We start from the raw sequence: 114769 nt of genomic DNA on the forward strand, positions 1-114769 counted from the left end.
GATCTGCAAGCCGCCTTCTCCGGGCGGCTTTCTTTTTATGACAACAGCGGGAATCTCGAAACATCCCGTCCCCAGAGCCAGATTGCCATATCAGAGGCCGCCATCATCAACGATGTACATGCCGCCTTCCTCGCACTCATGGCCGGGGTGGACCCGCAGACTTCGTCTGGTGTGATGCAGGATGCCATCGGGCGCATCTACTTCATGGAGCGCCGGGCCGGAACACCAACCATAGTGACCGGCCTATGCCGTGGAGCACAGGGGACGGTTATCCCGTCCGGAACCGTGGTCCAGGATACGGCCGGCCAGACCTACACCGCCATGTCATCTGGGACCATCGGGGCGGACGGGACAGTCAGCATTGAGTTTTCCAATACTCAGAATGGCCCCATTCCGTGCCCAGCCTGGACGCTGACCCGGCTATATCAGATCATATCTGGCTGGGATTCCATAACCAACCCTGTGGCGGGATCGATCGGCCAGAATGTAGAAGACCGCGCGGATTTTGAAGCCCGACGACAGGCCAGCGTGGCGGCCAACAGCATCGGGCAGAATGCGTCCCTCATGGGGGCGCTGCTGGAGCTGCCCGGCGTGACGGATGCTTATGTGACGGACAATCCGGCACAGGCTCCGACAGTGCAGCAGGGCGTGACCATCCCGGCGGGGGCACAGTACATTCTGGTGGAAGGGGGCAACCCGCAGGACATCGGCCAGGCCATCCTGCACAAGAAGCCCCCGGGCATCCCCACCGTTGGCACCCAGATCGTCACGGTGCAGGACACCAACCCTGTTTATGCGGGCAACCAGCCATCATACTCGTTCCGCTATGACAGGCCGACGCCGGTTGCTGTCCATGTGGTCATGGAGATTGCGGCCTCGGATGCCGTGCCATCCAATGCGGCACAGCTCATCCAGCAGGCCATCGTGGCGTATCTGACAACCGGGGCCAACCGCATCCGGCTGGGCAGAACCGTCTATGCCTCCCGCCTTTCTGCCGTGGTGGACGGGCTGGGGGACTGGGCAGAAGTGCTCACCCTGTCCATCGGTACTGATGGCAATGCGGGCCAGAACAGGCTCACACTGCCGATCAACCAGCTTCCCACGGTGACGGCGGACACGATCAGCGTGCAGGTGGTGGCATGATCGACATACGGGAGACCATCCTCGCCCAGTATGCCAACAGCCCTGCCCTCACCGGCATCCTCGAGCGCTTCAATGCGGCGGTGGACCCGCAACGGTCTATCGAGACCTTCCTGCATGATGTCTGGAACCCGGCCACGGCCACGGGATGGGGGCTGGACGTGTGGGGGAGGATTGTTGGGGTCAACAGGGTCCAGAAAGTGGCGCAGCCCCAGTTTCTGGGGTTCGATGAGGCTGCGGACGGCTCTGATGCAGAACGTCCTTTCAATGAGGGGCTCTTCTATCACGGGGCGTCAATCACCGACAATTACGCCCTGACGGACGACGCTTTCCGGCAGCTGATTTACGCCAAGGCAGCAGCAAACATCTCCAGCGGATCCATCGCTGACATCAACCGCATCCTCATGATCCTCTTCGGTGACCGTGGCCTGATCTATCTGTCGGAGGGTGCCGCTTCGGGGGATTATCTGGGGTTCAGCGAGGCCGTGTCAGAAGACAGCCAGCCGCAGACCTTCAACAACGGCATCTTTTTCAACGCCTCATCTCTCGGAACGGCCACCGGCACCATGACAATCCGGCACAGCTGGGAGCTGTCCCCTCTGGACGCCACCCTGATTCAAAAGAGCGGGGCACTTCCCCGCCCGGCAGGCATTCACATCCTTTATCAGAGAGTTCATCTATCGTGAAACAGTCAGACACTACGCACCTGTTTGCTATCCCCTGGGCGTCTCAGGCGGACAGCTCCACCATTTCTACAATCCCTGCAACTACGGCTGAAACCGGCAGGGCGTCGATGGCGCTTGGCTTCCCTAAAGCCACCATGACGCCGCTTGCAGCGGGTGGCCTCCCCCCATACGGGGAGGACATGAACGGGATTCTGGCGATGCTTTCCATCGCTGCCCGGGCCTCCGAGGCTGGCCTCTTGCGGCCGTTTTCTGCCAATTTCGCAAATGCCATCGGGGGGTACCCAAGAGGGGCGACGGTGGCCCATCCATCTGCACAGGGCCGGTTCCTAATCTGCGTGCTGGATGGGAATACCAACGATCCCGGGAATAGCATGGCGGGCTGGGTTGACCCTCTGGCAGGGTTTCTGCCCGTCAGCAATCCCGCCGTGCAGGGCACGCTGACAACCGGATATATCAATGCGCCTAATAACGGCGGCCAGACCATGAACCTGTCGTACGGGCCGGGATTGGGAATGCATGCCGCTTTCCAGGGCGATGGGCGGCTTGTCATCTATAACGGGAGCCAGCCCTTCTTCATCCTGTCCCCTGATACGCTCGTCTTTAACGGGCAGCAGTTCGTTACGGCCTCCGATCTGGCCGCTGAGCGGGGACGTGCACAGGCGGCAGAGGCATCCCTTCTGCCCGCCACAAATCCCGCCGTGCAGGGCACGCTGACAACCGGATACATCAATGCGCCCAATAACGGCGGCCAGACCATGAACCTGTCGTACGGGCCGGGGCTGGCATACAGGGTTGCCCTGCAGAACGATGGCAACCTTGTCCTGTACAACGGCGACCGGCCCTTTCTGACGGTGTCCCCCACAATTCTGGCATTCAATGGCCAGCCAGTCGTTACAGTCTCAGCACTGTCGGCCGAAACAGCCAGAGCGCAGGCGGCAGAGAGTGCGCTTCTGCCCGTCAGCAATCCCGCCGTACAAGGCACGCTGACAACCGGATATATCAATGCGCCAGACAACGGGAATACCGCCCTGAATGTCGCATACGGGCCGGGGCTTGGATCCAGGGCCGCCTTCCAGAGTGATGGCAACCTTGTCCTTTATAACGGCGGGCAGCCGTTTTTAACGGCGTCACCCAAGGCGCTGACATTCAACGGGCAGGACGTTGTCACATCCGGCGGCCAAGGGCCCAAAAAAACGTATAATTTTGACGTCCAGGCTTCCCATGGGCAGCAGATTGATTTTCCGGAGCCGTTTTCTGGAGATGCTGTTTCTGTAGTGCCTGTCGCACAGGATACCGGGAATAACCGGATTCATATTGCAGCCTGGTTCCAAAAAAACAGAAACGGCTTCCAGATCAGTATCAATGTCTGGACCGGCTCCACGTGGGCAAACGAGACCGCTCAGGTGCCAGTTACAATTTCCGTAACAGGCCCGGCATGAAACAGGAGAATAAAATGAGTGAAAACGCTGCTGAAACCACCACAATCCAGGCCCCTGAGTACGTTGACTACGTGCCTCCGCTGATCAATTTCCTCTGCTATCGCACCAAGAAGTTGGGCTGGCAGCCAGAAGGGTGGGTAATCTGCGAGATGCAGGCCACTGACATCAGCCTGTGTCCCGAGATTGATGGTGCGACATGGGTGCGGGCACCGCAGGGGAAGTACAAGTCCGGTGATATTTTCAACCCGAAAAACCCCTGATCCCCCAGCCAGAATACGATGAGTACCAGCCGCCCATGAGGCGGTTTTTTATGTCTAGAGGATGAAAATGCCAGAGATTACCCGGGAGGAGTTCGAACAGCTCCGCACCCGTCATGAGCAGCTTGATGAGCGCCACGCCCAGACCCGTGAACGTGTCGCTGCCAGTGAGGCCGTACAGGACCAGCAGGGCGGGACCATCCAGCGCCTGCACGAGGAAATCGCCGATCTGGCCCGGGAACAGCGGGCCGGTATTGCCGCTTTGAGCGACCAAATACGGGCTACCAATTCATCCCGTTCCCGCACGCTCTATGCTGCAATTTCAGGCGGGGGAGCCGTTGGCGGGGCCGTGGCTTGCGGCCTTTATCAGCTTGTCCACACGCTCTACCCCCACTTCTTCGGAGGCTGATGACCATGCCCCAGACACCCACCAGGCCACCCCGTGGCATCCGCAACAACAATCCGGGCAACCTCAACTTCGCCCATCAGCCCGGCGCCGTTCTGGAACCTGCTGGCCCGGGCATCACGCCCCGCTTCGCCCGCTTCCCCACGCCAGAAGCGGGTCTGGGCGCCCTGCGTGACCAGCTCTGCCGTTACATGGTACGGGATGGCATCGACACGGTAACGGGCATCATCAGCAAGTGGGCACCACCATCCGAAAACAACACGGCGGCTTATATCCGGGGCGTGGCGCACGTTCTGGGGGTCGAGCCTGATGCGACGCTCGGCCTTCCGACACCCGGCCTGATTGCTGGTCTGATGCGGGCGATCATCCGCTTTGAAAATGGCCAGAACCCTTATGGGGCGCTGGTCGAGCAGGTTGCCGCCACATTGCCCCCGGCCCCGTCACAGGGCACAGCGAGGGCATCGTGACGCCCTGCGCCACCCGGTCGCTCTATCCGGCGCAAATGGCCACAATCCAGGGGTGGCCCGCCAAAAGCCGGGGCGATGCGCTAGATTACAGCCTCTATCTGGCCCCCTTCTGCTGCGACCAGGGCGAAACAGTCATCCGTCTGACCGTGGACGTGCCGGAGAGCACCGGCCTGACCCTCCTCTGGTCCGCTCTGTCCCCTGACATGGCAACGGTCGGGCTACAGGGCGGCACGGCGGGGCAGCAGGCCGTCACCCTGACACTGGAGACCAGCATGGGCCGCCGGTACGTCCGCACCGTGCAGGTCACGGTTCTGGATGATGGCGGCTCCGTGGATGGCGTGCGGTCCAGCCTGACCCCGCCCGATGGGGGTGCAGTGCACCCCCCCAATCTTACCCTGCCAGACGGGAGGATACTCACGCTATGAGCAGCCAGACAGTCACGACAGAGGGCGGCCGTGTCAGCGTGACGGATCTCCCGGCCCTCCAGGCACCCAGTCAGGATGACAGGGTGATGGGCCTCCAGAATGGATCTGTAGGCCTGTTTCAGGCCGGGGCGTTCATGGGCAACCATCAGCAGCCAGACCTGTCTGCCTACGCCACGACTGCAGCCGTGACACAGGCGGTATCGTCTGAGAAGAGCGAGCGTCAGGATGCCGATGATGCGCTTTTGCAGCGGATCTCCGGTCTGGCATCGCAGGACGCCCTGAAAGCGGAGGCGCAGACCCGCTCTGATGCGGATGCGGCCCTCAGCAACCGGGTTGGAGCGGTTGAGAAGACGGTGGCGGCCTTTCCCTCTGGCGGGGGAGCAGGAGTACCATCAGGCGGCACCACGGCCAGCAATGTGATCGGATATTACGATGACGGGACGGGTTTCAAAAAGAAAGATCCGACAGTCCTGTTCATGACGGTCCGTTCTGGTGGGGGGGCAGGGAATCAAGGCAGCCTCACCTTCCCTGACGGCATCGAGTTTCTGGACGTTCCATACGTCCGGGTGCAGGGGGCCGACCTGAACGCCTCTGATTTCCAGAGCGGATCAGGGATCACCCCTTATGACGGAAGCGCCGGGGGATCTCCGGGCTGGGTTTCCGTCACGAAAACAGGCCTCACCTACCGCCATCCCGGCGGTTGGCCGGGCTGGACAACCGAGTTCATGACATTTCTCATCATCGGTTTTTTGAAAGGGCAGTAAATGGCAGATCAGATTGTCAATGCCGGAAACGGCGATTTCATCAACCTGGGCGACCCGACCGACACCGATCAGGTCTACACGACCGGGCAGCGCCAGATCAGTACGGATGCGCAGAACGAAATGCGGAAATATCCGGTTCTGGTGCTGGTGGATCTCCAGAACCGAGGCGGCCCGCAGACAAGGGCCTACCTAGAGGCTCTGAAAGAGCTGGCAGCCAGCCAGCGCATCTATGGCCACTGGCCGAAGCTCCCGGCCCGCATCGAAGACTGAGACGAAACCTTTTCAGCCTTTTCCCCCTTTATACGAAACTCGCATCTCCCTGTTTCGTATTCATGGCCGCCTCCGGGCGGTTTTTTCATGTCTGGAGACAGAAATGGACCTTGATGCCTTCCTCGACACCCTCCCCGCTGCATGGTGGCCCTATGCCGCATCGGCCATCGTGGCCTGCAATCTGGTGACCGTGTTTGTCCGGCCGCCAGCGTCCGGCTCCCGGTGGGTGCTGCCCTACCGCATCATCTCTGCTTTGGCCCTCAACATCGGTTGGGCCGCCAACCATGTCCGACCGGGCCAGAACAAGGCCGGTTGACTGGACACCTCACAAACAAAGGAAATCACCATGACTGACACAAACGCTACCCTGTCCACCGTATTCGGCGGCATTGAGACCCTCATCACCAACGCCCTGGGCGACCATGAAAGCGCCGCTACCCGTGCCCGCATCCATGCCGCCACGTCCGCCCTCTCTGCCGTGGGCAGCATCCTTGAGCCGCTTCTGGCTGACCATCTGGACGCACAGGGCCTGATTTCGGGCCTGTCACAGGTCGAACAGGGCGCCCAGCAGATTGAGCAGGGCATTGAGGATGTTCTGGCCGCCGTCCGCAAGAAGGGCGCACCCATCCCCACAGTGGCCCCCTCTTCTTCCAGCACCGGAGGGATCGGCTGAAACAAAAAGGGCCGGGGAGTCCCTGGCCCATCATTGCCGATCACCCCGCAAAATGGAGGAAGCCATGAGCCCCTATTTCGTCGGCGGCCTCACCATGACCGTCATCGCCTTCATTCTCACCCTGATCTGGTATGCGAACCGGGCCGGGCGTAACGCTGCCCGTGTACGGTCCGAGCGGCAGGGCGCCGCCACGGCCAATGAGGAAGCCGCTGCCTCCCAGCGTGCCCTCAATGCCCGCACGAACGGCATCCGCAGCAACAATGAGCTGCTGGGGACGCTCGACAAGGGAGAGTTCTGATGCGGGAGCAGAGCACAGTTCTTTATCTGGCAGGGGCAGCGCTCTTGGCGGCGTTCGTGGCCGCCATGCTGGGAGGCTGCACCCCTACCCCAGTCCGGCTCATCTGTCCGCCTCTGGTACAGTACAGCCCGCAGGAACAGGCGGTTCTGGCCGCAGAGCTACGGGCTCATCCTGATCTGCGGGAGGTTCCCGTGTTCCTGACAGACTACGGGAATGAGCGGGCAGAGTGCAGGGCGCTGCATACAAAGAAGACCGGTGGGTAGCCACCGGTCATTACTTTCATCGACTCATTATTTTTTATAATAAATCCGACTTTTATAATGGCGCATTAGCTCCAACCAGGCTTCTTCATTAGGCTCAATCTCCTCTCGATCCTCCTCCATACGCTCAGCATTTGCTTCTAAATCCTCCCCCAATTTACGCAAAATAGTCCCCAATACGCCAGGGTGTTGACCAATATTTGCATAAACTAATCCAAGAATTGAGCTATAAATATTTACGTTAAAATCTCGCATACCATCATCCTGCCTAAGGTGCCCATCGTCATCAATCCAAAATCTGTCAGCATAATCCGACCCCAACATCTCGAGGGCGTATTCGGCTGCCTCTCGTTCGGTTGCAAAAGTCTTAACAAAAATATCTTCGTTGAACGACGTATCAAGAATGTACATTACTGGCCTCCTATTTCTCTCAATCAACTGTTTTATGGTAGCCCCGGCGACCGGGGCTTCCCTTACTTAACCTTCTTGATCTCAATTTTCCCATCGAGGCAGCCCCAAAATGCTGCCTTCAATTCGCTATTCTCGTTGAGATTGAGGCCGGACATTAGGGATGGCGCATATTTATTCAGAAGGCTGATGCCGTCCCGCCATGAATTGCCGCCCTCGAGTCCGCCCAGCGCCTCACCGTTGTTATACCCGCTGACCAGCGCCGTCAGCGTCTCGGCCAGTGCGAAAGGCAGGCCATCACCAATCTGCTCATCATTTCTGTCATTGAGATAGGCGGCTGCCATTGCGAGGGTTTCGTGGGCTGAAATAACGTTCCTGACGGCCTGTGTAAGAGCCAGGAAGCGGTCACGAACCTCGTCATCCATCGCTTTGAGGAAAGCTTGGGCCCGCTTGTTGGCCTCTGTCTTGGGAGCAGAGCAGAAATCAGAGATAAATCCGCTGATCGTTGTGAGGGACTGCGTAGCTGTTGCGTAGATGGCGTTCATTGTTTTTCTCCTATTCACCTAGGGGCCTATCCCCTGTGGTGTGATTCTGTTGTATACCGATAGTATACAGAGCGCAAGAGGTTTTTTAAAAATAATCCAAAAAAACCATAGAGGCCGCAATTCTGTAGGAACTGACCCCCATAAAACCGTGCTCTCTAGCCTCCGAATCAGTCGCCACATCAGGAACGGGCCAACTCTGTTCAGCCGCCCAGTCTCTCATTCTATCGTAATAATCACGCAGAGAATCGATCACGCCGGAGGGCACTACCCTATCCCCCGAGCACCATAATTTAACGGTGATCTGACTGAAGCCTAGCAATTCCCCGGCCTGCCTAGATGACAGGCCAGTGGCGGCAAGAAGAAATTTTATTTTTACGGACTCCATGGTACTTCCTTTATATTTAATTTTTTGTTCGTCATCCCGATTATTCTCCCAATAATGCATCTGAAAATAGGTATTGACCAGTCTCCGCCGTCACATTTATTGGTTTCCCTTATCTTCTTGCCATTTATAGAAAATTCACACGGGGCATCTATACCGTACGCCACTGAAATTGCGTGTCCGTAATCAGTTTCAGATATTGCAATGTCAATTTCATCTCCTTTCTCTTTTCTTATTTTTTCTGATATCGTATTAACGTAATACTGAATCTCGCTTTCGAGACGTTCGCCTCGCTCAACCAGCGCATCGGGGACAGGCGCCTTCCCATCGAGAAATTTCCGCAAACTGTCCTCCCTGATTTGGAACAGCTGTGACGCTGATTTCAGGGATAACCCGGTTGACTGGAGAAGTGAGGAAAAAATTATCCTGTTATTCTCTGCCCTTTCGTCACGATCCCGATACCTGATCGCCGCATATCGAGTGTTATTTTTGACTGGGATATCGCTGCCCCACTCCCTACGCAATATCGAGATCAGGCGGTCAATTTTTTTCTCAGGGATAAAATCGTTTATCTCCCTGGAGAAATGCGTGCGGATGGGTATTCCGGACTGCGGCGGCGTGTCTTCCCTGATAGGCACGCTCTTGGCCCGGAATCCGGTTACAATCAGATTCCCATCGTCGCTCTTCTCGAAAAACGGCACATCAGCGAACTGGTCTTCTTCCAGCGGCGTGTCTTTATAGCAGATATAAACGTAGATTCCATAAGGAACGCCTTTTATTCCGCCAACCTTTATAACCAGATTATCAAAAAAACGGCGCTTCAGCTCGCCAGTCTCCCATCCGCTATAGGCCGTGGCGATCTCACGGGAACGCAATGGGGGGCGGCTCATCAGATTGTTTTTACTGCTCATCGTATTTCTCTCGTTCGTCTGTTTTGTGTGGACGCCGGGAAGTCCCAGCGTCCATGAATCTCGTTAGTGGAGGTCGGCGGCCCTCTTGGTGAAATAATCAATCACGAAATCCTCATCCTGCGTCCCACGCAATTCAACGTACAGATCGAGAAGAGAATTCAGATCGTCTGGGTTGAGGATTTCTTTCCCCTCGCACGCCACAAAATACTCAGTGAGTTCACCATGCCAGCGGTCGTTATTGCCCTCTGCTGTGGCCCTTGTGCGCTTTTCGACCTCTTCCAGTATCTCGATAAGTCCAGTACCCGTTGCAGGAGCGTTCAGCCATTCTTGAGGACGATTGGTGAAATCGCCCACACTGTTGCTGCGAATATCGTTTGCGACGTTTTCGGGCAGGCGGCGCATCAGGATAAATTGTGTCATGTTTCATCTCCTATTCACCTAGGGATCATTCCCTGTGGTGTGATTCTGTTGTATACCGATAGTATACAGAGCGCAAGAGGTTTTTTGTTTTTACAGAAAAAAATCAACCCACCCTGAGGAACCGCCGTTTCGTGGCACTCGAATCGCCTCACCATCACCTCGCCCTCACCTCTAACAGGTAGCTGGGACGGCCTATTCCCTCACAGATTAGGTCTGCCCACTCCTGTAGGATGGCGCGGCGTTCCTCTACGTGCTGCGCCCTATTATAGGCGGCGGCTATTTTATCGTTTTTCTCGTGGGCAAGAATCAGCTCAATGAAAGCCCCGTCCTGTGGGCGGCGGGTGTTCATTATTGTGGAGAGGGACGACCTGAACCCGTGTGGGCAGTGAACACCCTGATAGCCCGCCCTATTGAGGCAATAGCCCAGGGCGTTCCCTGACAGGGGCCTATTCACGTTGTGTTGCGAAGGGAACAGATACGGGGCGTTCCCTGTCAGCTCTCTCAATACCTCCAGAACCTCCAAGGCCTGCCGTGATAACGGCACCACATGCGCCCGCTTCATCTTCATGCGCTGGGCCGGGATATTCCAGATATCGCCGGTAATCTCGCTCCAGAGGGCACCACACACCTCCCCCGGCCTCACACCTGTAAGAGCCAGAAAGCGCAGGGCTAGCAGAGTTGTCGGCCTGGCGGGCATGCTCTCCACATCTGCGAATAACTGATACAGCCCCGGCAGTTCCGTAATGGCAGGTCGTCTCTGGTGTACGACTGGGGCTAGAACACTCTTGAGATTTGCCGCCGGGTTGCTGTCCGTCAGACCATGAGCAACAGCATGGATGAATACGGCACTGATACGTTGCAGCACTCTTCTACTGGTCTCGATGGCGGCCCGTTTCTCAATATCCCTGACAACAGCCAGAATCATGGGCGGGGTAATCTCTGCTACAGGGACATTCCCCAGCTTCGGCCACACAAACTGCTCCAGAGTGGAGCGCACTTGACCACCATGTTTTGGCGTCCACCGCCCCATATTTGCCTTTAACCAGTCTTCCCCGACGCTATGGAGGCGGTTCTTTACCCCAGCGGCGGCGGCCTTTTCCTGCTTTCTGGTAATGTTCGGGTCACGATTGGCCCTAAGCTCAGCCTTTGCCTTATCACGGGCGGCCCGTGCCTGTGCCAGAGAAACTTCTGGATATGGCCCGATTGATAAGGTATTCTCTTTCCCGCCTACCCTGTATCGGAACTGCCAGAGTTTCGACCCATTGGGTAAGACCCTGATAGCCAAGCCGCCTGAGTCGGCCTTTCTGTAGGGTTTCTCTTGGGGTTTCAGACGTTTTACAGCAATGTCGGTCAGCATTTACCCACTATAGCCGACCGTTACCCACAAAAATACCCGCATTTTTATGTCGTTAAATGTCGCTACATGTCACGATGTGGCGCATTGTGGCGTTCATTTTTGGCTGTTTTCTGCGGCTTTTGTCGTGTGGTGTCGCTATATGGCATGGAACCGTGGCGGAGGGGATGGGATTCGAACCCACGATACGGGAGTTACCCGTATAACGGTTTAGCAAACCGCCGCCTTCAGCCTCTCGGCCACCCCTCCGCTGTAAACGGTTTTCACACGGCGTTTGCAGGAGTGTTTGTAGGGGGAAATGACGTTGACGTAAACCCCCTACAACACTCTTTTTTATATTTTTCAGGAGGCAAGAAGCTTCTTCAACAGCTCGTTCACCATGGCAGGATTTGCCTTCCCTTTCATCGCCTTCATCGTCTGTCCGACGAAGAAGCCGAAGAGCTTGTCCTTACCGCTCCTGTACTCCTCAACCTTGTCCGCATTGGCTGCCAGAATATCACTGATGGCTGCCTCAATGGCTCCCGTGTCGGTCACCTGCCGCAGGCCCTTGCGATCCACGATGACAGAGGGCTTCTCCCCCGTCTCCACCATGTCCTCGAAGACTTCCTTGGCAATCTTCCCGTTGATGGTGGAATCACTGATCAGGGACAGAAGCTCACGCAGGGCCTCGGCAGAAACAGGACTATCCTCGATGCTGCGCCCCGTACGGTTCAATGCGGCGAAGAAGTCACCCAGAATCCAGTTCGTGGCCAGACGGGCATCAGCCCCACGGGCAACCGTCTCGTAAAAATCGGCAACGGACTGCTCCGCCGTCAGCACGCCAGACTCATAGCGGGACACGCCATATTCTTTTTCCAGACGGGCACGCTTGTCCTCTGGAAGTTCCGGCAAGGCAGCCTTCAGCTCATCAACCCAGGACTGCTCGATGACCAGCGGAAGAAGATCCGGCTCCGGGAAGTAGCGGTAATCATGCGCATCTTCCTTCGTCCGCAGAGACCGTGTCTCGCTCTTCACATGGTCGAAAAGACGGGTCTCCTGATCGATCTCTCCACCAGACTCCCAGATGTCCACCTGCCGCTGCGCCTCGACCTCGATCGCCTGCATGACAAAACGCACGGAATTGACGTTCTTGATCTCGCAGCGCGTGCGATACCCTTCTTCCCCCTCACGGCGGACGGAAACGTTCACATCCGCACGCATGGAGCCTTCCTCCATGTTGCCGTCACACGTCCCCAGATAACGGAGAATCTGACGCAGCTTGCGGAGGTAAGCCCCAGCCTCTTCCGGAGAGCGGATATCCGGCTCACTCACGATCTCCATGAGAGCAACACCCGCACGGTTCAGATCGATGAAAGAGCGTGTCGGGTCCTGATCGTGAATGGACTTGCCTGCATCCTGTTCCATATGCATGCGGGTCACGCCAATATGGCGGATCTCACCATCAGAAAGTTCGATCTCGACCGTGCCCTTACCAACGATCGGATGCTCGAACTGACTGATCTGATAGCCCGTCGGAAGATCAGCGTAGAAATAGTTCTTCCGGTCAAAGCGGCTGAAAAGATTGATCTGTGCCCGCAACCCAAGGCCCGTCCGTACGGCCTGTGCCACACACTCACGGTTCAGGACAGGCAACATGCCGGGAAAACCGGCATCAACCAAGCTGACGTGCGTGTTGGGCTCCCCGCCATATTCCGCAGAGGCACCGGAGAACAGCTTGGACTGGCTGACAATCTGGGCATGGACCTCCAGCCCGACAATGACTTCCCATTCGCCAGTTTCACCCGTGATACGATATGCGCTCATGCTGACACCCCTGCATGAATGGTGGGACGATGGGTAAAGGAAGCGGCCCGCTCCAGAACGGAGCCGGCGGCCAGCAGCGTTTCTTCATCAAAGAAACGGCCGATCAGCTGGAGCCCGAGCGGCACGCCACGGCCATCCAGCCCGGCCGGAACGGACAGGGCCGGCACGCCTGCCATGCTGGCCGGCACCGTAAAGACGTCATTCAGATAGACCTGAACCGGATCAGTCGGCTTTTCATCCCAGGCAAAAGCCCCGGAAGGAGCCGTTGGTGCTAGGATGACATCAACCGTTTCATACGCCTTCAGGAAGTCACGCTGGAGCAGCGTACGAACCTTCTGGGCACGAAGATAGTAAGCATCGTAATAGCCAGAAGACAGCACATAGGTGCCCAGCAGGATACGGCGCTTCACCTCATCCCCAAATCCGGCAGCACGGGTGGCTTCATAAAGTGCATCCAGAGACGCACCGCTGACACGCTCCCCAAAGCGGACACCATCATACCGGGCGAGGTTGGAGGATGCCTCTGCCAGAGCAGCAATGTAATAGGCTGGCAGACCATACTTCGTATGCGGCAGGGAAATGTCCACCACTTCGGCGCCAGCCTCTTTCAACCAGTTGATCCCCTGCTGCCAGATGGCTTCAATCTCGGCAGGCAGACCATCGATGCGATATTCCTTTGGAATACCGACCTTCAGCCCCTTCACGCCACGTCCAAGAGCCGCCTCATAATGTGGGACGGGCCTGTTCACGCTGGTGGAATCCTTGGGGTCGAACCCTGCCATGGATTCAAGAAGAATGGCACAGTCCTGAAGGGTACGGGCCATCGGCCCCGCCTGATCCAGAGAGCTGGCAAAGGCGATCGTCCCAAACCGGGAGCAGCGGCCATAGGTCGGCTTGATTCCCGTAATACCGCAGAAAGCCGCAGGCTGACGGATGGAACCGCCCGTATCTGTCCCGGTCGCTCCCAGAACAAGCCCTGCCGCCACAGCAGCAGCGGACCCGCCAGAAGAGCCACCCGGCACAAGCTTTGCATCGGAATCACGACGCTTCCACGGATTTTCCACACCACCAAAAGCAGAGGTCAGGTTCGTGGAGCCCATGGCGAATTCATCAAGATTCAGTTTGCCCAGCGAAATGGCCCCATCACGCTTCAGGTTCGCTGTCACTGTGCTTTCGTAAGGCGGCACAAAATTACCCAGAATCTTGCTGGCAGCCGTCGTACGAACGCCTTCAGTTGCAAAAAGGTCCTTGATCCCGATGGGCAGGCCACAGAGGCTTCCACCTTCTCCCTTCGCCAGAAGGGCATCCGCTTCTTTGGCGGCCAGACGGGCCTGCTCGGGCGTGCGGGTGATGAAGCTGTTCAGCCCACCATCAAGACGTTCAATGGCATCAATATGGGCATCGACCAGCTCGACGGCAGAAATCTTGCGGGACCGGAGAGCCTCACGGGCAGAAGCAAGAGTATGATCAAAAATGCTGCTCATCATTCCACCACCTTCGGCACGGTATAGAAGGGGCCTTCACGGTCCGGTGCGTTGGAGAGCACCTTGTCCCGACAGTTGCCATCTGTCACCTGATCGTCCCGCAGACGTGGCTGGGCCAAACCAGTTCCAATCATCGGTGGAACGTCGGTCACATCAACCTCATTGAGCTGGTCAACCCAGCCAATGATCCCCTGCATCTCTTTCTGATAGGTATGAACCTGCTCTTCCGAGAGGCCAACCCTTGCCAGCCTGGCCATTTTTGCCACTGTTTTCGCATCAAGCGACATGTATAATCCTGCTTTCAGACATCAATCACATCAGCCTATTACGGCCATGGAAGCGATCATACCCCTTTGCCATGACACTATTCAATCCACATGACCTGCGTAATCAGCTCCCTGCAGCACATTCCATCTTGGGGCTGGACCCCGGCAGCAAACAGATTGGCGTGGCGCTCTCCGACACTGCTCTCATGCTGGCCTCCCCCCTGACCGTGCTGGCCCGTGGTAAAATGAAGCAGATGGTTCCCCAGTTTCAGACCCTCTGTCGTAAACATGAAATTGGCGGGATTGTGGTCGGCCTTCCACTTTCACTGGATGGCAGCTTTGGCCCGGCGGCACGTGCCGCCAGTGACTGGGCCAATGACCTTAGTGAGCGGCTGGGCCTGCCTGCCTGCCTGTGGGATGAGCGGCTTTCATCCAGTGCCGTAAACCGCTTCCTCGTTCAGGAAGCCGACATGACCCGCAAGAGGCGTGGCGAGGTCGTGGACAAGATGGCCGCCGCTTACATGCTCCAGGGCTGGCTGGACGCCACTGCGGCCTGATCCTGCCGATACAAAAAAGAGAGGCCGCATAAATGCGGCCTCCCCTCCTGCATGACATCCAATCGAAATGATCAGATGGTCTTGCGCCAATCACCCCAATCGGTGGAAACCGGGCGGCTGCCAGAATGGGCAGACTGATACATGGCCTGAATCAGACGGACATCCTGCATCCCTTCCTCACCCGTGGCTGCCAGCGGCGTATTGTTGGCAACGCTGATGGCCAGATGATCCAGCTGTGCAGAGAACTGGTTCAGGGCCGGGATGGTGAACATCGGGGTGGACCATGTATGCGTGTCACCAGTGGTGCAGTGGCTGACACTGTTGCACCAGTAACTCGTGGCCGGGTCCATCCGCAGGGAGGCGTCCGTCCCCTGAAGGTTGAAGCGGGACATGGCATTCACGTTGAAGGAGGCGCTGCCATGTGCCACGGCACCGGAACGGTACTTCATGATCCAGACGATGGTCTCGTCGATCTCACGGAACATCGGGTCAGACGGCGGCATGATGGTGGCCTGGACCTCGATTGGATCTTCATTCAGCATGTAGCGTGAACCGTTGACGCCATAGATGCCCAGATCCATCAGCGCACCACCACCAGACAGGGAGCGGGTCAGACGCCACTGGTAGGTCGGATCCGTCGGGTCGGTATTGTCACCGTTATCCGTGGTAATGATCTGCGGCTTGCCAATGCTGGTACGGGCCAGCTCGATAGCCTTGTGCGTAACGGGGTCAAAGTGGCAGCGATAGCCAATCATGAGCTTCTTGCCAGCCTTCTTGCCGGCAGCAATCATGCGCTGACACTCTTCGACCGTGACGGCCATCGGCTTCTCACACAGCACATGCTTGCCGGCACGGAAAGAACGCTCCGTGAAGTCGGCATGCAGGGAGTTGGGCAGGATGATGTAAACGGCGTCAACCTCCGGGTCCTGCGCAATCTTGTCAAAATTGTCGTAGGTGTAGAGGTGCGATTCCTCGATCCCGTAATGCTTGCCCAGACGACGGGCCTTGTTGATGTCGCCGCTGACCAGCGCCGTCACCTTGGCATATTCACACTCGGCAAAAGCCGGCAGGATCTGATTGACGGCATATTTGCCAAGACCCACGATGGCATAGCCAAATTTGCGGGGACCATCATTCATCGGGCGAAGCAGATTCGGATACGGGCGTTTGCCCAGCCCGGCAGGCGGTGCGGGGAAACCGAGAGACTGGGCCACAGCCTTGCCAGCGCCGCCAGCCAGAATAGAAGCACCGAGTGCTCCAAGAACATGCCGACGACCTGCATTTACTGGTTTATGTGGTGAGTGAGAGCTCATTATGAATACATCCTTTTCACTCAAGTAAGCAGCCCCGCACGATTACAAAGGCTGGTGACGAACGGAAAATTCCATTGCTTCCCGCTTCGTTTCCCCGAAGTTAAGACTCCAGACGGGGTAATTGCAATTAACCTTGGGAAAGGAATTATTTTTGAAGGCAAGAAAGGCAATAAATAAAATTTATCTTAAAAATAAAATTCTTATTTTACAATAAGTTAAAATCAGATAAGGCGTAGTCCAGTTTCATCATGGCAACTGTATGGATGGGCTGCATTTTTATCATGGCATGAACAAAAATGGCCGCATCCCCCGTTCCAGGAGATGCGGCCATTTCACAAAAACCGAATAATCCGGTCTGAATTACCCGTTACATTTTATGAAACGCACAGAGCTTGTTTCCGTCCGGGTCACGAAGATAGGCCAGATAAAGCTTCATGCCCATCACCACACGCTCACCTGGCGGATTTTCAACAGCTGTTCCCCCTGCCCTGATGCCAGCTTCATGCCACCTGCGTACATCCTCGGGAGACGACAGGCCGAGACCAACCGTACCGCCATTGGCAGCCGTAGCAGCCTCCCCGTTGATCGGACGTGTGATGATGAATATCTGCCCATCCTTCTGGTACACGATCCTGTCCGGATTATCCTGCGGGCAGAAATCAGCTCCCATGACACCGAACAGGGCATCATAGAACGCCTTGGCCTTTTCCAGATCGTTCGATCCCACAACAATATGACTCAGGAACATGGTCTCTTCCTTTCCACACCAATACACATTCTCTGCGCGTACCAGAAAATCTACAGGCTAAGTGAAATTTTCGCTAGAATAGAAAAAAGATGGCTATACAGCCACCTGCACTTCAAGCATATTTTCAGGGAGTTAATCACCAGAGGGGTGGTGGGCGCAACAGGGATTGAACCTGTGACCCCTACCATGTCAAGGTAGTGCTCTACCGCTGAGCTATGCGCCCCCGTCTGGTGTGAAATGGTGTTTACCTCAGCCTATGGATTGTGGCAAGCCTTTATTGTGAAAAAAAATCAGAAACTTCCATGCACCAACACTGCCCGCCCGTCTTCCACTGTCGGGATCCATCTTCCTTCCTGCCGGAAGCGGACACCCTTCCTGCTTTCCTCTCCACATTCAGGGCGCAATTACCCCCAGCATTTCCTGGAAATGGCCGTCCTGCCCATGACAGAGCTGGAACGCATGGAGGACCGATTTACCGATCAGCTCCTTCGATATGCCCCTGAGAATGGCCTGAGCCTCGTGCAGGCCCTGTTTCCTCGCAGTTTCTGCGATGTAAACCGGGACTGGAGAGAACTGGATGCCACCATGTTTTCTCCTCCTCTCATTGAGAAGGACCTCATCCTCAGCACGAAAGTCAGCGCAGGTTATGGTGTCATTCCCCGCTGCACATCGCCAGGCAAGAGCATCTACCGCTATTGCCTGCCTCTCGAAGAGGCGGGACATCGCCTTTCACAATATTGGGAGCCATACCATACAGCGCTCCAGCAGACGCAGAAAACACTGCACGCACAGTTTGGCGCTTCCATCCTGCTGGACATCCATTCCATGCCACCACTGGCACAGTCCCGCCCCTGTGATGTCGTCCTAGGGAACAGGCATGGGAAAACCTGCTCCGACAGACTTATCAGCCTAGTAGAGCACCTTTTTCTCGAGAAAGGATACCATGTCCAGCGAAACACACCCTACTCGGGCGGCTACATAACGGGCAGATACGGCCAGATGGAAGAAAATCGGCAGACCCTGCAGGTGGAAATCAACCGTGCCTGCTACCTGAACTTGCAGACGTTACAACCCAACCGCCATTTTGAAAAAGTACAGAAAGACATCACGGACATTCTATCCGAAATGGCACGGACTCACCCTGCCCCATAAACCGGGCAGGGCAAATCAGAGAACAGGACTTACCTGCCCAGAAGAAACGCTATCCCGGCAAGACGGTTGTTCTGTGCAACCTGAGCCACAGCCACCCCCTTGGCATTCCGTACGATTCCCTTCGAATCGATCGACCCTACCACCGTGCCCGTATTGTCATACACGACACCGGTCCGATCAACTTCTCCGATGATCTTCCCCGTACTGTTGTCCTCCACCGCTCCTGCAGGACTCACAGAACCAGAAAACGGCGCCGTTATCTGCTTCAGCCCTCCCTGCTGAGCCGTGGTATTTCCCGAAGCAGCGAACCCTATGGAAGAAGTACAGGCCCCAATGGCCATTCCTCCCAGCAGAAACATACGGGCCAGCCTGGATGATAAAGACATGGCTATCTCCTCCTGTTTTCCTTCATCAGAACACACTGAAGGAAAAGAAAAAACCTCACATACACAGGAGCCTCGTATGATCCAATCAATCATACCCACGGGACTCGCAGTAATTCCCGCCCCCCCTGCAATTATCCCACGTTCACATATCGTGACGGGCACAAAGCTTATTGCCATCGGGGTCCCGGAGATAGGCCATGAAATATTTCCTGCCTCCGATGGTCCGCACGCCAGGTGCGTCTTCTATTGCGGTTCCACCATGCTCAACACCAGCCCTGTGCCAAGCCTCCACCGCCTCCACGCTCGAAAGGGCAAAACCAAGGGTAAAGCCATTCGCAGCTGTGGCAGGCTGCCCATCAATGGGGCGCCCAACCATGAACATCTGACCATCCTTCTCGTAAAGCAGCTTACCCATTAGTTCCCCAAGGGCCTGCCCTCCAAGAACGTTGAAAAGGGCATCGTAGAAAGCCTTGGCCCGTGGCAGATCATTCGTCCCGATGACAACGTGCGTATACAGCATAACCCCTCCATCCACTTGCAGACATCCAACCATCTTTGAAAGTGGGGACCACAACAGGACAGTTCAATCCCTCAGATACAGGCTACGCATGATCACCCTATCTTCCAAGCGTATACCATCGCATCACGACAAAGAACGTTCCGTGCATTTTTCATCATTCTGCAAACAGGAATGGACAAAAATAAAATGTGATAAATTTTATCTCGTGGAATTGGGCAAGAACAATACCGACAAAACGAAATCCGGTCAGTTCAACCAAAAGCTGTCATTTTAAAAATGACGACACAAAGTCACCGTCAATTAAAAACAATAAGGCAGCAAAACAACTGCAAAAGCGAAAAACGACATTTTTTCAGGAAAGCCATGGTGGATGCGACAGGGATTGAACCTGTGACCCCTGCCGTGTGAAGGCAGTGCTCTACCGCTGAGCTACGCATCCGTCTCTTTGGATGAGCGCCTTATACCGCTCTCCCCCGGCGCTTGCAAGAGCAATAAGGGAGAACGGTACAGATTATTTCAATAACCCTCTCAAAAACCAAACATGTGATCCAGAGAGAAACTCCCAACGCCATTCTCCAGCCCATGATACCCGAACAGACGGCAGGTCAGGTCCCGTATGAGAACATACCCCCCCTCTCCTGCCTTCTGTAACAGCTCCGCATCAAAAAGCTCATGAGGCTTCAGAAGCCAGGAACCGGAAGGCTGAATACTGATGGTCTCCTGCGCCACTTCAGCTCCATTGGCAGCGTGAAGATGCAGACAGGTCCTGGAAGGCTGACGCCCATCCCGCAGGGACGTGGGATAGATCAGATGGCAGAAGCTTTTCAGGGTAACACCATCAAGCTTCTGCCCCAGCTTCAGGAACAGCCGGGTGGTCAGGCCCGGCGGTGGACCTGCATAAGACTGCGGCTCATTCCGCCAGGTCATCATGGTGTTGAAAATATGTCCGCCAAAACTGGTTTCGGCGGCATGATCTGTCCCGATATGGCGATAACGCATCAGCGCATGAGGCCAGCCATCTCCCTCCCCCCCATCACGGAAATCATAGACCAGCTCCGCATGACCGGGCTGATTCATCAGTTCATGCAGGGCCACGGCTCCCTGATGATTCCGGGGCAGATTACCCAGAAAATGGCTCCCACAGCTCTGGCCTGCTTCATCAAACAGATCCAGCCTCATCGGCAGGCTCTCCAGAGCTTCCGACATGGGGGTCGGCTGGACGAAACTCGTATAGATGGCCGGGTCCGGCACCGGAAAAGGCAGAACGAAACCACGCCCAAGCAACGGGGACATCGTGCGGATTGCCGGGTCCGGCAGCAGGTCGGCACGCTCAACATTCATATGGGCAATACGGGTCCGGCCCCTCTGCACAACCTCGTAGCGGGGCCGCACCAGATGCTGCCCGGAACGAAGTTCAAGCTGGGCTGGCCATTCCAGATCAGGAAACAACGCTCCCACATCAACAGCGACCGTCTCATAAGGTCCGATAACCTGCCTTACCGCACGATGCTCTTCCTCGCCCATCGGGTTCAGCGTGATCGCCCCTGACGGAATGGCCGTGCCATGACTGTTCTGTATCCAGAGGCGGACCGTCTCCTCGTCGTCTGGAGCTGGCAATGTGGCAAAGCGCATGGAAGGCCAGGCATTGGCATCATGGGTAACAGACAGGCTGGGATCACCATTCCGGCCAAAGCTGTCCAGCGCATATTTCACGACATCATGGCCTTTCGCCCCGATGACATGAATGAAAAGCTGTCCAACAAAATCTGGCAGGCCAAACTGTTTCTTCACCGTGCGGCTGTCAATCACTACACCCGCATCAGCCTCTTCCACCTCCTCAAACCATTCAGCCAGAACGTGACCAGTAACATCAAAGAGCCGCAACCAATAGCGGATCGTTTCTGCACCATAATTCGACCAATAATTCGCCGTAACCAGCCTGGTGCTGAACTGTTCAGTCTCCCGGAAAAAGGCAAAATTGGTCGCAAAATTGCATTTGTCCAGATAAGGCCGCCGGTAAGGCAGAAATTTATCCGGCAACCGCGCATCCCCCAGAGTATGAAGAGGCTTCCCTCCGAGAAATCCCCCAAGACGGAACCGCATCCTGGCATCATCAAAAGACAGGGCCAGGACCGCATCCGCATCAATCTCGGCAATGTGGACGACAGCCTTTTTCTGCCCGCCAAATCCATCAGGCTGCCCGACCTGCTCGCTATCATGCGTCAGGATGACGGAAGGCTGAAGAGCAGGATACAGCCCGCATACTGTCGGCAGGTACCCCTCCGGGTCATAAACGGCAAGAGAGCAGTGCTGAAGCGTCTGCTCCAGCTCTTTCATTCCCTCTACAACCAGAGGGTGAGACAAAGCCTTATAAAGGACGTTCCCCCCCTGCGGGCCAAATGTCTTGATATCCAGCATTGGGTCATCCTTCCTGATTGAACTGAATACGGCGATGTATTTCTTCTGCTGCCAGAGAAGTATCGTCAAGTCTTTTACAAGGAGAAAACGAAACGTTTCTTAAAGAAGACTGCACACGTCCCTCTTTTTCAAGTATCTCGACGAACCTCTCAAGCCTTGAGGACCGACCCTTCAATGGCAGAATACAGACAGGGCGATCCGTCGCCACTGCTTCGGAGATCATGGATACACTGTCCTGCGTCACAGCCAGAGCATCAGCGCAGGCCAGCAGTCCCATATAAGGATTCTCATTCCCTTTTCCTTCCATCACGACACCCCCCAGAGGCATCAGGCGCTCCCGCAGCACCTCCAAAGCCTGCCGTGATGTCCGTCTGGATGGTGTCAGCACGCAGCGAACACCAGTTACCTGCATGAAACCGGCCAGCTTCTCCGACAGGACCGCAGCTTCGGCCTCTTCCAACCTGTACCGCCCATTGGAGCCACCCAGAAGCACCCCCAACACCTTTTCTGCCCCTGCCCGGATACGATCCTTCCACAGCTTGCCAGCTTCTTCCAGACGGGCCGGTGTAACATCATGCATGGCTGTACGGACTGAAAGCACATTCGGCCCCTCAAGCCGGTCATGCTGACTGGCCACGACAAGAGCAAAGGGAGAGAGTTTCACTCGTGGGTGCTGTATCTGCACTACTGGCAGACCGTACCGTTTTCCGAGAGCCGCCCCGGCCACGCCGCCCTTTCCACCCACGCTGATGATGAGACGGGTTGCAGAAGAAAGGCTGAATGGGGCAAAAAGACCCAGAGAATGCGGCCAGAAACGGACGGACAGACGTGAGACCAGCCTTCCCCTGTTGGTGATGACAGGATGGAACTCCCACGAAAAACCCGTCCGCTCTGCCAGCCCTCGCCCCTGGGATCTCATTCCGGCGAAATCTTCAGCTATGATGGCTGCATGCATTCCTGATCTCCTGCGGGTATGGTCCCGTGCATCACATCGACATCCCTCTTCTGGCAAGAACAGCATTCATGACACAAACAGATTTTACAGACCTCGGCCTTTCAGACGAGCTGGCACAGGCCGCCTGGAAAGCAGGCATGGCCAGACCAACCCCCATACAGCAGCAGGGCATCCCCCCCCTTCTGGCGGGGCGTGACGTTCTCCTGCCCGGCCAGACCGGCACGGGCAAGACGGCAGCTTTCGTCCTGCCCGCCCTCCAGAAACTGGCCAGCCTCAAGCAGGACGGAACTGCCGGGTCCATTCCACGGGTCCTGATCCTAGAGCCAACCCGTGACCTCGCCATGCAGACAGCCGGGGTCTGCCGTCAGCTGGGCCGTCAACTTCCCCTCCGCACGCGGGTCATCTGTGGCGGCGTGCCCCGTGACCAGCAGGCACGCTCACTGGAACAGGGAGCCGACATCATCGTCGCCACACATGGCCGCCTTCTGGACTTCGTGGAGAAAGGCGAACTGTCGCTGGAACACATCATCTATCTGGTGCTGGATGAGGCTGACCGTCTTCTGGATGAAGAATTCTCCGCCAGCATGACGGCTCTCGTGCCCTATATCGCCGACCGGCCCCAGACCATCTTCTGTTCCGCCACGCTGCCGGAACCTGTCATGGCACTGGCAAAACAGGTTACGAAAGACCCCGTGCGGGTGGAACCCGGCGAGGAAGAGGTCACGCCACGGCGCATCCGCCAGCAGGCCCTGTTCATCACCGAGGCGCAGAAAGACTCCCTGCTCCTGACACTTCTGGAACGGTCAGGAGCACAAGCCAAAGACGGAACGGGTCGAAGCATCATCTTCACGAAGACGAAGCAGAAAGCCGATTCCGTCGCAAAACTCCTGAGAAAAACCGGATACAGGGCCATTGCCCTGCATGGCGGGCAGACGCAGGGAGACCGCAAAAAGACTCTGGACCGCTACCAGAATCAGACCGGGTCCATCCTCGTGACAACGGACATTGCCGCCCGCGGACTTGATATTGACGACATCCAACTCGTCGTGAACATGGACCTGCCCCAGACGCCAGAACTCTACATTCACCGCATCGGCCGGACAGCCCGTGCGGGAAAGCAGGGGCGGGCCGTCACGTTCGCCACGCTGGAAGAACGGACCCGCCTGCGGGATATTGAGAAGCACATCCAGTACCGCATCCGCATCATCACGACGGAAACGCTATAGAACGGCCTTTCTGCCGGGGGCTGACTTTCACGCCCTCCCCCGGCTGAACTGAACATGATCAGGCAGACGCACGATCATAGATCGGGAAGCGAGCACACAGCTCCTTCACATCCTTGCGGATACGCTCGAAGGTAGCGTCATCATTCTCATCAGCGCTCAGCACGGCATCAATCATGCGAGCCACCTGACGGAACTCTGCCTCACCGAAACCACGGGCCGTGGCGGCCGGGCTGCCCAGACGCACGCCAGAGGTGACGAACGGCTTTTCCGGATCGAACGGCACGGCATTCTTGTTGGCGGTGATGCCAGCACGTTCCATAAGGGCCTCGGCCTTCTTGCCGGTCACCTTCTTGGGGCGCAGGTCCACCAGCACAAGATGAGTATCCGTACCACCCGTCACGATGTCGAACCCACATTTCAGCAGCTCGTCAGCCAGCGCACGGGCATTTGCCTGCACACGCTGCTGATATTCCTTGAACTCACCCTGCAGGGCCTCACCGAAAGCTACAGCCTTACCGGCGATGACGTGCATCAATGGGCCACCCTGGAGACCAGGGAACACCGCAGAGTTGATCTTCTTGGCGATCTCCGCATCGTTGGTCATGATGATGCCGCCACGGGGGCCACGCAGCGTCTTGTGTGTCGTGGAAGTCGTGATATCAGCGTGAGGAACCGGGCTGGGATAGAGGCCAGCCGCCACAAGCCCGGCGAAATGGGCCATGTCCACCATCAGATAGGCACCGACCTCATCAGCAATCTTGCGGAAACGGGGGAAGTCGATCACGCGGGGATAGGCCGAGCTGCCCGCCACGATGATGCGGGGTTTGTGCTCACGGGCCAGACGCTCCATCTCCTCGTAATCGAGCAGGCCGTCCTCGCCACGCACGCCGTACTGCACAGCCTTGAACCATTTGCCGGAATAGTTCGGAGCGGCACCGTGGGTCAGGTGGCCACCGGCGGCAAGGCTCATGCCGAGGATGGTGTCACCCGGCTTTGCCAGTGCCATGAAGGCCGCCTGATTGGCATTGGCACCGGAATGGGGCTGGACATTGACGAATTCAGCACCGAAAAGTTTCTTCAGACGGTCAATGGCAAGATTCTCGACCTTGTCCACATCAACGCAGCCACCATAATAGCGGCGACCCGGCAGACCTTCGGCATATTTGTTGGTCAGGACGGACCCCTGAGCCTCCATTACGGCGAAAGACGCCATGTTCTCAGAAGCGATCAGCTCGATGCCATCCTGCTGGCGTTCAAGCTCGGCATTCAGGATCGCACTGACTTCATGATCCCTCTCCTTGAGGGGGGCATGAAAGAAAGAATGCAGACCGGCCTGATTGGTGCTTTTGGACATTGTCATCCATCTCCCGCAAAAAAACTCTTTTCTTTCTATAGGCGCGAGAGCTAAGCGCGTCTATCGTCGCAGGTTAATTACGTTTAAAAAATGCGAGAGACCCACCAATGACCTTGCCCTTCTGGCAGACCAAACAAGTCCCCCCTCCAGAAAGTCAGAACAGTGGACTGAAAAGGGTGTTCGGCCCCTGGCGTCTCATCGCCATGGGTGTTGGCGTCACCGTTGGCACGGGTCTCTTTTCCCTTACAGGCGTTGCTGCCGGACAGAATGCCGGCCCGGCAGTCATCATCTCTTTCCTCATCGCCGCCATCGCCGCCAGCTTCGCTGGGCTCTGCTATGCCGAGCTGGCCGGGATGCTGCCCTCCGGCGGGTCCGCCTATGCCTACGCCTACGCCGGACTGGGTGAAATTGTCGCCTGGATCATCGGCTGGGACCTGATTCTGGAATATACGGTCGGGGCGGCGGCCGTCGCCTCCAGTGCTTCGGGCTACATCGCCTCCCTGCTGAAGGGATGGAACATCATCATTGACCCGAGACTGCTTGCACCACCAATGACGGATGTCGTCATGCCGGATGGTCACACCGCCCATGCGTGGTGCAACGCACCGGGAATGTTGCTTCTCTTCATCATCACCCTGATGCTGATGCGGGGCACAAACTTCTCCGTCCGTCTCAACTCGCTGGTCGTGCTGGTAAAGATTCTCGTCATCGTCGGCCTGATCATCGTCTGCACGCCTTTTGTCGATACCAGCAATTTCCACCCCTTCATCCCGGCCAATACGGGGAAATTCGGAGAATTCGGGATCAGCGGCATCATGCGGGCTGCTGGCATGGCCTTTTTTGCCTATGTGGGCATCGACATCGTGTCCACCGCCGCACAGGACACGAAGAACCCCCAGCGCAACATGCCGATCGGCATTCTGGGGAGCCTGCTGACCTGTGCTGTCATCTATGTCGTTTTCTCCACCATCCTTCTTGGTGTGGTGGACTATCGTGCCCTCGCCCATGACCCCAGCCCCGTTGCCACGGCCATGGACAAGATTCATATGCCATGGATGGCCGTGCTGGTGAAAATCGGCATCACCTTCGGTTTCATCTCCGTGCTGTTCGGCCTGCTCATCGGGCAGAGCCGGATTGCCATGAACATGGCCGATGACGGCCTTCTGCCCCCCTTCCTTGCCAGACTGCACAAAGGCACCAGCACGCCCTGGACGGCCCATATCATCACTGCGGCAACGGCCGCCGTGCTGACGGGCTGCGTCCCCATCGCCACGTTGGGGGAGATGACCTCCATCGGCACCCTGCTCGCCTTCGTCATCGTCTGTGCCGGCGTGACGGCCCTGCGCTTCCGGGCACCGGAGGCACCACGCAGCTTCCAGGTGCCGGGCGGGCCGTTCGCCGTGCCTCTGCTGGGGATCATTTCCTGCGGGATCGTCATGGGATCCATGAGCCCGCTCACATGGATGCGTCTGATCCTCTGGCTGGCAGTCGGCTTCTGCGTCTATTTCGCTTATGGCATCAGGAAAAGTAGACTACGCAATAATTCTACAAAACAGGGTGGAAATTTATAATATTCTTCCATAGAAGAGAGATCACCCCGGATGCGGTTCCCCGCAAAGGATACCGCATCCGGGGCAGACCAGAAACGACCGGACATGAGATCTTCTTCCCCATGATGTCATCCCTGTGGCGCAAAAAGGCCATCACCTCTTCCACTCCTCCATCCACCGGACTGAAGCGCATCTTCGGGACGTGGCAGCTCATCGCCATTGGAGTGGGTGTAACCATAGGGGCCGGTCTTTTTTCTCTCACAGGTGTGGCAGCAGGACTTTATGCCGGCCCGGCCATTCCGCTCGCCTTCCTCATCGCTGCAGTTGCCGCCAGCTTTGCCGGTCTCTGCTATGCCGAACTGGCAGGCATGATCCCCTCTGGCGGATCGGCCTACTCCTACGCCTATGCCGCCCTCGGTGAATTCGTTGCCTGGGTCATCGGGTGGGACCTGATCCTTGAATATACCGTCAGCACGGCGGCCGTCGCCTCCAGCTGGTCCGGCTACATGACCTCCTTTCTCCGGGATTGGGGCATTGTCATCGATCCACGGCTCCTGAACCCGCCCATGACGCTGGTTGAACTGCCCGACGGCCACAAGGCCCATGCGTGGTTCAATGCTCCCTGCCTGTTCATCCTCTGGCTGGTCACCATCATGCTGACACGGGGCATGAAAGAATCCTCCTGGATGAATGCGCTCATCGTGGGCATCAAAATCTGCGTGCTGGTCGGCCTGACCGTTGCCTGCATCCCCTATGTCCAACTGGCACATTTTCATCCCTTCATCCCCCCCAACGGAGGACATTATGGGGATTTTGGCTTCAGTGGTGTCATGCGGGCAGCCGGGATGGCCTTTCTCGCCTATATCGGGTTCGACATCGTCTCCACGGCGGCGCAGGACACAAAGAACCCCCAGCGTTCCATGCCCTTCGCCATCCTGGGCAGCCAGATCATCTGTGCAACCGTCTATGTCATCGTATCGGCCGTGCTGGTTGGCGTGGTGGACTACCACCACTTCGCCCATGACCCCAGCCCCGTGGCTACCGTCATGGATGTCGTCAACATCCCGTGGCTCAGCCTGCTCATCAAAGGCGGCATCTGTCTGGGCTATGTGTCTGTCGTCTATGGCCTGCTGATGGGCCAGAGCCGCATCCTGATGAGCATGTCCCAGGATGGCCTGCTGCCCACCTTCTTCCGCCGGATGCACCCGAAAAGCCATACGCCGGTGCCCAGCCACATGCTCAGCTTCCTAGTCAGTGGCGTACTGGCCTGCTGCCTGCCCATCAATGTGCTGGCCAACATGGCATCCATCGGAACCCTGACAGCCTTCGTGATTGTCTGCGCAGGTGTCATCGCCCTGCGTTTCACATCTCCCGATGCGCCCCGCACCTTTCGCCTGCCCGGAGGGCCGCTTCTGATCCCCTGCCTGGGCATCATCTCCTGCGGCAGTGTCATGCTCTCCATGAGCCTGATCACATGGATGCGTCTAATTATCTGGTTGGTCATTGGTGCTGTCATCTATTTCGCTTATAGCATACGGCACAGTCATCTCAGGACGAACGGCTGAACGGCCGCCCTCCTGTTCTGGACGACACCGAAACATCGTGGAGCAAAGTACATGAGACGGCCTTTCTGGCGTACCAAACCAATATCCCAGGCGGCAGCCCCTGAAACAGGGCTACATCGTGTACTGGGGCCGTGGCAGCTGATTGCCCTGGGTGTTGGTGTCACTGTCGGTGCTGGCCTGTTCTCCATGACGGGCGTGGCCGCAGGGCAGTATGCCGGCCCTGCCGTGACGCTTTCCTTCATGATCGCCGCCATTGCCTGCGCTTTTGCCGGTCTCTGCTATGCCGAACTCGCCGGAATGATTCCCGAGGCCGGGTCCGCCTACACCTACGCCTATACCTCCATGGGGGAAGGTATCGCCTGGATCATCGGCTGGGATCTTATCCTGGAATATACGGTAAACGCTTCCACGGTAGCAGCCAGCTGGTCAGGCTATTTTGCCAGCCTGATGCATGAAATCGGCATTTCGCTGGATCCCCGCCTGCTGGCCCCTACCGGTGCCTCCATCATGACGTCGGACGGGCAGTTCGTCCGCGCCTGGTTCAATGCTCCTGCCGTCTTCATCATCTGTGCCGTCACCTGCCTGCTGATGTGTGGCACCAGGGGCTCCAGCAAGATCAACATGGCCATCGTGGCTCTCAAGCTGCTGATTATCGGAAGCGTGACGGTCATCTGCCTGCCACACATCAGCGCTGCCAACCTGCACCCTTTCATTCCGGCCAATACAGGGCAGTTCGGACAGTTCGGCGCAAGTGGCGTGATGCGGGCTGCGGGGCTCATTTTCTTCGCCTATATCGGTTTTGATATTGTCTCCACAGCGGCGCAGGACAGCCACAACCCCCAGCGCAACATCCCCCTGAGCGTATTGGGCAGCCTGGTGCTGGCCGCCGTCATCTACGCCATTTTTTCCTTCGTGATTGTCGGTGTCGTCAATTACCGGGCCATGCTGCATGACCCCAACCCGGTCGCCACGGTCCTGCACAGCCTGCATATCCCCTGGTTCTCTGCCCTGATAACCTTCGGCATAGCCTTGGGGTATATCTCCGTCATCTATGGGCTGCTCATGGGCCAAAGCCGCATCTGTCTCTCCATGGCCAGAGACGGCCTTCTTCCCTCCCTCTTCGAAACCCTGAACAGACGCAGCCGGACACCGTGGTCCTCACATATCATCACAGCCGTGGTGGCGAGCATTCTGGCAGCCTGCCTGCCCATCGACATCCTTGGCAAGATGACCTCCATCGGGACACTGCTCGCCTTCATCATTGTCTGTTTCGGTGTAATGGTCCTGCGCCTCCGTCAACCGAATGCAGTGCGTCGCTTCAAGACACCGGGGGGGCCATTCCTCGTCCCCATCCTCGGTATCCTGTCCTGCGGAACCGTCATGCTTTCCATGGACATCATGACATGGATCAGGCTGGCCCTCTGGCTCTTGGTCGGCCTTGGAATCTACGCCGTTTATGGTCTGCACCGCAGCCGCCTCAAACATACACACCACTGAAAGCCACCATCTCCTCCATGAAGCCACCCTCCTGCGAGGGTGGCTTTTTTTAAGGGGTCTGGTCATACGGGATTTCAACAGGCATCATGCCTGCATGATGATACATTCTTTTCCCCACACCCGCCTGCGTCGCAATCGTCACGATGACGCCACACGCCGCCTTGTCAGCGAAACACACCTGCATGTCGATAATCTGATCTGGCCAATTTTTGTCTGTGAGGGCGAAAAACAGCGTCAGAAAGTACAGGCCATGCCGGGCGTGGAACGTGTGAGTCTCGATCTGCTAGCGGAGCATGTCCGCCCCGCTGTCGAGCTGGGCATACCAGCTGTCGCTCTCTTCCCCGTCACGCCCATGGAAAAACGTGACGAGATGGGAACGGAAGCCCTGAACCCCAGCAACCTGATGTGCCGTGCTGCCCGGATACTGAAAGCCGCCTATCCCGGGCTTGCTCTCGTCGGGGATGTGGCTCTGGACCCCTACACCTCCCACGGGCATGATGGTCTAGTACGGGATGGACAGATTCTGAATGATGAGTCCGTCGAGGTTCTTCGCAAACAGGCCCTCAACCAGGCAGAGGCCGGCATCGACATCATTGCTCCCTCCGACATGATGGATGGGCGCGTCCGGGCCATCCGCTCCACGCTGGATGAAAATGGGTACCAGACAACCCGCATCATGGCCTATGCAGCCAAGTATGCATCTGCATTCTACGGTCCGTTCCGCAACGCTCTGGGCTCCGATGCCCTGCTCGGCGGAGACAAGAAAAGCTACCAGATGGACCCCGCCAATAGTGATGAAGCCCTGCGCGAAGTTGCCATGGACCTTGCAGAAGGGGCCGACATGATCATGGTCAAACCAGGGATGCCTTATCTGGACATCATCCGCCGGGTGCGTGACAGTTTTGCCGCACCGACATTCGCCTACCAGGTCTCCGGTGAATATTCCATGATCATGGCCGCCATTGAGAATGGCTGGCTGGACCGTGAGAAGACCATTCTGGAAAGTCTCATGGCCTTCCGTCGTGCCGGCTGCCACGGCATCCTCACCTATTTTGCTGTCGAAGCAGCCCGTCTGCTGCGTGCCCGCTAAACCATCTTCTCTCACCCCGCCTCCTCACCGCAGGAAGCGGGGTAGCTTGGCCTATCAGGCAGGTAAACAGGCTGAAGATGCTGCTGCAGAATTTCTGGCCAGACAAGGGTATACCCCCTTGGCAAGAAGGCTACGAACTCCCTGCGGAGAAATCGACCTCCTTGTCGCCAATGATGAGTGGCTTCTTGCCATTGAGGTCAAGCAACGCACAACCCTGAGCGAAGCCCGGTACGCTCTTTCGCCCCAACAGAGCCAACGCCTGCTCCGGGCTTTTTCCTTCATTCTCGAGACAAGACCAGACTGGCAGCGCCCCAATACCCGGCTGGATGTGCTGGTCATCGATAAGACGGGACGCATTGAACAGATAGAGGATGCCCTCCGTCTATACTGACCACTTCATCCGAACAAAAAGAAACCCCACAAAGGCCAATTCAGCCTGCGGGGTTTCCCATTTTCATGCTCACAGGGAGACAGGCTCACCCGCGGCGATGATGCGTATTCCGCTGATGCCTGCTGACAACATGGCCATGGAAAGCCACGGTCCGGACAGCAACAGCCCGATGATAATGTGAAGCGGCCAGACGGGTCGGCATAGCACCACGTGCATGGAACGCTGCCCGACGGGCAACCGTCACATGATGAAAGGCCGATGGCGGGGCGATGAGCGCACTGAATGTCAGCTTGCTTGCCTCATGCTCTGTCAGGATACGATCTGCATGGGCAGAAGGAGCAGACGCCAGCCCCACAAACCCCAGAAGCCCAAAAAGAACCCCTCCCTTAAGGGATTTCACCATGTCATCAACCCTCCACCTTTACCCCAAGCCGCTACAACAGGGATGGACCTCATTCTACAAATAATGGGTAACTCTAATCACAACAGGATGAAGAAAGCAACGTTGGAAGCCTACGCTGACCTTTATTTAATGAGGACCATCCTGCTCTGAAATCAGTCCCCGTTTTTCAGCAGGCCTTTCTCTGCCAGAAGGCTCTCCAGCTCACCGCTCTGGTACATGTCCGTCACGATGTCACACCCGCCAATGAACTCACCCTTCACATAAAGCTGTGGAATTGTCGGCCACTGGGAAAAATCCTTGATACCCTGACGCATCTCCGGACTTTCCAGCACATTCTCCGTTTCAAAATCCACACCCACATGGGTAAGAATCTGCACGACACGAGCAGAAAACCCACATTGCGGAAACTGCTTGTCGCCCTTCATGAAGAGCATGACGGGATTCTTGTCCACCAGGGACTGGATGGTCTGAAAAACAGCCTCATTCATTTGATCATGTCCTCTCGATCAACCAGGAATACGTGTCTTGACGGCCAGAGCATGAAGCTCTGTTCCGACACGGTCCCCGAAAGCTTCATAAACCAGCTTGTGCTGCTTTACCCGTGGCACACCACGAAATGCCTTGCTGACGACCTCACAGGCAAAATGGTCGCCATCACCTGCGAGGTCTTCAACCACAATCTCGGCATCAGGAAAAGCAGCCCGGAGGGTCTTCTCTATCTCTTCTGCTGTCATCATGGCCGAAGCCTCCTTACTCTTCGTTTCCTCAGGATATTTCATCCAGATGCACGACCGGAGCATCCTCCTCTTTCTGCCCCATGAAACGGGGGAAGAAAGAGGCATGCTGCTTACGGAGATGTTCAACCGATACCGCCATGACGCCATCAAGCTTCAACACATCACCGCCGATACGGCCCAAGCGGGATACCGGTACACCAGCCGCCTGTGCAGCCTCCAGCACTGCATCAGCCTGCTTCGTGGCCAATACATACCGGGCCTGATCCTCAGCAAACCAGTAGACATGCTCCGCCAGTCCGGCCGGTCCTTTTTCAAGGATGCATCCCCTGTCACCTGCCATGGCCATCTCAGCCAAAGCAACGATCAGGCCGCCGTCTGACACATCATGACAGGCTTCGACAAGACCTTTCTGGATCTGCTCACGCACGAAGTCGCCATTGCGCCGCTCTGCCGTAAAATCAACAGCCGGCGGGGCTCCTTCCTCACGACCCAGGATTTCCTTCAGCCAGATGGACTGACCCAGCTCCCCCCTGGTCTCACCAACCAGAAGAAGCTCACCGTCCTGCGGCATGGCCAGACCAACGGCCTTCCGGACATCATCCAGAACACCGACACCACCAATCACAGGAGCTGGCTGAATGGCCGTCACCGAACCATCATCACCACGGGTCTCATTATACAGGGAGACATTGCCGCTGACGACCGGGAAGTCCAGAGCACGCCCCGCATCGCCAATCCCTCTCACAGCCTCGACGAACTGCGCCATGATACGTGGATTTTCCGGGCTGGCAAAATTGAGATTGTCCGTCATGGCCAATGGTGTGGCACCTGTGGCTGTCAGGTTCCGCCACACTTCCAGCACGGCCTGAGCTCCCCCAACATACGGATCAGCCTGACCGTACCGTGGTGTACAATCGGTCGTCATGGCGAGAGCACGGTCAGTCCCTTCCACCCGGACGATGGCCGCATCAGCCCCACCGGGACGCTGGACAGTCTGCCCGCCCACGCCGCTGTCATACTGGTTCCATATCCATGCACGGGAGGCCCCATTGGCACCCGCCAGAAGGCGGCAGAGTCCTGCCTCTATTCCACATGGATCAGCAGGCGCCACCAGAGCAGGCTGCCGTTCATACACCACCGTAGGCCGGTCATAGATCGGAGCCTCATCGGCCAGCGGACCGAGAGGAATATCCGCTTCAACCTTTCCATTATGCCGCACGATGATGCGTCCACTGTCAGTCAGCTTTCCGACAATGGCAAAATCCAGTTCCCACTTCTCGAAAATCCGGCGAGCTTCTTCCGTTCTGTCAGGACGCAGCACCATGAGCATGCGTTCCTGACTCTCGGAAAGCATCATCTCATAGGCATGCATGTTGGGCTCACGCTGCGGGACATGATCCAGCTCCAGATCAATCCCGACACCACCCTTGCTGGCCATTTCCACGGCAGATGAAGTCAGGCCCGCTGCCCCCATGTCCTGAATGGAAATCACCGCATCGGTGGCCATCAGCTCCAGACACGCCTCCAGCAGAAGTTTCTCGGTGAAGGGATCCCCCACCTGCACGGTCGGACGTTTGGAGCTTGATTCGGAATCAAACTCCGCTGAAGACATGGTGGCACCATGAATCCCGTCACGCCCCGTCTTGGAGCCGACATAAACAACCGGATTACCTACACCTGCCGCAGCTGAGAGGAAGATACGGTCCTGCCGGGCAATCCCGACCGTCATCGCATTGACCAGCGGATTGCAGTTATAGGAAGAATGGAAGTTCACCTCACCGCCAACGGTCGGTACCCCCATGCAGTTGCCATAGCCACCAATACCGCGCACGACACCATCCACCACACGCTTGGTATCCTTGTGGGAGGCATCACCAAAGCGCAGGGCATTCAGGTTGGCTATGGGGCGGGCACCCATGGTGAACACATCACGCAGGATACCACCAACACCCGTTGCGGCTCCCTGATAGGATTCAATGAATGACGGATGATTGTGACTTTCCATCTTGAAGACGGCGGCCAAGCCTTCTCCAATATCAATCACACCGGCATTCTCACCCGGACCGTGGATGACCCATGGAGCCTTGGTGGGCAATGTCTTGAGGTGAAGACGGGATGACTTGTAGGAACAGTGCTCCGACCACATGACGGAGAAAATGCCAAGCTCTGTCAGGCTCGGCGTCCGTCCCATGATGTTCAGCACCGTCTCATATTCGTCATCTTTCAGGCCGAAAGAGCGTGCAAGCTCGATATCAACAGGTGCTGCTGTCATCAGCCCAGTGCCTCCATGATCCCGTTAAAGAGCGGCAAGCCGTCCGTACCGCCAAGGATCTCCTCTGTCAGATTTTCAGGGTGCGGCATGAGACCACAGACACGGCGGTTCTCACTCAGCACACCGGCAATGGACCGGGCACTGCCATTCATGTTTACGTGCTCGTCCCCGTCCTTCACCTGCCCCTCTGCGGTGCAGTAACGGAAAGCGACACGACCTTCTCCCTCCAGACGGTCCAACACGTCTGGCGCAGCCGTGTAGTTGCCGTCCCCATGGGCCATGGGTGCACGGAAAACATCACCATGCTTCCAGCCAGACGTGAAGATGCTGTCACGGCCTTCAACCTTCAGGTGACAGTCCTGCGAGAGGAAGCGCATCCCCGCATTACGCAGGAGCGCCCCCGGCAACATCTGGGCTTCCGTCAGAATCTGGAAACCATTGCAGACACCAAGGACATAACCACCCTTCTCGGCGAACTGGCGCACGGCTTTCATGATCGGTGAATGAGCCCCCATGGCACCGCTGCGGAGATAGTCCCCAAAGCTGAACCCACCGGGGAGGACGATCAGGTCAAACCCTTCGACACTGTCCTGCTGATGCCAGAGCATCTGAGGTGTCCGGCCGGATACCACCCGGAAGGCCTGAGCCATGTCGCGCTCCCGATTGGTGCCCGGAAAAACGACGATACCTGTTTTCATTGACTGTCTACTGTCCTCTACTGAGCCGCTGGTGCCGAGGCGATGGGCCGTATCGTGGAAGAGCACGGATAGTTGTCATGCAGGGCCCGGTAGATGCCACGCCCGGCGGGTTCGTTCATGGCATCTTCATGACCAGCATACCACCCGACAACCAAAGCCCGGAGCTGGGCTCCCCGGATTTCCTTCGGGACACAGAAAGCCACCGGTGTATGGACTCCCTCGACCGTGGAATAATTGCGGGCCCAGACCTCACTGTCCATCGTTCCGGCCAGATAGCCGTCACAGGCGAGCAGGCCACTCTCATGCGTGCACATGGAGACGAGGCCACGTCCCGGCAGAGAAGAAATATTCTGCGCTTCAGCCCTCTGTTCAACATACATGCCGGCCATGCCCGTAGGGCAGGCATAGTTGGCATGAAGGGCCTGATAGACGGCCCGTCCGGCAGGCTGGGCGGCCACGCCATCATGACCAGCCAACCAGCCGACAACAAGCGACCGGACCTGAATACCCTTGATCCCCGCAGGCAGACAGAAAGCCGTCGCAGGGCGTGCCCCGACCAGAGCCCCAAAACTCTGCGACCAGGCAGCACCATCGACCACACCGGCCAGATAGGACCCGCAGGCAGCCCGCTTGGACTCTTTCTGGCAGAACTTTTCCAGCTCAGCGCCTGAAAGAGATGAAATACGCTGAGCGTGAGCCGCAGTCCCCAAGAACACGCATGCCATGCTGAAAAACAGGGCAAGCCCTGTCTGCCGAACAGACTTTTTCATCCAACCACCTCTACCCGAAAATCCTCAATCACCTCATTGGCCAGAAGAGCACGAGCCATTTCAGCTCCCTTCTCCTTGGCCGCCTCTGCACTGTCAGTCTTCACGCACAGATCCACCACACGGCTGATCCGCACATCAGATGCCCCCTCGAACCCGAGAGAATGCAACGCATGCTCTACTGCCTTGCCCTGCGGATCCAGCACACCGTCCTTCAGAGAAACAAACACCCTAACCTTCATCACACACTCTCCGCAGCTACGCTTTCAGCCTGGCCATGTTCCGGAAGGATACCCAGACGACGTGCCACTTCCTGATAGGCCTCACCGACGCCACCCATGTCCCGACGGAACCTGTCCTTGTCCATCTTCTCCTGTGTCCGGCTGTCCCACAGACGGCAATTGTCTGGTGAAATCTCGTCAGCCAGGACTATCCTCATCTCGTCCCCCTGCCAGAGACGACCGAACTCCAGCTTGAAATCAATCAACGTGATCCCGACACCCGTAAACAGGCCGCACAGGAAGTCGTTCACCCGCAGGGCGAGGCTCTGGATTTCCTCAAGCTCCTGCGGATGCGCCCAGCCGAATGTGGCAATATGCTCTTCGGAAACCAGCGGGTCATTCAGCGCATCATTCTTGTAATAATATTCCACAAGGGTCCGGGACAGACGCTCACCTTCAGGCAGGGCAAAACGCTTGGAAAGGGACCCCGCCACAACATTGCGGACCACGACCTCCAGCGGAATGATCTCCACCTCCCGCACCAGCTGTTCACGCATGTTCAGGCTGCGGATGAAGTGGGTGGGAATGCCCAGCTCCCCCAGACGCTGCATCAGATATTCGCTGATCCGGTTGTTGAGAACACCCTTGCCCGTAATGACGCCACTCTTGGCCCCATTGCCTGCCGTTGCATCATCCTTGAAGTACTGGACGACCGTTCCCGGCTCCGGCCCTTCAAAAATGATCTTGGCTTTTCCCTCATAAATCTGACGACGGCGAGCCATGTCATTCAATCCTTAATCGATGCACCTACAGGTCGTCCGGGCAGCCTAGCACAGCTGGACGCCCTTAGACGAGCCTGAGATCAGGCCGGCAGCTCCGGCCCTGCTGTTCAGCCAAAAACGCGGGCAAATATCTGGTCCACTGCACGGAGATGCCGTGCGGGATCCAGAGCATCATCAAGCACGGCCTTCTCGACCCGTCCGGCCACCTCGGGATCAGCCTCCAGATTTTCACGGAATGTCCGGCCTTCTGGCGTACCGAGCTTCGTCCATGTTGCCATGGCGGCACGCTGGACGATCCGGTAGGCATCCTCCCGGGAAATGCCAGCACGGGCCAGAACCAGCAGCACCTCGCCAGAATGGACCACGCCACCAAGGCTTTCCACATTGGCAAGCATCTGGTCTGGATAGACCACCAGTTTCTCCATCATCCCGGACAGGCGGGCCAGGGCGAAGTCCAGCGTGACCGTCCCATCCGGGCAGATGTTCCGCTCCACAGAGGAATGGCTGATGTCACGCTCGTGCCACAGGGCCACATTCTCCAGCGCCGGAGTGACATAAGAGCGGATGAGACGGGCCAGGCCCGTCAGGTTTTCGGACAGGACCGGGTTCCGCTTGTGGGGCATGGCCGAGCTGCCCTTTTGCCCGGCATGGAAGAATTCTTCTGCCTCACGCACCTCAGAGCGCTGGAGATGCCGTACTTCCGTTGCCAGACGCTCGATCCCGCTGGCGATCACGCCCAGAGCGCAGAAAAAGGCCGCATGACGGTCACGGGGGATCACCTGCGTGGAGACAGCCTCCGCCTTCAGCCCCAGGTGATTGGCCACATATTCTTCCACCTCGGGAGAGATATGGGCATAGGTACCCACCGCACCGGAAATGGCACAGACGGCGATTTCCTCACGGGCCACCTCAAGACGGCGACGGTTGCGGGCAAACTCGGCATAATGCCCGGCCAGCTTCTGACCGAAGCTCATCGGTTCAGCATGGATGCCGTGACTGCGCCCGATGGTGACGGTATGTTTGTGCTCATGGGCACGCTTCTTCAGTGCAGCCAGAAGGATGTCCATGTCCTCCAGGAGAATATCGGCCGCCTGCGTCAGCTGTACGGCCAAACAGGTATCCAGGACATCAGAGGATGTCATGCCCATGTGGACAAAACGGCTCTCCGGTCCGACCTTTTCTGCCAGCCATGTCAGGAAGGCAATGACGTCATGGCGGGTTTCGGCTTCAATCTCATCAATCCGGGCCACATCAGCATCGGAGAATGCCGCCATGGCCTCATCACCCTTCGTGCGGATGATCCTGGCAGCTTCTTCCGGAATCTCCCCTCTCTTGGCAAGCGCCTCACAGGCCAGAGCCTCAATCTCGAACCAGATGCGGTAACGGTTGACCGGTGACCAGATGGCCGTCATCCGAGGACGCGAATAGCGGGGAACCATGACGTAACTCCTGCAGAAAAAGCAATCCAGCCCTGCTTACCCCAAACAGTACCCTCTTGCCAGAGCCGACAGCGAAAAGAGACCGGCTTTTACAGGAAGGGAAGCAGAACCGTCTTTATCAATCTTCTCCGGAGAAATCATTTTACTGCATCAGAAAACATTTCTGGCTATAATGGAGGGCCGACAAAGGCAGGCCGGACACTGCAAATACGATCGTGTGATCATGTCTCTTTTCCATTTCATCGTGATGGTCTGTCTGACCATCCTCCTGAATCTGGCCCTCAGCGGCTATAACGTGATCATCCTCAAGAAGATCATAGACAGCATCAGACCAACCGGAACCGATGAAAATTTCCAGTCCTCCGAGACACAGGCAGAAATACGGCGCTACAGGCGGCAGGCTTTGATCTTCGGCACGGCTCTGGCTGCATTTCTTAGGATCGGGCTGACCCTGATCCTCAGTGATCTCCTCATTTTTTCCTACACGAAACTTGTAGCCAGCGTTCTGCTGTTCTGGACAAGCTGGACACTGTACCGTGCCCTCACGTCCCCCGTCCCGGAAGAGACAAGCAGCCACTCAACCAGCCTGGCCGAGGCCATTCCCAAGATCATCATTGCGGACCTCGCCCTCGGATTGGACAATATTCTCGCCATCGCCTGTGTGTCCATCCATCACCACATCATCCTCATTGTCGGGCTCGTCATTTCCCTCGTGATCATCACGGTCGGCGTCATCCATACGCCCACCCTCCTGTTGCGGATGCGCTGGCTGGGCTGGGTTGGCGTCCTGATCATGCTCGGCCTCAGCCTGCACCTTCTTTACCAAGGCTATCATGATATCCGCTTTCCGAACGTCCATTAAACCGCCAGGCAGACCGGGGCGGACAATCCTCCGATGCGTTCTGGCCCTCGCCTGTTCTGCTCCGGCCGTGACAGCATGGGGCGACACTTCCAGATCACTGGAAGCAGAGCTCGGCCTTTCCCCTTCTGTTCCATCCGCATCGTCTCCATCCCGGCTGGATGAATGGAAAGCGCTGACGGCCCCGGGAGGCACGGCCTACCCAGCCCAGCGTTATGCGGCTTTTCTCCGCCAGCAACCCGCCTGGCCGTTGCAGAAACGCATCGAAAGCCGGTATGAACGGGCCATGCTGATGGAAACGTCGGCGCAGGCACGTCAGGCCCTGTGTCCTGCCTTCCCCATCATGCGCAGTGATCTTCTCGCCGCCTGTGCCTCCTTTCTGCCGGACCTCCCAACCCAGGCACGTCGGCTCTGGCGGGAAACAGACATGGGTCCGGCAGAACAGGGGCTTTTCCTTACCCGTTTTTCAGCCCATCTGACAGCCGATGATGAACTGAAACGCTACGAGCGGCTGGAACGCAACGGCCCGGTCACCCTTGCCAGGGAGCAGCTTCAACGAACACCTCCTGCTCTGCGTCCTGTCCTCACAGCACGGCTGGCCAACCGTTTTGCCACGGCTGACGCCGATGCTGCCTTCCAGAATACGGATGCCTCCAGCGATGCCATGCTGGTTTATTATCGACTGAAATATCTGCGCCTTCACGACCGGCTGGATGAAGCCATCCAGCTCTGGCAGCAACCGCTTCCCACAACGTCCGTCGGTGCCCTCTCCCCGCCGACGGTCACACAATGGCAGGACGAGCGTACAAATTTTGTCCGGGCCCTGTTACGCTCCGGCAGACATGATGCCGCACTGACGGGTTTTGCCCTGCTGGACACCATACCTGCCTCCAGCCAGACCGAAGACAGCCACATGATGGCCGGATATATCGCCCTCATGCTGCTGCATGACCCCAACCGGGCTGCACCACATTTCAAGGCTCTGGCAGCAGAAACAGACCTGAACCACCGGGCCGCAGGGCTCTACTGGCAGGCCCGAAGTCTGGAAAGCCAGCACCCGGACCAGGCCGGACCACTCTTCAGGAAAGCAGCAACCCTGCCGACCACCTTTTACGGCCAAATGGCTCTGGCACGATTGACGCACACAGCATTTCTCTCGGCCACCACCCGGGACATGCGTTTCCTCGCACTTCTGAAACAGCAACTGGCTGCTCTGCCCCCCATGCCACCAGCAGGAAAGTCGCCACGACCTGATCTGATGGCAGCCGCAACACGGCTGCAACAGGCTGGTGACAACCAGAATGCTACCCTGTTCCTGACCTATCTTCAGGGCAGGACACAGGATGACCGGGCGGGACAGCCAGCCATAGCACGCCTTTCAACCAGACTTGGCCTGCCCAAGCCCGCCATCCTCGTGGCCCGACAGCTGGCCCGGCAGGGTATCGCCTTCTATCCGGGAGGCTATCCGTCACCCCGTGTCATGGTTCCCACTTCCCTGCCCCAGAGCCTCATGCCAGCCCTGATCCGCCAGGAAAGCAGCATGGATGAATACGCTGTCAGCCCCCGCCATGCACTTGGCCTCACGCAGCTTCTCCTGCCAACAGCCATCCGGACAGCAAAACGCCATGCTCTGCCGTATCAGCTGACATCCCCTGCCGACCTGCTGGACCCCAACATCAACACGACGATCGGCAGCCTTTTCATGGAGGACCTTCAGGCCCAGTTCGGTCAGGTTTTGCCCTACGCACTGGCTGCCTACAATGCCGGGCCTGGCCGCTCCAGGCAGTGGCAGGACGAAATAGGCAGCCCCACGTCTCCAACACGTGAAGATGAAGACAGTCTGCTGCGCTGGATTCTCCTCATCCCCTATAAGGAAACACGGGTTTATATCGAGCACATCATCACGGACATGTCCCTTTACGCACTTCTCCTGCCCCATTGATCTTTTAGGGACGAATCATAAAAAAAGCGGTCCCAGACGGGACCGCTTTTCCACTGCCAGAAACAGGCCTGGATCAGTTGGCCGGAGCTGCTTCCGGAGCCGGAGCTGCAGGCTGGGCCGGAGCTGCCGGAGCTGCTTCCGGAGCCGGAGCTGCAGGCTGGGACTTCTGCAGGGAAGATGCGTTCAGATCTTCAGTAGCCTGCGGAGCCTTGCCGTCTTCCTTCTTCTGGCCATGCTTCATGTTGCACTTCTTGCCATGATGATGGTGATGGCGAGCATGATGGGCATCAGCAGCAAAAGCCGGAGCAGCAGCAGCTGTCAGGCCGATCAGAGCGACAGCAGAGAGAGACAGTTTCTTCATAAAATCCTCCTCAATCGTCCTTCCATGTGACGACGGGGGCAGTGTAGGACGAATACTTCTGCAAAACAATCCACACAGCACTAAAAGAAATATTACATAAAAAACAGGTCTGTAAGTCCACCCCATCCAGACCGGGCAACAGATCTTTCGTCTGCTGGTCCTGTCAGCCTGCATTCCCTCCGGGAGGCCCATAGATTGCCCCGGCCCGGGTAATAAAAGCCTTGACCATCAAGCGGACCCCCTCATTGAAGACCATGCCGATGGCATTCCTCAGAAGGCGGGACCGGAACTCAAAATCCACAAAGAAATCGACACGGCAGCCCTGCCCCTCCGGTGTGAAGGTCCAGACATTCTTGAGATGTTTGAAAGGACCACGCTCATACCCCACGACGATACGATGGGGACGCTCCAGCCGCACACGGCTCGTATAGCTTTCCCTGAACGGCCCGAAGCCGATTGTCAGGTCGGCCAGCAGCTCGTCTTCCGTACGTGACCGAACGACCGATCGCACGCACCAGGGCAGAAACTCGGGATACTTGCCAACATCAGCTACCAGATCAAAAAGCTGCTCAGCAGAATAGGGAATCACTCTCTGTTCAGCGTGTGTCGGCATCAGCCCTGACCCTTTTTCAAACGACGTTCCCGGGCCTCACGCAGCTCGGCAAAGTCCCGGTCCGCATGATAGGAGGACCGGGTCAGCGGAGACGAGCTGACCTGAAGGAACCCCTTCGCCCGGGCCATGGCACCGTAATCAGCAAATTCATCAGGCGTGACGAAGGCTTTCACTGCCGCATGTTTGACAGTGGGTTGGAGATACTGACCCAGTGTCAGAAAATCGACATCGGCAATCCGGAAATCATCCATCACCTGCGCCACCTCCATCTTCTCTTCACCCAACCCCAGCATCATGCCGGACTTCGTGAAGATGGACGGATCAAGCTTCTTGGCCTCATCCAGAAGACGGACTGACTGATAATAACGGGCCCCCGGGCGTATCCCCGGATAGAGCCGGGGCACCGTCTCGATATTGTGGTTGAACACATCCGGCCGGGCCTCCACGACCACCTCCAGCGCACCCGGCTTCCGCAGGAAATCGGGTGTCAGGATTTCTATGGTCGTACCGGGCGACGCAGCCCTGATGGCGGCGATCACATCGGCAAAATGCTGCGCCCCGCCATCAGGCAGGTCATCACGGTCCACCGATGTGATGACCACATGCTTCAGCCCCAGCTTGGCCACAGCCTCCGCCACATGGGCAGGTTCATCAGGGTCCAGCCGGTTGGGAAGGCCCGTCGTGACATTGCAGAAGGCACAGGCCCTCGTACATATCTCACCCATGATCATCATGGTCGCATGGCGCTGGGACCAGCACTCCCCGATATTCGGGCAGGCTGCTTCCTCGCAGACGGTCGCCAGGCCATGCGTGCGCATCAGCTCTCTTGTCTCATCATAGACGGGATTGCTCCCTGGAGCCTTCACCCTGATCCATGAAGGTTTCTTCTGGATGGGGTTGTCCGGCCGGTGAGCCTTCTCAGGATGCCGTATGGCCGCCATACGCTCCCGCTGATGATTGATGACGATACGCTGGACCATGAATCAGATGTGCAGAGCACCCTCATAAGCGGCAAGAACGGCTTCGTGCATCGTCTCCGAGATGGTCGGATGCGGGAAGACCGTTTCCATAAGCTCGGCATCGGTCAGCTCGCCCGTACGGGCAATGACATACCCCTGGATCATCTCCGTAACTTCGGAGCCGATCATATGGGCACCGAGCAGCTCGCCCGTCTCGGCGTCAAAGACCGTCTTGGTCATGCCTTCAGGCTCACCCATGGCCACGGCCTTGCCGTTGGCCAGGAAGGGGAACCGCCCGACACGGACCTTGTAGCCCTCTGCCTTGGCCTTCTCCTCGCTCAGCCCCACGGAAGCCACCTGCGGACGGGCATAGATGCAGCCCGGAATGTTGCGGGCATGGAGAGGCTCCGGAGAGCGTCCGCTGATCTTCTCGACGCAGATCACACCTTCATGGCTTGCTTTGTGGGCCAGCCACGGCGGAGCCGCCACGTCACCGATGGCATAGATGCCCGGCTCACCCGTGCGGCAGAACTCGTCCGTCTGGATGTGCGAACGGTCCACCTTGACCTTCGTCCCCTCGAGGCCGAGGTCTTCCACGTTACCGACGATACCCACGGCGCAGATCACACGATCCACCGTCAGGTCAACCTTGCCTTTTGCCGTCTCGATCGTGGTGGAGACCTCATTGGCCCCCTTCTTCAGCGGACCAACCTTCGCACCCGTATGGATGGTCATGCCACGCTTCTCGAACGCCTTGTGCGCCTGTGCGCTGATCTCGGCATCCTCGGTCATGAGGATACGGTCAGCCACTTCAGCAATCGTGACCTCACAGCCAAGATCACGATAGAAAGAGGCAAACTCGATGCCAATGGCACCAGAACCGATGACCAGAAGCCGCTTGGGCAGCGTATCTGGCGTCATGGCCTCACGGGCACCCCAGACAAGCTTGCCGTCCGTCTCAAGCCCGGGAAGCTGACGCCCCCGTGCCCCGGTGGCCAGAATGACATGAGGCGCACGGATCTGGGCCGTTTCCTTGCCATCCTTCGTGATGGAGACCTTATGCGCCTCACCAGCACGACCGGCCAGCCTGCCACGGCCATCAAAGGTCGTGACCTTGGCTTTCTTCAGAAGATGGGCCACGCCCTTCCCCATCCGCTCCGCCACGCCACGGGACCGTTTCACGATGGCTGCGAGGTCAAAGGACGGCTGGTTGGCAGAAAGACCGTACTCCTGGAGATGGCCGAGCGTATGATACACCTCGGCGGAGCGCAGCAGGGCCTTGGTGGGGATGCAGCCCCAGTTGAGGCACACGCCACCCATGTGGGTACTCTCCACCAGAGCCACATTCATGCCAAGCTGGCTGGCCCGCAGTGCGGCCACATAGCCCCCCGGGCCACCACCGATCACAACAAGATCAAAAAGGTCGGACATGATCAAAGCACCAGAGAATAAGGGTTCTGAATGAGGTCACGCAGCGTATTGAGCCACTGCGCACCAAGAGCACCATCCACGGCACGATGATCCACCGAGAGCGTGGCCGTCATGACGGTTGCCACGGCCAGCTCACCATCCCGCACCACGGGGCGTTTCTCACCCGAAGCAACCGCAAGGATGGCAGCCTGCGGCGGATTGATGATGGCGGCGAAGTCCTTCACGCCAAACATGCCCATGTTGGAGATGGAGAACGTTCCACCCTGATAGTCCTCAGGCGAGAGCTTGCCGTCACGGGCACGGGTCGCAAGACTGCGGGCCTCCTGACTGATCTCCCTGAGGCTCTTGCGGTCAGCCTGCCGGATGACCGGCGTCACCAGCCCATCCGGCACGGAGACGGCCATGGAAATGTCCACATCCTCGAAATGCAGCATCTCGGTCTCGGTGAACTGGACGTTCAGGCCCGGCAGCTTCTTCAGGGCAAGAGCCACAGCCTTGATCATCATGTCATTGACAGAGATCTTGCAGCCCTCGGCCTCCAGAGCCTTGTTCAGGCGGCTGCGCAGGGACAGCAGGGCATCCAGCTCGATATCGACAGAGACATAGAAATGCGGCACCTGTGTCTTGGATTCCGTCAGGCGGCGGGCAATCACCTTCCGCATCCCGGAATGCTTCACATGCTCCACATGACCAGCTGCCGGAGCGGCCGCAGACAACGCAGCCGGAGCAGGCTTCTGCCCCTTCGCCTTCTCCACGTCACGCCGCAGGATGCGGCCATTGGGGCCTGTCCCTGCCAGGCTGGCAATATCAACCCCATGCTCCTTGGCAATGCGACGGGCCAGAGGAGAAATGAAGATACGCTCCCCTTTGCCTTTTTCAGGTGCAGCCGGCTTCTTGTCCGGGTCGAAAGAGGAAATCTCAATCGGGGCGGGAGCCTCGTCCTTTACCCCGGCCTTCTTTTCCGGTTCCGGCTTTGCCCCGGCAGCCGGAGCCTCCGGAACATCCTCCCCCTCATCCACCAGAATGGCGATCGGGGTTTTCACGGCCACATGCTCGGTCCCTTCCGGAATGAGGATCTTCCCAAGAATCCCCTCATCCGCCGCTTCCACTTCCATGGTCGCCTTGTCGGTCTCGATCTCAGCGATCACATCGCCGGACTGGACCATGTCACCCTCTTTTTTAAGCCAGCGGGCGACAGTACCTTCCGTCATGGTCGGAGACAGGGCCGGCATTAAAATATTGATTGCCATCGGTTTCAGTCTCCAAACTGCTTGCGCACAGCCTCAACAATCCATTCCGGCTTGGGCAGGGCCAGCTTCTCCAGATTTGCTGCATAAGGGAGAGGAATATCCAGCCCGCAGACACGGGCCGGAGGGGCATCCAGCCAGTCGAAGGCCTGCTCGACGGCAACCGTGCAGATTTCGGACCCGATGCCCGCAACCGGCCAGCCTTCTTCCACCGACACGATGCGGCTCGTCTTCTTCACGCTCTTGATGATCGTTTCCGTATCGAGCGGACGCAGGGTCCGCAGGTTGATCACCTCGGCCTCGATGCCCTGCTCGGCCAGAAGCTCGGCAGCTTCCAGAGCCACGCCAACCATGATGGAGAAAGCGACCAGCGTCACATCCTTGCCTTCACGCTCGATCTTGGCCTTGCCGATCGGCAGGATGAAATCCTCATCCACCGGGCATGGGAACTTCTTGCCGTACATGATCTCATTTTCCAGAACCACGACCGGGTTCGGATCACGGATGGCGGCACGGAGCAGGCCCTTGGCATCTGCCGCAGACCACGGGGCCACGACCTTCAGGCCCGGAATGTGGGCATACCAGCTGCCAAAGCACTGGGAATGCTGCGCCCCGACACGGGCCGCTGCTCCGTTGGGACCACGGAACACGATCGGACAGGACATCTGACCACCGGACATGTAACGTGTCTTGGCGGCAGAGTTGATGATGTGGTCCACAGCCTGAAGGGAGAAGTTCATCGTCATGAATTCGACGATCGGCTTCACACCGGACAGGGCGGCACCAACGGCCATGCCGGTGAAGCCATGCTCCGTGATGGGCATGTCCATGACACGCTTCGCACCGAATTCATCCAGAAGGCCCTGACTGACCTTGTAGGCGCCCTGATACTGGGCCACTTCCTCACCGAGCAGGAACACGTCCTCATCACGACGCATCTCGGCAGCCATGGCATCACGCAGAGCCTCACGCACGGTGATCTCGGCCGTCTCCCCCCATTCAGGCTCGACCAGATCGGTCGTGGAGGTGCTGGCCGGAGCCTGTGGTGCGGGCGTCTGGGCAGGAACGTTCTTTTCCACCTTGGAAGCAGAGCCAGCCTTGGGACCGAGGTCCAGCCCGTCCGCTGCAGAAGCGTCCTCACCTTCCTCCAGCAGGACGGCGATGGGCGTGTTCACCGCCACGTGGTCCGTTCCCTCGGTGACGAGGATACGCCCCAGAACGCCTTCCTCGACGGCTTCCATTTCCATGGTGGCCTTGTCGGTCTCAATCTCGGCGATCACTTCGCCGGGCTTGACCACATCACCTTCTTTCTTGACCCAGCGGGCCAGTGTTCCCTCCTCCATCGTCGGGGAGAGAGCAGGCATGAGAATAGGAGAGGCCATGAGTTATTCCCCCACCAGAACGTCGGTCCAGAGCTCGGATGCATCCGGCTCAGGGCTGGTTTCTGCAAATTCGGCAGCATCCTTCACAGTGGCCTTCACATCCTGTTCCACTGCCTTGAAGAAGGCTTCATCAATCCCGTGCTTGATCATTTCTGCTTTCAGCGTTTCGATCGGGTCACGTGTCCGGCGCATCTCGTCCACCTCGGACCGCTGGCGGTACTTCGCCGGGTCTGACATGGAATGGCCACGATAGCGGTAAGTTTCCATCTCCAGCAGGAACGGCCCCTTGCCGGAGCGGCAATGCTCCATGGCTTCTCTGGCGGCCTGATAAACGGCGGCCACATCCATGCCATCCACCTTACGGGATGGAATTCCCCACGGAGCGGCATTCTTCGAGAGGTCCTTGGAGGCGGAGGAGCGCTCAATGGAAGTCCCCATGCCGTAACGGTTGTTCTCGATCACATAAAGGCAGGGAAGCTTGTGCAGGGCGGCGAGATTGAAGCTCTCATAAACCTGCCCCTGATTGGACGCACCCTCACCGAAATACACGATGGAAACGGCACCATCCTTCTTGTAGGCACTCGTCAGGGCAAGGCCGGTCCCGATGGCCACCTGCGCTCCGACAATACCATGCCCTCCGTAGAACTCCTGTTCCTTTGAAAACATGTGCATGGAGCCACCCTTGCCGTGGGAATACCCCCCTGAACGGCCTGTGAGCTCCGCCATGACGCCACGGGCCGTCATGCCAGCCACCAGCATCTGCCCGTGATCACGATAGGAGGTGATGGAACGGTCGCCCTTCTTCATGGCGAGACCGATACCAGCCACGACAGCTTCCTGACCGATATAAAGATGGCAGAAGCCACCGATCAGCCCCATGCCGTACAGCTGGCCGGCCTTTTCCTCGAAGCGACGCACAAGGAGCATTTCCCTGTAGGCACGCTCCATTTCCTCCCGTGATAGCGCCGGGCCATTCTGCCGGTTCGGCGCGTCCGTCATAGAACCCATGACACTCTCCCGCGGTTGACGATTTCAGATAGGGCGGACTTGTAACAACAGTCCCTTCCAAAAGCTAGCTATCCGAGACCCCCTCCAACCATTTTTTATACCGGACCGGTACTCTTTTCAGAAACCGAGCAGCCTGCGGGCTGCAAGCCCCGGATCTTCCTCACGCAACAGTGATTCTCCGACCAGAACGGCACTGCACCCTGCCTCGCCAACCTTGGCCAGATCATCCGGCGTGGCAATGCCACTCTCGGACACGACAAGACGATCCGGCGGAACCTGCGGAGCAAGGTCCAGCGTCGTCTGAATGTCCGTCTTCAATGTCTTGAGGTTCCTGTTGTTGATGCCGATCAGGAAACTGTCATAAGCAAGCGCCCGATTCAGCTCTTCTTCGTTGTGCACCTCAAGCAGCACATCCATGTCCAGACCACGGGCCAGAGCGATCAGCTCAACAGCCTCATCTTCCTTCAGGGCGGCCATGATAAGCAGGATGCAGTCCGCCCCGATGAGGCGGCTCTCATGAACCTGCCATGGCTCAAGGATGAAATCCTTCCGCAGGATCGGAAGGCTGCATGCAGCACGGACGGCCTGAAGGTCTTCCGCACTCCCGTGGAAACAGGACCCTTCCGTCAAAACGGAAATACAGCTTGCCCCAGCATTCTGATAGGACCGGGCGATCTGCGCCGGATCATACTCAGGCCGCAGGATTCCTGCCGATGGAGATGCTTTTTTCACCTCTGCGATGAGTCCCACACGCCTGTCAGCCGTAATATGCTGAAGGGCCTGACCAAACCCACGGGTCGGCATGGAGACTTCCTTTGCCTTGGCAGCAATCTCCTTCAGCGGCATCACCTGCATCCGCTGCTCGACATCAAGGCGGGTCCGGGCACAGATGCGCTCCAGCACATCACCGCCGCTCTCCCCGCTACCTGATGTGGCAGGCTGGGGGACTTCCGACGCTACCGCCTCCTGTGCATCACCATTTGAAGGGACATCAGAAGCCGGAACCTGTCCACCATCCTCTGCAGGGGCAAAAGCAGCCATCGACCGCTGTGGCAAAAAAATCATGATCGTCCTGAATCTTTACCTTGGAACATTACCGAACGGTTCTAGCGTTCAGTCCTGAGCACTTACACCCGTTTGAGCCCGGATTAAAGCCTTCCGGGCCAGCCCTTCATCAAGGGAGCGGGCTGCCTCGGCCACGTTGCGCCTCAGAGCGGGAACAGAGAGACGGCCACTCTCAAGCAGATTCCCCCGCCCGGCAACATGCAGGCCAACAGCTGCATTCAACAGCACCGTATCCCGATAACAGCCTGTTTCTCCTGCAAAAAGAGCCCTCATGCGCTGGGCATTGCAGATGGGGTCTCCCCCCTTCAGGGCGGCAATGCCGTAATGCGGCAGACCGGCCATTTCCGGTGTCAGGTCAAAAGAAATGATCTCCCCATTCTCCCACACATCATTGTGTGTTGGGCCGGCGAGAGTCAGTTCATCAATTCCGCCTTCATCCGTATGACCATGCACAACCCAAGCGGAAACAGCCCCCAACTCACCCAGCACCCGGGCCACTGGCCGGCACCAGACTTCATCAAACACGCCCACCAGCTGCCGCCGGACCCGCGCTGGATTGCAGAGCGGCCCCAGAAGGTTGAAGAGTGTCCTGAAACCAAGCTGTTTGCGAACAGGTGCAGCCACACGCATGGCCGGGTGATGGAACGGCGCTGCCAGAAAAGCGAGATTTTCCTGCCTCAGACGTTTTTCCTGCCGGGCATGGTCCGCATCGGCAGGAATCCCCAGAGCTTCCAGAACATCCGTTGCCCCGGCCCGGGAAGACAGGGCCCGCCCCCCGTGCTTGGCCACGGGCACGCCCAGCCCAGCCAGAACAAAGGCCGTGGCTGTGGAGACATTCAATGTTCCCAGGCCATCGCCCCCTGTGCCGCAGACATCCACCGTGTCATCCGGCACGTTCTGCAAGGCCTGCATACTCTGCCGCACGGCCTGCACAGCACCTGAAAGCTCCTCAACGGTCTCTCCCCGCATCTGAAGGGCCATCAGGAAAGCGGCAAGTTCAATATCCGAAACGGCTCCCTGCATGATGAGCCTGAAAGCCTGCTCCGCCTCAGAAACATCCAGCTCCTTTCTGGCGGCGACTTTCCTGAGAAAAGACGCAAATGGCTTCTCCTGCCCGCCCATCAGCCAGTTGCACCCTCTTTCTGCGGAAGAACATTGGCCAGTCGCAAAAAGTTGGCCAGAAGGTCACGCCCGGAATTGGAGGCAATGCTTTCAGGGTGGAACTGCACACCATGGATCGGATGCTCCCGGTGACGGACCCCCATGATGACACCATCCTCCGTCCTTGCATTGACGATGAGCGAATCCGGTATGCTGTCCGGGTCCAGCGTCAGGCTGTGATAGCGCACCATATCCACCGGGTCGGGCAGCCCGGCAAAGACCCCGCTGCCATCGTGATGGATGGCATTGATCTTGCCATGCATCGGCACGGCAGACCGGACGACCTTCGCCCCGAAGACCTGCCCAATGGACTGGTGGCCCAGACAGACACCCAGCACGGGGACCTTCCCCGCTGCTTTTTCAATCAGCTCACAGCAGATACCCGCTTCATCGGGAGAACAGGGGCCGGGAGACAGCACAATGGCAGAAGGATTCATCTCCAGCGCCCGGTCTGCGGTCAGCGCATCATTCCGTTTCACCGCACATTCCACACCCAGTGCTCCGAAATGATGCACCAGATTGAAAGTGAAACTGTCATAGTTATCAATCAGCAGGATCATCTGACTCTCTCCTCACATCCAGAGGTCATATCTGCTTTCTCAGATGATGTGCGGGATGAGGAATTACACCCCCCTTCCCCAGAAAACGCCTGCTGCCCATTATGAACAGCCTGACCAATGGCCGCCTCCGCAGCAGTGAAGAGCGCCCGGGCCTTGGCTCTCGTCTCCTGATATTCCGCCTCAGGGTCAGATTCCGCCACGACACCGCAACCGGCCTGCACATGCATCTGGCCATCCTTCAGCAGGGCCATGCGCAGACCGATGCAGGTATCCATGTCACCATCCGCTCCGAAATAGCCGACACACCCGGCATAAGGGCCACGCCGGGTGGGCTCCAGCTCGTCAATGATTTCCATGGTGCGTATCTTCGGCGCCCCGGTCAGCGTTCCCGCCGGGAAAGCAGCCGAGAGAGCATCCAGCGCCCCGCATCCCGGCTTCACCCGGCCCGTCACGGTCGATGAAATATGCATGACATGGCTGTAGCGCTCCACCACGAAACGGTCGGGCACCTCCACGGTCCCGAGCTGGGACACACGCCCCACGTCGTTCCTGCCCAGGTCGATCAACATGAGATGCTCGGCAAGCTCCTTGCCATCAGCGAGCAGCTCTTTCTCCAGTGCCAGATCATGGGCCCGATCCCGCCCGCGGGGCCGGGTTCCGGCCAGAGGACGGACCGTTACGATACCATCCCGCATCCGCACCAGAATCTCCGGGGACGACCCTACGAGGGTGAATTCACCCAGCTCCATCAAAAACAGGAACGGTGCCGGATTGATGCGCCGCAAACTGCGATACAGGGCCAGTGACGACAGGGGAAACGCTGTCGTGAAACGCTGGCTCGGAACAATCTGGAAGGCATCACCCGCTGCAATATAATCCTGCGCCGTCCTCACCTTCTGGAGAAAAGCCTCATGCATGATGTTGGAAACAGGCTCCGCCAGCCGGGTTCCCTCTGGCAGGGTCTCTGCCGGGTCAGCAACGGGCTGCCGCAGAGCGGCCACAGCCTTCTCCAGCAGCGCCTCCCCTTCTGCCCTGGCCATGCCATCACGCAACGGGGTGGCCAGAATCAGCTCGTCCCGCACCGTATCGAACACAGCAAACAGCCGGGGACGGATCATCACCCCTTCTGGCAGGTCCAGGTCATTCGGCGGCGGGTTGGGAAGGTCTTCCATCTGCCGGACCATGTCATAGCCCAGCACGCCAAAGACACCGCCAATCATCGGGGGCAACCCCTCCGGCAGGTCCATACGGCTCTCATCAAGCAGAGCCTTCAGCGACACCAATGGAGCCGCCTCTTCCGGCCTTCCATCACGGAATGCCTGACCATCCTTGCAGCGCCAGATCGTATCCGGCAGCAGGGCTATGATGGAATACCGCCCTCTGGCAGCGCCTCCCTCCACACTCTCGAAAAAGAGGCGGTACGGATCATCCACCAGACGGGAAAGACGGAGAAAAACCGAGAGCGGTGTCAGCAGATCGGCTGCTTCTACCCTATGTAATATCCTGCTCACTGCTGGCCCAACCTTCCTGAAATCATGCTCAGCACCCTCTCATTCACATCACTGAACAGAGCTGCATTGAAATGACGGGGAGGAGCCTCCCGGGTATAGGACATGCCCAGCGTCTCCTGAAGATCATTGCGGTAAGCCCCGGCTATCAGGCTTGCCTGACGCTGCCGGATGGCCTGCATCATGGTCGGTGATTCCGCATACTGCCCTGTCACATTGACAAGCCAGTAGCCATCTCCCTCCTGGAGCATGGCTGTCTGTCCCTGTTTCTGCTCAAGCGCCGCCCTGAGAATGAGGGCGGGTACATCGTTCCGCAGCTGGAGGCGAGAAAAATGCTCATCCTTCTGGAGCATGGCTTCCTCTTTCTGTCCTGCCAGAGCCTGACGCAGCCCCTCTTTTTTCGCCTGCTGATACAGGGCGGTGACCCTCTGCTCAGTGGCGTGTTTCCGGGCATCCGCCAGCCAGGCATCCTTGACGGCCTGCTGCACGACCTCGTACGGCTCCTGCCTGCCCGGCGTGACACCATCCACCAGCACGGCAAAAGCACTGCCATCCGGTCCGGTCACGACATGCGGCGGCTCATCTTTCTTCTGACTGAAGACCTGCTCTATCAGAGCCTGACGCAGGGCGGCATCACCCGGCAAAGGAGCAGGCTCCCCGCCCGGCAGATTGCCATGGGAATCCAGACTGCCTTCCAGAGGGAAAGCACCAATGTCGGCCGGAACCTTGTCCAGCGTGACAGACCCGGCCACGGCCTCCTCAAAGGCTCTCTGACGGTCCTTCAGCATGGCCGTCGCCCGTTCATTGGCCAGATCCTCACGGAGACTGTCCTTCAGGCTTTCAAAACTGGCATGTCTCGCAGGCTTGACGGACAGCACATGTACCACGCTCCAGCCAGCGGCCGTACGAACAGGTGCGGAAACATGACCCTCCGGCGTGGCAAACGCTGCCTTGCCCAAGGCCTCATCAGGCAGATCGGTCAGACGGGCGTCATTCAACGTGGCAGGAATGGCTTTAGGGTACTGCTTCTGCAAAGCCGCCCAAGACTGCCCTCCCCGCCATGCTGCCGCCAGACTCTTTGCCGTAGCCTCATCCGTCACGGCCAGCACCTCAATGGAGCGCAGTTCCGGACTGTTATGCCGGGCCGCCTCGGCGGGGTCCTGCATCTTCATCCTGTATGCCGCCTGGAGGTCCTCATCAGAAATCTGGATCGTCTTTGCGACACTGCCTGCCGTCATGATCACGATCCGGGCATGACGGTACTCCGGCTGCCGGAACTGCCAGAGATGGTTCTGATAATAACGCTTCAGCTGCCCATCAGTCGGTTGGGCAGACACCTCTCCCAGAGAGAACGGCAGACGCACCATATCCACCACGGCGCCATGACCGATATAGTTCATCAGCCAATCCAGCTCCTGCGCCGGGGGCTGCACGGTTTTACCGAATGCAAGCAGAGTGGCACTACCATAAAGCATGCGCCGTACTTCCTGCGTCAGATCCTGATGACTCATATTGTTACGCCCGAGCACCGCCTCCATCTTCTGCGGGTCAAAGCGGCCACTGGGATCCTGGAAATCCGGCATGGCAAAAACAACCCCACGAATCGTTTCATCCCCAGGATTGAGGCCATTCCGCCTGCCAGCCAGTTCTCCCTCATGCACCAGAATGAGACTGCGCAGGGCCGTATGGCCGATCTCCTGCCGTCCCTGCGGGGTCTTCAGGAATTCAGCCGAACCACCCGTCTGCTGAAGGACAGAGGCAACCTGATTCTGGATGGCTTTCTGAAACTCGGCAGGGGTGATCTTGTGTGCTCCGACCTGCACCACGGTATCACCGCCCAGACCGGCCATGCCGCCGCCCAGCCCAAAAAAGGTGCCTCCCAGTACAACAAAAGACACGAAAACCATTAAGGCGATCACCCGGCCGAGCCAGGAGTCAACCAGGAAATGACGCAGGGCAGTAATCATCGAAGACGCATATCACTTTACTGATGGCAGAATAGCATTAGCCGGGAAAACCCGCTAAGCTGCCCCAGCATAGAGATGCCGACACAGATTGACCAGCACGGCGTGTCCCTTCTCTGCTCATGCGCAGTGGATGCATCGTGCCGACCGGGGAGAGCAGAATGACCACCGTACCCAAATTCGTCATTGGGAACTGGAAAATGCAGGCTCGCCACGAGCACGGCCTACAGCTCGCACGGGACATTGCCCATGGCATGAAAGAAGCCCCGCCGCCAGCCCACCTTCACACCATCATCTGTCCGCCTTTCACGCAGCTCGATGGTGTCCATCAGGCCCTGAAGGAAGTCTGCCTGCCCCACGAGCAGCTGGCCCTGGGGGCACAGGACTGTTACCCGGCCTCCTCCGGGCCCTTCACGGGGGATATTTCCGCCCCGATGATCCGGGACATGGGAGCACGCTATGTCATCCTGGGACATTCCGAACGGCGCCAGAACCATGGGGAGACGGACGCAGTCATCCGTCAGAAGGTCAAGGCCGCCACGGCAGCCGGACTGACGCCAATCGTCTGCATTGGCGAACATCTGGCTGAACGGAACGAAGGTCGGGCCGCCAGCGTACTTTCCACACAGATTGAGGGCTCCCTGACACGGGGCTTCCGTGGAATCGTGGCCTATGAGCCTGTCTGGGCCATCGGCAGTGGTATCACACCCTCCCGGGAAGAGCTCCAGAGAAAGCTCCAGCTGATCCGTGCCCTGCTGCCAATGAGACTCATGACGGATGACATTCGTGTTCCGGTCCTGTATGGCGGGTCTGTAACTTCCGTGCAGGCTCCCTCCATCATGTCCATAGAGGCAGTGGATGGGGTGCTTGTCGGCAGTGCCAGCCTCGAGGCACGAAGCTTCCTGGACATCATTGGCGCTGCGGCTGAAGCAACAACGCCTCAGCCTTCCCCATAACCTGTTGGACCTGACTGCATGACCACATTACTGCTTATCCTCACTGTTCTGGTTGCCCTGGCCCTTATCGGCATTATCCTGATCCAGCGTAGCGAAGGCGGTGGTCTCGGCGTTGGCAGCAGTCAGGGACTTGGCTCCTTCATGTCCGGCCGGGGGACAGCCACCCTGCTGACCCGCGGTACGGCCGTTCTGGCTGCCATTTTCATGATTCTCTGCCTGTGTCTGGCCGTGCTGAACCGTGGGGCCTCCAGCGGTGGCAACACGCGGGACATTCTGGCCCATCCTCCTGCCAGCCAACCAGCAGCTCCAGCGGCTCCGACAGCACCGTCCCAGCCACAGCATCCCTGAGGCCATTTTTGGGGGAAGCGGAGCACATAATCTGCTTCCCCTTCCCCCCCTCTTCACTATATAAGGGCCTCCCATGACGCGCTTTGTTTTTGTGACGGGTGGGGTTGTATCCTCCCTCGGTAAAGGTATCGCTTCGGCGGCTCTGGCTGCCCTCCTCCAGGCTCGTGGGCACAAGGTCCGCATCAGGAAGCTGGACCCTTATCTGAATGTTGATCCGGGCACGATGAGCCCGTATCAGCATGGTGAGGTGTTCATCACTGATGACGGTGCCGAGACCGACCTCGATCTCGGTCATTACGAGCGTTTTACGGGTGTTCATGCCCGTCGCTCCGACAACACCACGACGGGCCGCATTTACTCCGATGTCATCGCCCAGGAACGCCGGGGCGATTACCTCGGGGCTACGGTCCAGGTCATTCCGCACATCACGGATGCCATCAAGGAAGCCGTGGTTACCGATACGGATGGCTACGATTTTGTCCTGGTTGAAATCGGCGGCACGGTTGGCGACATTGAGAGTCTTCCTTTCCTGGAAGCCATCCGCCAGCTCCGCAATGATCTGGGGCATGAGAACACCATGTGTGTTCACCTGACCCTCCTGCCTTACATTCCCTCCGCTGGTGAGCTGAAAACCAAGCCGACCCAGCATTCCGTCAAGGAACTCCAGAATGTCGGCCTCCAGCCGCAGATTCTTCTCTGCCGCTCCGACCGTCCCATTCCGCAGACAGAGCGGCAGAAAATTGCCAGCTTCTGCAATGTCCGTCCCGAAGCCGTAATTGCAGCGCTGGATGTCGATACAATCTACGCCTGCCCTATCGCCTATCACGAGCAGGGCATGGATCGTGAAGTTCTGCGTTATTTCGGCCTGCCGTTCGAAACAGCGCCAGACCTCTCCCGCTGGGAGAAAATCGTCCGTGGCGTTCGGGAGCCGAAAGGCGAAGTCCGCATCGGCATCGTCGGCAAATATACGGCCCTGCTGGACAGCTACAAGTCCCTTGCCGAGGCCCTTCTGCATGGTGGCATCTCGCAGGATGTCCGTGTCCATATGAACTGGATTGATGCAGAAGAGCTGGAAGACCCCTCCAGTCTTGAAGAGCAGCTGCGTGGCATGGATGGCATCCTCGTGCCGGGCGGCTTTGGCGAACGTGGGTCTGAAGGCAAGATCAACGCTGTCCGTTATGCCCGTGAAAACCGGATTCCGTTCCTTGGAATCTGCTTCGGGATGCAGATGGCCGTTATTGAATGTGCCCGCTCCCTCGCAGGCCTGAAGAAGGCCTCCTCCACGGAGTTCGGCCCGACAGATGAGCCACTGGTCGGCCTGATGACCGAATGGGCCCGTGGCACGGAACTGCTGCGCCGCCGTGAAGGAGGCGACCTTGGCGGAACCATGCGTGTCGGTGCCTATCCGGCCAAACTGGTTGAAGGCTCCCGTGTTGCAGAGGTCTACGGCCGGACGGACATCCGTGAGCGCCACCGCCATCGCTGGGAAGTCAACGTCCATTACCGTGACGTGCTGGAAAAAACGTCCCTGCGCTTCTCTGGCATGTCTCCCGATGGCGTTCTGCCCGAGGTGGTGGAATATCCAGACCATCCCTGGTTTATCGGTGTGCAGTACCATCCAGAGCTGCTTTCCAAGCCGTTCGACCCGCACCCGCTTTTCGTAGGGTTTGTCGGCGCGGCAAAAAAAGAACATTTGTCACGGGAACAGGATGTATGAGCGTCCCTCTGGGCAAATTTATCATTGGTCAGGATCAGCCCTTCCGGCTGATCGCTGGCCCGTGCCAGATCGAATCCCGTGATCACGCCTTCTTCATGGCCGAAGCCCTGCATGGGCTCTGTCAGGAGCTGGATATCAAGCTGATTTACAAAAGCAGTTTCGACAAGGCCAACCGCAGTTCCGTCCATGCTGCCCGTGGTGTCGGTATGGAGGAAGGGTTGAAAATCCTCTCCGACATCCGGTCCCGCTTCAATATTCCTGTGCTGACGGATGTTCACGCACCGGAACAGTGTGCTCCTGCAGCTGAAGCTGTGGATGTTCTCCAGATTCCGGCTTTTCTCTGCCGTCAGACAGACCTTCTTCTGGCCGCTGGACGGACAGGACGGGCCATCAATGTCAAAAAAGGGCAGTTCCTCGCTCCGCAGGACATGCAGAACATTGTCGACAAGCTGAAATCTACCGGCAATGAGCGTATCCTGCTCTGCGAACGTGGCACCTGCTTCGGCTACAATACACTCATCAACGACATGCGGGCCCTCCCCATCATGGCGCGCACCGGCTATCCCGTCGTCTTCGATGCCACCCACTCCGTGCAGCAACCGGGCGGATTGGGTACAGCCACCGGAGGGCAGCGTGAATTCGTTGCTCCGTTGGCCCGGGCCGCCCTGGCGACAGGTGTCAGCGCCCTGTTTATCGAGACCCATCAGGAACCGGATACGGCCCCCAGTGATGGCCCGACCATGATCCCCCTTGCTGAAATGCGGTCATTGCTGACCCCACTCAAAAAGATTGACGAACTCGTGAAAGCTGAGGGCCTCTGATCAGAGGCCCTTCCTCCCTCTCAAAACTGGCCTTGCGGTGATAGAAGGGCAAACAGGAAGCCAATCACGCACAGACCGGTGCTGATGGCCCGGACCATGATATATCCCTGCGGCAGGTCACCATGCCGGTTGGCGATTCGTTCCAGAGCAAAAATTCCTGCAAAGCCGATTGCCTCCAGCCCGAAGCCTGTGCGCAGATTTCCCAGCAGGCCTACGCAGAGGGCAAGCCACCCCCAGAGAAACGCAAACGTCCCTGAAAGAAGCGCCCGCCTGTCCCGCAGGCTCTCTCCCTTTGGCGGAATGATCGTGGGTTTGCTGGCCAGCAAACCCCACTGTACAGCCCCATAAAAAGGCAGGAGGCATCCCCCATAGGCCAGAAGGATCTGGCTGAGATGTGGCAGGGATGTCAGCACACCCGCCAGAAACAGCCAGCCCCCCACCAAAAAGGGAAAAACGCCGCCAAGCGCAACAAGCATGGCAGCCGTGACAGGAAATTGTCGCATCTTAATTGACCTCGGGCGCGGATTTTGAGACTGAAATAGAGCGAAAGCGGATCCGGTCTGCGAGCTGATAATAGGCCGTTCGGGGTCCGCCGCATAGAGTCAGGAGAATTCCCTTGAGCGCTATTGTTGATATTATTGCCCGCGAAATTCTGGACAGCCGTGGTAACCCGACTGTTGAGGTAGATGTTGAACTGGCCTCCGGTGTTACCGGTCGTGCCGCTGTTCCTTCCGGTGCCTCCACCGGTGCCCACGAAGCTGTAGAACTGCGTGATGGCGACAAAAAACGCTTCCACGGCAAGGGTGTCCTGAAGGCCGTCAACGCCGTGAACACGGAGATCGCCGACAAGCTGCGTGGCATGGAATCTGAAGACCAGATCGCCATCGACCAGGCCATGATCGACCTTGATGGTACACCGAACAAAGGCCGCCTTGGCGCCAATGCCATTCTCGGTGTGTCCCTCGCCGTGGCCCGTGCCACAGCTGAAGAGCTGGACCTGCCGCTGTACCGCTATGTTGGCGGCACATTCGCCCATGTTCTGCCGGTCCCGATGATGAACATCATCAACGGTGGTGAGCATGCGGACAACGCCATCGACTTCCAGGAATTCATGATCCAGCCGGTCGGGGCTTCTTCCGTTGCTGAAGCCATCCGCATGGGCTCCGAAATCTTCGCCTGTCTGAAGAAAGAGCTGCACAAGAACGGCCTGAACACCAACGTTGGTGATGAAGGTGGTTTTGCTCCGAACCTGAAGTCCACAGAGGAAGGCCTGAAGTACATCGAGAAGGCCGTTGCCGATGCCGGCTACAAGTTCGGTACGGACATCACCATCGCTCTCGACTGTGCCTCCACCGAGTTCTACAAGAACGGCCGTTACGAGATGAAGGGCGAAGGCAAGAGCTTCTCCTCCAGCGAGATGGTCTCCTACCTTGAGGAACTGACCAAGAAGTTCCCGATCGTCTCCATCGAGGATGGTCTGGCTGAAGATGACTGGGAAGGCTGGAAAGAGCTGACAGAGCGTCTGGGTGACCGCATCCAGCTGGTCGGTGACGATCTCTTCGTGACCAACCCGGCCCGCCTGAAGGAAGGCATCGAGAAGGGTGTTGCCAACTCCCTGCTCGTGAAGGTGAACCAGATCGGCTCCCTGACAGAGACACTGCACGCTGTGGAAATGGCCCAGCGCGCTGGCTACACCACTGTCATGAGCCACCGTTCTGGTGAGACCGAGGACAGCACCATTGCCGACCTCGCCGTCGCCGTGAACACGGGGCAGATCAAGACCGGGTCCCTCTCCCGCTCCGATCGCATGGCCAAGTACAACCAGCTGATCCGCATTGAGCAGCAGCTGGGCAAGAGCGCCAAGTATGCTGGTCACAGCATCCTGAAAAAAGCCCGCAAGTAATTACGGGAGCAGTTTAGCCGGTTCTCCCGGCTGAACTTGCGGAAAGGCCTCCACCTGGAAACGGGTGGGGGCTTTTTTTAGGGAACTATATACTTAACTCCCTTTTTTGTGCTATAAGAGGTTCGTTCTTTTGAGAGGGGGCCTTTTATGCACAACGACCATGTTACGGTAAGCACCTATCAATTTCTGAAAGCTATTCCAGATGCCGAAACAGCCAGGAAAGTTTTAGAAGAACGCCGTTGGAATGGTTTTCCAAAGTGTCCTTTTTGCGGTGAAATAAACCGTGTTCACCGGAGGAAAGTTGATGGTGGATATTTCCGCTGCAATGTCTGCAAGAAGGACTTTACCGTTCGCACTGGAACCATCTTTGAGCGGTCGCATGTGCCTCTCGATAAATGGCTTTATGCGCTATATCTGATCGTCACAGCTCGTAAGGGCATATCGTCATTACAGCTTTCCAAGGAACTTGGCGTAACCCAAAAAACAGCATGGTTTATGCTACAGCGCATCAGAACAGCTTGTGGCATGGAAAATGATGATGATGACGATGATGATAATCCGAATGGTTTCCTGAAAGGCATTGTTGAGGTCGATGAAACATATATCGGCGGGAAAGAAATGAACAAACATGCCTCAAAAAAGCTAAAGGCAGGGCGTGGTACAGTTGGAAAACTGATCGTGATGGGGTTGAGACAACGTAAGGGCCATGTTTACGCTTCTGTGCTGCCCAACACATCATCCGTTGTTATCAAAAACGCCGTCCGTAATAAGGTTATGACTGGCACGATTCTTTGCACAGACGAACACGCTTCATATGTCGGCATGAAGGAATATACACATAAGGTCGTTAACCATAGCGCAAAGCAGTTTGTGGACGATATGGCTCATACTAATAGCATTGAAAGCGTCTGGGCTGTTTTGAAGCGTGGTTTCTATGGGATTTATCATTGGTTCAGCGGGAAGCATCTTCAACGCTACCTGAACGAATTCACCTTTCGCCTAAACGAAGGAAGCTGTAAAAACCACACATACGAACGCATCAACTCCCTGCTTGATAAAGCGTTCCGGGTTAGAATATCTTATGAGAGTTTGATAAGCCATGTTTTTTTAAACGCAGAATAAATGGAAGTAATATATTTAAAACACTAAAACGTGAGTGAAGCAAGAATGTCAAATAGTAGTAATAATAATTTTAAACAGTATTTCACCGATTCGTATGACGTGAATATAGCGATGACGGAACTTCTTGGAGATGTAAATGGTTTAAACATACTTGAACCAAGCGTTGGAAATGGGTCACTTCTTTCTAATTTAAAAGGAATGCCATCCTCAATAGATGCTATTGATATAGACCAGTCTCTTTTATCAATGACCAAGAAAAAATTTCATTATCTTCCTATATATACCTATCATGAAGACTTCATAAATCTTTTTATTTATAAAAATAATCTTTCTACTATAAAGTATGATTATGATGCTGTCATATCTAATCCACCGTTCGGTTTGAATTTGAGCAAAGATGTGCGAGCAAAAATAAAATCTTTGTTTCCTTATATGTATGCACGGGAATCTTACGGCCTATTCTTTGTTTTTTCGCTTATGTCTATTAAGAACGGTGCAAGATATGTATTTCTTTTACCTGACACATTCTTAACTAGCAAAAATCATACACCCTTGCGGCGTTTTATAAATACTCACGGTGATCCAACCCATATCGTGCGCTTTCCTTCAAAACGGTTTAAAACTGTAAATTTTGGATATGCTAATCTTTGTATTATTGCTGGATATAAGAGACCAATTACGCATTCATCTAAACTAAAATGGATAGAAGCTTTCGACAATCACTCTCCACTTTTAAAGCAGTCTGATGATGCTGTGTGGGAAATTCCTGGGATAAATTTGGAAAAAAATGTGAATGATGGATGGTACGCGAATATTACTTCAGCACATTCAGAAATAAAAAATTGGGATACGCTAGGACAAATCGCTGAATGTAAAACTGGAATTTACACAGGAGATAATCGTCAATTTATTGGGTATGATGTTGAAAGAATTACTAAAAGATTAAACGGACATCCAATTCAATGGCAAGATGTTTATCAAGGCGAAATGTCACAACAACAAAAAGAATGCGGATTGGATTCTCAAAAAGCTTATGTCCCTTTCATTCGAGGTGGACATCGCAATTTTGATGATAAAACAGCATGGGCAATTCGTTGGGACAAAGAGGCACTCCATTTTTATAAAAATAATAAAAAAGCTCGGCTCCAGAATTTAGCTTATTATTTCAGAAATGGCCTTGCAGTACCGATGGTCACATCAAGGCGTTTATCAGCTTCATTAATGAGTAATTCTATATTCGACCAAGGTGTAGTTGGGGTATTTCCAGTATCTTCACTTTACCATGAAGCACTTCTTTTATATTTAAACTCATCCTTAGCAACAAAACTGCGGAATCAACTTGTTAACGGTAGTGCCAATAACTCGGCTAACTACCTTAAAAGACTTCCTATACCGCACTTCCAGAAAAGTGATTGTGAAAATGCCAAATTTATAGTAAATGAATCTTTGAAAAAGGGTGTATTAAGTATAGAAACGTGTGATTCATTTATTAATTATGTAATCACCAATCAAGATATTTAGTGAGGTTATACCTGACAAGAAATTCATAAAAATTATTACTAAAATCACTCTCCCAATTAATTATTTTTAGAACATTTTCAATATCCGATCCAGTTATTTCCTTTATTTTTTTATAAGAGTCCAGACCCGTATGCACATCCCATATTCTTGAATTCCTTAAACTATTTAAATAATGATTATTATCATTTTGACGAATAAGAAGCATCAATTGCGTCCTGCTGTCCCATATCTTATATGCCTTACCCACAGCCAATAAACGCAGCATATTTCCCTTTTCATTAGAACCAAATCCGCTCTTAAAATCTATCACATGAGGAATATCATCTTTACGAAAAACTTCATCCTCTTTCATATTGATATTGCCTATCACATCACACAATTTATTCACATCAGACATAACATCATTAGAAGAAGGATTATTTCCCAAGTTACTTCTAATACGATCAATTATCATGGACTTTACATTAATAAAATTAGGAGGTTGAATACGACATACAGAATCGTTTACAGGATAATCCCACGCAGTTTTACAGAAACATTCCCACAACTCTCCAACTCTCCGTGAGAACGCCATATATTCATATGGGAAAACTTGATTTCTATATTCAAGAGAAACAACCGAACAACAATATTGAATGATTAGAGATTCTATTTCACGTTCATTTTTTGAGAGATAATTAACTGAAGTCAATAATGAAGCACGACACTCAGAAATTATCTCATTCACCATTTTAGCTTTTACATTCGGTGTTGAAGAATATTTAGATATTTTATTAACTTTAGGACCTATTTCAGCACGAAGTGACCCCAATATCTCACGCTTCCTATGCTGATATTCATTCATCTCTTCGGCCCTTTCCGATAGTTGGAAACTTATAAAAAAGCTCTGGCACCGTTGAATGAAGGGCATCTGCAATTTTCAAGATATTCTTCAGACTTGGATTACGTTCTCCTCGCTCAATGCCACCAATGTAAGTTCGATCAAGCTCACAAATTGAGGCAAATTCTTCTTGCGAAAGACCTTTATCCTTACGAAGCTGTCTGACTCGCAATCCAAAATTTCTCAGAAAATCTGATTCCTCCGTGGCACTCATATGTCTAATAATGATTTCAAACGACTATAAGTCCACGGATTATAAGTATCTTTCTTGAAGGAAAATGCTATCGTATGACACTGTAACTATAAGTAAAAATTGGATAATGTATCTATAATGAAAATTATAGGGAGTTAAGTATATAATTCCCTTTTTTTATACCTCCCCTTCAGATTTCTCTCTGGCATGGCCGGCAGATACCTTGCCTCTCCCGCCAACCGCTTATAAGGTGATAACCGTTTCAACCTGATCAACATGAAGACCGAGGAGCCATTGCATGATCGCTCTGCTACGGCGTGGACTGGGTGCTGTATTCGCTCCGCTCCTCTTTCTGCTTCTGACAGCCTATTTCATCTGGAATGCCCTGCATGGGACTCTTGGTATTGAGGCCTATCAACGACAGAAGAAACTTCAGGCAGAGGCACAGTCCGCCCTGCTGGATGCCCATAAGGAGCAGGACATCTGGCGTCGGCGCGTCATGGCGCTGAATGAAAGAGCCCTGGACCCGGACATGCTGGATGAACGGAGCCGAGTGATGCTCAACAGCAGCCGCAAGGGCGATCTGGTCATTCCCTACGGTGAGAAAAACTCTCTTTATTGACAGACAGAATGACCGGGCTCTGCCCCCGCTCACCTCACGTTTCCCTGTAAACTATCAGGTCGTTTCTCCCCTCTTGGGGGCAATGACACATAAAAAAAAGCGGCCCCAAAAGGCCGCCTTTCTTTTTCGTCAAATGGAATGACGATTACTTGATCTTCGCTTCACGGAAGACAACATGCTTGCGCACGACCGGGTCGTACTTGCGTACTTCCATCTTCCCCGTTGCCGTACGGGCATTCTTCTTCGTGACATAGAAATAACCCGTATCTGCAGAAGAAACGAGACGGATCATGATTACGTTTGTCTTGGCCATACTACCCTCGGACTGCTGCCGCATGATGGGACGCTGCTTCATCAGTGTCGGAGCAGCACATCCCCTATACCTGAGCGGGACAATGATACCTTGAGCCTTTCAGGTCAAGCCCTTTCCAGCCCACGATACCCTCATTGAGACAGATTATGCTCTTTTTCTCACAAGATTGATCTCATTTGTCCCAGTCAAACTGATAAACCCTTTCACTCTTATGAGAACGATGGGACCTCGCAGGAGCCTCAAAGCCCAGAGCATCCACGTAATCATCATCACGTTTTCTGCTCGAATGATGACGCTCCTTCTGGGCATGTGCTTCCACATGCCGTCCGGCGACCGTGTGATGCTCCCTCTCGATAACCACCACCTCATGCTGACGGGCCTGCGTATGCTTATGCCTATGCGTCCGATGCGGCTCCACCACCGGCTGTGCTGCATCCACCACTGCAGCCTCATGCCTGTGATGTGCTCCAGCCTTGCCCTTGGACCTGTGCTGTCTGCCCATCTCTTCATCAGCTCCAGACTGTTGTGGAAGAGGAGCTGCTACGACACCAGTCTCAGGCTGCGGACGGGGTGCTTCCGTAACGGCTGGTACCTGACGTACAGGACGCTGCGGTTCGGAAGGAACCTCGACCCTGGGCTGCGGACGGGGCACTTCCGTAACGGCTGGTACCTGACGTACAGGACGCTGCGGTTCGGGAGGAACTTCAACCCTGGGCTGCGGACGGGGCGCTTCCGTAACGGCTGGCGCCTGACGTACAGGACGCTGCGGTTCGGGAGGAACTTCAACCCTGGGCTGCGGACGGGGCGCTTCCGTAACGGCTGGCGCCTGACGTACAGGACGCTGCGGTTCGGGAAGAACCTCGACCCTGGGCTGCGGACGGGGCGCTTCCGTAATCGTCGGCTCCCTGTAGGCTGGCTGCCGGGATACGGCACCCCCGCCAGCCCTGCGCTCCAGATGGGAAAGCGGTTCTACCGGCGGTGCCTTCTGGAGCTCGGCCTGAGCCTCCTGCCGCGATTCCTCAGAAGAATGAACATGCCCGAATGTTCTGGCATGTGCGTACAGGGACGCCCTGCCCGCACTGACAACCTTCACGCTGCCATCAGGAGCGATGAGCGTATCCGTTCCATCACCATTGGGAATGGTAACCACACCCCGCCCTGCGGGCTCCATGTAAGGCCGCGCATTATCCTTGACATGGGATGGAATGGGTTTGCCTATGGGCATCACGCCCCTACCGGACCCATAACGCTGCCCGACATCTTCCCCGACACTCATGCCCTGGCCATCATTGAGCTGCTGCCGGAGATCCGCATCAAGCTGTGGTCGCGCCTTCTGCCATTTCTCAACAAAATTCCTGTCAGACCGGCTGACATCCTGAAGGCTGGGCACAGGCTCCGGCTGACCCGGCCAGACATCCCCCTCCTCGGGAAGAACAGGCATTGTGCTCAGCTTCACTCCCCGGACACGCTGCGCCGTCTCGCTCCGGGCATCTGGCATGTTCGGATTGCCAAAAGGATTGATCGTACTGCCCAGATGCCTGTCCAGACCCGTGCAGCTGACCGAAAAACTGGTACACCCCACCGCAAAGAAGGACATGACAGCGCCTACCCTCTTTAGCTTTCCTTCCCTGCTTTTCATTCCCTACCCTTTACAACCATCGCAACCTGTCCCCAGGAAGGCTCAGCCCACCTTCTGCCACCATCATCTCGAGCTGCCAGATACCTCACACCAAGTCTATCTCCGCATCTGCGCCACGGTCGCCTTGAGGTAGCCTGTCCCCGTCAGAAGCGTCGGAATGACAGACAGCCAGAGCAGCGCAGCGCCAATTACGCCAAAGCACCATGTCACGTCATGAAAGGAGGTAGAAGCCCCCTCCCCCAGAATCAGGAAACCGATGGCCACCATCTGTGTGCCTGTCTTCCATTTGGCCAGACGGGTGGACGGAATCGTCTCATTGCGGGAGGCCATATACTCCCGCAGCCCGCTGATCATGATTTCCCGAAGCATGATGAGAATGGCTGCATACAACGAGCAGAACCGCAGCCCTCCCATCCCTGCGAGTGCCAGGAGAAGCCCCCCGACAAGGAGCTTGTCTGCAATCGGATCCATCATCCTGCCAAGGTCTGATGTCAGGCCTTGCCGACGGGCCAGAGCCCCATCGAGATAGTCGGTCACACAGGCGCCAACATACAGCAGAAACGCCATATCAGCCCACAGGCCACCACCTGCCAGACACCCGATCAGCACCGGGATGACAAGGATACGGAACAGAGTGAGAAGGTTGGGAAGATTGATCACCTGATATCCCTAATATGGAAGGCCCCCCCCCAACACGGTGCTCAGTCAGGGTTTTTTGAGGACGTCACTCTGTTCTCTTACCCATTCTGGATGGAAATATCCATAAATGACCTGTGCCATTTCGCGATTAATTCCCGGTACATGCTCCAGCTCTTCCAGAGCCGCCTGCCCGACATGGCGTGCAGAGCCGAAACGGGTCAGCAGAGCCTTCTTGCGAGCTGGGCCAACACCGGGAATCTCGTCGAGGCCGGAACGGGTCAACGCTCTGGAACGTCCTGCCCTGTGTGTCGTGATGACAAAACGGTGGACCTCATCCCGCAACCGCTGAAGATAGTAGAGGACAGCATCATTGACGGGCAGCTGGAACGGTTCCTTCCCCTCCACAAAGAACCATTCCCTCCCTGCATTGCGGTCCACCCCCTTGGCAATACCCACTACAGGAATGGAGGACAGGCCCCTCTCCGCCAGAATCTCCCGGACGACTCGTACCTGCCCTTTGCCGCCGTCAATCAGCAGCAGGTCCGGCCAGTTTTCACTCCCTGAATCATCCGGTGTCAGCTGGGCAAAGCGACGGGTCATGACCTCCTTCATCATGCCAAAATCATCACCCGGAGCGACAGGACCACGGATGGCAAATTTCCTGTAAGCCCGCTTCACGAAACCTTCCGGGCCGCCCACAATCATGGCGCCATAGGGAGCCTGTCCCATCAGATGGGAATTGTCATAAACTTCAATACGTTTCGGTGGCTCGGGCAGGTCGAAAAGCTCGGCCACCTTTTCCAGCAGAACGGCCTGCCCGGCCGTTTCTGCAAGCCGACGCTCCAGAGCTTCACGAGCATTGAGAATGGCGTGGTCCAGCACCGCCTTCTTTTCACCCCGCTGCGGCTGGAGAATCTGCACCTTCTGCCCCCGTTGCAGGCTCAGCGCTTCAGTCAACAGAGGCTGTTCAGCAGGCTCAGAACTTGTCAGCACCTGTAAAGGAGGCTGCTTGTCCTCGTAGAACTGGAGGAGAAACGCCGCAAGAACATCAGCCGCAGGCTCATCTGCCTCATGCCGGGGATAGAAAGCCCTGTTGCCATTGTTGCGACCGCCACGGATGAAAAAGACTTGAATGCAGCTCTGCCCCGCCTGCTGCCAGAGCGCAACGACATCCGCCTCCTGGATGCTGGCCGGATTGATGGTTCCTGAGGCCCGTAGATTGGCAAACCCCCGGATACGGTCACGGATGAGAGCAGCCCGTTCGAAAGCCAGCTCCTCGGAAGCCTGTTCCATTTCCAGGGTCAGGCGCTGTTGCAGCTCCCGGCCGCCTCCACTCAGGAATTCCTTCGTCTGTTCCACCAGCCCCTGATACTCCAGCGGGCTGATGCGCTCCACACAGGGAGCAGAGCAACGCTTGATCTGGTGCAGCAGGCAGGGGCGGGTCCGGGATTCGAAAACGCTGTCCGTACAGGTCCGCAGCATGAAGGCCCGCTGAATGACCTGAATTGTCTGGTCCACTGCTCTGGATGACGCAAAAGGCCCCCAATAGGTTGCCCCTTTGACGGGCTTCCCCCGTTGGCGCATCAGGCGGGGATAGGCGTGATCCCCGCTCAGCAGAAGCCACGGATAACTCTTGTCATCCCGCAGAAGGATGTTGAAGCGGGGCTTCATCCGCTTGATGTAGTTGGCCTCCAGCAGCAGGGCCTCGGCCTCGGTGCGTGTCACGACAATTTCCATGCTGGCCGTCAGGGAGACCATGAGCTTCAACCGGTCCGGCAGACGGGCGACATGCGTGTAAGACGTGACCCGCTTTTTCAGGTTCAGCGCCTTGCCGACATACAGCACCTCCCCCTTCACACCGATCATGCGATACACGCCGGGACTTTCAGGAATCGTCTTCAGGGCTTTCCGAATCGCAGGGGCGCCGTGGGGTCTTTCAGGCATATGTCCTAGTTTTCCGCCAGTTTTTCATGATCATGCTGCGCCTTTCATACTCATCCACCATTCCTGTGGACAAAGCTGTGAATACTCCAAGGGTAAAAGCACACAGCATAGGGTTTCTCTTCTTTTTTCATAGATTGCCCATTTTTTAGGCAAAGAATATAACCATCTGAAAAATAAGGAATTATAAAAGATTTTATCCCTGCATCCTCCCCTTTCCTGCCCCCTGATGGCGGTGTGGGCTGTCAATCCCGTTTCTGAAAAAATTACTGTGCAAAAAATACCACGAATTTTCTCAAAAAGTAAAAATCAGGTTTGACATTTCGAAATTTTATCTTCTGCCCTCTGCAACAGGCGCAGCATGTTTTCTCCACATATGGCCCGAATCTCCCCGGCATCCAGACCAGCAACAGCCAGCGCTTCGGACACATGGTGAGTCTCACTGGCATCCTGCCAGCCCTCTATCCCGCCTCCGCCATCAAAGTCGGACGAAATTCCCACATGTTCGACACCAATCCTGCGGGCCACATACAGCACATGCTCCACAAAATCTTTCAGCGTTCCACCACCACCCCGGCGCAGGAATGGCCCCATGGCTGTAATCTGGATCAGGCCACCACTGGCCTTCAGTGCATCAAGCTGTCCGTCATCCAGATTGCGGGGATGATCACACAAAGCCCGCACACAGGAATGGCTGGCAAAAACAGGAACTGAGGATGCATCCACCGCCTGCATCATGGTCTTGCGGGATGCATGGGAAACATCCACCAGCACACCATGCCGGTTCATCTCACCAATAACCTCCCGCCCCAGAGCGGACAGACCGCCATGCACTTCTGCCGGCCCCTGCCGGACAACCGCCGAATCCGCCAGAAGGTTATGGCCATTATGGGTCAGGGTCATGTAACGCACGCCATGCCGCCGGGCGAGATAGCCGATCCGGGCCGGGTCATCCGCCAAGGGGTAGCCATTTTCCATGACAGGCACCAAAGCCACCTGCCAGGCCTCCGTAGCCCGCCGGATATCCGGAACTCTCCGGCACAGCACAGCCTGCCCGGAAAGATGAAGCGGAACCATCTCTTCCATCGCCTCCAGCATGGCCCGTGCTCTTTGCCACGCTGCCTCATGCCCTGCGTCATCCAGACCAGCCTGCGGTGTATAGGCAGCCAGACAGGCCACCCCCATCCTACCGGCCTGCGCCTTCGGAACGGTAAACCGGCGTTCCACATCCCGCATGGCAACATCCGCCTGGTCCCGCTTATGCCAGCAGGGCAGACCTTCCGCCGTTTTTTCGTTCCATGGAATATCAATATGGCTGTCGATCATCAGGATGGGCATATGCGGGAGACTTTCCTTATTCATTCCCCCCAGATTGGGGTAAACCCTGTTCATCGCAAGATCATCCGTTGAAATTTCCCGCTCCAGAGGAGATCAGAAAACATGCGTCTCATTACATGGAACATCAATTCACTCCGCCTCCGGCTACCCCTGCTCCAGCGTCTGATTGAGGAACAGGCCCCTGATGTCATCTGCCTTCAGGAAACCAAAGTGCCGGACCCTCTCTACCCCCGTGATGCACTGGCAGAGCTGGGTTTTCCCCATCAGCTCTATCGTGGAATGAAGAGCTATAATGGGGTCACCATTCTCTCCCGCACACCGCTGGAGCCCATTACCGGCACGCCGGACTGGTGTGGCCGGGAGGATTGCCGCCATGTGGCTGCCAGCATCCAGACAGAAACCGGGCCGGTGACGCTCCACAATTTCTACGTGCCCGCCGGTGGCGATATTCCCGACCCGCAGGAAAATGAAAAATTCGCCCATAAACTCGCCTTCCTTGAGGAGGCTACAGCATGGTTCCGGGCCAATCCGCCACAGCGGAGCATTCTGGTCGGTGATCTCAACATCGCTCCGCTGGAGCATGATGTCTGGAGCCACCGTCAGCTTCTGAAAATCGTCAGCCATACGCCACCGGAAACGACACGCCTGACCGAATGGCTTCATGCCGGATTTGAAGACGCCATGCGGAAGGCCATTCCAGAACCGGAAAAGCTCTTCACATGGTGGTCATACCGCAATCGTGACTGGAAAAAATCCAACCGGGGGCGCCGTCTGGACCATATCTGGACAACACCGGACCTTCTCCCCGGCCTGAAGACAATCAATGTCCTCAGCCCCATGCGGGACTGGACCTCCCCTTCCGACCACGTTCCCGTCATGATGGATCTGGCCGTCTGACCAGACTGGACCAGATGGCAGAAAGGCTGGCAGGACTTCCTCCTGCCAGCCTTTCTTCTGTCCGCCCTCAGGGCACCATCCGTCAGAGATCAGGATTCAGGCAGTACCCACCACCTTCCGTCAGCAGAATCCCGGCCCGGCCATGATCAGGCTCGATCTTCTGCCGCAGACGGTAAATGTGCGTTTCCAGCGTGTGGGTCGTCACCGAGGCGTGATAGCCCCAGACCTCATGCAGCAGCACGTCCCGCTCCACTGGCTGCCCACCGGCACGGTAGAGATATTTCAGGATTGCCGTTTCCTTTTCCGTCAGATGGATGCGCTGCCCCTTTTTCTGGTCCACCAGCTGCTTCCTGGCCGGATGGAAAACATAGGGACCGATATCGAAAACAACATCCTCACTGTTCTCGAAAAGACGCAGCTGCGCCCGCAGACGGGCCTTCAGCTCGCCCATGCGGAACGGTTTGGCCACATAGTCATTCGCTCCAGCATCCAGACCACGAATCACGTCATCTTCATCATGCGACCCCGTCATCATGATGATGGGGATATGAATGCCCCTCTCCCGCAACCCGGCACAGAAATCCCGCCCGTCACCATCTGGCAGGTTCACATCCAGCAGAAGAATGTCTGTCCTGCCTCCAGAAGAGTGATCCATCACCTCCCGTGCAGCCGCAATGGTGGCAGCCTGTTCAACGCGGTACGCTTCCTCCTCTCCCAGCTGTTCAGCCAGCAGAAGGCGCAAGGCATCATCATCGTCAACAATCAGTATTGAGTGATGAGCATTCATATCCCAAAAATCCCGTCCGTAATGCACTCAAAACCCCGCCTCTCCGCCCATGCCGGATGGGCAGACAGGGAGGACCTGTCTTTCTGATAGGGCACTACACTAGCCCGAATGACGGCCAAGCACTACGCCCCTGCACGCAGTTCTGCTTCCTCTTTTACATCTGCCCCCTCATCACGGCTTTCCGGCGCCCTCATGGAAATGACAAGATCCCCCATGCTCGGCATGGTCCAGGCCCGATCTTCTGCCGAGCGAACGAAGATGCCCGTACCCCGGCGAACAATGAGCAGATCCAACCGGTTTTCTTCTTTCCCGAAAAGATCCACCGTGGCATCCGTCACGCTCTGACAGACAAAACGCCAGCCACGACTGAACAGGGTATCAAAGAACGTATAGTTCCAGCCCGGTTCTCCCAGCACCTTTCCCCGGGCATCACGTGAGAGACCACGATACAGGTCCAGCCGGGCCACACCGGGACTGACCTGATAGACCCTCTCCCGCCCCATATGCGGAGCCATATGCCCGCAGACCATCCCGTTATAGATGGCATCCCCGGTCGTGGCGATCAGGTAGTCCGCCGGGCGCTCCTCCAGAGCCTCCTGCCCCGCTGCGGAGAGAAGTTCCGCCTTGAGGACCGGCACCCCACGCCGGGCTGCGGGCATGAGTTCCTGCGCTGTCGTATCCACCAGCAGAACAGGTACCTTCTCCTCATTCAGGCAGGCCGCCAGATCGGTCGACCAAGCATTACCACCAAGAATGACCAGAGCAGGCTCATTGGAGAGAGTCAGATGCAGCCTTCGTGCCAGCGGGCCGAGTGAAAAACCGTGGCAGATCATCGTCACGGCAATCACGCAGAACACGGCCGGCATGACAAGATCGGCAGAGGCGTACCCCGCCTCCGAAAGCTTGATCCCCGCCGCACCAGCCACAGCCGCCGCAACAATCCCTCGTGGAGCGATCCATCCGACAAAAATCCGTTCCTGCCAGCTGATGCTTGTCCCCAGCGTGGCCAGGAAAATGCACAGGGGGCGAACGACAAACAGCACAACCAGCGTGAGAAGCAGGATGGGAATGGACAGTCTGGCCAGCACGGCACGGTGCAGGTCGGCCGTCAGCAGGATGAACAGAACGGATACCATAAGGACCACCAGAGATTCCTTGGTCCGTTTCAGTTCATTCAGGCCCGGGATATGCAGGTTGGTCAGCATCATGCCGAAGACGGTCACGGCAATCAGGCCGGCCCCTTCCATCACCAGCGTGCAGGCCTCGAAAATGATCAGCGCCAGCGTGACCATGATGGGTACCTTCAACAGCTCCGGCATCAGGTCCCGGGTAAAAAGGTAACGCAGCAGATAGGCAGGCAAAATGCCCGCCGCCACGGAAACAGCCCCAGCCAGAAGCATGTCCGGCAAGGTATGGACGAAGAAAATCTGCTTGTGCAGGTCCACATGCAACAGCATGATCTGCATGACGACGGCAGCCAGAATGGCCCCCAGCGGGTCGTTGACGATGGCCTCCCACCGCAGGAAGGCCGCCACACGGGGCTGGAGTTTGGCACTCCGCAACAGGGGCAGGATGACCGTCGGCCCCGTCACCACGATGATGGCCCCGAAGAGAAAGGATGTTCCCCATTCCAGATGGGCAACATAATGGGCTGCCAGAGCTCCCAGTATCCAGTTGATTGGCAGGGCCACCATCGTCAGGCGGGCAACGCCCTGCCCGGCCTCCCGGAGCTGGCGGATATCCAGCACCATTCCACCCTCAAAGACGATCAGGGCCACCAGCATGGAGACCAGTGGACGGAATGCATGACCCAATGTTTCTGATGGATGCAGCCACCCCAGAACAGGGCCAAAAAGCAGCCCCATGGCAAAGAGCAGAACAATGGCTGGGAGCCGCAGGCGCCAGGAAACCCATTGTGCCAGCATCCCTGCCCCGAATGTCAGCACCACACCAAAGAGAACATCATAGGCCATAGGGGATATGTTTCCTCCAGTCAGACAGACCACCCGGCCCCGTAGCAGGAACAGGCTGGCCATTGTCCAAATATTAGCCATTTTCATGACAGATGCACAAATCCGCCGCAGGGACAGACAGGAGACCGGATAGCCCGTCCCTGCATGCGTCTCAGCCCTGGGACATTTTTTCCATGGCCGCCACGAAGAAACCATCCGTCCCGAAACCATGAGGCGTCAGGGAGAAAAGTGCCTTCTGCCGCAGTTCTTCCGGCAGAAGGATGGAACGTTTCTCCGCAGGCAGCAGGGTGTAGGCCTCCTGCCTCTTCAGGAAGGCTTCAATCTGCTTTCCGTTCTCCGCCCCCAGAAGGGAACAGGTGGCATAGACCAGCTTCCCGCCCGGCCGGACGAGACGGGCTGCAATGTCCAGAATGGCTGCCTGCTTGGCGCAGAGTTCCTTGATGTCCTCCTCTGTCAAACGCAGGCGGGCATCAGGATTGCGCCGCCATGTCCCGGTACCGGAACAGGGGGCATCCACCAGTACCGTGTCAAACTGGCCTTCCCGCCGTTTCGCCCATTTGTCGCCTTCACTCAACAGATGCCGTGTCACGTTATGGACACCCGCCCGGCGCAGACGCTTCGTGGCACCATCAAGCCGGACCCGGGAGACATCACAGGCCACGATCTGCCCTTTATTCTCCATCGTCATGGCCAGAGCCAGCGTTTTCCCGGCAGCACCGGCGCAGTAATCCAGAAGCCTCTGCCCCGGTCTGGCATCCACGGCAGCTGCGATCAGCTGGCTGCCTTCATCCTGTATCTCTACCAGCCCTTCCCGGAAAAGAGCCGCCACTGTAACGGGCTGACGCCCTTCAAGCCGGATGCCCCACGGAGAGAGAGCCGTCGGCTCCCCCTGAAAACCTTCCCGCCGGAGACGGCGCAGGGCCTCCTCCCGTGTTCCCTTCAGAAGATTGACCCGCAGGTCCAGGGAGGGTGCCCCCATGAGGGCCCGCATTTCCTCCTCCAGCCTGTCACCAAAATCTTCCACCAGATAAGGGTGCAGCCAGTCGGGATATTCCAGCCGGACCGGCAGTGGCTGCTTTTCGCTGCTGATGTCCTGCCCTTCCAGAGCCTCCAGCATGACCATTTCACGCTCGCTCAGCGGGGCTGGAGCGTAACGCTCCCCGCTGAAAAGGGACTGGATGGATGAAAGGGGCTGCCCGACAAAATGCAGCATGGCCGCACAGAGCAGCCTCGGGGAAACATCCTCATGCCGGTAGCGCAGGTCCGCTCGCAGATGCCAGTGCAGCCGACGCCATGCCCGCAGCACGTCCCACGCAAGGGTGGAAATGGCCCGGCGGTCACCACCACCGATATAGCGGCGTTCACGGAAGAAATTGTTGGCAACGGCATCAGCCGGACGGTGCGGTGCGTTCTGGATCGCACAAAGCAGATCAATCGCACCAGAAAGACGAGCAGCGGGGGTCATGGCCCCCGCCTACTCCGTTTCCTTTCATCAGGAAAGGAAAAAATGACCTTTCAAAGCCAATTAAAGCCGATAGTTGGGAGCTTCCCGGGTGATGGTCACATCATGCACGTGGCTTTCCCGCAGACCCGCATTGGTGATCTTGCGGAAGCGGGCACGGGCCTGAAGATCGGCAATCGTGGCGGAGCCGGTATAGCCCATGCCAGCCCGCAGGCCACCGATCAGCTGGTGTACGACAGCCGCCATCGGCCCCTTGTACGGCACCTGCCCTTCAATCCCTTCCGGCACCAGCTTCAGCGTGTCCCTCACCTCACCCTGGAAGTAACGGTCTGCCGAACCACGAGCCATGGCCCCCATGGACCCCATGCCACGATAAGCCTTGTAGGTCCGCCCCTGATACAGGAAGCTCTCGCCGGGGCTTTCCTCACATCCGGCCAGCATGGAGCCGACCATCACGACATCAGCACCGGCCCCGATGGCCTTGACGATGTCACCGGACGTGCGGATGCCACCATCGGCGATGGCAGGAATGTCCAGCTCATGACAGGCGGCTGCCGTTTCCAGCACGGCGGAGAACTGCGGCACACCCACACCGGCCACGACACGGGTCGTGCAGATGGACCCCGGACCGATGCCGACCTTCACACAGTCTGCACCGGATTCGATCAGCGCCCTGGCAGCTTCTGGCGTGGCCACGTTGCCGGCGATCAGCTGCACGTCGGCATATCTGTCACGCAGGCGGGCCACGGTCTCCAGCACGCCACGGGAATGACCGTGGGCCGTGTCGACCACCAGCACATCCACGCCCGCCTCGACAAGAGCCGCCCCACGGCGGAGACCATCCTCCCCAACGCCGATGGCCGCAGCGCAGAGCAGACGCCCCTCCGCATCCTTCACGGCCAGCGGATGGGTCATGGCCTTGTCCATGTCCTTGACGGTGATCAGACCGATGCAGCGTTCCGCATCGTCCACGACCAGCAGTTTCTCGATCCGATGATCATGCAGCAGCTGGCGGGCCTGATCCGGGGATGCCCCGTGCCGGACCGTGACCAGCCCCTCATGCGTCATCAGGTCCCGCACACGGGTATTTTTATCTTCGGTAAAACGCATGTCACGGTTGGTCAGAATACCAACCAGCCTGCCATCCTTCTCCACGACCGGGAGGCCGGAAATGCCATGGTGGGCCATGATCTCATGAACATCGCTCAGCGTCTGGTCCGGCCCCACCGTAACGGGATTGACCACCATGCCAGCCTCAAAACGCTTCACACGACGGACCTGCTCGGCCTGTCCTTCCAGCGTCAGATTCTTGTGGATGACACCCATGCCGCCCTGCTGCGCCATGGAGATGGCCATTTCCTCTTCCGTCACCGTATCCATGGCGGAAGAAAGCAGCGGAATGTTCAGCTCCAGCTTGCGGGTAAGACGTGTCTTCGTGCTGACCTGACCGGGAAGAACCGATGATTCAACCGGCTCGATCAGCACGTCATCAAAGGCCAGGGCATCACGCACACGGCTGTAAAGTTTGTCATTCTGGAAATTGGTCATGATGCCTACGCCCTCGCTCGTGCGTCCTGTTCGATACAACTAGGTCAGCCTACCACCACTGAAAGGGTAATTAAGCTGTTGGCAGGGTCTCATAACGCACTCTGTAACCATAGGCAAAGGAAAACAGACTGCAGCCTGCTCTCCTCACAGGGAGGAAGAAAAACGGGGGACTGGTTTCCCCTCGCCTGCTGCGGCCAGTTCCTTGCGCCGTGTATCGAATACGGCCGCCAGATGCCGCAGGAAGGGGCCGCCCTTTTCTGTCAGGCTCACCCGGTTGCCCTCCCAGCGGATCAGCCCGTCCTCCTCGAAAGGACGCAGGGCTTCCAGCTCTTCTGCAAAAGCCTGTTCCAGACCCTGTCCTGACGGGATGTAGGGTGTCAGGTCCACGCCCGAAAGGCACATGACGGTCTCGATCACCTTCCCCCGCCAGCGGTCCTCCTCCGTACGGAACACCCCCCGGGCAACGGGAAGGCCATCATGCTCCTTCAATGCCCGGATATAAGCCGCCGTAGACGGAATGTTCTGGTAGAATCCGTCAGGTGTCATGGAAATGGCCGATGCTCCCATCCCCAGCAGGACGGGTGATGAATCGATCGTATAGCCCTGAAAATTGCGATGCAGTGTACCGGCCTCATAGGCATGGGCCATGGCATCTTCAGGATGGGCATAATGGTCCAGCCCGATGGGCTTGTAGCCTTCCTCAACCAGAACACGGTCGATCCTGTCCGCCTGCTGCAACCGCTCTTCCGAAGATGGGAGAGAGTCTTGCGGGATGAGCTGCTGGCGTTTCTGTTTCCACGGGACATGGGCATAGCCGAAAACAGCCAGACGGTCTGGCCTCATTCCAGCAACACGCCGGGCCGTGTCCTGTACGCTCTCGACTGTCTGATAGGGCAGGCCATAGATCAGGTCGATATTCACCCCATTCACCCCTGCCGCACGGGCCTGCTCCACACAGGCCAGCGTCTGCTCGTAAGACTGCACACGCCCACAGGTCTCCTGCACAATACGATCAAGGTCCTGCACACCGAAACTGATGCGGTTGAAGCCCAGCTCGGCCAACAGGGGCAGCATGCCCTCCGGCACATGACGGGGATCCATCTCCATGGCGATTTCAGCATCATCAGCCAGCCGGAACTGTTCCCGCACTGCGGACATTACGTTACGCAGGGCCGTTTCTGGCAGGGTTGTCGGTGTGCCGCCACCAAAATGGAGATGCCGGACCACACGCCCTTGCCCAACCAGTGCAACGATACGGTGCATCTCCTCCAAGAGAATGTCACCATAGGCTGCCCGTGCCTCTTCCTGCCGCATCACTGCCGTGTTGCAGGCACAGAAGCGGCACAGCTCGTCACAAAACGGGACGTGGAAATACAGGGAGACGGACTGCTCTGGCGGCAGGGCCTTCAACCAGTCTGCCACCTCCTGCGGCCCGATAGCATCAGAAAAACTGACCGCCGTAGGATAGCTGGTATAGCGTGGCAGGTTGCCGCCATAACGGGCGATCAGGTCAGGAGAAATATTTGCAGCCACAGTCTCACCATAATCCAGTCTCGGTCAGGGAGCTTCTGCTTACAGCGGCGCACCCTGTTACGCAAACCACCCCATGGCAGAATGTAACGGAACGATTAACCTGTCTGAGAAAAATGGCTGGGAGACCTGGATTCGAACCAGGGCTGACCGGGTCAGAGCCGGTAGTTCTACCGCTAAACTATCTCCCAAGCGGTCGGGGCTTCCCCCTGGAGCAAACACACCACATGACTGGCTGGGAGACCTGGATTCGAACCAGGGCTGACCGGGTCAGAGCCGGTAGTTCTACCGCTAAACTATCTCCCAAGCGGCGTTTGCTGGAGGGGTTCTAGCCCCATTCCCCTCACGACGCAAGGGGGATGGGAAAGTTTTTCCTTATTTTACCGGACGCCGGAGTGCGCTGGCCAGAAATGCTCCACCAATCAGGACAAGCCCGACAAGCCCCGTCACCCACTCCGGCACCTCCACCAGCACGCTGACCAGCATCAGGAGGGAAAGGATGAAAATGGTGTAAAACGCCCCATGCTCCACATAGACATACTCGGCCAGAGCATTCGTTTTCAGCATGGAGAGTGTCATGGAACGGACAAACATCGCCCCCACGCCCAGCCCCAGCGCAATGACAACTGGGTCCGTCGTGATCGCAAAGGCCGAGATGACACCATCAAAGGAAAAACTGGCATCAATGAATTCCAGATACAGAAAAGTCAGCAGCCCCCCGCCAGCCGCCATGCGGGACGCCCCCGGCTCGCCTATCAGCCAGACCAGCGTTTCCTTGCCCAGAATATAGGCCGCAATCCCCCCGCAGCCCCAGAACAGGAAGGCCATCGGGTCATGCCCCTGCCCTATCAGGCGGGTGATGAGCATGAGAACTGCCAGTGTCAGCCCGACCGGCAGGGCTGACACCCCGCCCAGACGGGCTGCCGGACGCTCCAGCCATGAGAGCCAGTGATGCGTCTTGTCATCATCCAGAAAATAGTTCAGCGCAATCAACAGAAGGAACGACCCACCAAAAGCGGAAATCATGTCCTTTGCCCCCAGCATGATGGCGGCATAACGCTGCGGCTCCATGATGGCGAGACGGGCCGCCTGCCATGGTGACAGCCCGGCCACCAGAGCGACCAGAAGCACGGGGAACAGGAACCGCATCCCCAGTACGGAAAGAGGCATCCCCCAGCTGATGTACCGCTTCTGCCAGCGTGGCGACATGGTATTGAGGATGCCATAATCCACGATGGCATTATCCATGGATTCAGCCGTTTCCATCAGGGCAAGAATGGCCACGCCCTCCACACCCATGAGAGCACCGTACAGGCTGGGCGTATGTCCGTACCCCAGAGCGGCACCAGCACACAGGGCCAGAGCGGCCAGAACAAAAGCGGCGTAAAACTGTCTCAAGAGCTGTACCTGTTTCTCAAGATGATGAGCCTTTCTGCTCATGATCCCTCATCCCTTACAGGCAAAAAGGGGCAGGCAGCAACGGACAGGCTTTGCAGGGCGACAGGAAGAGCCTATCTTTCCCTCCATGAGTCCGAAACACACGCCTCCTTCTTCCCGCCGGCCAAAGGGCGGTGCCACGCCACCCCGCATCCCCGGCAAACCCCTGCGCCACTCCCGCACGCCCGGCACCCGGGATACGGCGGATGACGCCGCCACCTCCCAGACACTGCGAACCCAGACCGTAAAACTCCGCAAGGCACGGGGCCGCACGCCAGCGCAGCAGCGCTGGCTGAACCGCCAGCTGAACGACCCCTACGTGACAGCGGCACGACAGCAGGGCTGGCGCTCCCGTGCCGCCTTCAAGCTGCTGGAAATGGATGACCGCTTCCACTTCATCAGGCCCGGAAGCCGGGTGGTGGACCTCGGAGCTGCCCCGGGAGGCTGGGCACAGATTGCCGTCAAGCGTGGAGCTGCCAAGGTGATCGGCGTGGACCTGCTGCCGGTGGACCCGGTGCCGGGGGCCGAGATCATCGAGGGTGACTTCATGGAGGCCGACATGCCGGAGCGGCTCCAGGCCATGCTGGGCGGGCGGGCTGATCTCGTCATGTCCGACATGGCACCGAACACGACCGGCCATGCCGCAACCGATCATATCCGCATCATGGCCCTGGCCGAAAACGCCCTAGATTTCGCCCTGAAAATATTGGCCGAGGACGGAGCCTTCATCGCCAAGGTCTTTCAGGGAGGGTCCGAAAAAGACATGCTGGACCTGATGAAACGCAATTTTGCCGTCGTCAAGCACGTCAAACCCCCTGCCTCCCGCAAGGAATCGAGCGAGCTTTACGTCATTGCCACGGGTTTCCGTGGTGAGCCGTGAGTTCAACGACTATCCAGAACCGATTCGGAACCTATTTATAGGGGCGCTCTGCGGCCATCAGGACGCCTGCTTTGCCCTTCTGCCGATCGGTCTGGAGCAGTCCCTGTTTCCGATCCTGTCCCGCTGCGTTCCACAGGAATTCCCCCGGAACATTCCGAAGCACATTGCCCAGTTCTGGGACAGCCCTGAACCGCCGGAAGACGTCCGGGATGCCATGAAAGGCATCCGGAATGACAACCCGGCTTTCTCCTACCATCTGGAATGTGATGCCTCCGCCCGGGCGTTCATCCATGACCACTATGGCGCCAGCGTCACCGCCCTCTATGACGTCTGCCCTCACCCGGCCATGCGGTCGGACTTCTGGCGGCTCTGCTACCTGCATGTAAAAGGCGGCGTCTATATTGATGCGGATGTAACAAGCCGTGCCCCTCTGACAGACATAACCAGAGGCACACATTTCAGGACGCTGTTACCTTATTCCGTCGGCGAACCATGGTGCCTCGACAACGACGTGCTCATCCAGGAGGCTGGCAACCCTCTCATGCAGCCTATCATGGAAACCATGTTCCAACGGGTCCGGCACATTCTGGAAACCGGCTATTTTGAAAATGTCTGGGTCTCGACCGGCCCCGGCGCCATGGTTGTCGGCACGATGAGCTGGATCGCCCACACCCTGAAAAACCAGAAAGTTCCATTCCATGAGATCAGCCAGTTCCTGATGGCAGCAGGAATCGCCTTTGTTGCCCATCGTCAGGTCGAGCAGACACTCGATACCTGCTCACACTTTGCCTACCAGAGCACCAATGCCAACTGGCGAAAATTCATGAAGTGGCCTGACAGCAACACCCCCTGATCCCTGACAGCAGCATCCATCACCGTTCCGCTCCAGTCATCATTTCCTGCACGGCCTGCATCAGGACACTTCGCTCATGAGGGGCCGTGACATCGGCCAGCGTGACTTCATCCAGCACATCCATGAAAGCGAATCGGGCTTTCAACAGCGTTTGTTTCAGACGGCAGCCACCAACCAGAATGCAGCCAGAGGCTCCCTCCTCCTTGCCCATGCAGCCGACAAGGGCGAGATCATCCTCCGTGCAGCGGACAATGTCTCCCAGATAGATCTCCTCAGCATTCCTGCCCAAACGCAGCCCACCATTGCGGCCACGCAGCGTCTTGATGAAGCCGTGCCGCCCCAGCCTGTGCACGACCTTGACCAGATGATTCTCTGATATGCCGTACACGCGGGCAATCTCGCCAATGGAGACGAGACGCTCCTTCTGTGTCTCCAGATAGATCAGGGACCTGAAGGCATAGTCGGTATAGAGGGTCAGACGCATTCCGGGAGCTTCCTTCCGGTCGTGTTTCAGATGATCCGGCGTCACTCCAAGCCTGCATGCAAAAGAGGAGACGTGGTGGCAGTGGCTCCTTCTCCGAAACTAACAGAAAGATGACATCTGCCAACCTGTTTCCTTGCCTCGTCTCTTCCGGCTTGACAACGGCTGGTATCGACCTATTTTAAAGATGTATTTTGTATACATCTTTTAGAGAGTGTGATCCTTGTCCATTTCCCTCACCCCACAGACCCGTACCATCGTCAAAGCCTGTATTCCTGCCCTGGAGGCTCATGGCGTCGACATCACCAGAGAGATGTATCGCCGCCTTCTGAGTGATGAAAACATCCGAGACCTCTTCAACATCTCCCATCAGAAAAATGGCGACCAACCCAGGGCCCTGGCCTATGCCGTCCTCGCTTATGCCCGCCATATTGACGATCCCACGGCCCTGAAGGACATGATCGAGCGTATTGCCGAAAAACATGTCGGGCTGAACATCCTGCCAGAACATTACCCCCATGTTGGCACAGCGCTGCTTGGGGCCATTGCCCATGTTCTGGGAGAGCAGGCCACACCTGAAATCATGGAGGCATGGAAAGAGGCTTATGGTTTTCTGGCTGACGTATTGATCAACCGGGAACGGCAGATATATGAGGACCACGCCGCCAGAAAAGGCGGCTGGACAGGATGGCGTGCCTTCCGCATTGCCGATCGGCATGAGGAAACGGCTGACACCGTCTCCTTCATCCTTCAGCCGGTGGATGGCCAGCCCGTCATGCAGCACCAGCCGGGCCAGTATCTCAGCTTCCGGCTGGACATCCCTGGCCATGGCCCGGAGCGCCGCAATTACAGCATCTCATCAGCCCCGGCAGATGACCATTACCGCATCACTGTCAGGAAACAGGAAGACGGCGTCGTGTCCCGCTGGTTCCATGACGATGTCCGGGCAGGTGATACTCTGGATGTCTCTGCTCCAGCCGGTGATTTCTTCCTGCAATCTTCCTCCGAAAGACCACTGTGCTTCATCTCTGCTGGTGCAGGCATCACGCCTGTCATGTCCATGATGGAAGCACTGACCACCCGCACTTCACATCCGGCCATCCATTTCATTCATGGCACCCAGACAGCAGACAACGAAATTTTTGCCCGCAAAACCCATGGCCTGGCTGCCTGCGGAGCCATTACGGCAGACCTGTTCTACAGCCAGATGAACAGCCTTCCACAACGGACAGATGGCCTGAACTGCCATACTGGACGCCTCACACCCTCATGGCTGAAAGCGCATAAGGACAGACAGGCTGATTTCTATATCTGTGGCCCGACAGAGTTCATGGTCAGCATGATCCACACCCTGCGGGAGCAGGATATTCCCATGGATCGCATCCATTATGAAATGTTCGGCTCTGCATCCACCCCCTATCTCGTCACACAGGCCTGAACCTGTCCGACACCGCAACAACATGAAAAATGGGGCGGCACCATTATTGCCGCCCCATTCCTGCCTTGCGGGTTGAAAGCAACCTTCAGCCTGCCTCGGCCGGGCGAACCTTCTCCAGCAGCTTGGTCAGAGAAGCCAGAATCTTCCGGGCCATGCTGATACGCACGGCATTGGTCATTTCCCGCACCATGGCCAGCTTGTGGTCAGGCCGTATCTTCACACCGGCCTTCTCATTACGGGCAACCCAGCGGATCAAACCATCAGGGTTGCCGAACCTGTTCCTGCGGAACTGGAGGACCATGCCTTTCGGGCCTGCCTCCAGCCGCTCCACGCCCGTCTCACGGCAGAGCTTCTTGATCATCACGACATCCAGAAGGTTCTCCACCTCCTGCGGCAGAGGACCGAAACGGTCCACCAGTTCAACCCGCATGGCGTCCACATCCGCCTCATCCTTCAGGGCGGCAATGCGGCGGTACAGGCCAAGACGGACGGGCAGGTCCTTCACATAGTCCTCCGGCAGCAGCACCGGCAGGCCGAGGATGATGTTCGGCGTCCAGCCCGTATCTTCCTCCTCGCCTTCGTTCCTCATCCGGCGCAGGTCCGTCACGGCGTCCTGAAGCATCTGCTGGTACAGCTCGATTCCCACCTCCTTGATATGGCCGGACTGCTCATCCCCCAGCAGATTTCCTGCCCCTCGCAGGTCAAGGTCATGAGAAGCCAGCGTGAAGCCCGCCCCGAGGGAATCAAGCGTCTGCATGATCTCCAGCCGCTTGACGGATGAAGCCGACAGGACATGCGTCTGCGGCCAGGTCAGATAGGCATAGCCCCGCTGCTTGGCCCGCCCCACACGGCCCCGCAGCTGGTAAAGCTGCCCAAGGCCGAACATGTCCGCCCGATGAATGATGATCGTGTTGACCCGGGGCATGTCCAGCCCACTCTCCACGATGTTGGTGGAAAGCAGGATGTCGTATTTCCCCTCCGAGAACTCCGTCATCACCGTTTCCAGCTCGGTGGGAGTGAGTCGGCCATGAGCCTCCGTGATGCGGGCATCGGGCACGATCTCCCGCAGCCGATCGGCCATGTGCCGCATGTCCGTCAGACGGGGCACCACGCAGAAGACCTGCCCTCCCCGGAAGCGTTCCCGCTGGATGGCCTCATGAATCATCACCCGGTCAAAAGGCGTGATGAAGGTGCGTACGGACAGACGATCCGTCGGCGGGGTGGCGATCAGGCTCATTTCCCGCACGCCGGAAAGGGACAGCTGAAGCGTCCGTGGCAGGGGCGTGGCGGACAGCGTCAGCACATGCACGTCTTCCCGCAGGGCCTTCAGCTTCTCCTTGTGGGACACGCCGAAATGCTGTTCCTCGTCAATGATGAGCATTCCCAGCCGTTCGAACGACACGGCTTTCGAGAGCAGCGCATGGGTGCCGATGACAATGTCCACCGTTCCATCGGCCAGCCCTTCCCGCACCTTCGTGGCTTCCTTGGCCGTGACCATGCGGGAGAGCTGCTCCACCTTCACGGGCAGCCCCTCGAACCGCTTCCTGAAGCCGATATAATGCTGCCGGGCCAGAAGGGTCGTGGGTACGACCACCGCCACCTGCATCCCGGACATGGCCGCCACGAAGGCCGCCCGCAGGGCCACTTCCGTCTTGCCGAAGCCCACATCACCACAGACGAGCCGGTCCATCGGCTTGCCACTGCTCAGGTCCTCCAGAACGTCCGCAATGGCCCGTGACTGGTCTTCCGTCTCCATGAAGGGGAAACGGGCGCAGAATTCATCCCACATCCCTTCAGCCGGGGCCATGATGGGAGCTTCCTTCATGGCACGGGCCGCCGCCGTGCGGATCAGCTCTCCGGCCATTTCCCTCAGGCGGGTCTTCATCTTCGCCTTGCGGGCCTGCCACGAGCTACCGCCCAGACGGTCGAGCTGCACCGCCCCCTGCTCGGAGCCGAAACGGCTCAGCAGATCAATATTTTCCACGGGCAGAAGAAGCCGCTGCTCACCATCATACAGGATGGAGAGATAATCATGGGCCACACGCCCTTCCCGCACCGTCTCCAACCCGACATAACGGCCAATGCCGTATTCCTCATGCACGACAAGATCGCCCTCTGAAATCTCGCCGATCTGCGTGATGAAGTCATTGCCCTTGCGCCTGCGCCGGGGCGGACGGGCCAGACGTTCCCCCAGCAGGTCCTGTTCGGACACGAAGGCCAGACGCTCCCCGGTGAAGCCCCGTTCCATGCCCAGCACGACAAGCCCGACAGCCCCACGGGCCATGCCCGCCGCCTGCGCCCAGTCATCGAAACTCTCGCAGGGAATGTCATGGTCCCGCAGCAGGCTGCTGATCCGCTCCCGGGAGCCGTTGCTCCAGGCCGTCAGATAGGTCCGCCGTCCCTGCTTCGCCCAGTCCTGCACATGGGTGGAGAACTGGTGGAAGACCCCTTCCCGTCCGGCACCGCCCATGCTGGCAAAGACCGGACCCGGCCTGTACCCGGCATCCACGCCTTCTGCGCCATCGGGCTGGGCGAAAGGTGACAGCAGGACGGTGGGGTGACCCTTCAGCATCCCGTCCCAGCCATGACGGTTCAGATAGAGCCGGTGCGGTGGCAGGGGCCGATAGGGCAGCTCCCCCTCATGCCCGGCGGCACAGCGGGCCTGATAATGGTCGGCGATCATGTCCAGCCGTGCCGTCAGAATTTCCGGCGTGTCCCGTTCGAAACTCAGGGCGGCATCCGGCAGGTAATCCAGCAGGGTTTCCATATGCTGGCCGTCGCCGTCATGGAACAGTGGCAGATAATGCTCTGCTCCACTGGCCCTGCGTCCTTCCAGAAGCTGGCGGTAGAGAACATCCTCCATCGCTCCCACGCCGAACACATCCCGCCAGCCCGTCTGGAAGCGGCTCAGGCTGGGCTTGTCCAGCGCATATTCCGAAACCGGCGTCAGGCTGAACTCCGTCCGCTGGTCCGTGGACCGCTGGGTGGCGGCATCAAAACTGCGGATATTGTCCACCTCATCCCCGAAGAGGTCCAGCCGGACAGGCTCCCCGGAATCAGCGGGGTAAAGATCGAAAATGCTGCCCCTCATGGCGAACTCGCCACGTTCCATCACCGTATCCACACGGCTGTAGCCGTTGCCCACGAGCCGTTCCGCCAGACTGGTCGCATCCAGCGTATCACCGACCTTCACATGGATGGTCTGCCCCGCAAAGGCCGCACGGGGCGGCACACGCTGGAGCATGGCATGGATGGTCGTCAGCACAATGCGGCCCGTCTTGGGCCGTGGCTCCAGAAGGTGGCTCAGTGTGGCGGCACGCTCGGCCACGATGGAAGGATTGGGGGAAATCCGGTCATAAGGCAGACAGTCCCATGCCGGAAAGCGCAGGACGGTGACTTCCGGCATCAGCCAGCCCAGCATGTCCGCCAGAGACGCCAGGGCAGCGTCATCATGTGCCACATGAACAAGCGTCCCCTCATGTTCCGCCAGACGCTGACGGAGCAGGAATGCCACCGCCCCATCAGGCACCCCCCAGACTGTCGGACCAAAGGACGCAACGGCAGAACGATCAACAGGCATCAGGGCGGGCTCTCCACTAAGGACATTTTTATTATCGGCCGGTTCTGCTACCCTATAGCCCTCCACAGCCCCCCTGTCAGCCCGGAAGCCACCCGCCCCCGATGCCATGCCCCTAGCTCCCCCTTCCGCACGGATTGCGCCACTTCTGGCTCCCATCAGCAGCCTGCCGGGCACAGGCCCCCGCCACGCCACGATGCTGGGCCGGATCAGCGGCGGCAGGCGGATCATCGACCTGCTCTTCACCCTGCCAGAAAAGCTGATCGACCGGCGCAGGCTCATGAGCGTCGCCGAGGGGCGGAAACTGCCAGCGGGCGACATCCTGACAAGCCGTGTCCGTGTGACAGGCATCCGCCGCCCCGTCCGCTCCTCCCAGCCCACCATCCTGACCACCAGAGACAGCACCGGCACGCTGGAGATCACCTTCTTCCAGAAGGGGCGGCTCTTCCTCCCCCCAGAGGGGGCAGAAATCCTCGTTTCCGGCAAGGTCGGGCATTACCATGACCGGCTGACCCTCTCCCGCCCGGACCACATCATGGCCTGGGAAAAGAAGGACAGATTCCCGTGGCTGGAACCGGTCTGGCCCCTCACGGCCGGGCTGTTTCCCTCCACCGTGCGGAAAGCCATGCAGGCCGCCCTGGCCCTGATCCCGCCCGACCTCCCGGAATGGCTGGACCCGCCCCTGGTGAAAAAACGGAACTGGCCCAGCTTCGCCACGGCTCTTGGGCTGATGCACTTCCCCAAGACGCTGCCTTCCGACGACGACCCTACTCCCATTCTGGAGCGTGCCCGTGCCCGGCTGGCAGCCGATGAAGTTCTGGCGGACCAGCTCTGCCTAGGGCTGGCCCGGATGCAGGCCCGGACACGCACGGGCCGCCCGCTGGCGGGCGATGGCTCCCTGCGCCGTACCCTGCTTGAGCGTTTCGGCCATGAACCCACACCGGCGCAGCGACGTGTCATGGCCGAAATCGCAGCTGACATGGAGCGTCCCACCCCCATGATGCGCCTGCTCCAGGGGGATGTCGGCGCCGGAAAAACGCTTGTCGCCCTGACGGCCATGCTCCAGGCCGTCGAGGCCGGAACACAGGCCGCCTTCATGGCCCCGACGGAGATCCTTGCCCAGCAGCATGCCAGCACGTGCGAGGCCCTGTGCCCGGTGCCGTTCGTGTTTCTCAGCGGCTCCGTCAAGGGGAAGGCACGGCGGGTCGCACTGGCGAAACTGGCCGATGGCCATGCGAAGATCGCTATCGGCACCCATGCACTCTTTCAGGATGGCGTCACCTTTGCCGACCTCGGCCTGGCCGTCATCGACGAGCAGCACCGCTTCGGCGTGGAGCAGCGCATGAAGCTGGCCAGCAAGGGGGCAGCCACCGACCTGCTCGTCATGACCGCCACCCCCATCCCCCGCACCCTGCAACTGACGGAATGGGGCGAAATGGGCGTGAGCCGGCTGGACAGCAAGCCAGCCGGCCGCCAGCCCATCCATACGACCGTGCACAACATGGGCAAGCTGGACGACATCTTTGCCGGCATGAAACGGGCCCTGGACCAGGGGAAGCAGATCTTCTGGGTCTGCCCCCTCATCGAGGAGAGTGAAACGCAGAGTGCCGCAGCGGCAGAAGAACGCTGGGCGGAGCTCACAAAACGTTTCGGCCCCATCATCGGGCTGGCTCATGGCAGGCAGGACATCGACACGAGGCAGAACGCCCTGACGGCCTTCCAGAAAGGCCAGACCCGCCTGCTGGTCGCCACCACGGTCATCGAGGTCGGCGTGGACATTCCCAATGCCACCATCATGGTCATCGAACAGGCCGAACGCTTTGGTCTGGCCCAGCTGCATCAGCTGCGTGGCCGTGTCGGCCGGGGGGCACAGAAATCCTTCTGCCTGCTGCTGCACAGTGAAGGCACCAGCTTCACAGCCCAGCGTCGCCTCCACCTCCTGCGGGATACGGAGGATGGCTTCCTGATTGCCGATGAAGATTTCCGCATCCGTGGTGGTGGCGACCTGACAGGCAACCGACAGTCCGGCCTGCCGGGCTTCCGGCTGGCCGACCCGACCCGCCTCTCCCTGCTTCTGACAGCCATGCGGCAGGACAGCCAGCGTGAACTCACCCGCAACCCCGACCTGACAGGGCCAAGGGGAGAGGCCCTCCAGGACCTCCTGCATCTGTTCGACCGGGCCATACCGGACAGACTGCTTGTATCTGGCTGAAATAAAAGACTGTCACAGAAATTGTTAACAATATTTGTTCAGCCATAAACTTACATTATTGTCATCTCTACGAAGGAGTGGCCTACAATTAGACTTCCAGACGACGCAGCATAATAACGGCAGAAAAAATTATCGTAATTTCATCTTTTTCCTTGTGGCTTAATTGAAAAAACATGCTACCGTCAGAAGTGGAACATGCAGGCATGTTTCCAACATAATGACCCTGAGGGAGCGGATCGACCGCTTCCTCCCTGATGACCCCAGTACGGGACGAGACCCTTGAGAAATAATAGATCCGACCGCAGCTCCTTTTCCTCTCGCCGCGGCGGTTTTGACCGCGATTTCATGACCCAGCCTTCCTATTTTGATGATCGCGGCAGTTACGATGCCCCGCGTGGCGGTGGTTTTGGCGGTGGCGCCCGCCGTGGCGGTGGCCGTGGTGGCCCGCAGATCACCCCGACAGGTCCGGAGATCACCGGTACCGTCAAATGGTTCAACACCGAGCGTGGCTTTGGCTTCGTTGGCCTGAGCGATGGCAGTGGCGATGTTTTCCTCCATGCCAACACGATCAGCGCCCTCGGCCATGCTGAGCCTGCACCGGGAACGACCGTTGTTGTCCGTGTCGGCCAGGGGCCGAAAGGCCGCCAGGTGGCTGAGGTGATTTCTGTCGATGCCAGCACGGCCACAGCAGAAGCCCCCCGTCGCCCTGCCCCCATGCGCCAGGAACGTTTCCATCCTGCTCCGGACCTGTCCCAGGCCGAGGAAATGCGTGGAATCGTCAAGTGGTACAACACCACGAAGGGCTTCGGTTTCATTACGCCTGAGACAGGTGGCAAGGATGTGTTCGTCCACGCCTCTGCTCTAGAGCGCTCTGGCCTGCATGGTCTGGCTGATGGCCAGCAGATCGGCATGAAGGTTGTTCAGGGACACAAAGGCCCTGAGGCTGTAGAGATTACAGCTGAATAAGACAGTCTTCCGCATCCGCTGAAGAAAAACCCCACGGCCCGCAAGGAACGTGGGGTTTTCTGTATCCTCTGCCCACAACCAGCAGAAACGGGCATCCCATCCTGCTACTACTGGCCCCGGGGCAACTTTAACGGGGAATTCCCCTCAATAATCTCCACGCCCTTTGTTACGGAGCAGACGGGCCTTGTCTCGCTGCCAGTCACGGTCTGCAATGGCATGGCGTTTGTCTTCCTTCTTGCGCCCCTTACCAAGACCAAGTGTCACTTTGGCTACACCACGGGCATTGAAGTGAATGTCCAGCGGGACCAGTGAAGCCCCGGCTCTGGTGACCTCTCCAATATATTTGGCCAGCTGTTTGCGGTGCAGCAGCAGCTTGCGAGGAGCCCGTGTATCAAACCGGGACAGCACCCCTCCCTGATATTCCGGAATATAGGAATTGATGAGCCACAGCTCACCATTCCGTTCTACGGCGTAGGCCTCGGTCAGTGTTGCTCGGCCCATGCGAAGGCTCTTGACCTCCGGCCCCTTGAGAACAAGACCCGCTTCAACCGTTTCCAGAATGGTATAGTTGAAACGGCCCTTCCTGTTCTGCGCAGCGATGCCATGGGAAATGAGCCCACCTTTTGTTTTTTTCTTGCTGGCTGCCATGGTCCGTCTTAATCCAGAAGGCCAAGTGAACGCAGAGCCTCGTCCACACGCTTCTTCGTTCCTTCCATCGGCTCCACCATTGGCAGGCGCAGCGTGGATTCGCACAACCCGAGACGGGACATGGCGTACTTTGCCGGGGCTGGGCTGGTCTCGGCAAACAGGGCATCATGCAGCGGCAGCAGCCTGTCCTGAAGAGCAATGGCCTCCTGCACCTTCCCTTCCCGCCAGAGACGATGGAGCTGGGAGCAGAGATCCGGTACCACGTTGGACGTCACACTGATGCAGCCGTGCCCTCCGGCGGCCAGAAAGGACAGGATGGTCCCATCCTCACCAGAAAGCTGGTTGAAGTCCGCCCCAGCCTCCCGCCGCACGGCCAGCGGACGGGAAAGATTGGCCGTAGCATCCTTCGTACCGACAATGTTCGGGTGCTTGGCCAGACGCCCCAGAGTCTCCGGCGTCAGGTCCACAACGGAACGGCCCGGGATGCAGTACAGCCAGAGCGGCAGCGGCGTGGCATCAGCCACCGTCATAAAGTGGCGGTACAGCCCTTCCTGCGTCGGCTTGTTGTAATAGGGAACGACCACCAGCAGGGCATCGGCCCCCACCTTGTGAGCATGACGAGCCATACCCACAGCCTCATGTGTGCTGTTGGAGCCTGCTCCGGCCATCACGAGCGCACGGCCAGCAGCCACCTCCACACAATGCTCCACGACACGGCCATGTTCCGCATGGGAGAGCGTCGGGCTTTCCCCCGTTGTCCCGGACGGAATGAGGCCTGTCGTACCACCCTGGATCTGACGCTCGATCAGCCTGGTAGCGGCCTGCTCGTCCAGCGTACCGTCCTTCTTCATGGGGGTGATCAGGGCGGTCAGCGAGCTGTGGTACCGTTCATTGATATTCTGTGCCATCTCTTTACTCTCCACCCTTGTCCCTGCTCATAAAAATCCGTGGGCTGACCTCGCCAGCCGACATTCTGCTGCCATTATAGTGAGACCTCTCCGCTGGAGAAAGGTCACATCTCATCCCGAAACGAACTCCGCCGGTAGGTGCCCAGCACGTGATGATCCTGGCTCACCCCTGCCAGCTCCAGAAGAGCCTCCCGAACTCCCCTGTCATCCGGCGCCCCCTCAATGTCCATCAGAAAACGGGATGCCTCAAAAGAGCCTCCCAGCATGTAGCTTTCAATCCGTGTCATGTTGACCCCATGCCGTGCAAAACAGGCCAGAACATCACACAATGCCCCCGGCACATGCCGGACATGAACGATCAGCGTCGTCATCATCGGCTGGCCTGCCACGGATTCCACCACAGCGTCCGGAGGGGCCACACGGTAGAAACGGGTGGTATTGTGGGCGGCATCTTCCACATTGCGCAGAAGAACTTCGAGCCCGTTCAGCTCTCCAGCAAGGGAGGACGCCACCGCCGCCTCTTCCCTGCGCCCCCAGCCTGCCACAAGCTCGGCGGCTCCCGCCGTGTCAAACTCTGTTACCGGCTCCAGATCATACCGTGCCAGAAGACCCCGGACCTGCGCCATCGCCACAGGGTGCGTATGGACACGCTTCACATCTTCAAGCCGTGCCCCCTTCACACCCAACAGACAGTGTTCCACCCGCTGGAAATGCTCCCCCACGATCTTCAATCCCGCTTCCGGCAGCAGCGCATGGATCTCTGCCACACGACCGGCAAGGGAATTCTCGCATGGCAGAAGGGCCTCATCCGCCAGACCATCCCGCACGGCCTCGATCGTCTCGGCAAAGCTGCGACAGGGCAGCGTGGCCCAGCCCGGACGTGTGGCCCGGCAGGCCAGATCGGAATAAGCTCCCGGCCGCCCCTGAAACGCAATTACCGGCATGATGGCTGCTCCCCCACTCTGGCCCGGACTCTCGCAAGGTCTTCCGGCGTATCCACCCCCAAGGGAGCCGTGGCAATCCGGGCACAGCCAATCGTCATGCCCGCCTCCAGCGCACGGAGCTGCTCCAGCTTTTCCCGCTCTTCCAGCCCGGAGGGCGGCAGGGTAACGAACCGGGCCAAGGCCTCACGACGCCACGCATAGACACCCACATGATGCCAGTACACGCCCTCACCCCACGGAATCACGGACCGGGAAAAATAGAGTGCCCGGGCCACGTCATCGTCACTCTGGAAACTACAGGCCACCTTCACGACCGACTCGGCGTCACGCTCCTCGGGACCCTGCACCGGGGCAACCAGTGTCCCGATGTCGAACCGCCCTTCTGCCAGTGGGCGCAAGGCCTGCTGGAGGGTCTCCGGCTCCACAAGAGGGAGGTCACCCTGAAGATTGATCACGCAGTCATGCCGCCTCTGCGGGTCGTGAGCTTCAATCGCCGCCTGCACCCTGTCCGATCCGCTTGGCAGGGCCGGGTCTGTCAGAATGGCCTTCACCCCCGCCATGCCTGCCACAGCGTCCCGGATTTCCTCATCTCCGGCCGCCACGAGGACAGGCCCCAACCCGGCCGCCACAGCCCGGCGGGCGACATGAACGATCATGGGCTCGCCATCAATCTCGGCCAGAGCCTTGCGTGGAAGCCTTGTGGAGGCAATTCTGGAGGGAATGACAATAATCGGTTGCATGATCCCTGATTGCCGTGCGGTCCTGTCCACGTCAATCAACCCAGCAGGAAAAAGGCACAATCCTCATGCGTCAGTCTGATCTTTCCTCCCATCTGGCCCTTGCCCAGCGCTGCGCCGATGCCGCCCGACAGGTCATCCTGCCGTATTTCCGCCAGTCCCTCACCATCATCTCCAAGGCCGATGACAGCCCCGTCACCCTGGCCGACCGGGAAGCCGAATCTGCCATGAGGGCCATTCTGGAAAAGCATGTTCCCCATCATGCCATCCTGGGCGAAGAGGCCGGTGCCTCTGGCACTCCGGGGAAAGACTGGCTCTGGGTGCTGGACCCCATTGACGGCACACGCTCCTTCGTAACGGGCCGACCAAGCTTCACGACACTGATCTCACTGTTTCATGAAGGCCGTCCCGTACTGGGCCTGATCGACCAGCCCGTCACCAATGAACGCTGGCTCGGGCTGGATGGCGACCCCAGCCGCTATGTCGCCCCGCACATGCCCGGCACCATCGGCACCCGGCAGACTGTCCGCCTCAAAGAGGCTGAGCTTTCCTGCACGGCACCGGAAATCTTCCGTCCTGCCCAGTTCCGGCAGTTTCAGGCACTTCAGCAAAAAGTCCGCCGGACCTCATGGGGAGGAGATGCCTACGCTTACGGACTGTTGGCTCTGGGACAGATCGACCTCATTGCGGAAGATACGCTCAAACCATGGGACTGGGGACCACTGGCCCCCATCATCAGGGGGGCCGGTGGCAGCCTGACGGACTGGTCCGGCGCCCCGCTGACACTGGAAAGTGACGGCACCGTACTGGCCTGTGCCAGCACACCCCTGCGTGATGAGGCCATGGAAGCCCTTTCCACCTGACGATCTGTCCATTACACATAGATAACGATTCTTCACGAGGTCACGCCTGCTGACCCGGTTCCCACGATGAAGGTTACCCGCCATGCCCCTCTCCCTCGCCAAAGACAGAATCAACATTCTTCTGCTGGAAGGCATCCATGACAGTGCCGTCAACTATCTGGAACAGCAGGGCTACGCCTCTGTCACCCGGCTGAAAGGCGCCCTGGAAGGCGATGCTCTCAAGGAAGCCCTTCAGGGTGTCCATATGGTCGGCATTCGCAGCCGGACGCAGCTGACAGCCGATATCATCAACTCTGCCAACCGCCTCATGGCCATTGGGTGCTTCTGCATCGGCACCAACCAGGTGGACCTCAAGGCTGCCCGGATGGCCGGGATTCCCGTCTTCAATGCGCCTTTCAGCAACACCCGTTCCGTGGCCGAGCTGGTCATGGGCGAGATCGTGATGCTGCTGCGCCGCATTCCGTCCCGCTCGGAGGCCTGCCACAAGGGGGGCTGGGAAAAGTCCGCCAACAATGCGTGGGAAGTCCGCGGCAAGACGGTCGGCATCGTGGGTTACGGCTCCATCGGGTCCCAGCTGTCCGTTCTGGCCGAATCCTTCGGCCTGCGGGTGCTCTTTTACGACATCGCCCCCCGCCTGCCACACGGCAACGCCATTGCCGTCAGCTCTCTGGAAGAGCTGCTGGGCCAGTCCGACATCGTGACGCTGCATGTTCCTGAAACACCGGAAACGCAGAACATGATCGGCGAGGCTGAAATCCGGGCCATGAAGCCGAACTCCATTCTGCTCAACAACGCCCGTGGCACGGTGGTGGATATTGAAGCCCTGGCCCGTGCCCTGAAGGACGGCCACCTGATGGGTGCGGCCATCGACGTCTTCCCCGTGGAACCGAAGAGCAGTCAGGAGCGCTTCACCTCTCCGCTCCAGGGGCTGGAAAACGTACTGCTGACCCCACACATCGGTGGCTCCACCATGGAAGCACAGGAGCGCATCGGTGTCGAAGTCGCCCAGAAGCTGGTGGATTATTCTGATGTCGGCTCCACCATCGGGGCTGTCAACTTCCCACAGGTTCAGCTGGGTGAGCGCCCCGGCGGGATGCGCTTCATGCATGTCCACTCCAACCAGCCGGGCATCCTTGGGCAGATCAACGACATTTTTGCCAAGGCCGCCTGCAACCTGACGGCCCAGTTCCTCCAGACAGATGGTGAGCTTGGCTACGTCGTGACCGAAGCCGAAGCACAGGAAGGCCAGAATGTCGCCGAACTGGAAAAAGAGCTTCTGGAGCAGCTCCGTAGCCTGAAAGGAACCCTGCGGGCCCGCTCCATCCGTCCGGTCCCGGCTGAAGACTGAGCCGTCCTGCTGCCCTGTCCGGTCTGCTTCTGACAATCGCCCGGCAGGTCCACTGTCGGGCGGTTTCATATCCGACCCACAAGGACTTCTGATCATGGCCACCACCCCGCCCGCTCTTGCCCGCATCCAGAGCGTCACCTTCTCTGGAATCGATGCCTTGCCTGTCATGGTGGAAGTTCAGATTTCCAGCGGGCTGCCATCCTTCATCATTGTCGGAATGCCCGCCCGGGCCATTGCCGAATCCCGGGAGCGTGTCCGTGCGGCACTCTCCGCCATGGGGCTGGCCCTCCCTCCGAAACGGATCCTCGTCAATCTCACCCCGGCCGACCTCCCCAAGGAAGGAGCCCATTTCGACCTCCCCATCGCTCTGGGCCTGCTTGCCGCCATGGGTGTCATCCCGGCCGACTCCATCACGGCCCTGACCGCTTTGGGTGAAATCGCCCTTGATGGAACGGTCACCCCTGTAAACGGCATCCTCTGCGCCGCCCTGACAGCATCGACCCAGGGCCAAGGGCTGATCTGCCCAGCATCGCAGGGGGCAGAGGCACGCTGGGGCCATCCGGCCCTTGAGATCATCGCCACGCCATCCCTCACGGCATTGATCGGCCATCTCCGCAAAGAACAGCCCCTGCCGGATGAACCCCCTCCTACCCCCCAGCCTCCCGATTATGGCCTCGACCTCCGGGATGTGAAGGGCATGATGCAGGCCCGTCGTGTGCTGGAAATTGCCGCCGCAGGTCGTCACTCCCTGCTCATGTCTGGCCCGCCCGGGTCTGGAAAATCCATGCTGGCCAGCCGTCTGCCCGGTATCCTGCCTGATCTCTCTGCGACGGAAATCCTGGAGACCAGCCGCATCCACAGCATTGGTGGCCTGTTGCCTGCCGGGCAGCTTGTCAACCGTCCCCCCTATCGGGCGCCACACCACAATACGACACTGCCTGCTCTGGTCGGTGGCGGTCCAAAAGCCATGCCCGGCGAGGTCAGCCTCGCCCATAATGGTGTCCTGTTTCTGGATGAACTCCCTGAATTTCCCCGCAACTGTCTTGAAGGACTGCGCCAGCCTGTCGAATCAGGTGAGGTCACCATCTCCCGTGCCGCACGGCATACACACTATCCGGCCCGTTTCCAGCTTGTTGCCGCCATGAACCCCTGCCGCTGCGGGTATGTCCATGATGCCGAGCGTTCCTGCAACCGGGCACCACGCTGCGCACAGGATTATACGGCCCGCATCTCCGGCCCGATGCTGGACCGCATGGATCTGTGCGTTCATATCCACTCCCTTTCACCTCTGGCCATCAGCCGTGCCCCCACAGGGGAAAGCAGCACAGAGGTACGGGCCAGAGTGCAAAAGGCCTATGATCGGCAGATGGAACGACAGGGAACCTGCAACAGCACCATGCCCCCCGATGGGTTCCTCTTCGAAGCGGACGCCCTGGCTCTTGCAGAACAGGCAGCCCTGCGGATGAAACTTTCACACCGTGGCATCACACGCATGTTCCGTGTCGCCCGCACGATTGCCGATCTGGACGGCACGGAAACCGTGCAGAAACACCATGCGGCAGAAGCTCTCTCCTACCGCACCCCGCTCTGAAGATCAGGAAGACAGTCCATCCAGCCCACGGGCCAGATCAGCCTTCAAATCCGCCACGTCCTCCAGCCCGACCTGAATACGGAAGGCTGCGCCCTTCGGCAAACCCTCTTCATGATGTCGTGTCAGTCCCCCGGATGTCGGCAGGACAAGACTTTCATACCCCCCCCAACTGGCTCCAATGCTGAAGAGGTTCAGTCCGTTCAGCATGGCGACCATGGCTTCCTGCGTGATCCCTTCAACCAGCTCCACACCGAACAGACCACTGGCATCCGTGAAATCACGCTTCCATATCTCATGCCCCGGACAGCCCGGCAGGGCTGGATGCCGCACATGGGCGACCTCCGGGCGACTCTCCAGCCAGAGGGCCAGCTCATAAGCGGAGCGGGCCTGCTGGGCCAGACGGACAGCCATGGTCTTCAGGCCCCGCAGGGTCAGCCAGCAGTCATCCGGGGCACCGCAGGCTCCCAGCTCGATGGCGGCACGGCGCAGGGCCTGCCAGTGTTCCTGCCGCTGGACCGTGATGGACCCGAGAATCACATCCGCATGGCCGCTGGGATATTTCGTCAGGGCCTGAATGGACACATCCACCCCATGCGTGAAGGGCTGGAACGCCCCGATCCCCCATGTATTGTCCAGCAGCAGCCGTGCCCCGGCTCCGTGTGCCAGACGGGCGATCCGGGGAACGTCCTGCACCTCGAACGTATGACTGCCCGGGCTTTCGGCAAAAACCACGGCCGTGTTGGGCCGGAGATGCGCCCGCAGGGTGGCTTCATCCGCACGGGGCGGATAAAAGCCGGTCTCAACCCCAAAACGGGCCAACATTCCCAACGCAAAACGCCGTGTCGGACCATAGACGGAATCTGGCAGAAGCAGATGGTCCCCGCTCTTCAGGAACGCCAGCAGAGCCACGCTACAGGCTGCCAGACCGGAATTGACAACCTGCGTATGGCTTCCGCCTTCCAGGGCTGCAATCACCTGTTCCAGCCTGTGCTGGACGGGGTTGCCCATGGCGCCATAAACAAGCCTGTGATCGTAGGCATGAACGCCCTGGGCCTCCATGTCCTCAACCGTCGGGAACACGACCGTTGAACCACGCTCAACCGGCATGTTGACAAATCCGCCTTCCCGACCCGGCTGCTGACGCCCGGCGTGGGTCAGAAACGTCGCAAATTTCTGCCAGCCCTCACCAATGACAGACCCTGCCCCTATGGTCCTGCTCCTGCTCTTCATACCTGTCACTCCTGCTATCCATGCGGGTCGGACAGACATTTTCCCTTCTTCACGAAGAGACGCAACCCCCCTTCATGAAGCCCCCTGCCGTACAGCTTTCTCCTGTAGAGAAGGCCGGTATCTGGCATGAAGGTTCCATGATGTTCTTTACCGCCAAAACGGTATAGACTGCCTTCTCCCTTTCAGGCCTGTGCAGATGGGTCTTGTTTCTGTTGATTATCAGGTCATTACAACAATGCAGGACCCGACATTGCCGTTTGCAGTCCCCCATGCCCTCCGGCTGGTGAGCTGGAACCTTTTTCATGAGGATGGTGCCACGCTGGAGGATATCCGCCTCCTGCTGCGGGTTACGAAGCCCGACATACTGCTCATGCAGGAATGCCGCCCCTTCATCAACCGTCTGCCCGACCTCATAGGGGGGCATTTCAGCCGTCTGGCTTCAGAGGGACGGGTCCATGGCACCGCCTGCTGGAGCCGCCATCCCTTTCTCTCCTCCCCACGGCTGCACATGCTGCCGCCCGGTCTGGCTGCCCACCGTTCTGCCCAGCTGCTGGAATTTGATACAGGGTTTGGGCCGTTCGGCCTCGCCAATGTCCATCTCTCCCACGGTCCCATCCTCAACCGGCGTCAGCTGCGGCTCATCCGGGAGGAACTGCCGGAACGGGCCATCATCATCGGAGACTTCAATCAGGTAGGCCCCGCCATGTTGCGGGGTTTCAGGGATGTGGGACCACGGGAGCAGACCCACCGGATGCTCGACAGGGTGCCCCTGCGGCTGGACCGCTGCCTTGTCCGCGGTTTCTCCCTGATGGAACGGCGGGTCTATCCCCGTTTCGGATCAGACCATCGCCCCATTGCCGTCACCCTGCAACCAGAGGCCGTAAGCAGCAGCCTCACCCTTCCTGATCAGAGATAAGGCAGGAAGAGACAGCAGGCCGCATTCCGCAGGCGGACCGGCAGGGACCATGAATCAATTTCAGCAAGCGTCAGCTGATGGCTGCAATGGCCAAGGATGAACTCTTCCAGATGACCTGCCGTCTCCGCACCATGCAGGGTCAGATTGCATTCGAAATTGAGACGCAGGGACCGTCGGTCCAGATTGGCACTGCCAACAAGGCTCCAGGCCCGGTCCACTGTCATGAGCTTGGAGTGGTTGAAAGGCGGATCCCCCAGCCAGACCCGGCAACCCGCCAGCACCAGGTTCCTGAGGCGGGCATTGCGGGCATAATCCGTCACCGGATGGTTGCTGTGACGGGGAACAACAATATCCACCCGCACCCCACGCAGGGCAGCCAGCCCAAGCTCTGTGGCAAACCGGTTATCCGGGATGAAATAAGGGGTCATGAAGCAGACATGGCTGCGGGCCAGAATGACAGCCTGAAGAATGGTATATTCAATCTTCTCAACGTCCATGTCCGGCCCTGACGTCACGACACGGGCCGGAATGCTGCCACCCGCCACGGGCACCGGAAAATAACGCTCCCCTTCCAGGGTTTCCCCAGTCGTGAAGGCCCAGTCCCTCACGAAGACCTCGGAAAGCTGCTGGACCACGGGGCCTTCCAGCTGGAAATGCGTATCCGCCACCGGGATGCGCCGCCCTCTGGGCTGGTTGAGCAGATTTTCCGCTCCAATATTCAACCCACCCATGAAGCCTGTCCGGCCATCCACCACCAATATCTTGCGATGGTCCCGCAGATTGATGAACGGCATCCGCCACGGCCAGAGAGAATGCATGAACCGGGCACAGGGTATGTTCTCCCGCTTCAACCTCTGGATGATCGGGCTGTAGAGATAGCCACTGCCGATACCATCCACCAGTACACGGACCTCCACCCCACGCTGCCGGGCCTCCGCCAGAGCTGCCACGAATTTCCTGCCGATTCCATCATCCCGAAAAATGTAGGAACAGAGCAGAATGGAGTGCTTTGCCCGGGCAATGCTTTCCAGCATCCTCGGATACGCATGGTCGCCATCATGCAGGCAGGTCACGCTGTTCCCCTTGAGCAGGGGCAGGCCAGTCAGTCCATCCAGCATCTTTACCAGAGGTGCCATGAAACTGTCGGCAGCATCATGGGTCCATGTCGCCAGAAAGGCCGTCTCCTCCGGGCTGACATCTTCCCGCAGCTTCTGCGCCCGGCGATGGACACGATTGATCCCCAGGCAGAGATAAAGCAGCGACCCCAGATAGGGCATGACCCAGCAGAAACCTATCCAGCCAGCGGCAGCAGCCGTATCCCGTTTGGTGAGCAGGATATGGCCTGTTACCAGAAGGGAAAGACTGACATGCAGCAGCCCCAGCAGGAAGGTATATGAAAAAAGCGCTGCCATGTCCTCTCCTCAGCATGGTCCCATAATCAGCCCGCCCCCACCTGCAGGCGGAGACGGGCGGCAGGCTGTTTCAGGCTTGTCCCGCCTATCGGCGCAGCATCCATTGTGGTGCTGCCCGCCCGACAGCGCCCCGGCGGCCAACCAGCGGGGCCAGATCAGCCGGGGACCGGACCTTCTGCCCCTCCTGCCAGACGAGGCCCTCTTCCAGAGAGAAGAGACGGATATGGCTGATCGCCACGCCATCAGCCAGTTTCTGGAGGCTGACACCCCCTCCCTTCGCCACTTCGGCCACCTGCTCCAGCGGGAAGATGAGCGCACGTCTGGCAGTTGTCAGGCAGAGAACATGCGTCCCCTCAGCGGGCAGGGCAAGCCATACCTGCGCTCCATCCCGCACGTTGAACACCTGCCGCCCTGTTCTCTTCTCCGCTGCAAGATTGCTGGCGGCCACCTGCATCCCCCGGCCATCGGTACTGGCCAGAAAATACCGGGCATCATCCTCACCAAGAACAAACAGGGCCACAGCCTGATCATCCTGCGCCAGATCAGCCAGTGTCCGCACCGGCTGACCAAAGCCACGCCCCCGGGGCAGGTCCGCCACCTTCAGCGTGAAAGCCCGCCCCCCGGCTGCCATCAGACAGAGACGGTCCGTACTCTGACACTCGACATGCCAGGCCAGTCCGTCCCCTTCCTTGAAGCGATGGTTCTCCACATCATGCCCATGCCCCTTGACAGCACGAACCCAGCCCTCCTGTGAAAGAAGCACCGTGACAGGTTCCCGTTCCACCGCCAGAGCGGCAGAAGTATCAATGCTGACCGGGGCCTCACCCATGACCGTGCGACGCTGGCCATAGGGTCCACCTTCAAACAGGGCCTGCATCTTCTGGAGATCTTTCCCGATCCGGCTCCAGCGCCGCTTTTCAGACCCCAGCAGAGCCTCCAGTGACGCCTGCTCTTTGCCCAGACCGTCCCATTCCTTGCGGATTTCCATTTCTTCCAGCCGTCGAAGGGACCGCAGACGCATGTTCAGCACATGATCCGCCTGAAGCTCACTCAAGGAGAACGCTTTCATGAGGGCAGGCTTCGGCTCATCCTCTTCCCGGATGATGCGGATGACCTCATCAAGGTTGAGATAGACCTTCAGGAAACCATCCAGAATTTCCAGTCTTTTCAGGACGGCATCCAGACGGTGCTGCGTGCGGCGGACCAGTACATCATGCACATGCTCCAGCCATGCCTTCAGAACATCCTTGAGAGACAGCACGCCGGGGATTTTCCCCTGGCTGAGAACGTTCATGTTCAGGCTGAAGCGGCTTTCCAGCATGGTGTGCCGGAAGAGCGTTTCCATCAGCACATCAGGCTCGCAACTGCGGGTTCTGGGTTCCAGAACCAACCGGATATCCGTTGTGCTTTCATCCCGTACATCAGCCAGGAGAGGAAGTTTCTTCTCTTCCATCTTCCTGGCGATATCTTCGATCAGTTTACCCTTCTGCACCTGATAGGGAATTTCCGAGACGATGATGGTCCATGCGCCACCACGGCCCTTCTCGACCGCCCAGCGTGCCCGGATGCGGAAGCTGCCACGCCCTGTCTCATAGGCCTGAACGAGCGTCTGGCGGTCCTCAACCAGCAGGCCACCGGTGGGGAAATCCGGCCCCGGCACGACATCCAGCAGCTCCTCCGTGCTACAGTCCGGCTTCTCGATCAGTAACCGGGCCGCCTGATAGAGTTCGGCGGCATTATGAGGAGGGATGCTGGTGGCCATACCCACGGCAATCCCGGCCGCTCCATTGGCCAGAAGATTGGGGAAAAGCCCCGGCAAGACGACCGGTTCCTGATCCTCATTGTCGTAGGTCGGACGGAAATCGACCGCATCATCGCTGATTCCTTCCAGCATGATGCGGGCCGTTTCGGTCATGCGGCTTTCGGTGTACCGCATGGCAGCCGCACCATCGCCATCAATGGACCCGAAATTGCCCTGTCCTTCCACCAGCGGATAACGCACGGCAAAATCCTGCGCCAGACGCACCAGCGCATCATAGACGGACGCATCCCCATGGGGATGGAACTTACCGATGACATCACCCACCACACGGGCACATTTCTTGAAGCCGGAACTCGGGTCCAGCTTGAGCTGCTGCATGGCATAGAGCAAACGGCGATGCACCGGTTTGAGCCCATCCCGTACATCCGGCAGAGAGCGTGACGTGATGGTGGACATGGCGTAGGCCAGATAACGCTCACTCAGTGCCTCAGCCAGCCGTGTATCTTCGATATGCCCGGCGAGATCGCCCGTCATAAGGTCTCCTGCTTCATGTTCGCCTCTCTGATAGAGACAGGTTAGACACGCTCTTCTTCCTCCTGTCCAGAGGCCGCATCCTCAGCCAGTCGATACAGGGCTGTCATCAGCCGGTCCCGTGCAGCGGGCAAAGGACGATGGCAGGCAGCAAAAACAGCCCGCTGAAGAAAATGGCCACTCAGCCTTGCCCCAGCAAGCCAGTCTGCCGGCTTTCCTTCCTCTTCATCATCCAGAAGACAGGACGGCAGAGGAAGAAGACGATCCTTCCACTCCCCAGCTCCCTCCTCGCTTACGGCACGCCCCGTGCGGGGAGACACATAGGCCAGCCCCTCCCGCACGCCCGTAACGGCACATTGGTCCAACGTCAGGCCATACCCCAGCTGCTCCAGAAGAAGCAGTTCCCAACGCAGATAAAGCGCCACGGGTGGCAGGGCGGCGGACACGCTCATCACCCCCATGAAATGGGCCAGAGACGCAAACAGCGCCTCATGTGGCTCCCTCTCTGGCAGGGCTTCACTACACAGGCCACAGGCACTCCCGAGCAGGGACAGAGATAGAGGATGGTCGAGGAGGAAAGACGCTGTGGGCCGCACAAGCTCCGCTGTCATGTAACCCAACTGTTCTGGCAGGCGGGCCTTCCAGCGGGCCACGACCAGACTGCCCTCCTGCCAGAGCGCCGCCTGCCGCCGGGACTGCCCGCCACGCACCAGAGCATGAAAAACCCCCCGATGCCGGGTCAGTGCACGGACCAGCAGACTGCTTTCCCCATGAGGAGAAAGCCGCAGGATGATGGCCGGGTCTTCCCACTCCATACCGTTACCCTCAAGACAGAAAAAGGGGCCCCGCCATATTGGCGAAGCCCCTTTCTTCTAGCAAGAAACCGTTAAAGGCTTATTTCTTCTGGCCAGAAGCCGCAGCCACCTCGGCAGCAAAGTCCGTCTCAGCCTTCTCGATGCCTTCACCCAGCTTGTAGCGGGCAAAACCAACCAGCTTAGCACCAGCCTTCTTGACGACTTCCTTCACGCGGCTCTCACCGTCATGCACCCAGACCTGCTCCAGCAGAACCACTTCCTCGTAGAACTTGCGGATACGGCCTTCCACCATCTTCTCGATGATGGCTTCCGGCTTGCCGGAGGCACGGGCCTGGTCTTCCAGCACCTTGCGCTCGTGAGCAACGGACGCAGCGTCCACGCCATCCACATCCAGAGCCGTCGGGCTGGTGGCAGCAACGTGCATACCAATCTGGCGGCCCAGTGTCAGCAGAGCTTCACTCTCGGAAGGAGCCTCGACAGCAGCCAGCACACCGATACGGCCTACGCCGGGGCGCAGGGCACCGTGAACGTAGCTGGCCACGACACCAGACGGCACGCTCAGCACGTCCACGCGACGCAGGCTCATGTTCTCACCAATGGTGGCGACCAGATGGGTCAGCTCATCAGCAACAGTACGGCCAGACGGCATCTTGGCAGCCTTGACGGCCTCCAGATCACCACCAACCTGCAGAGCCACCTTGGCGATGTCTTCCACAGCCTGCTGGAAGGCATCATTGCGAGCCACGAAGTCCGTCTCGGCATTGACCTCGACCATGGCAGCCTTCTTGCCATCAACGGCCACACCCACCAGACCTTCAGCCGCAACGCGGCCAGACTTCTTGGCAGCCTGGGACAGACCCTTCTTGCGCAGCCAGTCGATGGCAGCCTGCATGTCGCCATTGGCTTCCGTCAGGGCCTTTTTACAGTCCATCATGCCTGCGCTTGTTGTATCGCGCAGCTCACGCACCATTGCAGCAGTAACTTCTGCCATATCTCTTCATCCCCGATAAAACACCCATGCAGCCGGAAAGTCTCCACGGCTGCATGAGCTGTTCATGTCACAATATCCACTGTCCGGCCACTCCATGAAAGACGGGCCGGACTGTCCGCATGGCCCTGTGGCCAAAAGCCGGAGAGGCTTATTCAGCCTTCTCTGCCACAACGGTTTCCTCAACCGGCAGCTCTGCGGAAGCGCCAATGTCCTGCCCGGACGCAGCCAGCTCGGCAGAAATGCCATCCAGCACGGCACCGGAGACCAGGTCGCAATATGTGGCGATGGCACGGATGGCATCATCATTGCCCGGGATCGGGAAAGTGACACCCTTCGGGTCGGAGTTGCTGTCCAGCACGGCAATCACGGGGATGCCCAGCTTGTTGGCTTCCTCAACAGCCAGCTTTTCCTTGTTCGTGTCGATCACGAACAGCAGGTCCGGCAGGCCACCCATATCCTTGATGCCGCCGAGGGAGCGTTCCAGCTTTTCGCGGTCACGGGTGATGTCGAGGACTTCCTTCTTGGTCAGGCCGGTCGTGTCGCCAGCCAGCATTTCGTCAATGCCACGCAGACGCTTGATGGAGCCGGTGATGGTCTTCCAGTTCGTCAGCATCCCACCGAGCCAACGGTGATTGACGTAGTACTGGCCGCAACGCTGTGCTGCATCAGCCACCAGATCGGCAGCGGAGCGCTTCGTGCCGACGAACAGAACACGTCCACCGGAAGCCACGGTGTCACGCACCTGCTTCAGGGCGCGGTCCAGCAGCGGAACGGTCTGCTGAAGGTCGATGATGTGCACCTGGTTGCGGACACCGAACAGGTACGGTGCCATGGCCGGGTTCCAGCGACGTGTGTGATGACCGAAATGAACACCAGCCTCGAGCAGCTGGCGCATCGTGAACTGTGGCATTGCCATAGTCTGAAACTTTCTTTCTCTGGTTTGTCCTCCGCATGGCAACGCCCCTTGATGGCAAGGGACACCAGGCAATCCGGGCCATGCGTGCGAAATATACCTCCCGCCCCACATGGAAGCGGCAAATACGGCCCTTCTCTAGAACAGGCCGGACGGAAACGCAAGTACTCAGACGACGCCTTTCAGACCCGTGCGAGCGGAAGTGTTTCCAGAAAATCAGCCATGGCCTGATGGGCACGGGCAGCATCACGCCCCAGGCCGATCAAGGCGCCAATCTGCACGGGATGCCTCAGGATGGACCCCAGCAAAGCCGGCACGTGGACCCGCCCGTCCTTCAGGCCTTCCCGGGCAGCGGGGGGAAGGTCCCTGCCCGCATCGTCACAGATCACCCGCAGAACCGCAAAGGGCAGGCCAGACCGGGCTACGAGACCACTCTCCATATCCACGGCGTGGCACCCCGTCCGGGAAAAAAGGTCTGCTTTCTCTCTGGCCGTGCCGATCATGACCGGGCTGTGCAGGATGCCACCCCGGACAGCCGCCTGGGCCGCACCGAAACGGGCACTCAGGGCGGGATCAGCCCTGTAATGCTCACCATCAGCCTGCACATATTCAGCCACCTGCACACTCCCCGGTGGCAGGACGGCATCCAGCGCCCCGGAGCAGCCAAAAGACAGCAATGCCGTCACACCTTCATCCTGAAGAACCTGAAGAGCCTGCCGTGCCCCGGTCTCACAGGCATGGCTCAGGGCGATCTTCGCCCCGGGGAAAAAACGGCGGGCCAGCCGTGCTTCCTGCCTGAGCCCTGCCAGGACCCCCAGCATCAGAAACCGAACTCCACCTGCCCGGAATTGCTATCAGCCAAATTGCGGTACCGGGACAGCGCCATGAGCGGGAAGAACTGCTTGTAGCCATGATAGCGCAGGTAAAAAACCTTGGGGAAACCAACGGCATTATACGGCGCCTCGTGCCATTCACCCTGATCATCCTGCGCCTGCATCAGATAGGCCATGCCACGGCGGACAGCCTCACTATCGTGGCGACCAACAGCCATCAGCCCCAACGTTGCCCAGGCCGTCTGGGTCGGCAGGCTCTCCTTGTAGAGACCCTGTGGGGCCCCCTCATAGCTGGCGCAGTCCTCACCCCAGCCGCCATCATCATTCTGTACGCTCTCCAGCCAGGCAACGGCCCGACGCACCATCGGGTCATCATGACTGATGCCAGCAATGTTCAGGGCACAGAGAACGGACCACGTGCCGTAAATGTAATTCGTCCCCCAGCGGCCGAACCAGCTGCCGGATTTTTCCTGCTCGGAGCGGATATAATCCAGCCCCTTGCGGATCACCTCACGATCTTCCGGATGACCCAACTGGGAGAGGAACGAAATGCAGCGTGCGGAGACATCCACCGTTGGTGGGTCCAGCAACGCACCGTGGTCGGAGAATGGAATGTGGTTCAGCACCTCCATGTTGTTGTCGATGTCGAAGGCACCCCAACCACCATTGCTGCTCTGCATGCCAATGATCCATTCCCGGGCACGCTCGATGGCCGTACGGTTCTCTTCAGGGTCGATCCTGTGCAGCAACATGCCGACAACAGCCGTATCATCCACGTCCGGATAATAATCATTCTCGTACTGGAAAGCCCAACCTCCCGGACGCAGGGTCGGCGCATTGATGGCCCAGTCCCCTCTGACATCCAGAATCTGGCGCTCCCTGAGCCAGGCAGCGGCCTTCTTCAGGGCAGTCGCCGTCTCGGCCGGCATCACGCCCCTGGCACCGGTCGAAGCCTCCAGCATGGCAAGACCGGAAAGCCCCGTATCCCACACAGGCGACACGCAGGGCTGGCAATAGGCCTCATCATCCTTCACTACCAGCAGGCCCTGTACCGCCTCCCATGCCTGGACAACCCGTGGATCATCATCCGGCACCCCCAGGGTCCGGTACATCATGATCACATTCGCCATGGCAGGATAAATGGCACCCAGTCCACCGCCACTCAGCCGCTTCTCGATGAAGTCGATCGTGACACGGATGGCCTTCTCATGAACGGAACGGGGAATGAATGGAACCAGCGGCCGGATGAGCTTGTCCAGACCGGTAAATACCCGCCCCCAGACCGACCGGTACGGACCGCGTATCCAGTCCCTGATGGTGGCTGGCGGTCTCCTGAACAGCTCCTGCACCCGCACGCCACGGGGATTCAGGGCCAGCGGCCTGTAAGCTGCCAGAATGAGCAGCGGCGCTATGACCGCCCTGGACCAGTAGGACATGTTCCAGACCGAGAAAAACGCCTTGCGGGGCAGCAGCATGAGCTCCACTGGCATGACGGGCACGGCATCCCACGGAACTTCCCCGTACAGGGCCAGCTGGATGCGGGTAAAGACGTTGCTCCGCTCTGCCCCGCCATGATGCAGGATGGCCGCACGGGCCTTGCGCATGTGGGGGGCCTCCGGATCATCCCCGATCATCTTCAGGGCGAAATAGGCCTTCACGCTGGCGGAAAGATCAAACCGGCCATCCGTATAGAGGGGCCAACCCCCATGCTCACCCTGTGTCCGTCGCAGATAGACTCCGATCTTCTGCTCAAGCTCCACATCAATGCAGTCAAGGAAATGGCGCAGCAGAACATATTCCGACGGGATGGTTGCATCGGCTTCCAGTTCAAAGACCCAATGACCGTCACTCTTCTGACGCTTGCCCAAGGCAGTATGGGAAGCCCTGACAGCCTGCTCCACCACCGTGGCATCCATGTTATGACGGAACAACGTCTTGTTCACTGACCTCTCCTCCAAAATCCTCGCACAGCAGGGCTTGTGCCTGTCCACATGTGCGGAGACCATAAACCAGTTCTTCAGGTACACGCCGCTCCGGCAGACGCCGTGCGAAAACCAAGCGCTCCCACCGCCACCAGCCCGGACTGTATGGCACCCTCGATCGTGGAAGGCAGACCAGTATCCGTCCAGTCCCCGGCAAGAGCAAGATTGGGATGAGCCGTTTTTGCTCCCGGCCGCTTTTTATCCTGTTCCGGTGTGGCTGCAAAGGTGGCCCGCTTCTCCCGGATCAACCGGGCAGCCGGCATGTCCTGCGGCAGCGGGGTCTCAACCAGCGGGTCCAGGGCCTGATGCAGTTCCGCCCATATGTGCGCCAGCATCTCGTCCTGGCGCCAGTCCGCATAGCAGTTGGCTGCACTGACCGTGACGGACAGGACCTCATCATGCAGGAAGACCCACTCCGCCACACCACCAACAAGCCCAAGAAAACCAGCCTGCTTCAGAGCACCACGAGGCCGCAGAGGCTGCTGGAGGCGATAATGGGCATTGGCAATGCTCTCGAACTCATCCGGCCCTTCCAGCCCCGGCAGCAACCCGACCGCCACCGGTGACGGAACGGCCAGGATGACCGCATCTTCTGCCCCCAGTCTCACAGGGCCACTGGATGTCTCCAGCGCACTCACACGCCCTGATCCATCCTCAAACGCAAGGGCAGAGACGCGCGTACCCGTAAGCACCTGAGCATGAAACTGCTCCAAGTAATGCAGTGCGGGGGTCACAAAACTTTCCGAAAGCCCTCTGGCGGCCATCCACGGGCAACAGGCCTGTCCCCCTTTGGCCAGCGTCCGCCGTACGATGTTACCCAGCAGACGGGCACTTCCCCGGTCTATGCCCGTATTGAGGCCGGAGACAGCCAGCGGCTCCAGCAGGCGCCGGGCAAACTGCCCCGGCAGGAGACAGTCTGCCACGCTGGCCTGATCACCAGCCTTCATCAGGCGGAACAGAGCCCTCACCTCCCCAAGGCGCATACCGGGCACACGGCTGCCCCGCCGCAGCAGCCAGAAAGGCAGACGCCCCGGCGAGAGGCGCAACGTCCAGGAAAGGCCCGCCTCCAGATCATGCCACGGAAAAATGGGAGCCCCCGGCCCCTGCAACGTATCCCGGGCACCCAGACGGTCGAGATAGCGGAACGTGGCAGGATTGGCGGAAAGGAGCAGATGATTGCCGTTATCGATGACCGTGTCCAGCGCCCTGTCATGAAAGGACCGGGCCCGCCCCCCACAGGCCGGACCAGCTTCATAGACGGTCACCTGCGCCTGGGGTGCCAGCTCCACAGCAGCGGAAAGACCCGCAAGTCCTCCACCAATGACATGCACATGGCTCACAATGACACTCCAGCCGCCGCCAGCAGCATGGCCAGCTTCTTGCGGACGGAACAAACCCGCAGGGGGGCCTCCGGGTTGCGCCAGCCACGGCGGCAGAGAGCGGCCAGCGTGACCCGGTAGGAGGCCGCCATGATCCGGGCCGGGCGCACCGTGGCTGCCGGGCACTGTTTCATCAGGGCCGTAGCCCGGCGGAAATGATCTTTTGCCCGTCCCGCGAGGATACGGCACAGCCCATCCAGCCCAACGGCATAGAGAGCCTCGGCGGGATCAGCCGGCACGCTGTAACGCCGCAGCAGTTCGGCTGGCAGGTACAGCCGCCCACGGGCTGCATCTTCGGCAATGTCACGCAGGATGTTCGTCAGCTGAAGGGCACGGCCCAGATGGTAGGCAAGCCTGTCCCCCTGCTCCTCCGGCGTGCCGAAGATGCGCACGGACAACCTGCCCACAGCAGACGCCACCCGGTCGCAGTACAGGTCCAGCGTAGCCTCATCAGGAGCCACGACCGGTTCACCACAATCCATGAGCATCCCATCAATGATGGCGATGAAATCATCCTGCCTGAGCCCGAACTGCCTGATGGCCTCAAGCAGGACACGCTCCAGCGCCGTATCGGCCTGCCCCTCATACAGGGCGGCAATACGACCTTTCCAGCTCTCCAGGGCGGAAGCAGGGTCATCATGAGGGGTGTCGCCATCGGCGATGTCATCCACGACACGACAGAAGGCATAGATGGCAAACATGCCATCCCGCCGCCCGGGAGGCAGGATTTTCATCCCCCGTCCAAACGACGTCCCTGACCGGTTGACGATCTCTTCCACCTGTCTCAGGTCAGACGGAGCACATGGCAGACCCTGAGACGTATTGTGACGAACAGAGACCATAACCTTCCTCATATCCCTTCAATGGCCGCAGCCAGAACCGTAACCACAGGCCGATCACAGCCTGCCCTCTTCTAGCGGCAAAGTCTGCCGTGGCAAAGGGCCAGCATGAAACCCGCCTCAGCGCAGGTAACGCATGGCCCAGCCCAACGCCCGCAGACCATCAGACTTTGTCAGCGCCACCCGTTCGGCTATCGGGTCCTGCCGGTGCAGACGCTCTGTCAGGCGGCGGCAGAGTGCCACGATCACGGCGGCCTCCAGCCTCATGCGACGGTCTTTCACAAGTGTGGGAAGACGTGCGGCCTCCTCATTCAGGGCATCAACATGGGCCAGCATGCGATCGAACACGCGCCGTACACCCGGCTTGCTGCGGGCAAGGATGAGGTCCTTCAGGCGGACATTCTCTTCCTGCAACCACGGGAGAGGCACATAACAGCGGTTCAGCTGCTTCAGATCACTGCTGACATCCTGCATGTGATTGACAATCTGCAATGCCGTACAGAGCGCATCCGACGGACCGAAGGTCTCTTCCCCTTCACCATGCAGCATCAGCAGGAAGCGCCCTACGGGATTGGCCGAATAGCGGCAGTAATGCAGCAGCTCCGACCAGTGTTCATAGCGTGTCTTTTCCGCATCCATGATGAAGGCCGTTATCAGGTCGCTTCCCAGCTCCAACGGCAGGTTGCGCTCCTGAAGAACCGTCCGGAGGATGACCGCACTCCAGGCATCAGCCCGGCCAGGCGGGGGCTTCCGCTCGCCGTGCAGGACCTCACGCAGGGCTTTCAGCCGGACCACCTTCTGAGCGGGAGACAGCCGGGTATTGTCCACCATGTCGTCCGCCACACGGGCAAACCTGTAATAGGCATGGACGGCGGGCCTGTGTCCCGGAGATATCAGGAAAGACCCGACGGGGAAGTTCTCATCCTTCATGCCCTTGCTGGAAGAAACGTCCTGTTTTCCCCAGATCTGGGCATCCTCCTGCGCCATGGCCCCACCAGACTGTGGCATCATGATTCTGCTCCTTCATACGACCGCCCGCGCCAGCTGACACCTTTGCCCCGATAATGATTCACTGCGGAGCCGACGGTTGCCATCATGTAGAAGGCAGCCACCAGCGGCAATGAGAGGACGCGCCACCATGACAGGTTGAACCAGCGCAGGGTCGGCATGAACGTAATGCAGCTGAGCGCATATGCACAGCCACCCACCACGCGGTTTTTACCACGGCCGAACAGAAGAAGGCGAACCGGCAGAAACCATATCAGAACCATGCCGGCCAAGGCTTTCAGAAGGTTCCAGGGGGAGAATTCGAGCTGGACATAAGCGTTGCGGGCGATCATGTGCCATATCTCGCCCAAGGTCTGATAGGTGCGGATGGACCATGCCTGTTCGCTGCACCCAAGATAAAGCCGCCCTCCGGCCTCCTTGACACGGGCACCGAGCGTACAGTCGTCGATCAAGGCATCCCTGAGGGTCTGTATTCCCCCTATCATCTCCAGCATCTTGCGGCGGATCAGCACCGTCCCCCCGGCAGCTCCAGCCACTGGAGACTGCGGGTCAGCGATCCTTCGAAAAGGATAGAGCATGGCAAAGAAATAGACGAAGGCCGGAACAAAAACCTTTTCCCAGAAACAGGCGCAGTTCAGCTTCACCATCTCGGAAACCATGTCGATATTTTCGCTCTGGGCTCTCTCCACCAGAGAGGAAACATGGTCTTCCTTATGGACAATATCGGCATCTGTCAGAAGGACATAGCCATCAGCAGGAAGGAACTCCAGAGCCTCTTCCTGCCCCTGCCCAACGGCCCAGAGTTTGCCGCTCCACCCCGCCGGGTGGGGCTTCCCATCCAGAACGGTCAGGCGTCCTTGCGGGTCTGGCACACGGCGGGCAATATCCCCCGTACCATCAGTACTTTCATCATCCACAAGGAAAACATGATAGCGCCCCTGATAATCCTGCCCCAGCAGGGAAGACAGGCAGGCACTGATGGAGGCTGCTTCATCACGGGCTGGAACGATGACAGCCACGGCTGGAAGGCCATTCTTCCAACGTCTGGCCTTCAGCCCCCTCCTGAGCCAGGGGCCACCAATCCAGAACTGACCATGAAAAAATGTCAGCCCCAGCCAGGCCAACAAGGAAAACAACGCCATCACAAAAACCATCACCGTGCCAGCCTGCTACTACCTCTCAAGATAAAAAATGTCCCCGCCCATGCTGGCGGAACCAGGCCACGGAATCGGCAACGGCCTGACGGGCCGGACGGGGGCGGTACCCCAGCTCCTGCTCCGCCTTGGCCGAAGAAAAAAACATCAACTTTTTGGACATGTCCAGCATCTCTTTCGTGACACGAGGCTGAATTCCAAAGCCTTTTGCCAACAGTTCGGAAAGATAGGCTACCGGATAAAGCCATGACTGCCTGAGCTGGATACGGGGCGGACGGCGATGGGCGACCTCCGCCACCATGCGAAAAAGATCACCCAGCATGAGATTTTCGCCGCCCAGAATATATTTTTCGCCAATCGTACCATGCTCAAAAGCAAGCACATGGCCTTCTGCCACATCATCAACATGGACAATATTCAGCCCAGTCTCGACATAAGCCGGCATACGGCCTGTCGCACAGTCCAGAATCATCTGCCCGGTCGGTGTCGGCTTGATGTCCCGTGGTCCCACCGGAGTCGATGGATTCACAATGACAGCCGGCAGGCCCTCCTCCCGGACAAGGCGCAGAACTTCCTGCTCCGCCCGATATTTGGACCGCTTGTAAACGCCCACGATCTGATCCTCCGTCACGGGGGAAGACTCCGTGGCCGAAATGCCATCATGGGCCGTGGCCAGTGCCGCAACGGAGGAACAATACACGATACGCTTTACACCCGCCTTCATGGCGGCGAGCATCAGGCGCCGGGTTCCCTCGACATTGGCCTTCATCATCACTTCAGGGTTTGGTACCCAAAGGCGATAATCCGCCGCTACATGGAAAAGATAGGTCACGCCCTCCAGCGCCTCAGCCAGGCTCTGAGGGTCTGCCAGGTCTCCGACAACAAATTCCACGGGCAGGTCGGCCACGTTGCGGCGATCCGATGTATGCCGGACTAGAAGGCGCAGACGATGACCACGCTCCAGCAAAGCCCGTGCGACGGCCGATCCCACAAAACCGGTTGCCCCGGTCACCAGGGTCACATCTTCTGACATCTCCGCTCCTTCCTCACTTCAGCGCCTTGTTCTGCCGGATATAGGCCCCGTCATCATGGCGGGTAAAGCCCTGCTGATTGGACGTGCGCTACGGAGTGGCCTAGAAGGACATGAACATGAATTTAACACTATGGCGGGCACCTTGAAAAAAATACTTCCCTTTGTTCTTTCCCTTACAG

General features: G+C 58.2%; 111 protein-coding genes and 5 tRNA genes (2 of these 116 cut by a window edge). 42 read left to right on the forward strand and 74 right to left on the reverse strand.

What is annotated here, in order from left to right:
- The 13 genes from CO583_RS01900 to CO583_RS01960 all read left to right on the forward strand — a co-directional run.
- Nucleotides 1-1143 carry the 3' portion of a baseplate J/gp47 family protein gene (locus CO583_RS01900; protein ID WP_249103069.1) on the forward strand. It extends 96 nt beyond the left edge of the window, so 1143 of the gene's 1239 nt are visible here — the last part of the coding sequence; its start codon lies off the left edge, out of view; its stop codon occupies nucleotides 1141-1143.
- Nucleotides 1140-1826, forward strand: a complete 687-nt coding sequence (locus CO583_RS01905; protein ID WP_249103071.1) for a DUF2612 domain-containing protein — start codon at nucleotides 1140-1142, stop codon at nucleotides 1824-1826. The genes CO583_RS01900 and CO583_RS01905 overlap by 4 nt, the downstream gene beginning before the upstream one ends.
- A 107-nt stretch (nucleotides 1827-1933) precedes the next feature.
- Nucleotides 1934-3265 (forward strand): hypothetical protein, encoded by a 1332-nt coding sequence (locus tag CO583_RS01910; protein ID WP_249103074.1) that lies wholly within the window; start codon nucleotides 1934-1936, stop codon nucleotides 3263-3265.
- 14 nt (nucleotides 3266-3279) lie between these two features.
- Nucleotides 3280-3525, forward strand: a complete 246-nt coding sequence (locus CO583_RS01915) for a hypothetical protein (protein WP_249103075.1) — start codon at nucleotides 3280-3282, stop codon at nucleotides 3523-3525.
- 67 nt (nucleotides 3526-3592) lie between these two features.
- Nucleotides 3593-3931 carry a hypothetical protein gene (locus CO583_RS01920; protein WP_249103078.1) on the forward strand — a complete coding sequence of 113 codons (339 nt, stop codon included), beginning with the start codon at nucleotides 3593-3595 and terminating at the stop codon, nucleotides 3929-3931.
- Between the two features lie 5 nt (nucleotides 3932-3936).
- Nucleotides 3937-4395, forward strand: coding sequence for a structural protein P5 (locus CO583_RS01925; protein WP_249103079.1), 459 nt, complete (start codon nucleotides 3937-3939; stop codon nucleotides 4393-4395).
- Complete coding sequence (locus CO583_RS01930; RefSeq protein WP_249103081.1) at nucleotides 4392-4820, forward strand: hypothetical protein; 429 nt, start codon at nucleotides 4392-4394, stop codon at nucleotides 4818-4820. The genes CO583_RS01925 and CO583_RS01930 overlap by 4 nt, the downstream gene beginning before the upstream one ends.
- A complete protein-coding gene (locus CO583_RS01935) occupies nucleotides 4817-5584 on the forward strand; it encodes a hypothetical protein (RefSeq protein WP_249103083.1) in 768 nt (255 codons plus the stop codon). The genes CO583_RS01930 and CO583_RS01935 overlap by 4 nt, the downstream gene beginning before the upstream one ends.
- Nucleotides 5585-5854 carry a hypothetical protein gene (locus CO583_RS01940; RefSeq protein WP_249103085.1) on the forward strand — a complete coding sequence of 90 codons (270 nt, stop codon included), beginning with the start codon at nucleotides 5585-5587 and terminating at the stop codon, nucleotides 5852-5854.
- Between the two features lie 103 nt (nucleotides 5855-5957).
- Nucleotides 5958-6170, forward strand: coding sequence for a hypothetical protein (locus tag CO583_RS01945; RefSeq protein ID WP_249103087.1), 213 nt, complete (start codon nucleotides 5958-5960; stop codon nucleotides 6168-6170).
- A 30-nt stretch (nucleotides 6171-6200) separates the two neighbouring features.
- Entirely contained in the window at nucleotides 6201-6527 is a 327-nt protein-coding gene (locus CO583_RS01950; protein ID WP_154981184.1) for a hypothetical protein, read from the forward strand.
- A gap of 64 nt (nucleotides 6528-6591) precedes the next feature.
- Nucleotides 6592-6825: a hypothetical protein gene (locus CO583_RS01955; protein WP_249103090.1), complete on the forward strand. Its 234-nt coding sequence runs from the start codon at nucleotides 6592-6594 to the stop codon at nucleotides 6823-6825.
- Nucleotides 6825-7088 carry a hypothetical protein gene (locus CO583_RS01960; protein WP_249103092.1) on the forward strand — a complete coding sequence of 88 codons (264 nt, stop codon included), beginning with the start codon at nucleotides 6825-6827 and terminating at the stop codon, nucleotides 7086-7088. The genes CO583_RS01955 and CO583_RS01960 overlap by 1 nt, the downstream gene beginning before the upstream one ends.
- 27 nt (nucleotides 7089-7115) lie before the next feature.
- Here CO583_RS01960 and CO583_RS01965 read toward each other — a convergent pair whose 3' ends face one another.
- The 9 genes from CO583_RS01965 to gatC form a co-directional block, all read right to left on the reverse strand.
- On the reverse strand, nucleotides 7116-7496 hold the full coding sequence (locus tag CO583_RS01965; protein ID WP_249103094.1) for a hypothetical protein: 381 nt from the start codon (nucleotides 7494-7496) through the stop codon (nucleotides 7116-7118).
- 62 nt (nucleotides 7497-7558) lie between these two features.
- Complete coding sequence (locus tag CO583_RS01970; protein WP_249103096.1) at nucleotides 7559-8038, reverse strand: hypothetical protein; 480 nt, start codon at nucleotides 8036-8038, stop codon at nucleotides 7559-7561.
- Nucleotides 8039-8410: 372 nt separating this feature from the next.
- Nucleotides 8411-9331, reverse strand: a complete 921-nt coding sequence (locus CO583_RS01975; protein ID WP_249103099.1) for a hypothetical protein — start codon at nucleotides 9329-9331, stop codon at nucleotides 8411-8413.
- A gap of 63 nt (nucleotides 9332-9394) precedes the next feature.
- On the reverse strand, nucleotides 9395-9751 hold the full coding sequence (locus CO583_RS01980; protein ID WP_249103101.1) for a hypothetical protein: 357 nt from the start codon (nucleotides 9749-9751) through the stop codon (nucleotides 9395-9397).
- A 154-nt stretch (nucleotides 9752-9905) separates the two neighbouring features.
- On the reverse strand, nucleotides 9906-11108 hold the full coding sequence (locus CO583_RS01985; RefSeq protein WP_249103103.1) for a phage integrase central domain-containing protein: 1203 nt from the start codon (nucleotides 11106-11108) through the stop codon (nucleotides 9906-9908).
- Nucleotides 11109-11261: 153 nt separating this feature from the next.
- Nucleotides 11262-11354 (reverse strand) — tRNA-Ser (locus tag CO583_RS01990).
- Nucleotides 11355-11447: 93 nt separating this feature from the next.
- Entirely contained in the window at nucleotides 11448-12908 is a 1461-nt protein-coding gene (gene gatB / locus CO583_RS01995; RefSeq protein ID WP_043560255.1) for an Asp-tRNA(Asn)/Glu-tRNA(Gln) amidotransferase subunit GatB, read from the reverse strand.
- On the reverse strand, nucleotides 12905-14392 hold the full coding sequence (gatA, locus tag CO583_RS02000; protein ID WP_043560258.1) for an Asp-tRNA(Asn)/Glu-tRNA(Gln) amidotransferase subunit GatA: 1488 nt from the start codon (nucleotides 14390-14392) through the stop codon (nucleotides 12905-12907). The genes gatB and gatA overlap by 4 nt, the downstream gene beginning before the upstream one ends.
- Nucleotides 14392-14679 (reverse strand): Asp-tRNA(Asn)/Glu-tRNA(Gln) amidotransferase subunit GatC, encoded by a 288-nt coding sequence (gatC, locus tag CO583_RS02005; RefSeq protein WP_043560260.1) that lies wholly within the window; start codon nucleotides 14677-14679, stop codon nucleotides 14392-14394. The genes gatA and gatC overlap by 1 nt, the downstream gene beginning before the upstream one ends.
- A gap of 71 nt (nucleotides 14680-14750) precedes the next feature.
- Between gatC and ruvX the strand changes: the two genes are divergently transcribed.
- Nucleotides 14751-15215 (forward strand): Holliday junction resolvase RuvX, encoded by a 465-nt coding sequence (gene ruvX, locus CO583_RS02010; protein ID WP_043560262.1) that lies wholly within the window; start codon nucleotides 14751-14753, stop codon nucleotides 15213-15215.
- Between the two features lie 71 nt (nucleotides 15216-15286).
- Here the strand turns inward: ruvX and CO583_RS02015 are convergent, their stop codons facing one another.
- The 3 genes from CO583_RS02015 to CO583_RS02025 form a co-directional block, all read right to left on the reverse strand.
- On the reverse strand, nucleotides 15287-16528 hold the full coding sequence (locus CO583_RS02015; RefSeq protein WP_052349072.1) for a Gfo/Idh/MocA family protein: 1242 nt from the start codon (nucleotides 16526-16528) through the stop codon (nucleotides 15287-15289).
- Nucleotides 16529-16895: 367 nt separating this feature from the next.
- Nucleotides 16896-17276 (reverse strand): VOC family protein, encoded by a 381-nt coding sequence (locus tag CO583_RS02020; RefSeq protein WP_081563114.1) that lies wholly within the window; start codon nucleotides 17274-17276, stop codon nucleotides 16896-16898.
- A 148-nt stretch (nucleotides 17277-17424) separates the two neighbouring features.
- Nucleotides 17425-17499 (reverse strand) — tRNA-Val (locus tag CO583_RS02025).
- 14 nt (nucleotides 17500-17513) lie between these two features.
- On the opposite strand from CO583_RS02025, the gene CO583_RS02030 reads away from it, so the two are divergent.
- Complete coding sequence (locus CO583_RS02030) at nucleotides 17514-18428, forward strand: N-formylglutamate amidohydrolase (RefSeq protein ID WP_086431016.1); 915 nt, start codon at nucleotides 17514-17516, stop codon at nucleotides 18426-18428.
- 29 nt (nucleotides 18429-18457) lie between these two features.
- Here the strand turns inward: CO583_RS02030 and CO583_RS02035 are convergent, their stop codons facing one another.
- The 5 genes from CO583_RS02035 to CO583_RS02055 all read right to left on the reverse strand — a co-directional run bounded on the left by CO583_RS02035 (nucleotide 18458) and on the right by CO583_RS02055 (nucleotide 22707).
- Nucleotides 18458-18814, reverse strand: a complete 357-nt coding sequence (locus CO583_RS02035; RefSeq protein ID WP_043560268.1) for a hypothetical protein — start codon at nucleotides 18812-18814, stop codon at nucleotides 18458-18460.
- 142 nt (nucleotides 18815-18956) lie between these two features.
- Nucleotides 18957-19331: a VOC family protein gene (locus CO583_RS02040; protein WP_081563466.1), complete on the reverse strand. Its 375-nt coding sequence runs from the start codon at nucleotides 19329-19331 to the stop codon at nucleotides 18957-18959.
- Between the two features lie 367 nt (nucleotides 19332-19698).
- Nucleotides 19699-19773: transfer RNA gene (locus CO583_RS02045), tRNA-Val, on the reverse strand.
- An 89-nt stretch (nucleotides 19774-19862) separates the two neighbouring features.
- Nucleotides 19863-21752 carry a hypothetical protein gene (locus tag CO583_RS02050; RefSeq protein WP_248630455.1) on the reverse strand — a complete coding sequence of 630 codons (1890 nt, stop codon included), beginning with the start codon at nucleotides 21750-21752 and terminating at the stop codon, nucleotides 19863-19865.
- 4 nt (nucleotides 21753-21756) lie between these two features.
- On the reverse strand, nucleotides 21757-22707 hold the full coding sequence (locus tag CO583_RS02055; RefSeq protein ID WP_043560293.1) for a mitochondrial fission ELM1 family protein: 951 nt from the start codon (nucleotides 22705-22707) through the stop codon (nucleotides 21757-21759).
- 68 nt (nucleotides 22708-22775) lie between these two features.
- Between CO583_RS02055 and CO583_RS02060 the strand changes: the two genes are divergently transcribed.
- The gene (locus CO583_RS02060) at nucleotides 22776-23933 is read left to right on the forward strand and encodes a DEAD/DEAH box helicase (RefSeq protein WP_248630454.1); all 1158 of its coding nucleotides are present in this window, start codon (nucleotides 22776-22778) and stop codon (nucleotides 23931-23933) included.
- Between the two features lie 58 nt (nucleotides 23934-23991).
- Here CO583_RS02060 and glyA read toward each other — a convergent pair whose 3' ends face one another.
- Nucleotides 23992-25287: a serine hydroxymethyltransferase gene (gene glyA / locus CO583_RS02065; RefSeq protein ID WP_081563108.1), complete on the reverse strand. Its 1296-nt coding sequence runs from the start codon at nucleotides 25285-25287 to the stop codon at nucleotides 23992-23994.
- A gap of 107 nt (nucleotides 25288-25394) precedes the next feature.
- Between glyA and CO583_RS02070 the strand changes: the two genes are divergently transcribed.
- From CO583_RS02070 to CO583_RS02090, 5 genes are all read left to right on the forward strand, one after another.
- Nucleotides 25395-26858: an APC family permease gene (locus CO583_RS02070; RefSeq protein WP_086431021.1), complete on the forward strand. Its 1464-nt coding sequence runs from the start codon at nucleotides 25395-25397 to the stop codon at nucleotides 26856-26858.
- A 101-nt stretch (nucleotides 26859-26959) separates the two neighbouring features.
- A complete protein-coding gene (locus tag CO583_RS02075) occupies nucleotides 26960-28402 on the forward strand; it encodes an APC family permease (protein WP_043560304.1) in 1443 nt (480 codons plus the stop codon).
- A gap of 51 nt (nucleotides 28403-28453) precedes the next feature.
- Nucleotides 28454-29899, forward strand: a complete 1446-nt coding sequence (locus tag CO583_RS02080; RefSeq protein WP_081563106.1) for an amino acid permease — start codon at nucleotides 28454-28456, stop codon at nucleotides 29897-29899.
- 94 nt (nucleotides 29900-29993) lie between these two features.
- A complete protein-coding gene (gene hemB, locus CO583_RS02085; RefSeq protein ID WP_043560310.1) occupies nucleotides 29994-30989 on the forward strand; it encodes a porphobilinogen synthase in 996 nt (331 codons plus the stop codon).
- Nucleotides 30979-31380: a YraN family protein gene (locus CO583_RS02090; RefSeq protein ID WP_258036130.1), complete on the forward strand. Its 402-nt coding sequence runs from the start codon at nucleotides 30979-30981 to the stop codon at nucleotides 31378-31380. The genes hemB and CO583_RS02090 overlap by 11 nt, the downstream gene beginning before the upstream one ends.
- Before the next feature lie 85 nt (nucleotides 31381-31465).
- Here CO583_RS02090 and CO583_RS02095 read toward each other — a convergent pair whose 3' ends face one another.
- The 9 genes from CO583_RS02095 to purB form a co-directional block, all read right to left on the reverse strand.
- Nucleotides 31466-31783: a hypothetical protein gene (locus CO583_RS02095; protein ID WP_248630453.1), complete on the reverse strand. Its 318-nt coding sequence runs from the start codon at nucleotides 31781-31783 to the stop codon at nucleotides 31466-31468.
- A 152-nt stretch (nucleotides 31784-31935) separates the two neighbouring features.
- A complete protein-coding gene (gene grxD, locus CO583_RS02100; protein WP_043560315.1) occupies nucleotides 31936-32271 on the reverse strand; it encodes a Grx4 family monothiol glutaredoxin in 336 nt (111 codons plus the stop codon).
- Nucleotides 32272-32289: 18 nt separating this feature from the next.
- Complete coding sequence (locus tag CO583_RS02105) at nucleotides 32290-32517, reverse strand: BolA/IbaG family iron-sulfur metabolism protein (RefSeq protein WP_248630573.1); 228 nt, start codon at nucleotides 32515-32517, stop codon at nucleotides 32290-32292.
- A 31-nt stretch (nucleotides 32518-32548) separates the two neighbouring features.
- Nucleotides 32549-34792, reverse strand: a complete 2244-nt coding sequence (gene purL, locus CO583_RS02110) for a phosphoribosylformylglycinamidine synthase subunit PurL (RefSeq protein WP_248630452.1) — start codon at nucleotides 34790-34792, stop codon at nucleotides 32549-32551.
- A complete protein-coding gene (purQ, locus tag CO583_RS02115; protein WP_043560318.1) occupies nucleotides 34792-35490 on the reverse strand; it encodes a phosphoribosylformylglycinamidine synthase subunit PurQ in 699 nt (232 codons plus the stop codon). Before purQ ends, purL begins: the two co-directional genes overlap by 1 nt.
- Nucleotides 35491-35507: 17 nt before the next feature.
- Complete coding sequence (locus CO583_RS02120) at nucleotides 35508-36260, reverse strand: Rap1a/Tai family immunity protein (protein WP_052349075.1); 753 nt, start codon at nucleotides 36258-36260, stop codon at nucleotides 35508-35510.
- Nucleotides 36257-36499, reverse strand: coding sequence for a phosphoribosylformylglycinamidine synthase subunit PurS (gene purS, locus CO583_RS02125; protein ID WP_043560321.1), 243 nt, complete (start codon nucleotides 36497-36499; stop codon nucleotides 36257-36259). The genes CO583_RS02120 and purS overlap by 4 nt, the downstream gene beginning before the upstream one ends.
- The gene (gene purC / locus CO583_RS02130) at nucleotides 36499-37260 is read right to left on the reverse strand and encodes a phosphoribosylaminoimidazolesuccinocarboxamide synthase (protein WP_043560324.1); all 762 of its coding nucleotides are present in this window, start codon (nucleotides 37258-37260) and stop codon (nucleotides 36499-36501) included. The genes purS and purC overlap by 1 nt, the downstream gene beginning before the upstream one ends.
- Nucleotides 37261-37367: 107 nt before the next feature.
- Nucleotides 37368-38699 (reverse strand): adenylosuccinate lyase, encoded by a 1332-nt coding sequence (purB, locus tag CO583_RS02135; RefSeq protein WP_043560325.1) that lies wholly within the window; start codon nucleotides 38697-38699, stop codon nucleotides 37368-37370.
- Nucleotides 38700-38922: 223 nt separating this feature from the next.
- Between purB and CO583_RS02140 the strand changes: the two genes are divergently transcribed.
- Nucleotides 38923-39561 carry a TerC family protein gene (locus CO583_RS02140; protein WP_181005197.1) on the forward strand — a complete coding sequence of 213 codons (639 nt, stop codon included), beginning with the start codon at nucleotides 38923-38925 and terminating at the stop codon, nucleotides 39559-39561.
- Nucleotides 39533-41500 (forward strand): lytic transglycosylase domain-containing protein, encoded by a 1968-nt coding sequence (locus tag CO583_RS02145; protein WP_248630451.1) that lies wholly within the window; start codon nucleotides 39533-39535, stop codon nucleotides 41498-41500. The genes CO583_RS02140 and CO583_RS02145 overlap by 29 nt, the downstream gene beginning before the upstream one ends.
- A gap of 73 nt (nucleotides 41501-41573) precedes the next feature.
- Here CO583_RS02145 and CO583_RS02150 read toward each other — a convergent pair whose 3' ends face one another.
- The 12 genes from CO583_RS02150 to CO583_RS02205 all read right to left on the reverse strand — a co-directional run bounded on the left by CO583_RS02150 (nucleotide 41574) and on the right by CO583_RS02205 (nucleotide 54762).
- Entirely contained in the window at nucleotides 41574-41861 is a 288-nt protein-coding gene (locus CO583_RS02150) for a hypothetical protein (protein ID WP_103765491.1), read from the reverse strand.
- A 163-nt stretch (nucleotides 41862-42024) separates the two neighbouring features.
- Entirely contained in the window at nucleotides 42025-42474 is a 450-nt protein-coding gene (locus tag CO583_RS02155) for a type II toxin-antitoxin system RatA family toxin (protein WP_043560335.1), read from the reverse strand.
- Nucleotides 42474-43454 carry a lipoyl synthase gene (gene lipA / locus CO583_RS02160; RefSeq protein WP_043560338.1) on the reverse strand — a complete coding sequence of 327 codons (981 nt, stop codon included), beginning with the start codon at nucleotides 43452-43454 and terminating at the stop codon, nucleotides 42474-42476. Before lipA ends, CO583_RS02155 begins: the two co-directional genes overlap by 1 nt.
- 3 nt (nucleotides 43455-43457) lie before the next feature.
- On the reverse strand, nucleotides 43458-44864 hold the full coding sequence (gene lpdA / locus CO583_RS02165) for a dihydrolipoyl dehydrogenase (protein WP_081563099.1): 1407 nt from the start codon (nucleotides 44862-44864) through the stop codon (nucleotides 43458-43460).
- Between the two features lie 2 nt (nucleotides 44865-44866).
- Nucleotides 44867-46114, reverse strand: a complete 1248-nt coding sequence (locus tag CO583_RS02170; protein WP_248630450.1) for a pyruvate dehydrogenase complex dihydrolipoamide acetyltransferase — start codon at nucleotides 46112-46114, stop codon at nucleotides 44867-44869.
- Between the two features lie 5 nt (nucleotides 46115-46119).
- A complete protein-coding gene (locus CO583_RS02175; RefSeq protein ID WP_086431029.1) occupies nucleotides 46120-47493 on the reverse strand; it encodes a pyruvate dehydrogenase complex E1 component subunit beta in 1374 nt (457 codons plus the stop codon).
- A 3-nt stretch (nucleotides 47494-47496) separates the two neighbouring features.
- Entirely contained in the window at nucleotides 47497-48501 is a 1005-nt protein-coding gene (pdhA, locus tag CO583_RS02180; RefSeq protein ID WP_043560353.1) for a pyruvate dehydrogenase (acetyl-transferring) E1 component subunit alpha, read from the reverse strand.
- Between the two features lie 117 nt (nucleotides 48502-48618).
- Nucleotides 48619-49566: an indole-3-glycerol phosphate synthase TrpC gene (trpC, locus tag CO583_RS02185; protein ID WP_043560355.1), complete on the reverse strand. Its 948-nt coding sequence runs from the start codon at nucleotides 49564-49566 to the stop codon at nucleotides 48619-48621.
- A gap of 48 nt (nucleotides 49567-49614) precedes the next feature.
- Nucleotides 49615-50688, reverse strand: a complete 1074-nt coding sequence (trpD, locus tag CO583_RS02190) for an anthranilate phosphoribosyltransferase (RefSeq protein ID WP_248460548.1) — start codon at nucleotides 50686-50688, stop codon at nucleotides 49615-49617.
- Nucleotides 50688-51287, reverse strand: coding sequence for an aminodeoxychorismate/anthranilate synthase component II (locus CO583_RS02195; RefSeq protein WP_043560360.1), 600 nt, complete (start codon nucleotides 51285-51287; stop codon nucleotides 50688-50690). Before CO583_RS02195 ends, trpD begins: the two co-directional genes overlap by 1 nt.
- Entirely contained in the window at nucleotides 51284-52798 is a 1515-nt protein-coding gene (locus CO583_RS02200) for a chorismate-binding protein (RefSeq protein WP_248630449.1), read from the reverse strand. The genes CO583_RS02195 and CO583_RS02200 overlap by 4 nt, the downstream gene beginning before the upstream one ends.
- Entirely contained in the window at nucleotides 52795-54762 is a 1968-nt protein-coding gene (locus CO583_RS02205; protein ID WP_282579631.1) for a peptidyl-prolyl cis-trans isomerase, read from the reverse strand. The genes CO583_RS02200 and CO583_RS02205 overlap by 4 nt, the downstream gene beginning before the upstream one ends.
- Nucleotides 54763-54920: 158 nt before the next feature.
- Between CO583_RS02205 and tpiA the strand changes: the two genes are divergently transcribed.
- From tpiA to kdsA, 4 genes are all read left to right on the forward strand, one after another.
- Nucleotides 54921-55715 (forward strand): triose-phosphate isomerase, encoded by a 795-nt coding sequence (tpiA, locus tag CO583_RS02210; RefSeq protein ID WP_043560363.1) that lies wholly within the window; start codon nucleotides 54921-54923, stop codon nucleotides 55713-55715.
- An 18-nt stretch (nucleotides 55716-55733) separates the two neighbouring features.
- Nucleotides 55734-56063 carry a preprotein translocase subunit SecG gene (secG, locus tag CO583_RS02215; RefSeq protein WP_043560365.1) on the forward strand — a complete coding sequence of 110 codons (330 nt, stop codon included), beginning with the start codon at nucleotides 55734-55736 and terminating at the stop codon, nucleotides 56061-56063.
- A gap of 73 nt (nucleotides 56064-56136) precedes the next feature.
- Nucleotides 56137-57780, forward strand: a complete 1644-nt coding sequence (locus tag CO583_RS02220) for a CTP synthase (protein ID WP_248630447.1) — start codon at nucleotides 56137-56139, stop codon at nucleotides 57778-57780.
- The gene (gene kdsA, locus CO583_RS02225) at nucleotides 57777-58601 is read left to right on the forward strand and encodes a 3-deoxy-8-phosphooctulonate synthase (protein ID WP_103765486.1); all 825 of its coding nucleotides are present in this window, start codon (nucleotides 57777-57779) and stop codon (nucleotides 58599-58601) included. Before CO583_RS02220 ends, kdsA begins: the two co-directional genes overlap by 4 nt.
- 20 nt (nucleotides 58602-58621) lie before the next feature.
- Here the strand turns inward: kdsA and CO583_RS02230 are convergent, their stop codons facing one another.
- On the reverse strand, nucleotides 58622-59104 hold the full coding sequence (locus CO583_RS02230) for a DUF3429 domain-containing protein (protein WP_086431032.1): 483 nt from the start codon (nucleotides 59102-59104) through the stop codon (nucleotides 58622-58624).
- Between the two features lie 113 nt (nucleotides 59105-59217).
- Here CO583_RS02230 and eno point away from each other — a divergent pair, with 113 nt between their 5' ends.
- From eno to CO583_RS02245, 3 genes are all read left to right on the forward strand, one after another.
- Complete coding sequence (eno, locus tag CO583_RS02235) at nucleotides 59218-60504, forward strand: phosphopyruvate hydratase (RefSeq protein ID WP_043560384.1); 1287 nt, start codon at nucleotides 59218-59220, stop codon at nucleotides 60502-60504.
- A 147-nt stretch (nucleotides 60505-60651) separates the two neighbouring features.
- On the forward strand, nucleotides 60652-61626 hold the full coding sequence (locus tag CO583_RS02240) for an IS1595 family transposase (protein WP_249090141.1): 975 nt from the start codon (nucleotides 60652-60654) through the stop codon (nucleotides 61624-61626).
- A 111-nt stretch (nucleotides 61627-61737) separates the two neighbouring features.
- Nucleotides 61738-63147, forward strand: coding sequence for an Eco57I restriction-modification methylase domain-containing protein (locus CO583_RS02245; RefSeq protein WP_249103106.1), 1410 nt, complete (start codon nucleotides 61738-61740; stop codon nucleotides 63145-63147).
- On the opposite strand, the gene CO583_RS02250 is transcribed toward CO583_RS02245, so the two are convergent.
- Together CO583_RS02250 and CO583_RS02255 are read right to left on the reverse strand one after the other, a co-directional pair.
- Nucleotides 63128-63991, reverse strand: coding sequence for a hypothetical protein (locus CO583_RS02250; protein ID WP_249090144.1), 864 nt, complete (start codon nucleotides 63989-63991; stop codon nucleotides 63128-63130). The genes CO583_RS02245 and CO583_RS02250 overlap by 20 nt on opposite strands.
- Complete coding sequence (locus CO583_RS02255; RefSeq protein ID WP_249090146.1) at nucleotides 63984-64241, reverse strand: helix-turn-helix domain-containing protein; 258 nt, start codon at nucleotides 64239-64241, stop codon at nucleotides 63984-63986. The genes CO583_RS02250 and CO583_RS02255 overlap by 8 nt, the downstream gene beginning before the upstream one ends.
- Nucleotides 64242-64518: 277 nt before the next feature.
- Here CO583_RS02255 and CO583_RS02260 point away from each other — a divergent pair, with 277 nt between their 5' ends.
- Nucleotides 64519-64842 (forward strand): septum formation initiator family protein, encoded by a 324-nt coding sequence (locus CO583_RS02260; RefSeq protein ID WP_043560387.1) that lies wholly within the window; start codon nucleotides 64519-64521, stop codon nucleotides 64840-64842.
- A gap of 145 nt (nucleotides 64843-64987) precedes the next feature.
- On the opposite strand, the gene rpmG is transcribed toward CO583_RS02260, so the two are convergent.
- From rpmG to CO583_RS02285, 5 genes are all read right to left on the reverse strand, one after another.
- Nucleotides 64988-65155, reverse strand: a complete 168-nt coding sequence (rpmG, locus tag CO583_RS02265; protein ID WP_043561310.1) for a 50S ribosomal protein L33 — start codon at nucleotides 65153-65155, stop codon at nucleotides 64988-64990.
- Nucleotides 65156-65327: 172 nt separating this feature from the next.
- Entirely contained in the window at nucleotides 65328-66752 is a 1425-nt protein-coding gene (locus tag CO583_RS02270; protein ID WP_248630446.1) for a hypothetical protein, read from the reverse strand.
- Between the two features lie 138 nt (nucleotides 66753-66890).
- The gene (gene pgsA / locus CO583_RS02275; RefSeq protein WP_043560391.1) at nucleotides 66891-67454 is read right to left on the reverse strand and encodes a CDP-diacylglycerol--glycerol-3-phosphate 3-phosphatidyltransferase; all 564 of its coding nucleotides are present in this window, start codon (nucleotides 67452-67454) and stop codon (nucleotides 66891-66893) included.
- Nucleotides 67455-67499: 45 nt separating this feature from the next.
- Nucleotides 67500-69377 (reverse strand): excinuclease ABC subunit UvrC, encoded by a 1878-nt coding sequence (gene uvrC, locus CO583_RS02280; protein ID WP_248630445.1) that lies wholly within the window; start codon nucleotides 69375-69377, stop codon nucleotides 67500-67502.
- Nucleotides 69378-69683: 306 nt separating this feature from the next.
- A complete protein-coding gene (locus CO583_RS02285; RefSeq protein ID WP_249103108.1) occupies nucleotides 69684-70712 on the reverse strand; it encodes a dipeptidase in 1029 nt (342 codons plus the stop codon).
- A gap of 102 nt (nucleotides 70713-70814) precedes the next feature.
- On the opposite strand from CO583_RS02285, the gene CO583_RS02290 reads away from it, so the two are divergent.
- The gene (locus CO583_RS02290; protein WP_081563089.1) at nucleotides 70815-71609 is read left to right on the forward strand and encodes an exodeoxyribonuclease III; all 795 of its coding nucleotides are present in this window, start codon (nucleotides 70815-70817) and stop codon (nucleotides 71607-71609) included.
- A gap of 82 nt (nucleotides 71610-71691) precedes the next feature.
- On the opposite strand, the gene CO583_RS02295 is transcribed toward CO583_RS02290, so the two are convergent.
- The 8 genes from CO583_RS02295 to CO583_RS02330 form a co-directional block, all read right to left on the reverse strand.
- Nucleotides 71692-72396, reverse strand: coding sequence for a response regulator transcription factor (locus CO583_RS02295; RefSeq protein WP_043560399.1), 705 nt, complete (start codon nucleotides 72394-72396; stop codon nucleotides 71692-71694).
- 122 nt (nucleotides 72397-72518) lie between these two features.
- On the reverse strand, nucleotides 72519-74369 hold the full coding sequence (locus CO583_RS02300; RefSeq protein WP_043560400.1) for a sodium:proton antiporter: 1851 nt from the start codon (nucleotides 74367-74369) through the stop codon (nucleotides 72519-72521).
- A 151-nt stretch (nucleotides 74370-74520) separates the two neighbouring features.
- Nucleotides 74521-75834: an RsmB/NOP family class I SAM-dependent RNA methyltransferase gene (locus CO583_RS02305; protein WP_249103110.1), complete on the reverse strand. Its 1314-nt coding sequence runs from the start codon at nucleotides 75832-75834 to the stop codon at nucleotides 74521-74523.
- A gap of 60 nt (nucleotides 75835-75894) precedes the next feature.
- Nucleotides 75895-77379, reverse strand: coding sequence for an IMP dehydrogenase (guaB, locus tag CO583_RS02310; protein ID WP_081563087.1), 1485 nt, complete (start codon nucleotides 77377-77379; stop codon nucleotides 75895-75897).
- Nucleotides 77380-77523: 144 nt separating this feature from the next.
- Nucleotides 77524-78912: an oxygen-independent coproporphyrinogen III oxidase gene (hemN, locus tag CO583_RS02315; protein WP_043560411.1), complete on the reverse strand. Its 1389-nt coding sequence runs from the start codon at nucleotides 78910-78912 to the stop codon at nucleotides 77524-77526.
- Between the two features lie 114 nt (nucleotides 78913-79026).
- A tRNA-Gln gene (locus CO583_RS02320) sits at nucleotides 79027-79100 on the reverse strand.
- 41 nt (nucleotides 79101-79141) lie between these two features.
- Nucleotides 79142-79215: transfer RNA gene (locus CO583_RS02325), tRNA-Gln, on the reverse strand.
- Between the two features lie 69 nt (nucleotides 79216-79284).
- Complete coding sequence (locus CO583_RS02330; protein ID WP_248630443.1) at nucleotides 79285-80307, reverse strand: DUF475 domain-containing protein; 1023 nt, start codon at nucleotides 80305-80307, stop codon at nucleotides 79285-79287.
- A 127-nt stretch (nucleotides 80308-80434) separates the two neighbouring features.
- On the opposite strand from CO583_RS02330, the gene CO583_RS02335 reads away from it, so the two are divergent.
- Both CO583_RS02335 and CO583_RS02340 read left to right on the forward strand, forming a co-directional pair.
- Nucleotides 80435-81226: an RlmE family RNA methyltransferase gene (locus CO583_RS02335; protein WP_043560413.1), complete on the forward strand. Its 792-nt coding sequence runs from the start codon at nucleotides 80435-80437 to the stop codon at nucleotides 81224-81226.
- On the forward strand, nucleotides 81216-82079 hold the full coding sequence (locus CO583_RS02340; RefSeq protein WP_249103112.1) for a glycosyltransferase: 864 nt from the start codon (nucleotides 81216-81218) through the stop codon (nucleotides 82077-82079). Before CO583_RS02335 ends, CO583_RS02340 begins: the two co-directional genes overlap by 11 nt.
- A 19-nt stretch (nucleotides 82080-82098) precedes the next feature.
- Here CO583_RS02340 and CO583_RS02345 read toward each other — a convergent pair whose 3' ends face one another.
- Complete coding sequence (locus CO583_RS02345) at nucleotides 82099-82563, reverse strand: Rrf2 family transcriptional regulator (RefSeq protein WP_081563464.1); 465 nt, start codon at nucleotides 82561-82563, stop codon at nucleotides 82099-82101.
- 220 nt (nucleotides 82564-82783) lie between these two features.
- Here CO583_RS02345 and hmpA point away from each other — a divergent pair, with 220 nt between their 5' ends.
- Nucleotides 82784-83998: an NO-inducible flavohemoprotein gene (gene hmpA / locus CO583_RS02350; RefSeq protein ID WP_086431040.1), complete on the forward strand. Its 1215-nt coding sequence runs from the start codon at nucleotides 82784-82786 to the stop codon at nucleotides 83996-83998.
- Nucleotides 83999-84083: 85 nt separating this feature from the next.
- Here the strand turns inward: hmpA and mfd are convergent, their stop codons facing one another.
- A complete protein-coding gene (gene mfd, locus CO583_RS02355) occupies nucleotides 84084-87578 on the reverse strand; it encodes a transcription-repair coupling factor (RefSeq protein ID WP_103765481.1) in 3495 nt (1164 codons plus the stop codon).
- Nucleotides 87579-87684: 106 nt separating this feature from the next.
- Here mfd and recG point away from each other — a divergent pair, with 106 nt between their 5' ends.
- A complete protein-coding gene (gene recG, locus CO583_RS02360) occupies nucleotides 87685-89787 on the forward strand; it encodes an ATP-dependent DNA helicase RecG (RefSeq protein ID WP_248630441.1) in 2103 nt (700 codons plus the stop codon).
- Between the two features lie 279 nt (nucleotides 89788-90066).
- On the forward strand, nucleotides 90067-90753 hold the full coding sequence (locus CO583_RS09195; RefSeq protein WP_081563082.1) for a cold-shock protein: 687 nt from the start codon (nucleotides 90067-90069) through the stop codon (nucleotides 90751-90753).
- Nucleotides 90754-90897: 144 nt separating this feature from the next.
- Here the strand turns inward: CO583_RS09195 and smpB are convergent, their stop codons facing one another.
- From smpB to CO583_RS02390, 4 genes are all read right to left on the reverse strand, one after another.
- Nucleotides 90898-91401 (reverse strand): SsrA-binding protein SmpB, encoded by a 504-nt coding sequence (gene smpB / locus CO583_RS02375; protein WP_081563081.1) that lies wholly within the window; start codon nucleotides 91399-91401, stop codon nucleotides 90898-90900.
- Between the two features lie 8 nt (nucleotides 91402-91409).
- A complete protein-coding gene (gene dapA, locus CO583_RS02380; RefSeq protein WP_248630440.1) occupies nucleotides 91410-92309 on the reverse strand; it encodes a 4-hydroxy-tetrahydrodipicolinate synthase in 900 nt (299 codons plus the stop codon).
- Nucleotides 92310-92413: 104 nt separating this feature from the next.
- On the reverse strand, nucleotides 92414-93253 hold the full coding sequence (locus CO583_RS02385) for a prephenate dehydratase (protein WP_043560427.1): 840 nt from the start codon (nucleotides 93251-93253) through the stop codon (nucleotides 92414-92416).
- Nucleotides 93244-93993 carry a 3-deoxy-manno-octulosonate cytidylyltransferase gene (locus CO583_RS02390; RefSeq protein ID WP_103765468.1) on the reverse strand — a complete coding sequence of 250 codons (750 nt, stop codon included), beginning with the start codon at nucleotides 93991-93993 and terminating at the stop codon, nucleotides 93244-93246. Before CO583_RS02390 ends, CO583_RS02385 begins: the two co-directional genes overlap by 10 nt.
- A gap of 65 nt (nucleotides 93994-94058) precedes the next feature.
- On the opposite strand from CO583_RS02390, the gene CO583_RS02395 reads away from it, so the two are divergent.
- The 3 genes from CO583_RS02395 to CO583_RS02405 all read left to right on the forward strand — a co-directional run bounded on the left by CO583_RS02395 (nucleotide 94059) and on the right by CO583_RS02405 (nucleotide 97792).
- Nucleotides 94059-94853 (forward strand): inositol monophosphatase family protein, encoded by a 795-nt coding sequence (locus CO583_RS02395; RefSeq protein ID WP_103765467.1) that lies wholly within the window; start codon nucleotides 94059-94061, stop codon nucleotides 94851-94853.
- Between the two features lie 82 nt (nucleotides 94854-94935).
- On the forward strand, nucleotides 94936-96201 hold the full coding sequence (gene serA, locus CO583_RS02400; RefSeq protein ID WP_043560435.1) for a phosphoglycerate dehydrogenase: 1266 nt from the start codon (nucleotides 94936-94938) through the stop codon (nucleotides 96199-96201).
- A 94-nt stretch (nucleotides 96202-96295) separates the two neighbouring features.
- Nucleotides 96296-97792 carry a YifB family Mg chelatase-like AAA ATPase gene (locus CO583_RS02405; protein WP_086431045.1) on the forward strand — a complete coding sequence of 499 codons (1497 nt, stop codon included), beginning with the start codon at nucleotides 96296-96298 and terminating at the stop codon, nucleotides 97790-97792.
- Between the two features lie 3 nt (nucleotides 97793-97795).
- On the opposite strand, the gene metC is transcribed toward CO583_RS02405, so the two are convergent.
- Nucleotides 97796-99022 carry a cystathionine beta-lyase gene (gene metC, locus CO583_RS02410; RefSeq protein WP_086431046.1) on the reverse strand — a complete coding sequence of 409 codons (1227 nt, stop codon included), beginning with the start codon at nucleotides 99020-99022 and terminating at the stop codon, nucleotides 97796-97798.
- A gap of 196 nt (nucleotides 99023-99218) precedes the next feature.
- Here metC and CO583_RS02415 point away from each other — a divergent pair, with 196 nt between their 5' ends.
- A complete protein-coding gene (locus tag CO583_RS02415) occupies nucleotides 99219-99938 on the forward strand; it encodes an endonuclease/exonuclease/phosphatase family protein (RefSeq protein ID WP_227431353.1) in 720 nt (239 codons plus the stop codon).
- Here the strand turns inward: CO583_RS02415 and CO583_RS02420 are convergent.
- The 12 genes from CO583_RS02420 to hpnA form a co-directional block, all read right to left on the reverse strand.
- Nucleotides 99929-101350, reverse strand: coding sequence for a phospholipase D-like domain-containing protein (locus CO583_RS02420; RefSeq protein WP_086431047.1), 1422 nt, complete (start codon nucleotides 101348-101350; stop codon nucleotides 99929-99931). The genes CO583_RS02415 and CO583_RS02420 overlap by 10 nt on opposite strands.
- Before the next feature lie 85 nt (nucleotides 101351-101435).
- The gene (gene parC, locus CO583_RS02425) at nucleotides 101436-103646 is read right to left on the reverse strand and encodes a DNA topoisomerase IV subunit A (RefSeq protein WP_103765464.1); all 2211 of its coding nucleotides are present in this window, start codon (nucleotides 103644-103646) and stop codon (nucleotides 101436-101438) included.
- A 41-nt stretch (nucleotides 103647-103687) separates the two neighbouring features.
- Nucleotides 103688-104458: a DNA repair protein RecO gene (gene recO / locus CO583_RS02430; protein WP_043560446.1), complete on the reverse strand. Its 771-nt coding sequence runs from the start codon at nucleotides 104456-104458 to the stop codon at nucleotides 103688-103690.
- A 79-nt stretch (nucleotides 104459-104537) separates the two neighbouring features.
- Nucleotides 104538-105449 (reverse strand): translation elongation factor Ts, encoded by a 912-nt coding sequence (tsf, locus tag CO583_RS02435; protein WP_043560447.1) that lies wholly within the window; start codon nucleotides 105447-105449, stop codon nucleotides 104538-104540.
- 148 nt (nucleotides 105450-105597) lie between these two features.
- The gene (gene rpsB, locus CO583_RS02440) at nucleotides 105598-106365 is read right to left on the reverse strand and encodes a 30S ribosomal protein S2 (protein ID WP_043560449.1); all 768 of its coding nucleotides are present in this window, start codon (nucleotides 106363-106365) and stop codon (nucleotides 105598-105600) included.
- A 179-nt stretch (nucleotides 106366-106544) separates the two neighbouring features.
- Nucleotides 106545-107183: a hypothetical protein gene (locus CO583_RS02445; RefSeq protein WP_043560452.1), complete on the reverse strand. Its 639-nt coding sequence runs from the start codon at nucleotides 107181-107183 to the stop codon at nucleotides 106545-106547.
- A complete protein-coding gene (gene shc, locus CO583_RS02450) occupies nucleotides 107183-109111 on the reverse strand; it encodes a squalene--hopene cyclase (RefSeq protein ID WP_248630572.1) in 1929 nt (642 codons plus the stop codon). Before shc ends, CO583_RS02445 begins: the two co-directional genes overlap by 1 nt.
- Before the next feature lie 101 nt (nucleotides 109112-109212).
- Entirely contained in the window at nucleotides 109213-110517 is a 1305-nt protein-coding gene (gene hpnE / locus CO583_RS02455) for a hydroxysqualene dehydroxylase HpnE (RefSeq protein ID WP_249103219.1), read from the reverse strand.
- On the reverse strand, nucleotides 110514-111398 hold the full coding sequence (hpnD, locus tag CO583_RS02460) for a presqualene diphosphate synthase HpnD (protein ID WP_081563073.1): 885 nt from the start codon (nucleotides 111396-111398) through the stop codon (nucleotides 110514-110516). Before hpnD ends, hpnE begins: the two co-directional genes overlap by 4 nt.
- A gap of 117 nt (nucleotides 111399-111515) precedes the next feature.
- Nucleotides 111516-112406 carry a squalene synthase HpnC gene (gene hpnC / locus CO583_RS02465; protein ID WP_249103114.1) on the reverse strand — a complete coding sequence of 297 codons (891 nt, stop codon included), beginning with the start codon at nucleotides 112404-112406 and terminating at the stop codon, nucleotides 111516-111518.
- Nucleotides 112403-113557: a glycosyltransferase gene (locus CO583_RS02470; protein WP_043560465.1), complete on the reverse strand. Its 1155-nt coding sequence runs from the start codon at nucleotides 113555-113557 to the stop codon at nucleotides 112403-112405. The genes hpnC and CO583_RS02470 overlap by 4 nt, the downstream gene beginning before the upstream one ends.
- 25 nt (nucleotides 113558-113582) lie before the next feature.
- On the reverse strand, nucleotides 113583-114590 hold the full coding sequence (gene hpnA / locus CO583_RS02475; RefSeq protein ID WP_248630439.1) for a hopanoid-associated sugar epimerase: 1008 nt from the start codon (nucleotides 114588-114590) through the stop codon (nucleotides 113583-113585).
- Between the two features lie 130 nt (nucleotides 114591-114720).
- Between hpnA and CO583_RS02480 the strand changes: the two genes are divergently transcribed.
- Nucleotides 114721-114769 carry the 5' end (the start) of a lysylphosphatidylglycerol synthase domain-containing protein gene (locus tag CO583_RS02480; protein ID WP_248630438.1) on the forward strand. It continues 962 nt past the right edge of the window, so 49 of the gene's 1011 nt are visible here — the first part of the coding sequence; its start codon is at nucleotides 114721-114723; its stop codon lies off the right edge, out of view.

This window comes from Parasaccharibacter sp. TMW2.1882 (assembly GCF_023337635.1).
GTDB lineage: Bacteria > Pseudomonadota > Alphaproteobacteria > Acetobacterales > Acetobacteraceae > Bombella > Bombella apis.

Bases quoted from the DNA above. Each gene is read 5' to 3' on its own strand.
- CO583_RS02250 (WP_249090144.1), bottom strand. From the start codon at position 63,991: ATGAATGAATATCAGCATAGGAAGCGTGAGATATTGGGGTCACTTCGT.
- CO583_RS02035 (WP_043560268.1), bottom strand. From the start codon at position 18,814: ATGTCTTTATCATCCAGGCTGGCCCGTATGTTTCTGCTGGGAGGAATG.
- CO583_RS02145 (WP_248630451.1), top strand. From the start codon at position 39,533: ATGATATCCGCTTTCCGAACGTCCATTAAACCGCCAGGCAGACCGGGG.
- hpnD (WP_081563073.1), bottom strand. From the start codon at position 111,398: ATGGTCTCTGTTCGTCACAATACGTCTCAGGGTCTGCCATGTGCTCCG.
- CO583_RS01985 (WP_249103103.1), bottom strand. From the start codon at position 11,108: ATGCTGACCGACATTGCTGTAAAACGTCTGAAACCCCAAGAGAAACCC.
- CO583_RS02255 (WP_249090146.1), bottom strand. From the start codon at position 64,241: ATGAGTGCCACGGAGGAATCAGATTTTCTGAGAAATTTTGGATTGCGA.
- CO583_RS01975 (WP_249103099.1), bottom strand. From the start codon at position 9,331: ATGAGCAGTAAAAACAATCTGATGAGCCGCCCCCCATTGCGTTCCCGT.
- secG (WP_043560365.1), top strand. From the start codon at position 55,734: ATGACCACATTACTGCTTATCCTCACTGTTCTGGTTGCCCTGGCCCTT.
- CO583_RS02290 (WP_081563089.1), top strand. From the start codon at position 70,815: ATGCGTCTCATTACATGGAACATCAATTCACTCCGCCTCCGGCTACCC.
- CO583_RS01980 (WP_249103101.1), bottom strand. From the start codon at position 9,751: ATGACACAATTTATCCTGATGCGCCGCCTGCCCGAAAACGTCGCAAAC.
- CO583_RS02300 (WP_043560400.1), bottom strand. From the start codon at position 74,369: ATGGCCTATGATGTTCTCTTTGGTGTGGTGCTGACATTCGGGGCAGGG.
- CO583_RS02080 (WP_081563106.1), top strand. From the start codon at position 28,454: ATGAGACGGCCTTTCTGGCGTACCAAACCAATATCCCAGGCGGCAGCC.
- CO583_RS02205 (WP_282579631.1), bottom strand. From the start codon at position 54,762: ATGATTACTGCCCTGCGTCATTTCCTGGTTGACTCCTGGCTCGGCCGG.
- CO583_RS02055 (WP_043560293.1), bottom strand. From the start codon at position 22,707: ATGCATGCAGCCATCATAGCTGAAGATTTCGCCGGAATGAGATCCCAG.
- CO583_RS02120 (WP_052349075.1), bottom strand. From the start codon at position 36,260: ATGAAAAAGTCTGTTCGGCAGACAGGGCTTGCCCTGTTTTTCAGCATG.
- CO583_RS02060 (WP_248630454.1), top strand. From the start codon at position 22,776: ATGACACAAACAGATTTTACAGACCTCGGCCTTTCAGACGAGCTGGCA.
- tpiA (WP_043560363.1), top strand. From the start codon at position 54,921: ATGACCACCGTACCCAAATTCGTCATTGGGAACTGGAAAATGCAGGCT.
- recO (WP_043560446.1), bottom strand. From the start codon at position 104,458: ATGGAGTGGGAAGACCCGGCCATCATCCTGCGGCTTTCTCCTCATGGG.
- CO583_RS02105 (WP_248630573.1), bottom strand. From the start codon at position 32,517: ATGACAGCAGAAGAGATAGAGAAGACCCTCCGGGCTGCTTTTCCTGAT.
- CO583_RS02175 (WP_086431029.1), bottom strand. From the start codon at position 47,493: ATGGCCTCTCCTATTCTCATGCCTGCTCTCTCCCCGACGATGGAGGAG.
- mfd (WP_103765481.1), bottom strand. From the start codon at position 87,578: ATGCCTGTTGATCGTTCTGCCGTTGCGTCCTTTGGTCCGACAGTCTGG.
- CO583_RS02170 (WP_248630450.1), bottom strand. From the start codon at position 46,114: ATGGCAATCAATATTTTAATGCCGGCCCTGTCTCCGACCATGACGGAA.
- CO583_RS02415 (WP_227431353.1), top strand. From the start codon at position 99,219: ATGGGTCTTGTTTCTGTTGATTATCAGGTCATTACAACAATGCAGGAC.
- CO583_RS02245 (WP_249103106.1), top strand. From the start codon at position 61,738: ATGACGGAACTTCTTGGAGATGTAAATGGTTTAAACATACTTGAACCA.
- shc (WP_248630572.1), bottom strand. From the start codon at position 109,111: ATGGATGCCACGGTGGTGGAGCAGGCTGTCAGGGCTTCCCATACTGCC.
- metC (WP_086431046.1), bottom strand. From the start codon at position 99,022: ATGAAGAGCAGGAGCAGGACCATAGGGGCAGGGTCTGTCATTGGTGAG.
- trpC (WP_043560355.1), bottom strand. From the start codon at position 49,566: ATGATTTTTTTGCCACAGCGGTCGATGGCTGCTTTTGCCCCTGCAGAG.
- CO583_RS02395 (WP_103765467.1), top strand. From the start codon at position 94,059: ATGCGTCAGTCTGATCTTTCCTCCCATCTGGCCCTTGCCCAGCGCTGC.
- CO583_RS01920 (WP_249103078.1), top strand. From the start codon at position 3,593: ATGCCAGAGATTACCCGGGAGGAGTTCGAACAGCTCCGCACCCGTCAT.
- serA (WP_043560435.1), top strand. From the start codon at position 94,936: ATGCCCCTCTCCCTCGCCAAAGACAGAATCAACATTCTTCTGCTGGAA.
- smpB (WP_081563081.1), bottom strand. From the start codon at position 91,401: ATGGCAGCCAGCAAGAAAAAAACAAAAGGTGGGCTCATTTCCCATGGC.
- CO583_RS02285 (WP_249103108.1), bottom strand. From the start codon at position 70,712: ATGCCCATCCTGATGATCGACAGCCATATTGATATTCCATGGAACGAA.
- CO583_RS02030 (WP_086431016.1), top strand. From the start codon at position 17,514: ATGGTGTTTACCTCAGCCTATGGATTGTGGCAAGCCTTTATTGTGAAA.
- gatC (WP_043560260.1), bottom strand. From the start codon at position 14,679: ATGTCGCTTGATGCGAAAACAGTGGCAAAAATGGCCAGGCTGGCAAGG.
- trpD (WP_248460548.1), bottom strand. From the start codon at position 50,688: ATGGGCGGGCAGGAGAAGCCATTTGCGTCTTTTCTCAGGAAAGTCGCC.
- purL (WP_248630452.1), bottom strand. From the start codon at position 34,792: ATGACAGCAGCACCTGTTGATATCGAGCTTGCACGCTCTTTCGGCCTG.
- gatB (WP_043560255.1), bottom strand. From the start codon at position 12,908: ATGAGCGCATATCGTATCACGGGTGAAACTGGCGAATGGGAAGTCATT.
- CO583_RS02305 (WP_249103110.1), bottom strand. From the start codon at position 75,834: ATGACCCCCGCTGCTCGTCTTTCTGGTGCGATTGATCTGCTTTGTGCG.
- CO583_RS02020 (WP_081563114.1), bottom strand. From the start codon at position 17,276: ATGTTCCTGAGTCATATTGTTGTGGGATCGAACGATCTGGAAAAGGCC.
- CO583_RS02155 (WP_043560335.1), bottom strand. From the start codon at position 42,474: ATGCCGACACACGCTGAACAGAGAGTGATTCCCTATTCTGCTGAGCAG.
- CO583_RS02195 (WP_043560360.1), bottom strand. From the start codon at position 51,287: ATGATCCTGCTGATTGATAACTATGACAGTTTCACTTTCAATCTGGTG.
- CO583_RS02240 (WP_249090141.1), top strand. From the start codon at position 60,652: ATGCACAACGACCATGTTACGGTAAGCACCTATCAATTTCTGAAAGCT.
- hpnC (WP_249103114.1), bottom strand. From the start codon at position 112,406: ATGATGCCACAGTCTGGTGGGGCCATGGCGCAGGAGGATGCCCAGATC.
- CO583_RS02420 (WP_086431047.1), bottom strand. From the start codon at position 101,350: ATGGCAGCGCTTTTTTCATATACCTTCCTGCTGGGGCTGCTGCATGTC.
- CO583_RS01955 (WP_249103090.1), top strand. From the start codon at position 6,592: ATGAGCCCCTATTTCGTCGGCGGCCTCACCATGACCGTCATCGCCTTC.
- CO583_RS02220 (WP_248630447.1), top strand. From the start codon at position 56,137: ATGACGCGCTTTGTTTTTGTGACGGGTGGGGTTGTATCCTCCCTCGGT.
- CO583_RS01925 (WP_249103079.1), top strand. From the start codon at position 3,937: ATGCCCCAGACACCCACCAGGCCACCCCGTGGCATCCGCAACAACAAT.
- pdhA (WP_043560353.1), bottom strand. From the start codon at position 48,501: ATGGGTTCTATGACGGACGCGCCGAACCGGCAGAATGGCCCGGCGCTA.
- dapA (WP_248630440.1), bottom strand. From the start codon at position 92,309: ATGGCACAGAATATCAATGAACGGTACCACAGCTCGCTGACCGCCCTG.
- CO583_RS01905 (WP_249103071.1), top strand. From the start codon at position 1,140: ATGATCGACATACGGGAGACCATCCTCGCCCAGTATGCCAACAGCCCT.
- recG (WP_248630441.1), top strand. From the start codon at position 87,685: ATGCCCCTAGCTCCCCCTTCCGCACGGATTGCGCCACTTCTGGCTCCC.
- hpnA (WP_248630439.1), bottom strand. From the start codon at position 114,590: ATGTCAGAAGATGTGACCCTGGTGACCGGGGCAACCGGTTTTGTGGGA.
- lipA (WP_043560338.1), bottom strand. From the start codon at position 43,454: ATGGTCCAGCGTATCGTCATCAATCATCAGCGGGAGCGTATGGCGGCC.
- CO583_RS02015 (WP_052349072.1), bottom strand. From the start codon at position 16,528: ATGAGCTCTCACTCACCACATAAACCAGTAAATGCAGGTCGTCGGCAT.
- CO583_RS02470 (WP_043560465.1), bottom strand. From the start codon at position 113,557: ATGGTTTTTGTGATGGCGTTGTTTTCCTTGTTGGCCTGGCTGGGGCTG.
- CO583_RS01970 (WP_249103096.1), bottom strand. From the start codon at position 8,038: ATGAACGCCATCTACGCAACAGCTACGCAGTCCCTCACAACGATCAGC.
- CO583_RS02390 (WP_103765468.1), bottom strand. From the start codon at position 93,993: ATGCAACCGATTATTGTCATTCCCTCCAGAATTGCCTCCACAAGGCTT.
- CO583_RS02295 (WP_043560399.1), bottom strand. From the start codon at position 72,396: ATGAATGCTCATCACTCAATACTGATTGTTGACGATGATGATGCCTTG.
- CO583_RS02385 (WP_043560427.1), bottom strand. From the start codon at position 93,253: ATGCCGGTAATTGCGTTTCAGGGGCGGCCGGGAGCTTATTCCGATCTG.
- lpdA (WP_081563099.1), bottom strand. From the start codon at position 44,864: ATGTCCGACCTTTTTGATCTTGTTGTGATCGGTGGTGGCCCGGGGGGC.
- uvrC (WP_248630445.1), bottom strand. From the start codon at position 69,377: ATGCCTGAAAGACCCCACGGCGCCCCTGCGATTCGGAAAGCCCTGAAG.
- CO583_RS01965 (WP_249103094.1), bottom strand. From the start codon at position 7,496: ATGTACATTCTTGATACGTCGTTCAACGAAGATATTTTTGTTAAGACT.
- grxD (WP_043560315.1), bottom strand. From the start codon at position 32,271: ATGAATGAGGCTGTTTTTCAGACCATCCAGTCCCTGGTGGACAAGAAT.
- CO583_RS02070 (WP_086431021.1), top strand. From the start codon at position 25,395: ATGACCTTGCCCTTCTGGCAGACCAAACAAGTCCCCCCTCCAGAAAGT.
- purS (WP_043560321.1), bottom strand. From the start codon at position 36,499: ATGAAGGTTAGGGTGTTTGTTTCTCTGAAGGACGGTGTGCTGGATCCG.
- CO583_RS02075 (WP_043560304.1), top strand. From the start codon at position 26,960: ATGATGTCATCCCTGTGGCGCAAAAAGGCCATCACCTCTTCCACTCCT.
- CO583_RS02230 (WP_086431032.1), bottom strand. From the start codon at position 59,104: ATGCGACAATTTCCTGTCACGGCTGCCATGCTTGTTGCGCTTGGCGGC.
- CO583_RS02095 (WP_248630453.1), bottom strand. From the start codon at position 31,783: ATGGTGAAATCCCTTAAGGGAGGGGTTCTTTTTGGGCTTCTGGGGTTT.
- purC (WP_043560324.1), bottom strand. From the start codon at position 37,260: ATGGCTCGCCGTCGTCAGATTTATGAGGGAAAAGCCAAGATCATTTTT.
- CO583_RS01910 (WP_249103074.1), top strand. From the start codon at position 1,934: ATGGCGCTTGGCTTCCCTAAAGCCACCATGACGCCGCTTGCAGCGGGT.
- CO583_RS01950 (WP_154981184.1), top strand. From the start codon at position 6,201: ATGACTGACACAAACGCTACCCTGTCCACCGTATTCGGCGGCATTGAG.
- gatA (WP_043560258.1), bottom strand. From the start codon at position 14,392: ATGAGCAGCATTTTTGATCATACTCTTGCTTCTGCCCGTGAGGCTCTC.
- CO583_RS01915 (WP_249103075.1), top strand. From the start codon at position 3,280: ATGAGTGAAAACGCTGCTGAAACCACCACAATCCAGGCCCCTGAGTAC.
- tsf (WP_043560447.1), bottom strand. From the start codon at position 105,449: ATGGCAGAAGTTACTGCTGCAATGGTGCGTGAGCTGCGCGATACAACA.
- kdsA (WP_103765486.1), top strand. From the start codon at position 57,777: ATGAGCGTCCCTCTGGGCAAATTTATCATTGGTCAGGATCAGCCCTTC.
- CO583_RS02140 (WP_181005197.1), top strand. From the start codon at position 38,923: ATGTCTCTTTTCCATTTCATCGTGATGGTCTGTCTGACCATCCTCCTG.
- CO583_RS02335 (WP_043560413.1), top strand. From the start codon at position 80,435: ATGAGTCCGAAACACACGCCTCCTTCTTCCCGCCGGCCAAAGGGCGGT.
- glyA (WP_081563108.1), bottom strand. From the start codon at position 25,287: ATGTCCAAAAGCACCAATCAGGCCGGTCTGCATTCTTTCTTTCATGCC.
- CO583_RS01940 (WP_249103085.1), top strand. From the start codon at position 5,585: ATGGCAGATCAGATTGTCAATGCCGGAAACGGCGATTTCATCAACCTG.
- CO583_RS02050 (WP_248630455.1), bottom strand. From the start codon at position 21,752: ATGCTGGATATCAAGACATTTGGCCCGCAGGGGGGGAACGTCCTTTAT.
- rpsB (WP_043560449.1), bottom strand. From the start codon at position 106,365: ATGGCAATGCCACAGTTCACGATGCGCCAGCTGCTCGAGGCTGGTGTT.
- CO583_RS02260 (WP_043560387.1), top strand. From the start codon at position 64,519: ATGATCGCTCTGCTACGGCGTGGACTGGGTGCTGTATTCGCTCCGCTC.
- CO583_RS01960 (WP_249103092.1), top strand. From the start codon at position 6,825: ATGCGGGAGCAGAGCACAGTTCTTTATCTGGCAGGGGCAGCGCTCTTG.
- CO583_RS02270 (WP_248630446.1), bottom strand. From the start codon at position 66,752: ATGTCCTTCTTTGCGGTGGGGTGTACCAGTTTTTCGGTCAGCTGCACG.
- CO583_RS02445 (WP_043560452.1), bottom strand. From the start codon at position 107,183: ATGCTGGGGGTCCTGGCAGGGCTCAGGCAGGAAGCACGGCTGGCCCGC.
- CO583_RS01935 (WP_249103083.1), top strand. From the start codon at position 4,817: ATGAGCAGCCAGACAGTCACGACAGAGGGCGGCCGTGTCAGCGTGACG.
- rpmG (WP_043561310.1), bottom strand. From the start codon at position 65,155: ATGGCCAAGACAAACGTAATCATGATCCGTCTCGTTTCTTCTGCAGAT.
- ruvX (WP_043560262.1), top strand. From the start codon at position 14,751: ATGACACTATTCAATCCACATGACCTGCGTAATCAGCTCCCTGCAGCA.
- CO583_RS02405 (WP_086431045.1), top strand. From the start codon at position 96,296: ATGGCCACCACCCCGCCCGCTCTTGCCCGCATCCAGAGCGTCACCTTC.
- purB (WP_043560325.1), bottom strand. From the start codon at position 38,699: ATGGTTCCCCGCTATTCGCGTCCTCGGATGACGGCCATCTGGTCACCG.
- parC (WP_103765464.1), bottom strand. From the start codon at position 103,646: ATGACGGGCGATCTCGCCGGGCATATCGAAGATACACGGCTGGCTGAG.
- CO583_RS01945 (WP_249103087.1), top strand. From the start codon at position 5,958: ATGGACCTTGATGCCTTCCTCGACACCCTCCCCGCTGCATGGTGGCCC.
- guaB (WP_081563087.1), bottom strand. From the start codon at position 77,379: ATGACCAATTTCCAGAATGACAAACTTTACAGCCGTGTGCGTGATGCC.
- purQ (WP_043560318.1), bottom strand. From the start codon at position 35,490: ATGAAAACAGGTATCGTCGTTTTTCCGGGCACCAATCGGGAGCGCGAC.
- hemB (WP_043560310.1), top strand. From the start codon at position 29,994: ATGATGATACATTCTTTTCCCCACACCCGCCTGCGTCGCAATCGTCAC.
- CO583_RS02345 (WP_081563464.1), bottom strand. From the start codon at position 82,563: ATGCGTCTGACCCTCTATACCGACTATGCCTTCAGGTCCCTGATCTAT.
- CO583_RS02150 (WP_103765491.1), bottom strand. From the start codon at position 41,861: ATGAAGAAACTGTCTCTCTCTGCTGTCGCTCTGATCGGCCTGACAGCT.